We start from the raw sequence: 115343 nt of genomic DNA, 5'->3' as shown, positions 1-115343 counted from the left end.
CTCGGCCATCCGTCGCACGTCGTCGTCGCCGAGGTGACCCGTCATGCCGCTGGCCTGCTCCCACAGGCCCCAGGCGAGCGAGTTGCCGGCGAGCCCACGTGCCCGGCGGTGCGCCGCGAGGGCGTCGAGGAAGGCGTTCGACGCCGCGTAGTTGGACTGGCCGGCGCTGCCCAGCGTGGCCGCCGCCGAGGAGAACAGGACGAAGGCCGCGAGGTTCGCGTCGGCCGTGAGGCGGTGCAGGTGCCAGGCGGCGTCGATCTTCGGCACGGCGACCGCGTCCACCCGGTCGGGGGTCATCGACTCCAGCACGCCGTCGTCGAGGACGCCGGCGGCGTGCACCACGGCGGTGAGCGGGTGCGCCGCAGGCACCCCGGCCAGCAGCGCCGACAGGGCCTCGGGGTCGGCGGCGTCGCAGGCCACGACGGCCACCTCCGTACCGGTGCCGGCGAGTTCGGTGACCAGGTCGCCGATCCCCTCGGCCGCCGCGCCGCGCCGCCCGGCCAGCAGCAGGTGCCGTACGCCGTGGCTGGTGGCGAGGTGGCGGGCCAGGATGCGGCCCAGCACGCCGGTGCCGCCGGTGATCAGCACGGTGCCGGCCGGGTCGATCCCGCCGGGCAGCGGTTCGACGGCGGCCGGAACCCGGCCGAGCCGTGGCGTGCGGACCTGCCCGTCGCGCACGGCGAGCTGCGGCTCGCCGGAGGCGATGGCGGCGGCCACCGCGGCGGCGCTGTCCGGGGCGTCGTCGAGGTCGACGAGCTGGCACCGGCCCGGGTGTTCGAGCTGGGCGGTGCGCAGCAGGCCCCAGACGGGGGCCTGGCGCAGGTTCACCGGCTCCTGCTCCCCTGCCGCGACCGCGTTCCGGGTGACGAGCACCAGCCGCGAGTCGGCGAACCGGTCGTCGGCGAGCCAGGTCCGCAACGCGGCGAGCGTACGGTGCGTGGTGGCCCGCGCCTGTGCGGCGAGCTCCGGGTCCGTCGGGTCCCCGGCGTCGCCGACCGGGACGATCACCGCCTCGGGCGTCGGCTCACCCCCGGCGAGCAGGTCGCCCAGCGAGTCGAGCCCGACGTCGGTACGCACCCGGGCACCGGCCGCCTCGCAGGCGGCGCTGAGCGCCAGGTCGTCGCCGAGCGCCACCCAGCGGGTGGCCGCCGGCACGGGGCCGGTTGGCACCGGCAGCACCGGCCAGTCCACCTGGAACAGCGACTCGTGCCGGCCGGAGCGGGCCGCGCCGAGGGAGTCCCCGGAGACGCGGCGCATGATCAGCGAGTCGACGTGCAGCACCGGGGCGCCGGTGGCGTCGGCCACCTGGAAGGAGACGCCGACCTCGCCGGCCGCGGCGACGCGTACGCGCAGGGCGGTGGCCCCGGCGGCGAGCAGGGAGACCCCGGTCCAGGCGAACGGCAGACGGGGCACGCTGGCGTCGGCGCCGTCGCCCATCCGGCCGAGGAAGCCGCCGATCGACATGGCCTGCAGCGCGCCGTCCAGCAGTGCCGGGTGCACGCCGAAGCGGCCGGCCGTGGCGTGGTGGTCGGCGGGCAGCTCGACCTCGGCGAAGACCTCGTCGTCGCGGGTCCACGCGGCGCGCAGGCCACGGAACGCCGGTCCGTAGCCGAAGACGGTCGCCTCGATACCGGAGTAGAAGTCGTCGGACTCGACGCGTGTCGCGCCGGGCGGCGGCCAGACCCCTAGGTCGAAGGCGGGCGCGGCGTCGGCCGGCTGCGGGCCGAGCAGACCGGTGGCGTGGCAGGTCCAGGCGACGTCGGCGAGGATCTCGTCCGAGCCGTCCCGGTAGGGCCGGGAGTAGAGCTGGACGGTACGCCGCCCGTCGTCGTCCCGGTCGCCGACCGTCAGCTGCACCTGGAGCGCGCCGAGTTCGGGCAGGACGAGCGGGGCGAGCAGGGTCAGCTCCTCCACCGTCGGGCAGCCGGCCTGCTCACCGGCGTACGTGGCCAGTTCGACGAAGGCGGTGCCGGGCAGCAGGATGTTGTCCATCACCCGGTGCTCGCCGAGCCACGGGTGGGTACGCACCGACAGCCGCCCGGTGAAGACCATCCGCTCGCTGTCGGGGAAGGTCAGCGCGGCGCTGAGCAGCGGGTGCCCGGCGTCCTGGAGGCCGGCGGAGGCGACGTCCTGCGCCCGGTGCACCGGCGGCTCGACCCAGTACCGCTGGTGGTCGAAGGCGTACGTGGGCAGTGCGACGGTGTCGGTCTCGGCGAGTACGGCCGTCAGGTCGACGGGCAGACCGATCGTGTGCGCGGTGGCCAGGTTCGTCAGCAGCCGCGTCGCGTCGTCGTCACCGCGGCGCAGACTGCCCAGCGTGTGCCCGCTCACGCCGGCGTCGTCCAGGATCGCCGTGACCGGCATCGCCAACACCGGATGCGGAGAGATCTCCACGAACGTGGTGTGACCCGCCTCGACGGCCACCCGGACGGCGGCCTCGAACTGGACGGTCTGCCGCAGATTGTCGTACCAGTAGTCCGCCGTCATCGACGCCGGGTCCACCCAGTCCCCGGTGAGCGTCGACACGAGGCGGGTGTGGCCCTGTCGCGGCGTCACGTCGGCCAGGTCGGCGCGCAACTGCTCCGCGACGTCCTGCACCGCCGCCGAATGCGACGCATAATCCACCGGAATCAACCGCGCCCGCACCCCGTCGGCCTGACACGCCTCCACCAGATCGGCAACCGGCCGCGGCGGACCCGACACCACGACCGTGGACGGACCGTTCACCGCCGCGACGCCCACCCCGGGGAACTCCCCGAGCCGCTCGGCCACCGACTCCGCCGACAGGTCGACCGACGCCATCGTGCCGGTACCCCGCAGCACCGTCAGCGCACGCGACCGCAACGCGACCGCCTTCGCCGCGTCCTCCAGGGACAGGATCCCCGCCACACACGCCGCGCCGATCTCACCCTGCGAATGCCCGATCACCGCCGCCGGCACCACACCCGCATGCCGCCACACCGCCGCCAGAGCCACACCGACGGCCCACAGCACCGGCTGCACCACCTCGACCCGCTCCAACCACGACTCGTCCTCGCCGGTCAACACCGACACGAGATCGACATCGAGGTACGGGGCGAGAGCCCGCTGGCACTCCGCCAGCCGCGCGTCGAACACGGGCGCACGACCGACGAGACCGGCGGCCATTCGTGCCGACTGCGCACCCTGGCCCGGGAACACGAACACCGGGCCCGCGCCGTGGGACGTGGTGGTGTCGGCGACGACGTTGCCGGCCGGCGTCCCGGACACCACCGCGTCCAGCCCCGCCAGCAACTCCTCCGTGCCCGACCCGACGACAGCGGCACGGTGACCGAACGCCGACCGGGTCGTAGCCAGGGACCAGCCCACCGCCGCCGCGTCGATGTCGCCGCGCTCACGCACGTACTCCGCGAGACGGGCCGCCTGGCCGGCCAGGGCGCCCTTCGACCGTCCCGACAGCGGCCACAGCACCGCGTCGGAGGCCACGAGCCCGGGGCTGGGCTCGGCCGGTGCCACGGACAGTTCGTCGGCCTGCTCGATGATGACGTGGGCGTTGGTGCCGGAGATGCCGAACGAGGACACCGCCGCCCGGCGCGGCCGGTCCACCGCCGGCCAGGGCCGCGACTGCGTCGCCAGCTCCACCGCGCCGGAGGTCCAGTCGATGTGCGGCGACGGCTCGTCCACGTGCAGCGTCGCCGGGACGAGGCCGTGCCGGATGGCCTGCACCATCTTGATCACGCCGGCCACACCGGCTGCGGCCTGGGCGTGGCCGATGTTCGACTTGATCGAGCCGAGCAGCAGGGGCCGGTCGGCGGGCCGCTCCCGCCCGTACGTGGCGAGCAGGGCCTGCGCCTCGATCGGGTCGCCGAGGGTGGTGCCCGTGCCGTGCGCCTCGACCACGTCCACGTCGGCCGTGGTGAGGCGGGCCGACGCCAGCGCCTGCCGGATCACCCTCTGCTGCGAGGGGCCGTTCGGGGCGGTCAGCCCGTTGGAGGCGCCGTCGGAGTTGATCGCCGAGCCGCGCACCACCGCGTAGACGGTGCGGCCCTGCCGGCGGGCGTCGGAGAGCCGCTGCACGAGCAGCATGCCGACGCCCTCGGACCAGCCGGTGCCGTCGGCGGACGCGGCGAACGACTTGCACCGGCCGTCGGCGGCCAGGCCGCGCTGCCGGGAGAACTCGACGAACGCGGTCGGGGTGGCCATCACCATGACGCCACCGGCGAGGGCCATGTCGCACTCGCCGCGCCGCAGCGCCTGGCCGGCCCAGTGCAGCGCGACCAGCGACGACGAGCAGGCCGTGTCCAGCGACACCGCCGGCCCCTCCAGCCCGAACGTGTACGCCACCCGGCCGGAGATGACGCTGCTGGTCATCCCGGTCAGCATGTAGCCCTCGGCGGCCTCCGGCGAGTACGCGAGCAGCGAGCCGTAGTCCTGGCCGCTGGTGCCGACGAAGACGCCGGTGCTGCTGCCCCGTACGTCGGTGGGGTCGATGCCGGCGGACTCGAAGGACTCCCAGGTGGTCTCCAGCAGCAGTCGCTGCTGCGGGTCCATGGCCAGGGCCTCGCGGGGCGAGATGCCGAAGAAGTTGGGGTCGAACCTGTCGACGCCGCTGAGGAAGCCGCCGCCGCGGGCGTAGAAGGTGCCGGGGGCGTCGGGGTCGGGGCTGTAGAGGCTGTCGAGGTCCCAGCCACGGTCGGTGGGCAGGTCGCTGATCGCGTCCACGCCGTCGACCACCAGCCGCCACAGGTCGTCGGGCGACCACACGCCGCCGGGCAGCCGGCAGGCCATGCCGATGATCGCGAGGGGCTCGTCGTCGCCGACCGACACGGCGGTCGTCGTGGGTCGCATGGGAACCGGGGTGCCGGCGATCTCCGTACCCAGGAAGGCCGCCAGGTCGTGCGGGGTCGGGTAGTCGAAGACGAGGGTGGCCGGCAGCCGCATCCCGAACGCGTTGTTGAGCCGGTTGCGCATCTCGACGGCGGTGAGCGAGTCGAAGCCGAACTCGCTGAACGCCCGGCGCGGCTCGATGGCCGCCGGGTCGGGGTAGCCGAGCACGGCGGCGGCCTGGCCCCGGACGATCTCGACCAGCGCGGCGGCCCGCTCGGCGTCGCCGAGCCCGGCGAGCTGCTGCACCAGCGACGCGCCGGTGCTGGCCGCGGCGGCGCGGGCGGGCGTGCGGATCAGCGCCCGGTACAGCGGCGGGATGCTTCCGCCGGCGAACTGCACCTTCATCGCGGCGAGGTCCAGCCGGGCCGGGACGAGCGCGGCGTCGGTGGTGCGGCAGGCCGCGTCGAAGAGGGCGAGCCCCTCCTCGGCCTCCATGGCGGCGACGCCGGAGCGGGAGATCCGGTTGAGGTGGACGTCGTCCAGCTCGGTGGTCATGCCGCTGCGGTCGGCCCAGAGGCCCCAGGCGAGGGTGAGGGCGGCGAGGCCGCGCGCCTTGCGGTGCTGGGCCAGCCCGTCGAGGAACGCGTTGGCGGCGGCGTAGTTGCCCTGGCCCGGGCCGCCGGCGGTGGCGGCCAGCGAGGAGTACGAGACGAACGCCTTCAGGTCGAGGTCGGCGGTCAGCTCGTGCAGGTGCCAGGCGGCGTCGACCTTGGGCCGCAGCACGCCGTCCATCCGCTCGGGGGTGAGCGAGGAGATGACGCCGTCGTCGCGGACGCCGGCGGCGTGGATGACGGCGGTCAGCGGGTGCTCCGCCGGGATGCCGGCCAGCAGCTCGGCCACGGCGCCACGGTCGGCGACGTCGCAGGCGGCGACGGTGACGCTCACGCCGAGCGCCTCCAACTCGGCGCAGAGCTCCGCGACGCCCCCGGCGGCGCGACCGCGCCGGCTGGTGAGGATCAGGTGCCGGACGCCGTACGTGCTGACCAGGTGCCGGCTCATCAGCCGGCCGAGGGTGCCGGTGGCGCCGGTGATCAGGACGGTGCCGTCGGAGTCGAACGGGGCTGCCGGCGGCTCGGTCGGGGCGGGGACCCGGGTGAGCCGGGCGCCGGCGGCGACGCCCGCGCGGATCACGACCTGCGGCTCGTCGGTCGCGACGGCCGGGACGAGCGCGGCGGCGCAGCCGGCCACGTCGTCGACGTCCACCAGCACGAACCGGTCGGGGTTCTCCGACTGGGCGGAGCGCAGCAGGCCGATCACGGCGGCGCCGGCCAGGTCCGTCAGGTCGGTGTCCCGGTCGGTGGCGACCGCGCCCGAGGTCAGCACCACCAGTCGGGACACCGCGTAGCGCTCCTCGGCGAGGAACTGCTGGAGCACGGCGAGCACCCGGTGGGTCGCCTCGGCGACGGCGCGCGGCACGTCCGCCGACGCGGGCGGGTCGAGCAACGGCAGGACCAGCACGCCGGGCGCGTCCGTCCCGCCGTCCATCGCCGTGGCCAGGGCCGCCAGGTCGGGGTACGCCGCCACGGCCGTGCCGGTGGCGGCGACCGCGTCGGTGAGCGCCGCGGCGTCGCCGAGCACCGCCCAGTCGACCGGGGCCGGGCCGGCGGGAAGCGCGAGCGGGGCCCACTCGACCCGGAACAGCGACTCGGTGCCGCCGCCGGAGGCGGTGCGGAGTTGGTCGGCGGAGACCGGCCGCAGGACGAGGGAGCCGACGGAGATGACCGGCGCGCCGGTGACGTCGGTGAGCAGCAGCGAGATGCTGTCGGGGCCGGTGTGCGAGACCCGGACGCGGGCCGCCGCGGCCCCGGCACCGTGCAGGGCGACGTCGTTCCAGGAGAACGGCAGGCGGCCGAATCCGGGGGGCATGCCCGCCCCGGAGGGCTCCCCGGCCGGCGTGGTCAGGCCGAGGGTGTGCAGCGCCGCGTCGAGCAGGGCCGGGTGCAGGCCGTACCCGGCGGCCTCGGCGGCGGGGGCCTCGGGCAGCGCCAGCTCGGCGAAGAGGTCGTCGCCGCGCCGCCAGGCGGAGCGCAGGGCGATGAACGACGGGCCGTAGTCGTAGCCCTGGGCGGCGAGGTTCAGGTAGAGGTCGTCGGTGCCGACCTCGGTCGCGCCCGGCGGCGGCCAGGTGGTCAGGTCGGACCAGCCGGCGGGACCGCTCGGCACGGCCGGGCCGCTGGCCAGCACGCCGCTGGCGTTGCGGGTCCAGGCCCGCTCACCCGTGCCCTCGGCCGGCTCGCCGTCCTGCGCGGAGTGCAGCGACACGGAACGGCACCCGGTCTCGTCCGCCGGGCCGATCCAGAGCTGGATGTCCACGCCCCCGGTCTCCGGCAGGATCAGCGGCGACTCCAGGGTCAGTTCGCGGACGTGGTCCGCGCCGACGTGCGCGCCCGCCTGGAGGGCGAGTTCGACGAAACCCGTGCCGGGCAGCAGCACGGTGTCGAACACGACGTGGTCGCAGATCCACGGGTGGGTACGCCGGGCCAGCCGGCCGGTGAAGAGGAAGCCCTCGGCGTGCGCGACGCCGACGGCGGCTCCGAGCAGGGGGTGTTGCGCGGGGCGCAGGCCGACCGCGGTGACGTCGCCGGTCCACCCGGCGCCCGCCTCGGGCCAGTAGCGCTGGTGCTGGAAGGCGTACGTGGGCAGGTCCACCCGCCGGGCGCCGGTGTCGGCGAACCACTGCCGCCAGTCGACTGCGACCCCGTGCACGTGCAGCTCGGCCAACCCGGCCAGCAGCCCGTGCGCCCCGGACCGGTCCTTGCGCTGCGCGGCGACGGCCAGCACGGCGTCGTCGGCGGGCAGGATCTCGCCGACCATCGCGGTCAGGACGCTGCGCGGGCCGACCTCCAGGAACGTGTCCACCCCCGCCTCGCGCAGGGCGGTGATTCCGTCGGCGAAGCGGACGGCCTCGCGGACGTGGCGCACCCAGTAGTCGGCCGTACGGATCTCGTCGGCGTCAGCCAGCGCACCGGTCACGTTCGACACCACCGGCAGCGACGGCGCGGAGAACGTCAACCCGTCTAGGACGGCGCGGAACTCGGCGAGCATCGGCTCCATCAGCGGACTGTGGAACGCGTGGCTGACGGTCAGCCGGCGCGTACGCACGCCCCGGTCCCGCCAGACCCGCTCCACCTCGTCGAGGGCGTCGACGGCACCGGAGACCACGACCGAGGTCGGCCCGTTGACGGCCGCGATCCCGACCCGGTCGGTCGAGCCGGCGATCGACTCGACCACCGCCACCTCGTCGGCGGCCACCGCGAGCATGCCGCCACCGGCCGGCAGGGCCTGCATCAGCCGGCCCCGCGCCGCCACCAGCGCACACGCGTCGGCCAGCGACAGCACCCCCGCCACGTACGCGGCCGTCACCTCACCGATCGAGTGACCGCCCACGAACTCCGGCGCGATGCCGAACGACTCGACGAGGCGGAACAGCGCCACCTCGACGGCGAACAGGCCCGCCTGCGTGAACACCGTCTGGTCCAGCAGGGCCGCCTCGGCGGAACCCTCCAGCGCGAACAGCACCTCCCGCAGCGGACGCGGCAGCAGCGCGTCCAGGTACACGCACACCTCGTCCAGCGTGGCGGCGAACACCGGGAAGCCCGCGTACAACTCCCGGCCCATGCCGGCGCGCTGCGCGCCCTGGCCGGAGAAGAGCACCGCGAGCGAGCCCCGGCCGCCGGCCTGCCCGGCGACGACCGCGCCGGACGGCTGACCGGCGGCGAGGGCGCGCAGCCCGGCCAGCAGGTCCTCGCGGCCGGTCGCGTGGACCACGGCGCGGTGGTCCAGGCTGGACCGGGACGTCACCGACGAGAAACCCAGATCGAGGGGCCGCAGGGTCTCGTCGGCGGCGATCCGGGCCGCCCAGCGGGCCGCCTGCGCGGCGAGGCCGGCAGCGTCCCGGGCCGACACCGGCACCGGTACGACCGGCCGCTCGACCACCGGCGCGGCGGCCGACGGGGCCGGCTGCGGTGCCGGGGCCTGCTCCAGGATGGTGTGCGCGTTGGTGCCGGACACCCCGAACGAGGAGACCGCCGAGCGGCGCGGCCGGTCCACCGCCGGCCACGGCGTCGCCTCGGTCACCAGCGAGACGTCGCCGGCCGACCAGTCGACCTCGGGCGTCGGCTCGTCGACGTGCAGGGTGGGCGGTACGACGCCGTGCCGCATCGCCATGACCATCTTGATGACGCCGGCCACCCCGGCGGCCGCCTGCGCATGGCCGATGTTCGACTTGACCGAGCCGAGCAGCAGCGGCGCGGAGTCCCCCCGCTCCTGTCCGTACGTGGCCAGCAGCGCCTGCGCCTCGATCGGGTCGCCGAGGCGGGTGCCGGTGCCGTGCGCCTCGACCACGTCCACGCCGCCGGCGGCGAGGCCGGCGTTGGCCAGGGCCTGCTGGATCACCCGCTGCTGCGACGGCCCGTTCGGGGCGCTCAGCCCGTTGGAGGCGCCGTCCTGGTTCACCGCGCTGCCCCGTACCACGGCGAGGATGGGGTGGCCGTTGCGCTGCGCGTCCGCGAGCCGTTCCAGCACCAGGACGCCGACGCCCTCGGACCAGCCGGTCCCGTCGGCGGCGGCGGCGAACGCCTTGCACCGGCCGTCGGCGGCGAGGCCGCGCTGCCGGGAGAACTCGACGAAGGCGGCCGGGGTGCACATGGCGGTGACGCCGGCGACGATGGCCAGGGTGCACTCCTGCTGCCGCAGCGCCTGGCCCGCGAGGTGCAGGGCGACCAGGGAGGACGAGCAGGCGGTGTCGATGGTGACGGCCGGCCCCTCCAGCCCGAAGGTGTACGCGATCCGGCCGGAGACCACGCTGCCGGCGTTGCCGGTCATCAGGTGCCCCTCCAGGCCCTGCGCGGCACCCATCAGCACGGTGCCGTAGTCCTGGCCGGTGCTGCCGGCGAAGACGCCGGTGCGGCTGCCGCGCAGCGAGTGCGGGTCGATGCCGGCCCGCTCCAGGGCCTCCCACGAGGTCTCCAGCAGCCAGCGCTGCTGCGGGTCCATCGCCAGCGCCTCCCGGGGGGAGATCGCGAAGAAGCCCGGGTCGAAGTCGGCCAGGTCGTGGACGAAGCCGCCCTGCCGCGTGTACGACGTACCGGCCTGCTCGGGGTCGCTGTCGTAGAGCGACCCGAGGTCCCAGCCGCGGTCGGTCGGGAAGTCGGAGACCACGTCCCGGCCGGACGCGACCACCTCCCACAGGTCCTCGGGCGAGCGCACCCCGCCCGGGAAGCGGCAGCTCATGGAGACGATGGCGACCGGTTCCTGTTCACCGGCTTCCACCTCGCGCAGGCGCTGGCGCACCTGGTGCAGGTCAGCGGTGACCCGCTTGAGGTAGTCGAGAAGCTTCGCCTCGTCAGCCATGGACCGCGCACTCCTTGTGTTGACCCGTCGTCGCAGCAGCGATCACGTCAGGACATCCCCAGCTCGCGGTCGATGAAGTCGAAGACCTCGTCCGGCGTCGCGTCCTGGAGCTTCTCGGCGACGGTGTCGCCGTCCGCCGGGGCGTCGGCCTCGTTGAGGGAGGCCAGCAGCGCCCGCAGCCGCTCGGTGATCCGAATTCGGGCGCTGCGGTCCGGCGCCGAGCCGGAGAGCGCCGCTTCCAACCTGTCCAGCTCGCCGAAGACCGGTGCGACCCCGACCACCCCGCCGTCGACGACGGCGGCCCGCACGTACTCGGCCAGCCCGGCGGCGGTCGGGTAGTCGAAGACGACCGTGGCGGGCAGCCGGACGCCGGTCGCCGCGGTGAGCCGGTTGCGCAGCTCCACGGCGGTCAGCGAGTCGAAGCCGAGTTCGCGGAACGCCCGGTCCGGCTCGACGGCGTCCATCGAGTCGTGGCCGAGCACCGCGGCGGCCTGCCCGCGTACCAGCTCCAGCAGGGTCTTGCGTCGTTCGGCGTCGGTCTGCCCGGCGAGCAGGGCGGCCAGGGACTCCGCGGAGACGCCGGTGTCCTCGGCCCGCTCGGCGACGGCCCGCCGCGCCTCGGCCACGCCCGCGATGAGCGGGCTGGGCCGCACGGCCACGAAGCCGGGCACGTAACGGGCCCAGTCGATGCCGGCCACCATCGTCGCCGGCTCGCCCCGCGCGACGCACTGCGCGAGCGCCGTGAGCGCGGCTCCGGTGTCGAGGCGGGCCACGCCGGTACGCCGGCGGCGCTCCTCCACGGCATGGTCGGTGGTGGCCATCCCGCCGGCCGCCCAGGGGCCCCAGGCGACCGAGGTGGCCGGCAGGCCCTGCCGGTGCCGCTGCTCGGCGAGGGCGTCGAGGTAGGCGTTGGCGGCGGCGTAGCTGCCCTGACCGGCGGCGCCGAGCTGCCCGGCCAGCGCGGAGAACAGCACGAACGCGCGCAGTTCCCGCCCGACGGTCAGCTCGTGCAGGTGCAGGGCACCGAGCACCTTGGGGCGCAGGACGGTGGCGAGGCGGTCGGCGGTGAGCCCGTCGAGCACCCCGTCCTCGAGGACGCCGGCCGCGTGCACGACGCTGGTCAGCGGCGCGTCGGCGGGTACCTCGTCGAGCAGCTTGGCCAGCGCGGCCCGGTCGGCCACGTCGCAGGCCGCGACGGTCACCCGGGTGCCCGCCCCGGTCAGCTCGCGGACGAGTTCGGCGGCGCCGGGGGCGTCCGCGCCACGGCGGCTGACGAGCATCAGGTGCTCGGCGCCCCGGGCGGCCAGCCAGCGGGCCACCTCCGCGCCGAGCGCGCCGGTGCCGCCGGTGACCAGCGTCGTGCCCGGGTAGCCGGCGTCGTCGGCGGGCGCCTCGCCGCCGGGTGCCCGCACCAGCCGGCGGACCAGGATGGTGGCGCCGTCGACCGCGAGCTGGTCCTCGCCGTCGAGTCCGGCGAGGGCGGCGCAGAGCAGGTCCCAGCCGTGGTCGTCCAGGGTGGCCGGTACGTCGACCAGGCCGCCCCACCGCTCGGGGTGTTCGAGGGCCACGACCCGGCCGAGGCCCCAGAGCAGCGACTGCTCCGGTCGGCTGGGCGTGCCGCTCCGGGTGGTGCCGGCGGCGCCCCGGGTGACGCACCACAGCGGCGCGGCGACGTCGAGGTCGCCGAGCGCCTGGATCAGCGCGAGCGACCGTGCGAGGAACGGCGGCACCGGCTGGGTGTCGTCGACCGGGCCGTCGGCGAGGGCGAGCAGGGACAGCACCCCGTCGACCGGGGCCGGCCCGCCGTCGGCGGTACGGGTGACACCGCTCAGGTGCGCGGTGAGGGCGGCACGGTCGGTCAGGTTCTCCGGCAGCGACACCAGCCGGACATCGGCGCCCCGGCGGGACAGCTCGGCGACGGCGGCCTCGCCCTCCTCCGGGTGCCGTGCGTCGGCGATCACCCACCAGGCGCCGGGGAGGAAGCTGACGGGCGTCCCGGTGTACGGCTGCCAGACGCTGCGGTAGCGCAGGTCGTCCAGGGCGGAGCGGTTGCGCTGCTGGCGTCGCCAGGAGGCGAGCACGGGCAGGGCCGCGCCCAGCCGTTCCAGGGATTCCGTCGCGTCCTGCTCGGTGAGTTCCGCGAGCGCGGCCAGGTCCTCGCTCTCGACGGCCGCCCAGAACGCGGAGTCGACGCCGCTCGGGGTCTCCTCGGTGTCGTCCTGCCGGATCGCCGCGGTCGGCCAGAAGCGGCTGCGGTCGAAGGCGTACGTGGGCAGTGCGACGGTGTCGGTCTCGGCGAGTACGGCCGTCAGGTCGACGGGCAGACCGATCGTGTGCGCGGTGGCCAGGTTCGTCAGCAGCCGCGTCGCGTCGTCGTCACCCCGCCGCAGACTGCCCAGCACGTGCCCGCTCACGCCGGCGTCGTCCAGGATCGCCGTGACCGGCATCGCCAACACCGGATGCGGAGAGATCTCCACGAACGTCGTGTGACCCGCCTCGACGGCCACCCGCACGGCGGCGTCGAACTGGACGGTCTGCCGCAGATTGTCGTACCAGTAGTCCGCCGTCATCGAGGACGGGTCCACCCAGTCCCCGGTGAGGGTGGAGACGAGCCGGACGTTGCCCTGTCGCGGCGTCACGTCGGCCAGGTCGGCGCGCAACTGCTCCGCGACATCCTGCACCGCCACGGAGTGCGACGCGTAGTCCACCGGGATCAACCGCGCCCGCACACCGTCGGCCTGGCACGCCTCCACCAGATCGGCAACCGGCCGCGGCGGACCCGACACCACGACCGTCGACGGACCGTTCACCGCCGCGACACCGACGCCCGGGAACGCCGGCAGCCGCTCGGCCACCGCCTCCGCCGACAGGTCGACCGACGCCATCGTCCCGGTGCCCCGCAGCACCGTCAGCGCCCGCGACCGCAACGCGACCGCCTTCGCCGCGTCCTCCAGGGACAGGATCCCCGCCACACACGCCGCGCCGATCTCGCCCTGCGAGTGACCGACCACCGCCGCCGGGGTGACCCCGGCGTGCTGCCACACCGCCGCCAGGGCCATGCCGACGGCCCACAGCACCGGCTGCACGACCTCGACCCGCTCCAGCCACGACTCGTCGTCACCGGTCAACACCGACCCCAGATCGACATCCAGGTACGGCGCCAGGGCCCGCTGACACTCCGCCAGCCGCGCGTCGAACACCGGCACACGACCGGCGAGACCGGCCGCCATCCGCGCCGACTGCGCACCCTGACCCGGGAACACGAACACCGCACCGGTTCCGGAGGCCGTACCCGTGACGAGGTTCCCCGCCTGCGCGCCGGCGGACAGGGCGTCCAGGCCCGCCAGCAACTCGGCCACGGTGGCCCCGACGACGGCGGCCCGCTGGTCGAACGTCGACCGGGTGGCGGCGAGGGACCAGCCCACCGCCGCCGCGTCGAGGTCGGCGTGCGCGCGGACGTGCTGGGCCAGGCGAGCGGCCTGACCGGCCAGCGCGCCCTTCGACCGCCCCGACACCGTCCAGACGACGACGTCGGAGGCCACGAGCCCCGGGCTGCGATCCTCGGCGGCCTCGCCGTCGGGCTCCACGCTCTCGGCGGGGAGGTCCTCGGGCAGTTCGATGATGACGTGGGCGTTGGTGCCGGAGATGCCGAACGAGGACACCGCCGACCGGCGCGCCCGGCCCACGGCCGGCCACGGCCGCGACTCGATCGCCAGCTCGACGGCCCCGGAGTTCCAGTCGATGTGCGGGGACGGCTCGTCCACGTGCAGCGTCGCCGGGACCACGCCCTCCCGCATCGCCAGCACCATCTTGATCACACCGGCGACGCCGGCGGCGGCCTGGGTGTGGCCGATGTTCGACTTCACGGAGCCGAGCAGCAGCGGCTCGTCGCGCTCCTGCCCGTACGTGGCGAGCAGGGCCTGCGCCTCGATCGGGTCACCGAGGGTGGTGCCCGTGCCGTGCGCCTCGACCACGTCCACGTCGGCCGTGGTGAGGCGGGCCGACGCCAGCGCCTGGCGGATCACCCGCTGCTGCGACGGACCGTTCGGGGCCGTCAGCCCGTTCGACGCACCATCCTGATTGACCGCACTGCCCCGCACGATCGCCAGCACCTCGTGACCGTTACGCCGCGCGTCCGACAACCGCTCCACCACCAGCACACCAACACCCTCACCCCAGCCCGTGCCGTCGGCACCCGCCGCGAACGCCTTGCACCGGCCGTCGGCCGCCAGGCCCCGCTGCCGCGAGAACTCCACGAACAGCCCAGGCGTCGCCATCACGGTCACGCCGCCGGCGAGGGCCAGGTCGCACTCGCCACGCCGCAGCGACTGCACCGCCAGGTGCAACGCCACAAGCGACGACGAACACGCCGTGTCCACCGACACCGCCGGCCCCTCCAACCCCAACGCGTACGCCACCCGACCCGACACCACACTCGCGGCGTTGCCCGTGCCCGCGAAGCCCTCCACCTCGTCCCCCGCCACCATCAGCAGGGCCCCATAGTCCTGACCATTCGTGCCCACGAACACCCCTGTTCGCGAACCCCGAAGAACCCCAGGCTCAACCCCTGCCCGCTCGACCGCCTCCCACGAGACCTCCAGCAACAACCGCTGCTGGGGGTCCATCGCCAAGGCCTCACGGGGGGAAATCCCGAAGAAACCGGCATCAAACTCCGCCGCCTCGTAGAGGAAGGCGCCGCTGCGGACGTATGAGGTGCCGGTGGAATAGGGGTCGGGGTCGTAGAGCTTCTCGACGTCCCAACCCCGATCGCCGGGTAGGTCGGACACGGCGTCACGGCCGGCGTGCAGCATCTGCCAGAACCGCTCGGGGTCGTTCGCCCCGCCGGGGAAGCGGCAGGACATGGCGACGATGGCCACCGGCTCGTCGTCGCCGAGCGTCACCGGGGCGGCCTCGACGGCCACGGCGGCCTCGCCGCCCAACTCCTCGTGCAGGTGCCGGGCGAGCGCGGTCGGCGACGGGTAGTCGAAGACCAGGGTCACCGGCAGCCGCAGCGAGGTGGCGGTGGCGAGCCGGTTACGCAGCTCCACCGCCGTCACCGAGTCGAAGCCGAGGTCCCGGAACGCGTGGTGCGGGTCGACGGCCTGGCCGTCGGCGTACTTGAGGACCGCGGCCGCCTGGTCGCGGACCAGATCGAGCAGCGCCTGCTGGCGCTCGGCGGCGCTCATCCGGGTGAACGCGCCGGCGGGGCCGGCCTCGTCGGTCTCCTTCGTCTCGGCGAGGCCCTTGGTGGCCTGCAACCGCTGCGCCTCGGGGATCTCCGAGATCAGCGGACCGGGCCGGGTGGCGGTGAACGCGACGAAGAACCGGTCCCAGGCGATGTTCGAGATGGTCAGGAAGGTCTCGTCGTGCTCGACGGCCTGGTGCAGGGCCGCGACGGCGAGGCGCGGGGGCATCTCGGGTGCGCCGTGGCGGTGCAGCATCCGGCCGAACTCGCCGTCGGCCATGCCGCCGCCGCCCCAAGCGCCCCAGCCGATGGAGGTGGCGGGCAGGCCGAGGGCGCGCCGGTGCTCGGCGAGGGCGTTGAGGAACGCGTTGCCGGGGGCGTAGTTGCCCACGCCGGAGCTGCCGACGGTGCCGGCCATCGAGGAGAACAGGATGAACGCGTCGAGGTCCAGCTCGCGGGTCAGCTCGTGCAGGTTCAGCGCGGTCGTGACCTTCGCGCTGAGCGCGTAGTCGACCTGCTCCAGGGTCAGCGAATTGATCACCGAGTCGTCGAGGACGGCGGCGGTGTGCACGACTGTGGTCAGCGGGTGCTCGGGCGGCAGGTCGGCGAGGACGGCGGCGAGCGCCGACCGGTCGGCGGCGTCGCAGGCGGCGACGGTAACCCGGGCGCCCAGTGCGACCAGCTCGGCCTCGAGGTCGGCGATGCCCTCGGCCTGCCGGCCGCGCCGGCTGACCAGCACCAGGTGCGCGGCGCCGTTGGCGGCGAGCCAGCGGGCCATGTGTCCGCCGAGCGCGCCGGTGCCGCCGGTGACCAGGGCGGTGCCGGAGGGCCGCCAGGTGCGCGGGGCGGGGGCGTCGCCGAGCGGGGCGTGCAGCAGTCGCCGGCCGAAGGCGCCGGCCCACCGCAGCGCGACCTGGTCCTCGCCGTCGGCGCCGACGAGGACACGGACCAGCCGTCGGCCGGCTGCGTCGTCGAGTTCGTCGGGCAGGTCCACGAGGCCGCCCCAGCGGTCCGGGTGCTCCAGTGCGGCGACCCGGCCGAAGCCCCAGGTCAGCTGCTGGAGCGGGTGCGGCAGCGGATCGGCTGGGCCGGTGGCGACGGCGCCCCGGGTGAGGCACCACAGCGGCGCGCGAACTCCGGCGTCGCCGAGCGCCTGCACGAGGGTGACGGTGCCGGCGAAACCGACCGGCACCGACTGGTGCGCCGGGGCGGGCGTCTCGTCGAGCGGCAGCAGCGACACGATCCCGGCGGGGCGAGGGCCGCCGTCGGCGAGGTCGCGCAGCCGAGCTGCGAGCGCCGCGCGGTCCGTGCGGTCGGCGTCCAGCGCCAGCGGTACGACGGTGCCGCCGTGCCGCCGCAATGCGTCGGCGCAGAAGTCGGCCTCGGCCGCGCCGGTGTCGTGGGGGCCGGTGAGCAGCCACCAGGTGCCGGTGGCGGCCGGCTCGCCGGAGGCGTCGGGAGCGACGGGCGTCCAGTTGTCCCGGTACCGCCAGGAGTCCACGGTGGCCTGGTCGCGGTGCCGGCGACGCCAGGCGGCGAGCACCGGCAGCACGTCGGCGAACGCCGTCTCCGGGACGGGCCGCGACTCGGCCGTGGCGGAGAGTTCGGCCGTGAGCGCGGTCAGGTCCTCCGCCTCGACGGCCGCCCAGAACCGGGCGTCGACCTCGTCGTCGGCCACGGGACCGGCGGCCGCGGGGGCGGGCGCGGTTGACGGCTGCGGCCAGTAGAGCTGCCGCTGGAACGGATACGTGGGCAGGTCGAGACGACGCCCGGCGAGGCCGGCGAAGGCGGGCCGCCAGTCCACGGCCGTACCCCCGGCCCAGACCTCGGCCAGGGCGCGCAGGAAGCGGCCGAGGCCGCCCTCGCCCCGGCGCAGGCTGCCGGTGACGGTGACCGCGTCCGGGTCGGCGGCGGCCAGCTCGACGCTCTCCTGCACGGCCATGGTCAGCACGGGGTGGGCGCTGACCTCGACGAAGGTCTGGTAGCCGGCGGTGACAAGGCTGCGTACCGCCTCGTCGAAGCGGACGGTCTGCCGCAGGTTGCGGTACCAGTAGTCGGCGTCGAGGGCGGCGGTGTCGAGCCAGTCGCCCTCGACTGTGGAGCGGAACCGGACCTCGCCGGTGCGGGGCCGCAGCCCGGCGAGCAGTTCCAGGAGCTGCTCGCGCAGCTGCTCGACGTGGGCGGAGTGGGAGGCGTAGTCCACGGGCACGCGGCGCACCCGCACCTCGCGGGACTCGTAGTGGGCGACGAGCTCGTCGAGGGCGGCGCCGTCGCCGGAGACCACGACGGAGGTGGGTCCGTTGACGGCGGCCAGGGCGATGCGGCCGGCCCAGCGGGCGATCGTCGCGGTGGCCTCGTCGGCGGTGGTGGCGACCGAGACCATGCCGCCGTCCCCGGCGATGCCGGCGATGATCCGGCTGCGCAGCGCGACCACGGCCGCCGCGTCGTCGAGGGTGAGGCCACCGGCGACGTACGCGGCGGCGATCTCGCCCTGGGAGTGCCCGACGACGGCTGCGGGGCGCACCCCGTACGACTCCCAGAGCGCGGCGAGCGAGACGCTGACCGCGAACAGGGTGGGCTGCACGACGTCGACGCGCTCCAGCGACGGGGCGTCGGGCGCGCCGCGCACCACGTCGGCTGGTGACCAGTCGACGTACGGGCGCAGCGCCTCGGCGCAGGCGGCGAACGTCTCCGCGAAGACGGGGGCGGTGTCGAGCAGCTCGGCGGCCATCCCGGCCCACTGCGAGCCCTGGCCCGGGAAGACGAACGCGACCTCGCCCGGCGTGCCGGGGACGCGGGTGACGGTCTGCGGGCCGGGCCGGCCGGCGGCGAGCGCGTCGAGGGACGCGGCCAGGTCGTCGCGGTCGGCGGCGAAGACGACGGCCCGGTGGTCGTGCGACGCGCGGGTGGCGGCCAGCGACCAGCCGACGTCGGCGAGCGCGTCGTCGTCCACTGTGCCGAGGTGCTCGCGCAGGTCCCGGCTGCGGGCGGTGAGGGCGTCGACGGTGCGCCCGGAGAGGACCCAGGGCAGTTCCCCGGTCGGCACGTCGGCTGCCGGTCCGGGCTCCGGCTCGTCGGCGGGGGCCTGTTCGAGGATGGTGTGCACGTTGGTGCCGCTGATCCCGAACGAGGAGACGGCGGCGCGGCGTACCCCGTCGGCGGGCTCCCACGGCCGGGCGGCGGTGAGCAGCTCGACGCTGCCGGCGGTCCAGTCGACGTGCGGGGTGGGCTCGTCCACGTGCAGGGTGGGCGGCAGCACCCCGTGCCGCATCGCCAGGACCATCTTCATCACCCCGGCGACGCCGGCCGCCGCCTGGGTGTGCCCGATGTTCGACTTGATCGAGCCGAGCCAGAGCGGCCGGTCGGCGGGCCGGTCCTGGCCGTACGTGGCGATGAGCGCCTGCGCCTCGATCGGGTCGCCGAGGGTGGTGCCGGTGCCGTGCGCCTCGACGGCGTCCACCTGGTCGGCGGTGAGTCCGGCGTTGGCGAGGGCCTGCCGGATCACCCGCTGCTGGGCGGGGCCGTTGGGTGCGGTGAGGCCGTTGGAGGCGCCGTCCTGGTTGACGGCGCTGCCGCGCAGCACGGCGAGGACCGGGTTGCCGTCGCGGCGGGCGTCGGAGAGGCGCTGGAGCACCAGCAGGCCGACGCCCTCGCCCCAGCCGGTGCCGTCGGCGGCTCCGGCGAACGGCTTGCACCGGCCGTCGGCGGCGAGGCCACGCTGGCGGGAGAAGCCGACGAAGATGCCGGGGGTGGCCATCACGGTGGCGCCGCCGGCCAGGGCGAGGTCACACTCGCCCGTCTGGAGGGCCTGCGCGGCCAGGTGCATCGCGACCAGCGACGACGAGCAGGCCGTGTCGACGGTGACGGCCGGGCCGTGCAGCCCGAAGGTGTACGCCAGCCGTCCGGAGATGACGCTGGCGGAGGTGCCGGTGGCGAGGTAGTTCTCGTCGACGTCCCCGGTCGCCATCAGCAGCGAGCCGTAGTCCTGGCCGTTGGTGCCGACGTACACGCCGGTGCGGCTGCCGCGCAGGGCGGTCGGGTCGATCCGGGCCCGCTCGAACGCCTCCCAGGTGGTCTCCAGCAGCAGCCGCTGCTGCGGGTCCATGGCGAGGGCCTCGCGGGGGCTGATGCCGAAGAACGCCGGGTCGAACTCGCCGGCGCCGGCGACGAAGCCGCCCTCCCGGACGTAGCTGGTGCCGAGGTGCTCGGGGTCGGGGTGGTACAGCTCCGCGAGGTTCCAGCCGCGCTCGCCGGGCATCAGGCTCAGCGCGTCGGTGCCGGTGGCCAGCAGGTCCCAGAGCTGCTCGGGCGAGGTGACCCCGCCGGGGAAGCGGCAGCTCATGGCGACGATGGCGATCGGTTCGCGGTCGCGGCCGGTGCCGTCGGCGACCACCTCCCCGGTGGTGTGCCCGGCGGTGAGGCCGTGCAGGTGGGCGGCGAGTTCGGCGACCGTGGGGTGGTCGAAGACCAGCGTGGCGGGCAGGGTCATACCGGTCTCGGCGGTGAGCCGGTTGCGCAGCTCGACGGCGGTGAGCGAGTCGAAGCCGAGGTCGCGGAAGGTGCGCTCGGGCAGCGGCCGGCCGGCCGGGTAGCCGAGCACGACGGCGGCCTGGGTGCGTACGAGGTCGGCGAGCTGCGGCAGGGACCGGCCGACCACCACGGCGCGGGCGGGGCCGGTGGGCACGGCGGGCACCCCGGGCAGGGCGGCGATCAGTGGCGTCGGGCGGCCCCAGGAGGCGGCGAGGCGTCCCCAGTCGACGGCGGCGACGGTGACGGCCGGCTCGGCGGTGTTGACCAGCCGGCCGAGGGCGGTGACGGCCTCGGCGGCGGGGAGCGCGTCGACGCCGCCCCGGGCGAGCCGGGCGGTCAGCGCGGCGGCCATGCCGTCCTCGGCCCAGGCGCCCCAGGCGATGGCGGTGCCGGGCAGGCCCTGGTCGCGTCGCCAGGCCGCGAACGCGTCGAGATAGGCGTTGGCCGCCGCGTAGTTGCCCTGTCCGGCGCTGCCGATGATCCCGGCGAGGGAGGAGAAGAGCACGAACGCGTCGAGGTCGCGGTGGGCGGTGGCCTCGTGCAGCACCTGGGCGGCGCGGACCTTGCCGTCGAGGACGGTCTGCATCCGGCCCAGGTCGAGCCCGTCGAGGACGCCGTCGTCGATCACGCCGGCGGTGTGCACGACGGCGGTCAACTCCGGCAGGCCGGCCACGAGGGCGTCGACGGCCGCCCGATCGGTGACGTCGCACGCCACCACCCGTACCGCGCCCAACTCGTCGACCAGCTCGGCCGCGCCCGGAGCCGCCGGACCCCGCCGCGAGGCCAGCACCACCTCGGCCGCCCCGTTCGCCAGCAACCAACGCGCCACGTGCCGGCCCAGCGCACCAGTACCACCGGTCACCAGCACCGTCCCGGTAGGCCGCCAACCCGCACCCGCAGGCGGCGCGGCCGGCACCAGCCGCCGGCCGAAGACGCCCTGCGGGCGGATCGCCACCTGGTCGTGGCCGGCGTCGGCGAGGACGGCGAGCAGCGCGTCCGCCGCGGTGCGCTCGGCGTGGGCGGGCAGGTCGATCAGGCCGCCCCAGCGGTCGGGCTGTTCGAGCGCGACGACCCGGCCCAGGCCCCAGGCCAGGGCGGGCCAAGGGTCGGTGAGGGTCTCGCCAGCCCCGACGCGCACGGCGCCCCGAGTGAGGCACCAGAGCCGGCCGGGCAGGCCGGCGTCGGCGAGCGCCTGGGTGAGGGTGAGCAGCAGCGCGGCGCCGACGGAGACGGCCGGGGCGTCCGGCAGCGCCCGGTCGGTCGCGGGGAGCACGCAGAGCACGCCGGTCCAGCCCTGCTCGCCGTGACCGCGCAGCAGCCCGGTCAGCTCGGCACGGTCGACGCCGGGGGCGACGGTGAGCGTGTCGACGTGGGCGCCCGCGCCGGTCAGCGTGCCGGCCGCCCCGGCGTCGTCGGCGTCGGCGGTGACGACCAGCCAGCGGCCGGTCAGCGCGGGCGCGGCGGCGGGGCGTACCGGCTCCCAGTCGATCCGGTACGTCCAGCCGTCCACCACGGCGTCGCGCTGCCGGGCCCGTCGCCACGACGAGAGCACCGGTACGGCCGGGGCGAGGGCCTCGACCGCGGCGGGGTCGTCCTGCACGGCCAGGTGGGCGGCGACCCCGGTCAGGTCGCCGCGCTCCACGGCCGCCCAGAAGTCCCCCTCGGCGGCGTCGCCCGGCGCGGCCGTCACGGCGGTGCCGCCGGCCTCGGGCCAGTAGCGCTGGTGCTGGAAGGCGTACGTGGGCAGGTCCACCCGCCGCGCGCCGGTGTCGGCGAACCACTGCTGCCAGTCGACTGCAACCCCGCGCACGTGCAGCTCCGCCAGCCCGGCCAGCAGCCCGTGCGCCTCGGGCCGGTCCCCGCGCTGCGCCGGCACGGCGAGCACGCCAGCCCCGTCCGACAGGGCGTCGCCGACCATCGCGGTCAGTACGCTGCGCGGCCCGACCTCCAGGAACGTGTCCACCCCGGCGGCGCGCAGCGCAGCGACCCCGTCGGCGAAGCGGACGGCCTCGCGGACGTGACGCACCCAGTAGTCGGCGGTGCGGATCTCGTCGGCGTCGGCGAGCGCCCCGGTCACGTTCGACACCACCGGCAGCGACGGCGCGGCGAAGGTGAGCTTGTCGAGCACCGCGCGGAACCGGGCGAGCATCGGCTCCATCAGCGGACTGTGGAACGCGTGGCTGACGGTGAGCCGGCGGGTGCGTACGCCCCGCTCACGCCAGACCTGCTCCACCTCGTCGAGGGCCTCGACGGCGCCGGAGACCACGACGGCCTGCGGACCGTTGACCGCCGCGATCCCCACGCCGGCCAGCCCGTCCAGCGTGGCCGCCACCTCGGCCTCGGTGGCCGCGACGGCCAGCATCCCACCCCCGGCGGGCAGCGCCTGCATCAACCGGCCCCGCGCCGTCACCAGCGCGCAGGCGTGCTCCAGCGACAGCACCCCGGCCACGTACGCGGCCGTGACCTCGCCGATCGAATGACCGCCGACCAGGTCGGGGGCGACGCCGAAGGACTCCACCAGCCGGAACAGCGCCACCTCGACCGCGAACAGACCGGCCTGCGTGAACACCGTCTGGTCCAGCAGGCCGGCGTCGGCCGAGCCGTCGGCGGCGAAGAGCACCTCACGCAGGGGGCGCGGCAGGGCTCGATCCAGGTGCCCGCACACCTCGTCGAGGGCGGCGGCGAACACGGGGAACTCGGCGTACAACTCCCGGCCCATGCCGGCGCGCTGCGCGCCCTGACCCGAGAAGAGCACCGCGAGCTGGCCGCGCGGCGCCCCGGCACCGGTCACGACGGTACCGGCCGGTTCCCCGGCGGCAAGGGCGCGCAGCCCCGCGAGCAGGTCGTCGCGGCCGGTCGCGGACAGCACGGCCCGACGGTCCAGGGTGGAGCGGGAGGTGACCGACGAGAAGGCCACGTCGAGCGGGCGGAGGGTCTCGTCGGCGGCGAACCGGGCGGCCCAGCGGCCGGCCTGCGCGGCGAGCGCGGCGTCGGAGCGGGCGGAGAGCAGCACGGGGGCCACCGTGCGGGCCTGCGGCGTGGTCGGCTCGGCCTCGGCCTCGACCTCGACCTCGGCGGGAGCCGGGGCCTGCTCGATGATGGTGTGCGCGTTGGTGCCGGACACGCCGAACGACGACACGGCGGCCCGGCGCGGCCGGTCCACGGCGGGCCAGGGCGTCGCGGCGGTGGCGAGGGTGACCGCCCCGGCGGTCCAGTCGATGTGCGGGGACGGCTCGTCGACGTGCAGGGTGGGCGGCACCACGCCGTGCCGCATCGCCATCACCATCTTGATCACACCGGCCACGCCGGCGGCGGCCTGCGTGTGCCCGATGTTCGACTTGACCGACCCGAGCAGCAGCGGTGCGGCCTCGTCGCGGTCCTGCCCGTACGTGGCCAGCAGCGCCTGCGCCTCGATCGGGTCGCCGAGCCGGGTGCCCGTACCGTGCGCCTCCACCACGTCGACCTGCTCGGGCGTGAGGCGGGCGTTGCCCAGGGCCTGGCGGATGACGCGCACCTGGGAGGGGCCGTGCGGGGCGCTGAGCCCGTTGGACGCGCCGTCCTGGTTGACCGCGCTGCCGCGTATCACGGCGAGCACCGGGTGGCCGTGCCGCTGCGCGTCGGAGAGCCGGGTGAGCAGCAGGATGCCGATGCCCTCGGACCACGAGGTGCCGTCCGCGCCGGCGGCGAACGCCTTGCACCGGCCGTCGGCGGCGAGGCCGCGCTGCCGGCTGAAGCCGACGAAGACCGCCGGGGTGGGCATCACCGTCACGCCGCCCGCGAGGGCCAGCTCGCAGTCGCCGTTGCGCAGGGCCTGCGCGGCCAGGTGAAGGGCGACGAGCGAGGACGAGCAGGCGGTGTCGACGGTGACCGCCGGCCCCTCCAGCCCGAGCGTGTACGCGACGCGGCCGGAGATGACGCTCGTGGCGTTGCCGGTGAGCAGGTGCCCCTCGCCGTTCTCGGCCTGCGCCATCATGCCGTCGTAGCCGTGCGACGACGCCCCGACGAAGACGCCGGTGCGGCTGCCCCGGACGGCCGGCAGCGGCAGCCCGGCCCGCTCGAACGCCTCCCAGGACGTCTCCAGCAGCAGCCGCTGCTGCGGGTCCATGGCGACGGCCTCGCGGGGCGAGATGCCGAACAGGTCGGCGTCGAAGTCGGCGGCGGAGTAGACGAAGCCGCCCTCGCGCACGTAGCTGGTGCCCGGGTGGTCGGGGTCGGGGTGGAAGAGGCTCTCCAGGTCCCAGCCCCGGTCGGCGGGGAACGGCCCGATCCCGTCGCCGCCGTCGTGCACGAGCTGCCACAGCGCCTCGGGGCTGTCGACCCCGCCGGGGTAACGGCAGCTCATCGCCACGATGGCGACGGGCTCGGCGTCACGGGCCTCCAGCTCGCGCAGCCGACGCCGGGTACGCCGCAGCTCCGAGGTCGTACGCTTCAGGTACTCGACGTACTTCTCGTCCTCGTTGCTCACCGTGGACCTACCTCACTCGGCATGCCGATGTCGTTGCGGCTGGTGGTCACGACGTCTCCAGCTCGCGGTCGATCAGGTCGAAGATGTTCGCGGCGGTGGCCGACTCCAGGTCGTCGTCGCCGTCCGCGTCCGCCTGCCGCTCGGTCAGCCGGCCCAGCAGGCCGTGCAGCCGGTCGGTGATCCGGCGGAACTCGTCGTCGGCCGGGTCCAGCCCGACGAGCGCCGCCTCCAGCCGGTCGAGTTCCCGGCCCGCCCCCGACGGCTCGCCCGCCGAGGTCGCCGGGACGAACTGCCCGCCCAGGTGGGCGGCGAGCGCCTCGGGCGTCGGGTTGTCGAAGACCAGCGTCGCCGGCAGCCGCAGCCCGGTGGCCGCGCCGAGCCGGTTGCGCAGCTCGACGGCGGTGAGCGAGTCGAAGCCGAGTTCCCGGAACGCCCGGGTCGGCTCGATGCCGGCCGGGTCGCCGTGGCCGAGGACGACCGCCACGTGCGACAGCACCAGGTCGCGCAGGGCGCGTGCCCGCTTGTCGTCGGGCAGGGCGCGCAGCGTCTCGGCGTACGCCTGCCCGTCGGTGGCCGCACCGGCCGCGGCCCGGCGGCCGGCGGCGCGGACCAGGTTGGTCAGCAGCGGGTGTACGGGCGACCCGGGCGCGGCCACGCCGGTGACGATCTTGGCGGGCATGAGGGTCGCCCGCTCCGAGCGCCAGACCGCGTCGAACAGGGCGAGCCCCTCGGCGTCGGAGAGGGCGGCCATGCCGCCCCGGTCGAGGCGGCGGATGTCGGCCGAGTCGAGGTGACCGGTCATGCCGCTGGCCTGCGCCCAGCGGCCCCACGCCAGCGCGACGGCCGGCAGGCCGAGGGCCCGCCGGTGCTCGGCGAGGGCGTCGAGGAACGCGTTGCCGGCGGCGTAGTTGCCCTGGCCGGGACCGCCGAACACGCCCGCGGCGGCGGAGAAGAGCACGAACGCGCTCAGCTCGTGGCCGAGGGTGGCCCGGTGCAGGTTCCACGCCACGTCGACCTTGGGCCGCAGCACCGCGGCGAGGCGGTCGGGGGTGAGCGACTCGACGGTGGCGTCGTCGAGGACGCCGGCGGCGTGCACGACGGCGCGCAGCGGGTGCCGCCGGTCCACCGTGGACAGCACGTCCGCCACGGCGTCCGGGTCGGCCAGGTCGGCGGCGACGATCGACACGTCCGCGCCGAGGGCCTTGAGGTCGGCGAGCAGGTCGTCGGCGCCCTCGGCGTCCGGGCCGCGCCGGCTGACCAGCAGCAGTTGCCGGGCGCCGTGCGCGGTGACCAGATGCCGGCAGAGCAGCGCGCCGAGGGTGCCGGTCGCCCCGGAGACCAGGACAGTGCCGTCGAGCCGGGGCGTCTGCGGGATACTCAGGGCGAGCTTGCCGACGTGCCGGGCCTGGCTGAGGAAGCGGAACGCCTCGGGGGCGCGCCGGACGTCCCAGGTGCGCCGGGGCAGGGGCCGCAGCGCACCGGCGGCGAAGAGCGCCATCAGTTCGCCCAGCATCGCGCCGATCTTCCCGGGGCCGGCCTCGATGAGGTCGAAGACCTGGTAGCTGACGCCCGGGTGGTCGGCGGCGACCTGCTGCGGGTCGCGCTTGTCGGTCTTGCCCATCTCGACGAACCGGCCGCCGTCGGCGAGCAGCCGCAGCGACGCGTCGACGTACTCGCCGCGCAGGGCGTTGAGCACCACGTCGACGCCCCGGCCACCGGTGCGGTGGGCGAACTCGTCGGCGAAGTCGAGGCTGCGGGAGGAGGCGAGGTGCGCGTCGTCGAAGCCGGTGGCGCGCAGCGCCGGCCACTTGCCGGGGCTGGCCGTGCCGTAGACCTCCGCGCCGAGGTGGCGGGCGATCTGCACGGCGGCCATGCCGACGCCGCCGGCCGCCGCGTGGACGAGCACTGACTCGCCCGCGCGCAGCCGGGCCAGCTCCACCAGCCCGTACCAGGCGGTCAGGAAGACCACGGGCACGGCGGCGGCGTCGGTGTAGGACCAGCCGTCGGGGATGCGGGTGAGCAGTCTGCGGTCGGTGACCGCCGCCGAGGAGACCGAGCCGGAGAAGATGCCCGTCACCCGGTCGCCGGGGGCGAGGTCGGTGACGCCCGGCCCCACGCCGAGCACCACGCCGGCGCCCTCGTTGCCCAGCACCTCCTGGTCGGGGACCATGCCGAGGGCCAGCACCACGTCGCGGAAGTTCAGCCCGGAGGCGCGCATCCCGACCAGGACGTGGCCCGCCGGCAGCTCCCCGGCCGTCTCGGGGCCGGGCAGCAGGGCGAGGTTCTCCAGCGTGCCCTTCTCGGTGACGTCGAGGCGCCATGGCACCTCGCCGGCGGGCAGCGGCAGCACCCCGGCGTCGCGGGCCCGGGTCAGCCGCGGCACGAGCGGCGCGCCGTCGCGGAGCGCGAGCTGCGGCTCGCCGGAGGCAACGGCCGCCGGGACGGCCGCCAGGGAGGCGGCGGCGTCGTCGGTGTCGAGCAGCGTGAACCGGCCGGGGTGCTCGGACTGCGCGGAGCGGACCAGTCCCCACAGGCTCGCCCGGGCCAGGTCGCGGGGGGCCTCGCCCGGGGCCGCGCCGACCGCGCCCCGGGTGTGCAGGACCAGCCGGGACCGCTCCAGCCGGGACTCGCCCAGCCACTGCTGCACCAGCGCGAGCGCGTCGCGGGCCGCGTCGTGCGCGGCCTCGCCGGCCCGCTGCGGGTCCGGCTCCGCGCCGGAGCGCAGGTCCAGCACCATATCGGGTACGTCCCCGGACTCCCCGATCTCGGCGACCAGCGCCGCCAGGTCGGCGTGGGACCGCACCGGGTGCCCGGCGGCGGTGAGCGCACCGGTGAGGCCGAGGGTGTCGTCGCCGAGCAGCGCCCAGCTGACCGTCTGCCCCGCCGCCGCGTCGGCACCCGGCAGCGGCGTCCAGTCCAGGTGGAACACCGAGGTGCGGCGCAGCGCGGCCGCCTCGTCGGCCCGGCCCGCGGCGACGGGGCGGAACGTCAGCGACTCGACGGTGGCGACGGGCTGGCCGGCGGTGTCGGCGAGGGTGACCGCGACGGTGTCCGGGCCGAGGGAACGCAGCCGCGCCCGCAGCCGGGTGGCCCCGTGGGCGTGCAGGGCGACCGAGCGGAAGGCGAACGGCATCCAGCCCGCCCCGGAGGTGTCCGCCGGGTCGCCGAGCAGGGCGGTGACCCCGCTGGCCTGCAGGGCCGCGTCGAACAGGGCCGGGTGCAGCCCGAAGCGGGACGCGTCGGCGCTCGCCTCCTCGGGGAGGGCCACCTCGGCGTAGACCTCGCCGTCGCCGCGCCACACCCGGCGCAGCCCTCGGAAGGCGGGGCCGTAGCCGAGGCCACCCTCGGCCATCTGTGCGTACCAGGCGTCCAGGTCGGCGTCGATCTCGACGGCGCCGGCCGGCGGCCACTGCCCTGGTACGGCGGCCGGGTCGGGCAGTTGCGGCAGCAGGAGGCCCTCGGCGTGCCGGGTCCACTCGGCGTCGGCGTCCTCCTCGGGGCGGGAGTGCACTGTGACGCTCCGCTCGCCGGTGTCGGCGGGCGGGCCGACGCGTACCTGCACCTGCATCGCGCCGGTCGCGGGGAGCACCAGCGGGTTGATCAGCGTCAGGTCGCCCACCTGGCCGGCGTCGACCTCGTCGCCGGCCCGGACCACCATGTCGACGACGCCGGTGCCGGGGACGATCACTGCCCCGCCGACGGCGTGGTCGGCCAGCCACGGGTGGGTACGCACCGACAGCCGCCCGGTCAGCACCACCGTCCGGTCGTCGGCGACGGGTACGGCCGCGCTGAGCAGCGGGTGCCCGATGTCCTGAAGGCCGGCGGAGCCGACGTCACGTACGCGGTGCGCGGGGGCGTCCAGCCAGTAGCGTCCGTGCTCGAAGGCGTACGTGGGCAGTGCGACGGTGCCGGTCTCGGCGAGTACGGCCGTCAGGTCGACGGGCAGACCGATCGTGTGCGCGGTGGCCAGGTTCGTCAGCAGCCGCGTCGCGTCGTCGTCACCGCGCCGCAGGCTGCCCAGCGTGTGCCCGGTCGCGCCGGCGTCGTCCAGGATCGCCGTGACCGGCATCGCCAACACCGGATGCGGAGAGATCTCGACGAACGTGGTGTGCCCGGCGGCGACGGCCACCCGCACCGCCGCGTCGAACTGGACGGTCTGCCGCAGATTGTCGTACCAGTAGTCCGCCGTCATCGACGCCGGGTCGACCCAGTCCCCGGTGAGCGTCGACACGAGGCGGGTGTGGCCCTGTCGCGGCGTCACGTCGGCCAGGTCGGCGCGCAACTGCTCCGCGACGTCCTGCACCGCCACGGAGTGCGACGCGTAGTCCACCGGAATCAACCGCGCCCGCACCCCGTCGGCCTGACACGCCTCCACCAGATCGGCAACCGGCTGCGGCGGACCCGACACCACGACCGTGGACGGACCGTTCACCGCCGCGACACCGACGCCCGGGAACGCCGGCAGCCGCTCGGCCACCGCCTCCGCCGACAGGTCGACCGACGCCATCGTCCCGGTGCCCCGCAGGACCGTCAGCGCACGGGAGCGCAGGGCCACGGCCTTCGCCGCATCCTCGATGCTGAGGATCCCCGCCACACACGCCGCGCCGATCTCACCCTGCGAGTGACCGACCACCGCCGCCGGGCTCACCCCGGCGTGCTGCCACACCGCCGCCAGAGCCACACCGACGGCCCACAGCACCGGCTGCACGACCTCCACCCGCTCCAGCCACGACTCATCCTCGCCGGTCAACACCGACACCAGATCGACATCCAGGTACGGGGCCAGGGCCCGCTGACACTCCGCCAGCCGCGCGTCGAACACCGGCGTACGACCGACGAGACCCGCCGCCATTCGTGCCGACTGCGCGCCCTGGCCCGGGAACACGAACACCACACCCGCACCGGTGCCGGAAACCGCACCCGTCACGAGGTTCCCCGCCGGGGTACCGGCGGACAGGGCCTCCAGCCCCGCCAGCAACTCCTCCGTGCCCGACCCGACGACAGCGGCACGGTGATCGAACGCCGACCGGGTCGTAGCCAGGGACCAGCCCACCGCCGCCACATCCACCACGGCTTCGTTGGCCCGCTGGAGGTGCCCGGCGCCGCCGGCGCCGCGCCCGCGCAGGAAGTCCGCCAGGCGGGCCGCCTGCCCCGCGAGCGCGCCCTTCGACCGCGCCGACACCGGCCACACCACGACATCGGAGGCCACCAGGCCCGGGCCGTGCCCGACCGGAGCGACGGACAGCTCGTCGGCCTGCTCGATGATCACGTGGGCGTTCGTACCGGACATGCCGAACGACGACACCGCCGCCCGACGCGGGCGCTCCACCGCCGGCCACGGCCGCGCCTGCGTCGCCAGCTCCACCGCACCGGAGGTCCAGTCGATGTGCGGCGACGGCTCGTCCACGTGCAGCGTCGCCGGGACCACGCCCTCCCGCATCGCCAGCACCATCTTGATCACACCGGCGACACCCGAGGCGGCCTGGGTGTGGCCGATGTTCGACTTGATCGAGCCGAGCAGCAGCGGCTCGTGTCCCTCCCGGCCCTGCCCGTAGGTCGCCAGCAGGGCCTGCGCCTCGATCGGGTCACCCAGCGTCGTGCCCGTACCGTGCGCCTCCACCACGTCGACATCCGCGCTGCCCAGCCGGGCACCGGCGAGCGCCTGGCGGATCACCCGTTGCTGCGACGGACCGTTCGGGGCCGTCAGCCCGTTCGACGCACCATCCTGATTGACCGCACTGCCCCGCACGATCGCCAGCACCTCGTGACCGTTGCGCCGCGCGTCCGACAACCGCTCCACCAGCAGCACACCAACGCCCTCGCCCCAGCCCGTGCCGTCGGCACCCGCCGCGAACGCCTTGCACCGGCCGTCGGCCGCCAGGCCCCGCTGCCGGGAGAACTCGAAGAAGGTGCCGGGGGTGGCCATGACCGTGACGCCGCCGGCGAGGGCCAGGTCGCACTCGCCGCGCCGCAGCGACTGCACCGCCAGGTGCAACGCCACAAGCGACGACGAACACGCCGTGTCCACCGACACCGCCGGCCCCTCCAACCCCAACGCGTACGCCACCCGACCCGACACCACACTCGCGGCGTTCCCCGTGGCCCCGAACCCTTCGGCCTGCTCCCCCGCAGCCATGAGCAGGGCCCCATAGTCCTGACCATTCGTGCCCACGAACACCCCTGTTCGCGAACCCCGAAGAACCCCAGGCTCAACCCCTGCCCGCTCGACCGCCTCCCACGAGACCTCCAGCAGCAACCGCTGCTGCGGGTCCATCGCCGCCGCCTCGCGGGGCGAGATCCCGAAGAAGCCCGGGTCGAACTCGCCCGCCGCGTGCAGGAAGCCGCCCTGGTCGGCGTACGTGGTGCCGGGGTTGGCCGGGTCGGGGTCGTAGAGCCGGTCGAGGTCCCAGCCCCGGTCGGTCGGGAAGTCGCCGATCGCGTCGACGCCGTCGGCGACGAGGCGCCACAGTTGCTCGGGGCCGTCGACGCCGCCCGGGTAGCGGCAGGCCATGGCGACGACGGCCACCGGCTCGTCGTCGCCCACGGCGGCCGGGGCGGCATCCGGAACCGCCGCGGCGCCGGCGCCGAAGAGGCCGGCGAGCAGGAAGCGGGCCAGCACGGCCGGGTTCGGGTGGTCGAAGACCAGGGTGGTGGGCAGCGCCCGCCCGGTGGCGGCGACGAGCCGGTTGCGCAGCTCCACAGCGGTCAGCGAGTCGAAGCCGAGGTCGCGGAACGCGGTGGTCGCGCCGACGGCGGCGGCCCCGCCGTCGTGGCCGAGCACGTCGGCGGCGAGTTCGCGGACCATCTCGGCGACGGTCTCCTCGCGTCGGCCCGGGGCCAGCGCGGCGAGGCGCCGGCGCAGGGTCGCCGCCGGGCCGTCGTCGCCGTCGTCGGCTGCGGCGCCGCCGTCGAGGGCGGCCCGCGCCTCCGGTACGCCCTCTAGCAGTGGCCGGCGGCGGGCGGAGGCGTACGCGGGGGCGAACCGGGCCCAGTCCACGTCGGCCACCGTCACGGTGACGTCGTCGTGGTCGAGGGCCTGCTGCAACGCGGCCGTGGCGACGGCCGGGTCCATGGCGGGCAGGCCCCGACGGCGCAGGTTCCGTTCGGCGTCGGCGGCGTGCATACCGCCGTCGGACCAGGGCCCCCAGGCGATGGCGGTGCCGGACCGGCCGTCGGCGCGCCGCCGCTGCACGAGCGCGTCCAGGTAGGCGTTGCCGGCCGCGTATCCGGCCTGCCCGCCGCTGCCCCAGGTGGCGGCGATGGACGAGTAGACGACGAAGGCGTCCAGTTCCCGGTCGGCGAGCAGGTCGGCGAGGTGGGTGGCCCCGGCGGTCTTGCCGGCGGTGACCTCGGCCAGTTCGGCGGGGGTGACCTCCGCCAGCGGGGTGGCCTGCGCGACGCCGGCGGTGTGCACGACCGTACGCACCGGCGGGCCGGCGGCCTCGACCCGGTCGAGCAGGTCGGCGACGGCGGCCCGGTCGGCGATGTCGCAGGCGGCGACGGTGACCCTGGTCCCGAGGGCGGTCAGCTCGGCCTCCAGCGCGGCCGCGCCGGGGGCGCCGGGCCCGCGCCGGCTGACCAGCACGACGTGTTCGGCTCCGGCGGCGGCGAGCCAGCGGGCGGCGCGGGCCCCGAGCCCGCCCGTGCCGCCGGTGACCACTGCGGTGCCGGTGGGCGTGAACCGGCGCGCCGGCGGGCGGTCGCCGAGGGCGGCGCGGACGAGGCGGCGGGCGAAGACCCCGGGGCCGCGTACCGCCAGCTGGTCCTCGCCGGTCGATCCGGTGAGGATCGCGGCGAGCCGGGCGACGGCCCGGTCGTCGGCGTCGGACGGCAGGTCGACCAGGCCGCCCCAGCGATGCGGCGCCTCGACGCCGACGACCCGGCCGAGGCCCCAGATCGCTGCCTGCGCCGGGTCGACGAGCCGGTCGTACGAGGCGGCGGCGACCGCGCCCCGGGTGACCAGCCACAGCGGCGTGGCCCCGCCGGCGTCGCCGAGCGCCTGCGCGAGCGCGAGGGTGGCGGTCAGGCCGGGCAGGACCGTGCCGCCGGTGCGCGATTCCCCGGCGAGCAGGGAGACGACGCCGGCGGGCTCGGTGCCGGCGAGGGCTGCCGCGAGGGCCGCCCGGTCGGCGTCCGGCTCGACGGTCAGGGGCCGCACGTCGGCGCCGGCGTCGGTCAGCGCAGCCCGGACGGCCCGCGCCGCCGGGTCGTCCGCGTCGGCGGCGGGCAGCGCCAGCAGCCAGGTGCCGGTCAGCCGGGCGGGGGCGGGCTCGGGGGCCACCTGCCACTCCTCCCGGTACCGCCAGCCGTCGAGGACCGAGTGTTCCTGCCGCTGCCGCCGCCAGTCGGCGAGGACGGGCAGCAGGGTACGCAGCGACTCGGCGGCGGCGGTGTCGGTGACGGCGAGGGTGTCGCGCAGCGCGTCGAGATCGGCGCGTTCGACGGCGGCCCAGAACCGCCGGTCGAGCGCGCCGGCCCCGCCCGTCGTGGTGTCGTCGGCGGACGCCTCGGCCGGCACCCAGTAGTGCTGCCGCTCGAACGGGTAGGTGGGCAGGTCGACGAGCCGGCCGGGCAGGTCGGCGAGGACGTCCGCCCAGCGCGGCGGCGTACCGGCGACGTGGAGCTGGGCGAGGGCGGCGAGCAGGGTACGGCGGTCCGGGCGGTCCCGGCGCAGCACCGGAACCACCACGGCGGGGGCCGCGTCGGTGGTCTCGGTCTCGGTCCCGGCGAGGGTCTCCTGGACGCCGGCGGTGAGCACTGCGTCCGGTCCGACCTCCACGAAGGTACCGACGCCGTGGGCGCGCAGGGCGCGTACGCCGTCGGCGAAGCGGACCGCCTCCCGGACGTGGCGCACCCAGTAGTCCGGGTCGGTGAGCTGCGCCGGGTCGGCCAGCTCACCGGTCACGTTGGACACCACCGGCAGGGTCGGGGCGCGCAGGTCGAGCCGGGCCGCGACGGCGGCGAACTCGGCGAGCATCGGCTCCATCAGCGGGCTGTGGAAGGCGTGGCTGACCCGCAGCCGCCGCACCTGCACCCCCCGGTCGGTCCAGAGTCCCGCCAGCTCGTCGATGGCCGCGCCGTCGCCGGAGACGACGACGGCGTCGGGGCCGTTGACGGCGGCGACGGCGACCCGGTCGGTCAGCGCGGCGATCGACTCGGCGACCCGGGCCTCGTCGGCGGCCACGGCGAGCATCGCGCCGCCGGTGGGCAGGGCCTGCATGAGCCGGCCCCGGGCGGCGACGAGGGCGCACGCGTCGTCGAGGCCGAGCACGCCGGCCACGTGGGCGGCGGTCAGTTCGCCGACGGAGTGCCCGGCGACCAGATCGGGGGCCAGTCCCCAGGAGCCGAGCAGCCGGTGCAACGCCACCTCGACGGCGAACAGCGCGGCCTGGGTGAAGACGGTCTGGTCGAGCAGCGCCGCCTCGGCGGTGCCGGGCCCGGCGAACAGCAGCGGCTTCAGCGGCCGGGGCAGCCGGTGGTCGAGGTGGGCGCAGACCTCGTCGAGCGCCTCCGCGAAGACCGGGTACGCCTCGTACAGTTCCGCGCCGGCGCCGGCGCGCTGGGCACCCTGGCCGGAGAAGAGGAACGCGACCCCGCCCCGCTCGACGGCGGTGCCGGTGACCAGGCCGGGGAAGGGCCGGTCGTCGGCGAGGGCGTGCAGGGCGGCGAGCAGGCCGTCGCGGTCGTCGGCGAGGACGACCGCCCGGTGTTCCAGGGGCGAGCGGGAGACCGCCGAGGTCCAGGCGACGTCGGCCGGGCGTGCGTCCGGGTCGTCGGCGAGCCAGGCCGACCAGCGCTCGGCCTGGCGGCGCAGGGCGGTGCGGGTGCGGCCGGTGAGCAGCACCGGCGCGGGCGCGGGCGCCGCCGGGCGGTCCGCCTCGGCGCCGGCCGGCTCGGGCTGCTCGAGAATGAGGTGGGTGTTGGTGCCGCTCATTCCGAACGACGAGACGGCCGCCCGGCGCGGCCGGTCCACGGCCGGCCACGGCGTGGCCTCGGTGACCAGGGTGACCGCCCCGGCGGCCCAGTCCACGTGCGGGGTGGGCTCGTCGACGTGCAGGGTGGCCGGCACGATGCCGTGCCGCATCGCCTCCACCATCTTGATCACCCCGGCGATGCCGGCGGCGGCCTGGGTGTGGCCGATGTTCGACTTGATCGAGCCGAGCAGCAGCGGCGCGGCGTCGCCCCGCTCCCGGCCGTACGTGGCGAGCAGCGCCTGGGCCTCGATCGGGTCGCCGAGGGTGGTGCCGGTGCCGTGTGCCTCGACCACGTCGACCAGGTCGGGGGTGAGCTTCGCGCCGGCCAGGGCCTGCCGGATGACCCGCTGCTGGGACGGGCCGTTGGGGGCGGTGAGCCCGTTGGAGGCGCCGTCGGAGTTGACCGCCGAGCTGCGGATGACGCCGAGTACGGGGTGGCCGTTGCGGCGGGCGTCGCTGAGCCGTTCCAGCAGCAGCATGCCGACGCCCTCGGACCAGCCGGTGCCGTCGGCGGAGGCGGCGAACGACTTGCACCGGCCGTCGGCGGCGAGGCCGCGCTGCCGGGAGAACTCGACGAACGGGCCGGGGGTGGCCAGCACGGTCGCGCCGCCGGCCAGGGCGAGGCCGCACTCGCGTTGACGCAGCGCCTGGCAGGCGAGGTGGATGGCGACGGACGCCGACGAGCAGGCGGTGTCCACGGTGACCGACGGGCCTTCCAGCCCGAACGTGTACGCCAGCCGGCCGGAGACCACGCTGGCGGCGGTGCCGGTCAGCACGTACCCCTCGACGCCGGGCGCCCGGTGCAGCACGGCGGCGTAGTCCTGCCCGGAGGTACCGACGAAGACGCCGGAGCGGCTGCCGCGCAACGACAGCGGGGCGATGCCGGCGCGCTCGAACAGCTCCCAGGTGACCTCCAGCAGCAGCCGCTGCTGCGGGTCCATGGCGACCGCCTCGCGCGGCGAGATGCCGAACAGCGCGGCCTCGAACTCCCCCGCGTCGCGCAGGAACCCGCCGGCCGTGGTGTACGAGGTGCCGGCGTTGTCCGGATCGGCGTGGTAGAGCCGCTTCAGGTCCCAGCCGCGATCCGTGGGGAAGTCGCCGATGGCGTCCCCGCCGGACGAGACGAACTCCCACAGCTCCTCGGGCGAGCTGATGCCGCCCGGGTAGCGGCAGCTCATCGCCACGATCGCCACCGGCTCGGACTCCTCGGCGGTGACCTCGCGCAGCCGTTGGCGGGTCTGCTGCAGCTCGGCGACGACGCGCGTCAGGTATTCGCGCAGCCGCTCTTCGTCCGCCATGACATCTCGCTTTCTCGTGACACCACAGGTCCCCGTACGGCTCAGGAGAGCCCGAGGTCCTGGTCGATGAGGTCGAACAGCTCCTGGTTGCTGGCCGCCCGCAGCCGGTCGGCCACCTCGGCGGTCTCCTCCCGGCGTTCCTCCGCGACGCCGAGCCGTTCGAGCAGGCTGTGCAGGCGCATCGTGATCCGCACCCGGCCGATGTCGTCCGGGTCGCGCAGCGCGAGGGCGCTCTCCAACTGGTCCAGCTCCGCGAGGGTGGGCAGCGCCTCCACCGACGCCTCGTCGAGCAGTTCGGCCCGCAGGTGCTCGGCCAGCGCCTGCGGGGTCGGGTGGTCGAACACCACCGAGCTGGGCAGGCTCAGCCCGGTCGAGCGGGCCAGCCGGCCCCGCAGCTCCACGGCGGTGAGCGAGTCGAAGCCGAGGTCCCGGAAGGGCCGCCCGGCCTCCACCGCGTACGGGGTGTCGTGGCCGATGACCTCGCCCGCGGCGGTGCGGATGAGGTCGACCAGCAGCCGTACCTGTTCGGCCTGCGACAGCTCGCCGAGCCGCTTGCGCAGTTCGCCGGCGACCTGGTCGCCCTCCTCGGCGGTGGCACGCGCCGCCGCGGCCTGGGCGGCCACCTCGGCGATCTCGCTGATCAGCGGCCGGGGCCGGGCGGAGGCGAACACCGGCGCGAAGCGATCCCAGTCGATGTCGGCGACGGTGAGGGCGGTGTCGTCGCCGTCGAGGCCGGCGCGCAGGGCGGCCATCGCCGGTTCCCGGTCGAGCAGGGACACCCCGCGCCGGCTCATGGCCGCGGCGTGCGCGTCGGTCACCATGCCGCCGCCGGCCCAGGGGCCCCAGTTCACCGAGAGGTGCCGGGCCCGCCCGGCAGGCCGGGACTGCGCCCAGGCGTCCAGGAAGGCGTTGCCGGCGGCGTACGCGCCGTGGTCGCCGACGCCCCAGACGGCCGCGATGGAGGAGAAGTGCACGACCAGGTCGAGCGGCTCCGGGTCGAGGAGCTCGCCGAGGTGCCGGGCGCCGGCGATCTTGCCGGAGACGACGTCGGCGAGTTCCGCCTCGGTCACGGCGGCGACCGGGTTGAGCCGGCCCACCCCGGCGGCGTGCACCACCGCGTGCACGGTCTCGCCGTCGGCGCGCAGGGAGCGCACGAGGTCCGCGACGGCGTCCCGGTCGGCCAGGTCGCAGGCCAGCACCCGGGCCTCGACGCCGAGGGCGGCCAGTTCCGCCACCGCCTCGTCGGCCCCGGGGGCGGCCGCGCCGCGCCGGCTGACCAGCAGCAGTCGCCGCGTGCCGTGCCGGGCGAACCAGCCTGCGGCGTACCGGCCGACGGCGCCGGTGCCGCCGGTGACCAGGACGGTGTCCGGTGCCTGCCAGCCGGCCGGTGCCTCGGCGCGGGGCGCGCGCTCCAGCCGCCGCAGGTACGTCCCGGATTCGCGCACCGCGAGCTGGTCCTCGTCGCCGGCGGCGGTGAGGGCCGCCAGGACTCCCTCGGCGGCGGCGGTGTCCAGGGTGGCGGGCAGGTCCAGCAGGCCACCCCAGTGCCGGGGGTGTTCCAGCGCGGTCACCAGGCCGAGGCCCCACGTGGTGGCCTGGGCGGGGCGGGCGACGGGGTCGTCGGCGCCGGTGGCGACTGCCTGCCGGGTGAGCAGCCACAACGGTGCCGGGGGCAGGGCGTCCGTGACCGCCTGCACGAGGGCGAGGTTCGCGGTCAGGCCCCGCGGCACGGCCGGGCGCTCGGGGTGCGCCCGCTCGTCGAGGGCGAGCAGCGACACGATCCGGGCGGGCGCCGCGGCGGCGAGCTGCCCGGCGAGCGCGCTCCGGTCGGTCGTCGCCGGATCGACGACGATCTGCCGCACGTCACCGCCACGGGCGGTGAGCAGTTCGGCGAGCCGGTCGGCGACCGGCTGGCCGGTGCCGCTGTGCACAAGGGTCCAGGTGCCCTCGACGGCGCCCGCCGCGAGGGCCCGCGAACGCCAGGTGATCCGGTAGCGCCAGCCGCCGGCGAGGGTGTCCTCCCGCTGCCGGCGCCGCCACCGGTCCAGGTCCGGCAGCAGCTTCCGCAGCGGCCGGTCCGCGTCGAGTCCGAGCCGGCTGGCGAGTTCGTCGCCGTCGCCCGATGCCACGGCCCGCCAGAACGCCGAGTCGACGTCGTCGGGGGTGGTGGCGGGGGTGAGCCCCGGCGCCGCGTCGAGGGTCGGCCAGAACCGCTGGTGGGCGAACGCGTACGTGGGCAGGTCCACGTGGCCGCCACCGGGAAGCAGCGCCGGGAAACGTACGGGAATGCCGTGGCAGTACAGCTCGGCCACCGCGCCGAGCAGGGTGGTCACCTCGTCCTGGCCGGGCCGCTGCACGCCGGTCACGACGATCGGGGCGTCCACCGGCAGCGCGTCGGCGGTCAGTGCGGTCAGCACGGTGTCCGGCCCGACCTCCAGGAACCGGGTCACCCCGTGGGCGTGCAGGTGGGTGACGGTGTCGGCGAAGCGGACCGCCTCCCGGACGTGGCGCACCCAGTAGCCGGGGGTGCAGAGCTGCTCGGCGTCGACGACCGCGCCGGTCAGGTTCGACACCAGCGACACCGTCGGCGGGGCGTACGACAGGGTCGCCGCGACGGCCGCGAACTCGGCGAGCATCGGCTCCATCAACGGGCTGTGGAAGGCGTGGCTGACCCGCAGCCGCTTGGTGCGTACGCCGAGGTCGGCGAAGTGGGCGGCCAACCCGGCCAGCGCCTCGTCGGCGCCGGCGACGACGACGGCGGCCGGCCCGTTCACGGCGGCGACGGCCGCCTGTCCCGGCGTGCCGTCCAGCGCCCGCAGCACGTCAACCTCGGGCGCGGCGACGGCCAGCATCCCGCCGCCGGCGGGCAGGGCCTGCATCAGCCGGCCCCGGTTGCCGACGAGCGCGCAGGCGTCGGGCAGGTCGAGCACCCCGGCGACGTGGGCCGCGCTGATCTCCCCGACGGAGTGCCCGGCCACGAAGTCGGGCCGGATCCCCCAGTGTTCGAGCAGCCGGAACAGCGCCACCTCGACGGCGAAGAGCCCGGCCTGGGTGAAGACCGTCTGGTCGAGCAGGTCGGCCTCGGCGGCGCCGGGCTCGGCGAACAGCACCGTGCGCAGCGGCCGCGGCAGGTACGCGTCCAGGTGCTGGCACGCCTCGTCGACGGCCGCCGCGAAGACGGGGAACGTCTCGTACAGGCGGCGGCCCATGCCGGCGTGCTGGGCGCCCTGGCCGGAGAAGAGCATCGCCAGCGCCCCGCCGGGCTCGGCGACGCCCCGGGTGAGCCCGGGGTGCTCCTGCCCGGCGGCGAGGGCCCGCAGGCCGCCGAGGGCGGCGTCGGCGTCCTCGGCGAGCAGCACCGCGCGGTGCCGCAGCGGGGACCGTCCGGTCGCCAGTGCCCGGGCCACGTCGGCGGCGGACGCGGCGGTCTGCGGCAGCCAGTCGGCCAGCCGGGCCGCCTGGGCCCGCAGGCTGTCGGCGGTGTCGGCCGAGACGACCCAGGGCAGCACCGGCGGCCCGGCGGCGGGGCGGGGCGTGCCGGTGCCGGCCGGCGGCGCGGCCGGCGCCTGTTCGAGGATGACGTGCACGTTGGTGCCGCTGACCCCGAACGACGACACGGCGGCCCGGCGAGGCCGCTCCACGTCCGGCCACGGCTGCGCCTCGGTCAGCAGCGCGACGGCGCCCGCCGACCAGTCCACGTGCGGCGACGGCTCGTCCACGTGCAGGGTGGGCGGCAGCAGGTCGTGCTGGAGCGCCAGCACCATCTTGATCACGCCGGAGACCCCGGCGGCGGCCTGGGTGTGGCCGATGTTCGACTTGACCGAGCCGAGCAGCAGCGGCCGGTCGGCGGGCCGGTCCCGCCCGTACGTGGCCAGGAGCGCCTGCGCCTCGATCGGGTCGCCGAGCCGGGTGCCGGTGCCGTGCCCGTCGACGGCGTCCACGTCGGCGGCGGTCAGCCGCGCGTTGGCCAGCGCCTGGTTGATCACCCGCTCCTGGGCGGGCCCGTTGGGCGCGGTCAGGCCGTTGCTGGCGCCGTCCTGGTTCATGGCCGAACCGCGGACGACGGCAAGGATCCGCCGGCCGTCGCGCTGGGCGTCGGAGAGCCGCTGCAACATCACCAGGCCGACGCCCTCGCCCCAGCCGGTGCCGTCGGCGGCCCCGGCGAACGACTTGCACCGGCCGTCGAGGGCGAGCCCACGCTGCCGGGCGAATTCGAGGAACGGGCCGGGGGTGGCCATCACCGTCACGCCGCCGGCGACCGCGACGTCGCACTCGCCCTGCCGCAGGGACTGGCAGGCCAGGTGCAGCGCCACCAGCGACGACGAGCAGGCGGTGTCGACGCTGACGGCCGGGCCCTGCAACCCGAAGTGGTACGCCAGCCGACCGCTGATGACGGCGGCGACGTTGCCGGTGGCCTGGTAGCCCTCGGTCTCGACCCGGGCGGCCATCAGCAGCGTCGCGTAGTCCTGGCCGTTGGTGCCGACGAAGATGCCGGTGTTGGTCTCCCGCATGTCGGCCGGCGCGGTGCCGGCCCGCTCGAACAACTCCCAGGCGCTCTCCAGCAGCACCCGCTGCTGCGGGTCCATCACCATCGCCTCGCGCGGGGAGATGCCGAACAGGGCCGCGTCGAAGCCGGCGGCGTCGGTGAGGAAGCCGCCCTCCCGCACGTACGAGGTGCCGGGCCGGTCGGGGTCGGGGTCGTAGATGGCCGCCAGGTCCCAGCCCCGGTCGGCCGGGAACTCCGCGATGCCGTCGCGCCCCTCGGCGACGAGTCGCCACAGGTCCTCGGGGCCGGCGACGCCGCCGGGGTAGCGGCAGCTCATCGAGACGATGGCGATCGGCTCGTCCAGCGCGGTGGCGGCCCGGGTGGGAACCGCCGCCGGGCTGTCGTCGCCCGCGAGCCTGCCCGCCAGGTGCTCGGCGAGGGCGTCGGGCGTCGGGCGGTCGAACACCAGGGTCGCCGGCAGGTTCAGCCCCACCGCCTCGGCGAGCCGGTTGCGCATCTCGACGGCGCTGAGCGAGTCGAAGCCGATCTCCCGGAACGACCGGTCCGCAGCGAGCGCCTGCGGCGAGGCCAGCCGCAGCACCGCCGCCGCGTGGACCCGTACGAGGTCGAGCAGGACCCGGCGGCGCTCCGGCGCGGCGAGGCCGGCCAGCCGGCCGCGCAGCGGCGAGGCCGTGTCGGACGGGTCGGCGTCGCGCTGCCCGGCGGCGAGCAGTTGCGCCACCTCGGGGACGTCGGCGATCAGCGGCCGGGGGCGGGCCAGCGTGTAGGTCTGGAGGAACCGGTCCCAGGCGATGTCCGCCACGGTGAGCGTGGTGTCGCCGTCGTCGAGCGCCCCGGCCAGCACGGAGACCGCGAGGTCGGGGCGCATGGCCCGGACGCCCGAGCGGAACATCTGGTCGGCGGCGCCCTCGGCGTCGACCATGCCGCCGCCGTCCCAGGCGCCCCAGGCGATGGCGGTGGCGGCCCGGCCGCGCCGTCGCCGGTCCTCGGCGAGCGCGTCGAGGAAGGCGTTGGCGGCGGCGTAGCCGCCCTGGTGCCCGCCGCCCCAGACGCCCGCGCCGGAGGAGAAGAGCACGAACGCCGACAGATCGTCGCCGCACGCCTCGTCCAGGTTCACCGCGCCGGCCACCTTGGCCCGCAGGGCGCCAGCGAGGTCGGCCACGTCGGTGGCCGCGACCGGCGCGGCGTGGGCCACGCCCGCGGTGTGGAACACGGCCCCGACGCGGGTGCCCTGCGCGGCCAGCCGCTCGACGAGGGCCCGTACGGCGGCGGGGTCCGCGACGTCGCAGGCGGCCACGGTGACGGTGGCGCCGGCGGCGCGCAGTTCGTCGGCCAGCGCGTCGGCGCCGGGCGTGGCGGGCCCCTGGCGGCCGGTCAGCACCAGCTCGCCGACGCCCTCGCGGGCCAGCCAGCGCGCGACCTGGGCCCCGATCGACCCGAGGCCGCCGGTGACCAGGACGGCGCCGCTGGCGGGACGCCAGTCCCCGGTCGCCGTCCGGTCGGTGCGGGCCCGGACCAGTCGCCGGGCGAACACCCCGGAGGGGCGCAGCGCCAGCTGGTCCTCGGCGTCGACGCCGGCCAGCACCGCCACGAGCCGGGCCCGGTCCCGGGGGTCCAGCTTCGTGGGCAGGTCGACGAGGCCACCCCAGCGGTCCGGGTGCTCCAGGGCGACCACCCGGCCGAGCCCCCAGAGCATCGCCTGCCGGGGGCGGTCGAGCTGGTCGGCCCGGCCGGTCGAGACCGCGCCGGCGGTGGCGCACCACAGCGGCGCGGTGATTCCGGCGTCGCCGAGGGCCTGGACCAGTGCGTACGTGGCGGCGAGGCCCGCCGGGACGACCGGGTGGGCCGGGTGCGGCGCGTCGTCCAGGCCGAGCAGCGAGAGCACGCCGGCGACGGGCCCACCGGTACGGGCGAGCCGGTCGGCAAGCGCCTGCCGGTCCGGCTCCGTCGCGTCGATCCGGACGACCTCGGCCCCGCCCTCGCCCAGCACCCGGGCGACGCCGTCAGCCAGGGGGTGCTCGACGCCGGCGGCCGGCACGACCAGCAGCCAGGTGCCGGCGAGGGTGGCCTCCGCGACGGTCAGCGGCTTCCAGGTCACCCGGTAGCGCCACAAGTCGACGGTGGACTCTTCGCGGCGGCGCCGGCGCCACGAGGAGAGCAGCGGCAGCGCGGGGTCGAGGGAGCGGGCCGTGGCCTCGTCGATGCGCATCGCGGCGGCCAGCGCCTGCGCGTCGGCGCGTTCCACGGCCTCCCAGAATTTCCGGTCCGCCTCGTCGGCGACGGCGAGGGCGGGGGCGGTCGCTGCCGTCGGCTGCGGCCAGTAGCGCTGGCGCTGGAAGGCGTACGTGGGCAGCGCGACCGGCGGGCCGGTGGGGGCGCCCAGGATCGCCGTCCAGTCGACCGGCACGCCGTGCACGTGCAGCCCGGCGAGGACCGTCAGCATGCGCTGCCAGCCACCGGCCAGGGTGTCCTCGGCGGCCACCACGACGGCGTCGTCGGCCCGCGCGCTCTCGCGGATCCCGGCGGCGAGCACGGACGCGGGAGCGGCCTCGAGGAAGACCCGGTGGCCCTCGTCGAGCAGGACGCGTAAGGCGTCGGCGTCGGCGTCGGCGTCGGCGTCGGCGGACAGTTCCCGGTACCACCGGGCGGCGTCGAGGCCGTCGGTGTCGACCCGTCCGCCGGTCACGGCCGAGTACAGCGGCACCTCGGCCGCCCCGAGGGTGGTCCCGGCCAGCGCGTCCGGGTCGGCGTCGGCCCGACTGCCGAGGGCGATCGTCCTCGCCGCGTCCTCCAGCGACAGCGCGCCGGCCACGCAGGCGGCCGCGACCTCGCCGTGGGCGTGCCCGACCACGGCGGCGGGCCGGACGCCGAGCGAACGCCACCAGCGGGCCAGCGAAACCGCCACGGCCCACCGGACGGGGTGCGTCACCCGGGGGTCCGTCGCGGGCGGGGCACCGTCGGCACCGCGCAGCACGGCGGTGAGCGACCAGTCCACGTGGGGGGTGAGGGCCGCCTCGCAGGCGGCGATCACGGCGGCGAACTCCGGCGACCGGTCCAGCAGCTCGACGGCCGTGGCGGGCCACGGGTCGCCGTGGCCGGGGAAGACGAGGATCGGGTCGGTGCCTCGCGCGGCGACGCCGGTGACGGCGGTGGCCCCGCCGAGGTGGAACGACTCCAAGGCGCGCGTCAGGCCGACTGTGTCGCGGCCGAGGACGACGGCGCGGTGCGCGAACGCGGTCCGGGTGGTGACCAGGGCGTGTGCGACGTCGGCCGGCGCCAGCTCCGGGTGTGCCGCGAGGTGCGCGCCCAGCCGGGCCGCCTGGTCGCGCAGCGCCGGAGCGTCCGCGGCGGAGAGCACCAGGGGTACGAGTCCGGCGCGCGGCCCGTCGGCGGCGCGTGCGTCGACCGCCTCGGCGGGCGGCTGCTCGATGATCACGTGCGCGTTCGTGCCGGAGATCCCGAACGACGACACCGCCGCCCGACGCGGACGGTCCACCCGCGGCCACGGGGTGGGCTCGGTGGCCAGGGCCACCGCCCCCGCCGACCAGTCGACATGCGGCGACGCCTCGTCCACATGCAACGTCGCCGGCACCAGACCGTGCCGCATCGCCAACACCATCTTGATCACACCAGCCACACCCGCAGCCGCCTGCGTGTGCCCGATGTTCGACTTCACCGACCCCAACAGCAACGGCCGATCCTGCGGACGCTCCTGCCCGTAGGTGGCCAGCAGAGCCTGCGCCTCGATCGGGTCACCGAGGGTCGTGCCCGTGCCGTGTGCCTCGACGGCGTCCACGTCGGCCGGAGTCAGGCGGGCGTTCGCGAGGGCCTGGTGGATCACGCGCTGCTGCGAGGGGCCGTTCGGGGCGGTCAGGCCGTTGGACGCGCCGTCCTGGTTCACGGCCGTACCACGCAGGACGGCGTGGATGCGCCGGCCTTCCCGCTGGGCGTCGGAGAGCCGCTGCACGAGCAGGACACCCACGCCCTCGCTCCAGCCGGTGCCGTCGGCCGAGGCGGCGAACGACTTGCACCGGCCGTCCTGCGACAGACCACGCTGCCGGGAGAACTCGATGAACGTCCCCGGCGTCGCCATCACCGTCACACCACCGGCCAACGCCAGATCACACTCACCGGAACGCAACGCCTGCGCGGCGAGGTGCAGCGCGACGAGGCTGGACGAGCAGGCCGTGTCGACGGTCACGGCAGGGCCTTCGAGGCCGAACGTGTACGCCACCCGCCCGGACAGCACGCTGCCCGAGTTGCCGGTGCCGACGTAGCCCTCCACCTCGCCGGCCAGCTCCATCAGCCGCGTCGCGTAGTCGTGGTACATCACCCCGGCGAAGACACCCGTCCGGCTGCCCCGCAACCGCTGCGGGTCCAGCCCGGCCGACTCGAACGACTCCCACGACGCCTCCAGCAGCAACCGCTGCTGCGGATCCATCGCCAGAGCCTCACGCGGCGAGATGCCGAAGAACGCCGGGTCGAACGCACCCGCGTCATACAGGAAGCCGCCGTGCCGGGTGTACGACGTCCCGGGGTGGTCCGGATCGGGATCGAAGAGGCTCTCCAGGTCCCAGCCACGGTCGGTGGGGAACTCCCCGATCCCCTCCCCGCCGGCGGCCAGCAGCGCCCACAACTGGTCGGGCGTCTCGACGCCGCCCGGGTAGCGGCAGGCCATGCCGACGATGGCGAGCGGCTCGTCGGCGCGGGTGGTGGTCCGCACGCCCGGCGCGGCGGGACCGCCGGCGGCACCGGCGAGTTCGGCGTGCACGTGGACGGCGAGCGCCTGCGGCGTCGGGTAGTCGAACACCAGCGTCGAGGGCAGCCGCAGGCCGGTGGCCGCGTTCACGCGGTTGCGCAGGTCGACGGCGGTCAGCGAGTCGAAGCCCAGCTCGCGGAACGCCCGGTCGGCAGGCACGGCCTCCGCCCCGCCGTGCCCGAGCACCTGCGCGACGAGGCCGCGTACCAGCACGTCGACCTGGGCGCGCGCCTCATCGGCGGTCAGGCCACCGATACGGGTCGCCCAGGTGGTGCCCTGTCCCGCCTGGCGCCGGATCGTGGTCGTACCGATCAGGTTGCGGAGCATCGGCGGCACCGGGCCGGTGCCGACGGCGGCCCGGAGGGCGGCCAGGTCGATCACGGCGGGCACCAAGGCGGGGCGGTCTGCGGTGAGCGCGGCGTCGAACAGGCGCAACCCGGTGTCGGCGCTCATCGCGGTGAGGCCGCCCCGCGCCGATCGCGCCCGGTCGGCGTCGTCGAGGGACGCGGCCATGCCGGCGGTGTCCCACATGCCCCAGGCGAGGCTGACGGCAGGCAACCCGAGCTGCCGCCGGTAGACCGCCAGGGCGTCGAGGAACGCGTTACCCGCCGCGTACGCCGACTGACCCGGCGAACCCAGCACACCCGCCACCGACGAGAACACCACGAACAAGTCGAGATCCAGACCCGCCGTCGCCTCGTGCAACAACCAACCCGCCGACACCTTCGGCGCCAGCACCGCACGAAGCCGCTCGGCGGTCAGCCCTTCGACTACGCCGTCGTCCAGGACACCGGCGGTGTGCACCACACCCGCCAGCCGGCCCTCAGCGGAAACCTCCGCCACCAGGGCGGACGCCTGATCCCGGTCCGTCACGTCGCAGGCGACCACCCGCACCGACGCACCCAGCGCGGTCAGCCGCTCCGACAACTCACCGGCACCCGCAGCCGCCGGGCCACGACGCGACACCAGCACCAGCGACCGCACGCCATGCGCCGACACCAGGTGCTCCGCGACCAACGCCCCGAGCGCACCCGTACCGCCGGTCACCAGCACCGCGCCGTCACCCACGACCGGCGTCTCCACCGACGCCGGGGCGACCGCACGCACCAGACGCGGCACGAACACCTCACCCGAGCGCACCGCGACCTGACCACCGAACGCCACCGGCTCGTCGGCCACGGAAGTCAGCACATCCAGCAGCCCGGCGTCCACGTCACCGTCGACGTCCGCCAGGACGATGCGACCCGGGTGCTCCGACTGCGCCGAGCGCAGCAGACCCCAGACCGCCGCTGCGGCCAGGTCGGTGACCCGGTCTCCGTCCCCAACCGACACCGCACCCCGGGTCACCACGACCAACCGCGACTCCGCCAGCGCGTCGGCCGCCAGCCAGGACCGCACCGTCGCCAGCATCTGCGACGTCGCCGCCCGCACCGACTCGGGGCCGTTGTCGACGGCGGCGGCGGGCATCTCACCGGGGGCCGAAGCAGGTTCCGTCCCGACGTGAAGGGCCCGGCGCAGGCCACCCGCCGGCACCAGCAACAGACGCGGCGCCACACCCGACGCCACGGCGACCGCCTCGACGTCGGCGTACACCGGCAGCTCAGCGACGGCCGGCAGGTCGGCGGCGGCGGCGGGCGAGCCCAGCAGCGCCCACCCGGAGGCGTCCCCGGCTGGGGCGACCTCCTGGGCCTGCCAGGTGAGTTCGAACAGCGACCGGGCCGACGCGTCCGGGGACGACGACACCCCGGTCAGCTCGCGCAGGGCGAGGGTGTCGACCGATACTACGGCCGCGCCCGACTCGTCGCACGCGACCAGACGCACCGCCGAGCCCGCGCGCGTGAGCCGCACCCGCAGCACACGCGCACCCGAGGCATGCACCTGCACACCCTCGAACGCGAACGGCACCCGAGGCCCACCCGAGCCCTCCAAGCCGGGCAGCAACCCGATCGGATGCAGCGCGGCGTCCAGCAGCGCCGGGTGCACGCCGAACCCCGCGGCGTCACCGGCCACCTCGTCCGGCAACGCCACCTCGGCGTACACGTCCTCGCCGACGGTCCACACCCGGCGCAGCCCCCGGAACACCGGCCCGTACGACAGGCCGTGCTCCGCCAGCACCGGATACCAGCCCGCCACGTCCACCTCGACGCCGTCGACCGGCGGCCACTCCCCCACGCCCGGCTCGTCGGCCGACGCCGGCTCCAGCACACCCTCCGCGTGCCGGACCCACTCCGGGTCGGCGGCCTCCTCGGGCTGCGAGTGCACGGTCACCGATCGCACGCCGGTCTCGTCGGCCGCGCCGACGCGCACCTGCACCCGCACCGCACCCGCCTGCGGCAGCACCAGCGGCGCGGCCACGGTCAACTCCCGCACCCGCGACGCACCCACCTCGTCACCCGCCCGCACCGCCAACTCCACCAGAGCGGCGCCCGGCACGATCACCGCGCCGGAGACGACGTGGTCGGCGAGCCACGCGTGCGTCGACGTCGACAGGCGGCCGGTCAGCACCACCATGTCCGCGCCGGCCACGGAGACGGCCGCGGCGAGCAGCGGATGCCCGGCCACGCCGAGGCCCGCCCCGGACACGTCCGTCCAGCGGCCCGCCGGCTCCAGCCAGTAGCGCTGGTGCTGGAAGGCGTACGTCGGCAGGTCCAGGTGCCGGCCGCCGGCCCGGCCGAGCAGGTCCGCCCAGCCGACGGTCACGCCGTGCACGTGCAGCGCTGCGAGGGCCTCCAGGAGGGCCTGCGGCTCGGGGCGGTCGTGGCGCGACGCGGACACCAGCAGGGGCGCCGGTTCGTCGTCCGAGCGCTCGGCGAGGCAGTTCTGCGCCATGGCGGTCAGGACGCCGTTCGGTCCGACCTCGAGGTAGGTGTCGACGTCCCCGGCGCGCAGGCAGTCGACGGCGTCGGCGAAGCGCACCGTGCCGCGTACGTGGCGCACCCAGTAGCCCGGGTCGCAGAGCTGGTCGGCGTCGGCGACGCGGCCGGTCAGGTTCGACACCACCGGGATCGTCGGCGGCCGGAACGTCAGCCCCTCGGCGACGGCCGCGAACTCGGCCAGCATCGGGTCCATCCGCGCGCTGTGGAAGGCGTGGCTGACCCGCAGGCGGCGGGTCTGCACGCCCCGCTCGGACCACACCCGCTGCACCTCGTCGAGGGCCTCGGCGTCGCCCGCCACCACCACGGCGGCGGGGCCGTTCACGGCGGCCACGTCCAGCCGGCCGGGCAGCCCCGCCAGGGAGGCGGCCACCGCGGCCTCGTCGGCCGCCACGGCGAGCATGCCGCCGCCCGCCGGCAGGGCCTGCATCAGCCGACCCCGCGCCGCGACCAGCGCGCACGCGTCGGCCAGGGAGAACACGCCCGCCACATGCGCCGCCGCGATCTCACCGATGGAGTGCCCGGCCACCAGGTCCGGCACGACACCCAACGACTCGACCAACCGGAACAGGGCCACCTCGACGGCGAACAGCCCCGCCTGGGTGAACACCGTCTGGTCCAGCAGCCCCGCCTCAGGCGTACCCACCCCGGCGAACAACACCTCCCGCAGCGCACGCGGCAGCAGCGGATCCAGGTAATCACACACCTCGTCCAGGGCCGCGGCGAAGACCGGGAACGCCGCGTACAGCTCACGACCCATACCGGCGCGCTGCGCGCCCTGACCGGAGAAGAGGAAGGCCACCCGGCCGCGCGGCGCCGACGCACCGGTGGTGACGGTGCCGGCCGGCTCGCCTGCGGCGAGGGCCCGCAGCCCGGCGAGCAGGTCGTCCGCGTCGCCGGCCAGGACGACCGCGCGGTGCTCCAGTCCCGCGCGGTTGACCGAGGAGGCCGCGACGTCGACCGGGCGCGGGGAGTCGACGCGGGCGAGGTGGTCGGCCCAGCGGCCGGCCTGCCCGGCGAGCGCCTCGGGCGTACGGGCGGAGAGGAACACCGGGGCGAGCGGAAGCGCCACCGGCGCGTCGGCGGCGGACGGGGCCTCCTCCGTGGACGGGGCGTCGTCGACGGGCGCCTCCTCCAGGATGACGTGCGCGTTCGTACCGCTGATGCCGAAGGACGACACGGCGGCCCGGCGCGGCCGGTCGGTGGCCGACCACGTGCGTGCCTCGGTCAGCAGCGAGACCTGCCCGGCGGACCAGTCGATGTGCGGGGAGGGCTCGTCGACGTGCAGGGTGGCGGGCATGGTGCGGTGCCGGATCGCCTCGATCATCTTGATCAGGCCGGCGGCACCGGCGGCAGCCTGGGTGTGGCCCAGGTTCGACTTGACCGAGCCCAGCCAGAGCGGCCCGCCGTCGCCCCGGTCCTGCCCGTACGTGGCCAGCAGTGCCTGTGCCTCGATGGGGTCGCCGAGGGTGGTGCCGGTGCCGTGCGCCTCGACCACGTCGATGTCGGCCGGCGAGAGCCGGGCGTTGGCGAGAGCCTGCCGGATGACCCGCTCCTGTGACGGTCCGTTGGGCGCGGTGAGCCCGCTGCTGGCGCCGTCCTGGTTGACGGCGCTGCCCCGGACCACGGCGAGGATCCGGCGGCCGTCGCGGCGGGCGTCGGAGAGCCGTTGCAGGAGCAGCACGCCGACGCCCTCGGACCAGCCGGTGCCGTCGGCGGCGGCGGCGAAGGACTTGCAGCGGCCGTCCGAGGCCAGGCCCCGCTGGCGGGAGAAGTCGGCGAACGTGCCGGGGGTGGACATCACGGTGACGCCGCCGGCGAGGGCGAAGTCGCAGTCCCGCTGGCGCAGCGACTGCGTGGCGAGGTGCACGGCGACCAGCGACGACGAGCACGCCGTGTCCACAGTGACGGCTGGGCCCTCCAGCCCGAATGTGTACGCCACCCGCCCGGACACCACGCTGCCGGAGTTGCCGGTGCCGATGTAGCCCTCGACGCCGTCGGGCAGGTCCAGCACCCGCGACGCGTAGTCGTGGTACATGACCCCGGCGAAGACGCCGGTCCGGCTGCCGCGCAGCGCCTGCGGGTCGATGCCGGCGTGCTCGAACGCCTCCCAGGAGGTCTCCAGCAGCAACCGCTGGTGCGGGTCCATCGCCAGGGCCTCGCGGGGGCTGATGCCGAAGAAGCCCGGGTCGAACTGCGGCGCGTCGTAGAGGAAGCCACCCTGGCTGCTGGTCGACGTGCCCGGGTTGTCCGGGTCGACGTCGAAGAGCCGCTCCAGGTCCCAGCCCCGGTCGGCCGGGAAGTCGCCCACCCCGTCGCCGCCCCGGTCGACGAGGTCCCACAGCTCCGCCGGGCTGGACACGCCGCCCGGGAACCGGCACGCCATGCCGATGACTGCCATCGGCTCGCGGTCCTTGGCCTCCACCTCGCGTACCCGCCGGCGCGCGTCGCGCAGGTCGGCAGTCGCACGCCGGAGGTAGTCGAGGAACTCTGCCTCAGTGGGCATCGGGCCACTCCGTATCGGGGTTCGAGGTGTGCGACATGCCGGATCAGGCCGAGCCGAACTCTTCGTCCAGCAGGCTGAAGATCTCCTCGGCGGAGGCCGACTCGAGGCTGGCGCCCTCGTCGGCGGCGGAGTCCGCACCGGACTCGGTGTAGGTCCACAGGGAGAGCAGTTCACGCAGCCGGGCGCCGACGGCGGCCCGGTCGGTGTCGGCAGAGGCCACCGCCCGCATGGCGTGCTCCAGCTTGTTCAGCTCGCCGAGCACCGTCAGCGCGGAGGTGCTCCGCTCCGCCAGCAGCGCGCCCCGCAGGTACTCGACCAGCGCGGCCGTGGTCGGCCGGTCGTAGATCAGCGTGGACGGCAGCCGCAGCCCGGTGGCCGCGTTGAGCCGGTTGCGGAACTCGACCGCGGTCAGCGAGTCGAAGCCCAGCTCGACGAAGCCGCGCTCGACGTCGATCGAGCGGATCGACGCGTAGCCGAGGACCGCGGCGGCGTGGGTCCGCACCAGGTCGGAGAGCACCTGGTCGCGATCGGCCTCCGCCGTGGCGGCGAGGGTCTCCCGCAGCGCCTCGGCCGGATCGCGTTCGGCGGCCCGTACCGCGCCGGTCGTCGCCGGCCGCACCAGCGACCGCAGCACCGGCGGGACCGCCGCCGGTCCGTGCCGGCCGATCAGGGCGAGGTCCAGGTTGACCGGTACGACCACCGGCTCGGCGAAGCGCAGGGCCTCGCTGAACAGGTCCATGCCCTCCTCGGCGCCGAGCGGCACGAAGCCGCCCCGGTTCATCCGGGCCTCGTCGACGTGCCCGGTCCGCCCGTCGCCGGTGTCGTTCACCCACGGGCCCCAGGCCAGCGAGAGCGCCGGGAGTCCCCGGTCGCGCCGGTGCTGGGCGAGGGCGTCGAGGAAGCAGTTCGCCGCCGCGTGGTTGGCCTGCCCGGGGCCGCCGAACAGGCCGGCCGCCGAGGAGAAGAGCACGAACGCAGCCAGGTCCAGCTTCTCGGTCAGCTCGTGCAGGTGCCACGCCGCGTCGACCTTGGGACGCAGCACGGCGTCGAAGCGCTCCGGGGTGAGCGCGGGCAGGACGCCGTCGTCGAGTACCCCGGCGGCGTGCACCACGCCGGTCAGCGGCTGGTCGGCGGGGAGTTCATCGACCAGCAGGGCGAGCGCGTCGCGGTCGGTGACGTCGCAGGCGGCCACCCGGGCGGTGGCACCCAGCCCGGCCAGGTCGTCGACCAGCGCGGCGACGCCCGGTGCGTCCGCCCCGCTGCGGCTGACCAGCAGCAGGTGCCGTACGTCGTGGCGGGTGACGAGCCGCCGTGCCACGAGCCGCCCGAGCAGACCGGTCGCCCCGGTCACCAGGACGGTGCCGGCGGCCAGGTCGGGGCCCGGCGCGTCGGCCGGGGGCGGGCCGAGCCGGGTCAGCCGGGGCACCCGGAGCTGCCCGGCACGTGCGGCGAGCTGGGGTTCGCCCGTGGCGAGAGCGGCCGGCAGCAGCGCGGCGGCCGGGGCGTCGTCGTCGACGTCGAGGAGCACGATCCGGTCGGGGTTCTCCGACTGGGCGGAGCGCAGCAGGCCCCAGGCGGTGGCGGCCGGCACGTCGGCGATCCGCTCGTCCGGGTCGACCCGGACCGCGCCGCGGGTGACCACCACCAGCCGGGCGGCGGTCAGGGTCTCCTCGGCGAGCCACTGCTGGGCCAGCGCGAGCATCCGGTGGGCGACCCGGTGCGCCTGGGCGGCCGGGTGTGGCTCGCCGGTGGCGGTTCCGGCGCAGGTCACCACCACCGCGTCGGGTGCGGCGGCACCAGCGCGTACGTCGGCGACCAGCGTCGACAGGTCCGGGTGCCGGTCGGCGCCGGGCCAGTCGTCGCCGAGGGCGACGAGCCGGGACGTGCCGTCGGCGCGGCCGGTGGCGGGGGCGACCCAGTCGAGGCGGTGCAGGGACCGGCTGGCCGAGCGGCGGGCGGCGCTGAGCTGCTCGCCGGAGATGGGCCGCAGGACCAGACCGTCGACGGAGGCGACCGGGGTCGCGCCGGTGTCGGTCACGGTCAGGGCCACGGAGCCGGCGTCGGTGGCGCGCAGCCGGATCCGCAGTTCGCGGGCGCGGGTGGGTCGGATGGTCACGCCCGACCAGGTGAACGGCAGGCCCGGGCGGATGCCGGGGCCGCCCTCGGTGCCCGACGCGCCACCGGCGGGGTCGCCGGCCGTGGCGTCGGTGGCGCCGTCCGTGGCGCTGGCGCCGATGGCGTGCAGCGCCGCGTCCATCAGGGCCGGGTGCACGGAGAACGCCGTGGTGTCGGTGGACGCGTCGGCGTCCAGGGCGACCTCGGCGAGGATGTCCGGGCCCGACCGCCAGGCGGCGCGCAGCGCCCGGAAGACCGGGCCGTAGTGGTAGCCCTGGGCGGCGAGCCGGGCGTAGAGCCCGTCGAGGGCGATCGGCTCGGCGTCGGCCGGCGGCCACACGGCGGCCGGCACGGGGTCCGGGTCGACGGTGTCGGCGAGCTGGCCGGAGGCGTGCCGCTGCCAGGCCCGGGAACCGTCGGGTCCGGTGTCGTCGTCGCGCCGGGTGTGGACGGCGACGGGCCGGTGCCCGGTCTCGTCCGGCGGGCCGACGCGGACCCGCAGGTCGATTCCGCCCTCGGTGGGGATCGCCAGCGGCGCCTCCAGGTTCAGCTCGGCGACGGTCGCCGTGCCGGCCTGCCGGCCGGTCCAGGACGCCAGCTCCACAAGCGCCGTCCCGGGCAGCAGCACCGTGCCCAGCACGGCGTGGTCGGCGAGCCAGGGGTGGGTGGTGAGGGTGATCCGGCCGGTGAACAGCAGGCCCTCGTCGCCGGGCAGGTCGGCCACCGCGCTGAGCAGCGGGTGGTCCACCACGTCGAGGCCCACTGCGGGCAGGACCGAGCGGTGCGCGCCGGTGCGCTCCAGCCAGAAGCGGTTCCGGTCGAAGGCGTACGTGGGCAGGTCGACGGGCTCGGCCTCGGGCAGCAGTCGGCGGTGGTCCACCGCCAGGCCGAGGGTGTGCGCGGTGGCGAGGCCGGTCAGCAGCCGGGTGGCGGCGTCGTCCGACCCGGCGAGGGTCTCCAGGACGTGGCCGGTGACGCCGGTCGCGTCGAGGACGGCGGCGACCCGGTCGGTCAGCGCCGGCTCCGGCGAGATCTCCACGAATGTCACGTGTCCGGCCGCGACGGCGGCGCGCAGGGCGGCGTCGAGCCGCTCCGGTCCCCCGGCGATATCGGCCGGGCGGTCGGCGCCGGAGGCGGTCGGCGCCGCTCCGAGGCCGGCCGGGTCGGCACCGGGGCCCGCCCGGTCGACACCAAGGCCGCTCAGGTCGGCCCAGTGGTCGACACCGAGGCGGGCCGAATCGGCCCAGTCGCCGGTGAACGTGGAGGCCAGCCGGGCGGTCCCCGGCTGCGGGGCGAGCCCCGCGAGGGCGGCGCGGAGGCCGTCGTGGTCCAGGTGGCCGGCGGCGGCGCGGGCCCGCAACGCCACCGTGCGGGCGGCGTCGGGCAGGGACAGCAGGCCCGCCACGTACGCGGCCACGACCTCGCCGTCGCCGTCGCCGACGACAGCGGCGGGGGTGACGCCGGCGTGCCGCCAGACGGCGGCGAGCGCCACCCCGACGGCGAACAGCACGGGCCGGGCCAGCTCCGGCCGCTCGCCCCAGGAGGCGTCCGCGCCGGTGAGCAGGGCGGCCGGATCGACGTCGACCCAGGGCGCGAGGGCCTGCCGGCACTCGGCGAGGGTGTCGTCGAAGACCGGGCAGCGGCCCACCAGTGCGGCCACCGCCCCCGCCGGGGTGGCGCCCGGGAAGACGAACACCGGGCCCGCGCCGTGGTTGGCGACGGTGCCGGTCACGACGTTGCCGGCCGGGGTGCCGGCGGCGAGCGCGTCCAGGCCGGCCAGCAGCTCGCCGGGGGTCGCGCCGAGCACGGCGGCGCGCCGGTCGAACGCCGAGCGGGTCGCGGCGAGCGACCAGCCGACCGCCGCCGGGGCGAGGCCGGGGTGCGCGCGAAGGTGCCGGGCCAGCCGGGACGCCTGCGCGGCCAGGGCCGAGGTGGAGCGGGCCGAGACGGGCCAGGCCACCACGTCGGCGGTGAGCAGCCCGGCGGCGCGTTCCCCCTCCGCAGCGGCTGCGGGCGGCATCGGTGCGTCGACCGGCTCGGCGTCGGCGGGCGCGTCGGTGGGCAGCTCGACGACCACGTGGGCGTTCGTGCCGGAGATGCCGAACGAGGAGACCGCCGCGCGGCGGGGCCGGTCGACGGCCGGCCACGGCCGGGACCGGGTCACCAGCTCCACGTCGCCGGCCGACCAGTCGATGTGCGGCGACGGCTCGTCCACGTGCAGCGTCGCCGGTACGGTCCCCTCCCGCATCGCCAGCACCACCTTGATCACGCCGGCCACACCGGCGGCGGCCTGCGCGTGGCCCATGTTCGACTTGACCGAGCCCAGCAGCAGCGGGCCGGCGTCGCCCCGGTCCTGCCCGTACGTCGCCAGCAGCGCCTGCGCCTCGATCGGGTCACCGAGGACGGTGCCGGTGCCGTGCGCCTCGACGACGTCCACGTCGGTGACCGCCAGCCCGGCGCCGGCCAGCGCCTGCCGGATCACCCGCTGCTGGGAGGGGCCGTTGGGGGCGGTCAGGCCGTTCGACGCGCCGTCGGAGTTGACGGCGGAGCCGCGGACGACGGCGAGGACGCGGCGGCCCTGCCGCCGGGCGTCGGAGAGCCGCTGCACGAGCAGCATGCCGACGCCCTCGGACCAGCCGGTGCCGTCCGCCGTCGCGGCGAAGGACTTGCACCGCCCGTCGGAGGCGAGGCCGCCCTGGCGGGAGAACTCCTGGAACGCCGTCGGGGTGGCCATCACGGCCACGCCGCCGGCCAGCGCCAGGTCGCACTCGCCGCGCCGCAGCGCCGCCCCGGCGAGGTGCAGCGCCACCAGCGACGAGGAGCAGGCGGTGTCGACGGTGACGGCGGGGCCCTCCAGCCCGAGGGCGTACGCGACCCGGCCGGAGATGACGCTGTGCGCGGCGCCCGTCATCAGGTAGCCCTCGACGCCCTCGGGGACCTCGGTCAGGCCCGTGCCGTAGCCGGAGGTGGAAGCGCCCACGAAGACGCCCGTACGGCTGCCGCGCAGCGACGCGGGGTCCACCCCGGCCCGCTCCAGTGCCTCCCAGGACGTCTCCAGGGTGAGCCGCTGCTGCGGGTCCATGGCGAGGGCCTCGCGGGGCGAGATCTCGAAGAAGGCGGGGTCGAAGTCCGCCACGTCGTGGAGGAAGCCGCCCGCCGGCGGGTGCGTCCCCTCGGCCGGCTCGGGTATCTCCCAGCCCCGGTCGGTGGGGAACGGCGAGATGGCGTCCACGCCGTCGGCGACGAGCCGCCAGAACGCCTCCGGCCCGTCGACGCCGCCGGGGTAGCGGCAGGCCATGCCGACGATCGCGACGGGCTCGTCGGCATCGACGACGACGGTCTGCGGGGCGGCGGCCGGGGCGGCGCCGGAGACCAGCTCGCGCAGGTGCGCGGCCAGCTCGGCGGGGGTCGGGTAGTCGAAGACCAGTGTGGTGGGCAGCCGCAGGCCGGTGGCCGCGTTCAACCGTCCCCGGAAGTCCACGGCGGTCAGCGAGTCGAAGCCGAGGTCCTTGAACGGGCGGCCGCGCAGCTCGTCGGGGGTGGCGTGGCCCAGCACCGCCGCGGTCTGCTCGTTGACCAGGCGCAGCAGCTCCCGCTCCTGCTCCGCGGCCGGGAGCGCCGCGAGGTGGCGCAATGGCGCGGCGACCCCGGCCGCCGGCGTGGCGGCCTCCTCCTCGGCGACGAGCGCCCGCACCTGCGGCAGGTCGCCGAGGAACGGGCTGGGCCGGGCCACTGTGAACGCGGGGTGGAACCGGCTCCAGTCGACGTCGGCGACGGTCACGCAGGGCGTGGGCCGGCGCAGCGCCCGGTCGAGGGCGACGAGCGCCTTCTCCGGGTCGACGGGCGGCAGGCCCATCCGGTTGAGCTGCTCGGTGGCGACGTTCTCGGCGGCCATGCCGTGCGCGCCGCCCCAGGCCGTCCAGGAAACGGCGGTGGCCGGCAGGCCCCGGTCGCGCCGGTTGACGGCCAGGCCGTCCAGCAGAGAGTTGCCGGCGCCGTACGCGCACTGCCCGGCGCTGCCCCACACGCCGGAGATGGAGGAGAACATGACGAACGCGGCGAGGTCGCGCTCGGCGAGGCAGGCGTCGAGGTGCAGGGCGCCGAGCACCTTGCCCGCGACGACGTGGGAGAACTCGTCGAGGGTGGTGTCGGTGATCGGGGTGAGCTGGTCGGTGCCGGCGGCGTGCACGACCGCCGTCAGGTCGGGCAGCGAGCCGACCAGGTCCGCCACGGACCGCCGGTCGGTGACGTCGCAGGTGGCGGCGGTGACCCGCCCGTCGGCGCCGTACCGGTCGAGCAGGTCCGCCACGGCGGGGGCGGCGGCGCCCCGGCGGCTGGCCAGGACCACCCGCCCGGCGCCCCGGTCGAGCAGCCAGCGGGTGACGTGGCCGCCGAGGGCGCCGGTGCCGCCGGTGACCAGGACGGCGCCGGACCACCAGTCGCCGGCGGGGTTCTCGTCGGTCGTCGGCGGGGCCGGCGTGAGCCTCCGGGCCCAGGTTCCGCCGGGGCGCACGGCCACCTGGTCCTCGCCGCCGTGGCCGGCCAGCACGGCGGCGAGCCGCCGGGTGATGGCGGCGTCGACGGTGGCCGGCACGTCGACCAGGCCGCCCCAGCGGTGCGGTTGCTCGACGGCCGCCGCGCGGCCGAGGCCCCAGACCTCGGTCTGCAGCGGGTGCACGACCCGGTCGCCCGGGGCCGCCGCCACCGCGCCGCTGGTGACGCACCACAGCGGCGCCACCAGGTCCAGGTCGGTCATCGCCTGGACGAGGGCGAGGGTGCCGGCGGCGGCGAGGGTCACGCCGGGGTGCTCGGGCAGCAGCCGGTCCTGGCCGGCGACGACGGCGAGCACGCCGTCGACACCGCGGTCGCCGGTCAGCATCCGGAGCCGGGCGGCGAGCGCCGCGCGGTCCAGGTCCGCGGCGCCGACGCGCAGCACCAGCGGCTCGGCGTCGCCGAAGAGCCCGGCCAGGCCGTCGGCCCACGCCGGCGCGTCCTCGGCGGGCAGCACAACCAGCCAGCGGCCCGCCGGGGCGTCGCCGTCCTCGACCGGCACGGGCTGCCAGCTCACCTGGTACGACCACCCGTCCACGAGGGAGCGTTCCCGCCGGGACCGGCGCCAGGAGGACAGCGCGGGCAGGGCCGGCAGCAGCGCCCGTACCTGCTCGTCGTCGCCCAGCTCGCCGCGCAGCGTGTCGACGTCCGCCTGCTCCAGGGCGGTCCAGAACTCGTCGTCGCCGTCGGAGGAGGCGGGGCCGGGGCCGGCGGGCGGCGGCTCGGGCCAGAAGCGCCGGCGGCGGAAGGCGTACCCGGGCAGCGGCACCCGCGCGGTGTCGGCTCCCGCGTACAGCCTCGTCCAGGCGACCTCCACCCCGCCGACGTGCAGCTCGGCGAGGGCGGTGAGCGCCGACGTGGGCTCGGGGCGGTCGCGGCGCAGCAGCGCCACGGCGGAGGTCTCGTCGTCGGCCAGGACGTCGCGGGTCAGCGCGGTGAGCACTCCGCTGGGGCCGACCTCCAGGAACGTACGCACGCCCAGGGCGCGCAGCTGCTCGACGCCGTCGGCGAAGCGGACCGCCTCCCGCACGTGCCGCACCCAGTACTCGGCGGTGCGGATCTCGTCGGGGTCGGCGACGGCGCCGGTCAGGTTCGACACGATCGGCAGCGCCGGCGGGTGCAGCTCCAGCCGGCGCACCACGGCGGCGAACTCGGCGAGCATCGGTTCCATCAGCGGGCTGTGGAAGGCGTGGCTGACCCGCAGCGGCCTGGTGCGTACGCCCTGGTCGGCCCAGCGGCGTTCGAGTTCCTCGACGGCCTCGGCGGCGCCGGAGACGACGACGGCGGTGGGCCCGTTGACGGCGGCCACCGCGACCCGGTCCTCGACGTCGGCCAGAGCGGACCGGACGGCGTCGGCGGGGAGCTGGACGGCCAGCATCGCGCCGCCGGCCGGCAGGGCCTGCATCAGCCGGCCCCGGGCGGCCACCAGCGTGGCGGCGTCGGGCAGCGACAGCACGCCGGCCGCGTGCGCGGCGGAGAGCTCGCCGATCGAGTGGCCGAGCAGCACGTCCGGGACGACCCCCCAGCTCTCCAGGAGCCGGAACAACGCGACCTCGACGGCGAACAGACCGGCCTGGGTGTAGAGGGTCTGGTTGAGCAGCCCGGCCGCCTCGTCGCCCTCGGGCGCGAAGAGCACCGGGGCGAGCGGGCGGGGCAGGTGCCGGTCCAGCTCGGCGCAGACCTCGGCCAGTGCCCGGTCGAAGACGGGGAACGCGGCGGCCAGCTCGCGGCCCATGCCGCTGCGCTGCGCGCCCTGGCCGGAGAAGAGGAACGCGAGCTTTCCGCCGCGCGGACCCGCGCCGGTGACCAGGCCCGGGGCGTCGCCGCCGGCGGCCAGCGCGCGCAGGGCGGCGGCCAGGTCGGCGCGGTCGGTGGCGAGCAGTACGGCGCGGTGCTCCAGGCCGGCCCGGGTGCTCGCCGACGACCAGCCGACGTCGGTCAGCCGCAGCCCGGGGCGGTCGTCGAGCCAGTCGGCCCAGCGGGTGGCCTGCGCGGTCAGGGATCCGGCGTCGCGGGCGGAGACCAGCACCGGCACGAGGCCGGCCCCGTCGACCGGGGCGGTGCCAGGCGCCGTGACCGGGTCGGTCTCGGAGGCGGAGCCGTCCGGGGCGTCCGCCGGGGCCGGGTCGGCGGCGGGTGCCTCCTCGATGATCACGTGGGCGTTGGTGCCGCTCATGCCGAAGGAGGAGATGCCGGCGCGGCGGGGCCGCTCCCCGGCGGGCCACGGCCGCGGCTCGGTGGCCAGCGCGACCGCGCCGGCCGTCCAGTCCACGTTGGGGGTGGGCTCATCGACGTGCAGGGTGGCGGGCACGGTGTCGTGCCGCAACGCCATCACCATCTTGATCACGCCGGCCACGCCGGCGGCGGCCTGGGTGTGGCCGATGTTCGACTTGACCGAGCCGAGCCAGAGCGGTTGGTCGGCCGGCCGGCCCTGCCCGTACGTCGACAGCAGCGCCTGCGCCTCGATCGGGTCGCCGAGGGTGGTGCCGGTGCCGTGCGCCTCCACGACGTCGACCTGCTCGGGCGCGAGCCGGGCGCTGGCCAGCGCCTGGAGCACGACCCGCTGCTGGGACGGGCCGTTGGGGGCGGTCAGGCCGTTGCTCGCGCCGTCGGAGTTGACGGCGCTGCCGCGTACGACCGCGAGCACGGGGTGGCCGTTGCGGCGGGCGTCGGAGAGTCGCTCGACGAGCAGCAGGCCGGCCCCCTCGCCCCAGGCGGTGCCGTCGGCGGCGGCGGCGAACGACTTGACCCGGCCGTCCAGGGCCAGGCCGCGCTGGCGGCTGAAGCCGATGAACGCGGACGGGGTGGACATGACGGTGGCGCCGCCGGCCAGCGCCAGGGTGCACTCGCCCTGCCGCAGCGCCTGGCAGGCCAGGTGCAGCGCGACCAGCGACGACGAGCAGGCGGTGTCGACGGTGACGGCGGGCCCCTCGATGCCGAGCGCGTACGAGATCCGGCCGGACACGACGCTGGCCGCGGTGCCGGTGAGGATGTAGCCCTCGGTGCCGGGCGGCGGCTGCTGAAGCAGCCCCACGTAGTCCTGGCCGGTGGTGCTGGCGAACACCCCGACCTGGTGGCCTCGCAGCGTCGAGGGGTCGATGCCGGCGTGCTCGAACGCCTCCCACGAGGTCTCCAGCAGCAGCCGCTGCTGGGGGTCCATGGCCAGCGCCTCGCGCGGCGAGATGCCGAAGAACGCGGCGTCGAACTCGGTAGCGGAGTCGACGAAGCCGCCCTCGGCGACGTACGACGTGCCGGGATGGTCGGGGTCCGGGTGGAACAGCCGCGCCAGGTCCCAGCCGCGGTCGGCGGGGAACGCGGAGTAGGCGTCGCGGCGGGAGTCGACGAGTTCCCACAGTTCCTCGGGCGAGCCCACCCCGCCCGGGAAGCGGCAGGCCATGCCGACGATGGCGATCGGCTCGCGGCTGGCCGCCTCAAGCTCGCCGAGCTTCCTCCGGGTCTGGTGAAGGTCCGCCGTCACCCATTTCAGGTACTCCCGGAGCGTATCTTCAGTCGCCATTGACGCCACCTCTTCGGGTCGGAGAGAAACAGCGACCCAATACCGTCCACGGACGCCACAAGCCGCGAAGATCCAAACCCATTCAGCCGACCACGAATTGCCAGACAAAATGGCGTTTCAGCCCCCCACCAGGTCTTACGCGCCGGACGAAAGGTAATTGTCGCCGGACGGCGGTCACAACCCCTAGCGTGCCCCTACGGGTGCCCCTAGGTGGCGGGGGCGCAGGCTGGGCCGACCCGCCCTGCGAGCGGTGCGGCGCACCGCCCTCGCGGGGTGCGGCCGGGCGAGTGCGCGGACCCGCCCGGCCCGGCGTGTCACGACCGCCGACAACGGTCGTACGACACCATTTCTAGATCCCTGGCAAATTGCCGCCGGGGCCACCCAGCTCGCGGTGGATGAAATCGAAGATCTCGGCGTCGGTGGCGTCGTCGAGGGTGTGCGTGGCCGATTTCTCCTCGGCGGGACCACGGTCGTCGCCCCACCGGGCGACGAACGCCTGCAGCTGCACCAGCAGCTTCTGCCGGGTCAGCCGGTCCGGCGCCTCGGCCGCGAAGGCGCCGTCGAGCCGTTCCAGCTCGGCGAGCAGCGGCGCCGCCGCGGCGGCGCCGTCCTCGGCGAGCCGGTCGCGCAGGTGCCGGGCGAGGGCCGCCGGCGTGGGGTAGTCGAACACCACGGCGGCGGGCAGATGGACGCCGGTGGCGGCGCGGAGCCGGTTGCGCAGCTCCACGGCCGTCATCGAGTCGAAGCCGACCTCGCGGAACGCCCGGTCAGGCTCCAGCCCCGCGTCGCCGCCGTGGCCGAGCACGGTCGCCGCCAGGCCGCCCACGAGGTCGACGAGGACGCCCTCGCGGTCGGCGGGGCTCAGCGGACGCAGCCGCTCCCGCAGCGCGGTCGCCGCCTCGTCGTCAGCCGGCCGGCGCTCGTCGTCGGCGGGCATCGCCGCGCCCGCCTCCGGGACCCCGGTCAGCAGCGGGCACTGCCGCATCGACGCGAACGTCGGCACGAACCGGTCCCAGCGCACGTCGGCGACGATCAGCGCCCCCTGCGCGCGCAGCGCCTGCCCGAACGCCTCGACGGCCAGCTCCGGGGGCAGGCCCGGCAGGCCCCGCCGGCGCAGTTGCGTCTGCTCCGCCGACTCGGGATCGTCGCGCCACGGGCCCCACGCCACGGCGGTGGCCGCCAGTCCCCCGTGGCGCAGGCTCGCCGCGAGCGCGTGCAGCAGCGCGTCGCCCGCGGACTGGCCGGCCCGGCCGCCCGCGCCCCACACCCCAGTGGTCGAGGTGCACAGCACGAACGCGTCGAGCGGGCGGTGGGCCAGCTCGTCGGCGTACCTCGGGACGTCGCCGACGGTGGCGGCCAGGTCGGCGGCCAGGGCGGCGAGGGTCAGCTCGGTCAGCGGCACCGAGCCGGTCTCGGCCGGGACGTGCACGAGCGCGGTCACCGGCCGTTCCTCGGCGGCGAGCCGCTCCATCAGGTCGCCGAGCTTGCCCGTGGCCGGCTCGGCCAGCGGGAGCACCTCGGCGCCGTGGCGGCCCAGCCAGTCGGTGGTGTGCCGGGCGAGGGGGCCGGTCCCGCCGGTGAGCAGGACGGTGCCGTTCGGCCGGTAGCCGTCGCCCGCCGCCGGCAGCCCGGTGTCGCGGACCAGCCGCCGGGTGTGCACGCCGGCCTCCCGGACGGCGATCTGGTCCTCACCGTCGACGTTGACCAGGGCCCCGGCCAGGGCCGCGTACGCCGCCTCGGCCGGGTCCGCCGGCAGGTCGACGACTCCGCCGACGTGCCGGGGGTGCTCCAGCGCGGCGACGAGGCCGAGGCCCCAGGTGGTGGCCTGCGTCGGGTGCACGACCGCTTCCCCGCCGACGGCGACGGCGCCGGTGGTGGCCAGCCACAGCGGCACGGCCGGGCCGGAGCGGCCGGTGTGCGCCTGCACGAGCAGCAGGTTCGCCGCCAGGCCGGTCGGCAGCGCGGACTGCTCCGGGTGCGGCGCCTCGTCCAGCGCCAGCAGGGACAGCAGCGCCGTCGGCTGGTGCGCGGCGGCGAGCCGGTCGAGGTCGGCGGTCAGACCGTCGCGGGTGACGGTGGCCGGGTCGACGGTCAGCAGGTGCACCGTCGCGGCGCCGGCCGTGAGGGCGGCGAGCACCCGCTCGGTGACCTGGTGCCGCGGGGCCACCACCAGCCACGTGCCGGGGTCGGCGACGGTCAGCGCCCGGCGTTCCCAGGTGACCCGGTACCGCCAGCCGGCCAGGGTGCCGTCGAGCTGCCGGCGGCGCCGCCACGACTCCAGTTCCGGCAGCAGCTCGCGCATCGGCTGGTCCGGGTCGAGGCCGAGGCGGCCCAGGTCGCCGTCGGTGACGGCCCGCCAGAACGCGTCGTCGACCGGGTCGTCGGCGGCCGGTGCCGGCAACGTGTCGAGGGTCGGCCAGTAGCGCTGCGGCCGGAACGCGTACGTCGGCAGCTCGGGCAGCAGCCGGCGATCCGGGCGGGGGCCGGCCAGCGCGGCGAGCACCGCCGCCCAGTCGACGTCGCGCCCGGTGCCGTGCACGACGGCCAGCGCGGCGAGCAGGGCGGCCGGCTCGTCGGCGCCGGCGCGCAGCGCCGCCACGGCCGTGCCGTCGTCGGCGTCGGGGAGCAGGCCGGCGGTCATCGCCGTCAGCACCGCCTGCGGTCCGAGTTCCAGGAAGGTGTCCACGCCCGCGTCGCGCAGCGCGGCGATCCCGTCGGCGTACCGGACGGCCTCCCGGACGTGGCGCACCCAGTAGCCAGGCGTACGGATCTCGTCGGGCTCGGCGAGCCGCCCGGTCAGGTTCGACACGATCGGCAGCAGCGGCGCGGCGAACGTCAGTCCGTCGAGGACGGCTCGGAAATCGGTCAGCATCGGCTCCATCAGCGGGCTGTGGAACGCGTGGCTGACCCGCAGCCGGCGGGTGCGTACGCCGCGTTCCCGCCAGAGCCGTTCCAGCCCGTCGAGGGCGTCGAGGGCCCCGGCGAGGACCACGGCGGTGGGGCCGTTGACCGCGGCGACGCCGACCCGGTCGCCCAGCCCGGCCAGGGACTCGACGACGGCCGCCTCGTCGGCGGCGACGGCGAGCATCCCGCCCCCGGCGGGCAGGGCCTGCATGAGCCGGCCCCGGGCGGCCACCAGCGTGGCGGCGTCGGCGAGGGACAGCACGCCGGCGACGTGCGCGGCGGTGATCTCGCCGATGGAGTGCCCGCCAACGTGCCCGGGCACCACCCCGAACGACTCGACCAGCCGGAACAGGGCCACCTCCAGCGCGAACAGCCCCGCCTGGGTGAAGACCGTCTCGTCGAGCAGCGTCGCCTCGGCGCTGCCCTCGGCCGCGAACAGCACCGGCTTCAGCGGCTGCGGCAGCTGGTGGTCCAGGGCCGCGCAGACCTCGTCGAGGGCCGCCGCGAAGACGGGGAACGTGTCGTACAGCCGGCGGCCGGCACCGGGGCGCTGGGCGCCCTGGCCGGAGAACTGGACCGCGAGGCCGCCGCCGCGTCGCCGGGCGGTGACCACCGCGGGGTGCTCCTCCCCGGCGGCCAGGGCGCGCAGCGCGGCCAGCCGGGTCGCCCGGTCGGCGGCCACCACTGTGGCCCGCCGGCCGAGGTGGGCCCGGCCGTCGGCGAGCGCCCAGGCGACCAGGTCGGCGGGGTCGTCGCCCGTCGCGACGCGGTCGGCCAGCCGGCCGGCCTGCTCACGCAGCGCGGGCAGGTCGGCGGCGGAGACCGGCCACGGCAGGATCGCCGCGGGACGGTCCCCGTCGGGGAGGACCGGCTCCGGACGGTCCGGGGCCTGTTCCAGGATGACGTGGGCGTTGGTGCCGCTGATGCCGAACGAGGAGACGCCCGCCCGGCGCGGCCCTTCCGTGGTGGTCCACGGTCGTGCCTCGGTGAGCAGCGCCAGCGTGCCGGAGGACCAGTCGACGTGCGGGGTCGGCGCGTCGACGTGCAGGGTCTTCGGCAGCACCTCGTGCTGCAGGGCCAGCACCATCTTGATGAGGCTGGCGGCGCCCGCCGCGGCCTGGGTGTGGCCGATGTTCGACTTCACCGACCCGAGCCACAGCGGCCGGTCGGCGGTCCGGTCCCTGCCGTACGTGGCCAGCAGGGCCTGCGCCTCGATCGGGTCGCCGAGGGTGGTGCCGGTGCCGTGCGCCTCGACGACGTCCACGTCGGCGGGGGTGAGGCCGGCGTTGTCGAGCGCGTGCCGGATGACCCGCTGCTGCGCGGGCCCGTTCGGCGCGGTGAGGCCGTTGCTCGCGCCGTCGGAGTTGACGGCGCTGCCCCGTACGACGGCGAGGATCCGGTTGCCGTCGCGCTGGGCGTCGGAGAGCCGCTGGAGCAGCAGGACGCCGACGCCCTCGCCCCAGCCGGTGCCGTCGGCGGCCTCGGCGAACGCCTTGACCCGCCCGTCGGCGGCGAGGCCGCGCTGCCGGGAGAACTCCAGGAACGCGCCCGGCGTCGACATCACCGTCACGCCGCCGGCCAGCGCGAGGTCGCATTCGCCGCTGCGCAGCGCCTGCGTGGCGAGGTGCAGGGCCACCAGCGACGACGAGCAGGCCGTGTCGACGGTGACCGCCGGGCCGTGCAGCCCGAACGAGTACGCCAGGCGGCCCGAGACCACCGACGCGCCGTTGCCGGTCGCCTGGTAGCCCTCCACCTGGGCTCGGGCGCCCAGCAGCAGTGTGGCGTAGTCCTGCCCGTTGGTGCCCATGAAGACGCCGGTGGCGGAGCCGCGTACGCCGTGCGGGTCGATGCCGGCGCGTTCGAAGGCCTCCCAGGTGGTGTGCAGCAGCAGCCGCTGCTGCGGGTCCATGGCGAGGGCCTCGCGCGGGTTGATCCCGAAGAACGCGGCGTCGAAGCCGGCGACGTCGTGCAGGAAGCCACCGCTGCGGGTGTAGCTGGTGCCGACCTGCTCCGGGTCGCTGTCGAACAGGGCGTCGAGGTCCCAGCCCCGGTCGGCAGGCATCGGCGTGACCGCGTCCACTCCGTCGGCCAGCAGCCGCCACAGCTCCTGCGGCGACGACACCCCGCCCGGGAAGCGGCAGGCCATGGAGACGATCGCGATCGGCTCGTCGGCCGCGGGCCGGGCCGCGGTCGCGCCGCCGGCAGCCGGGCCGCCGTCCGCGCCGACCACGATTTCGGTACGCAGGAAGCGGGCCAGTTCCGCCGCCGAGGGGTGGTCGAAGACCACTGTCGACGGCAGGGTCAGGCCGGTGACCCGGCCCAGCCGGTCCCGCAGCTGCACGGCGGCGAGGGAGTCGAAGCCCAGCTCGCGGAACGCCCGGCCGGCCGGCACCTGGTCGGTGGTGGGGTGGCCGAGCACGGCCGCCGCCTCCGCGCGGACGAGGTCGACCAGCAGCGCCTCCTGGCCGGTCGCCGGCAGCGTGGCGAGCCGGTTGCGCAGCCCGTCGGTCGCGGCGGTGTTCTCCGGCCGCTGCGGCTCCCCGGCGACGGCGGGGGCGACCCGGTCGAAGAGGTGGCTCGGCCGTACGGCGGTGAACGCCGTGACGAACCGGGACCAGTCGACGTCCACGATCACCGGGGCCGCCTCGGGGGCGTTCACCCAGCGGCCGAGCGCCGCGACGGCGGCGTCGGGCGCGAGCGGGCTGAACCCGCGGCGGCGCAGGCCGTCCGCGGTCTCCCCGGCGGCCATGCCGTCCTCCGCCCACGGGCCGTACGCCAGCGCGGTGGCGGGCAGGCCCTTCGCCCGGCGGGCGGCGACGAGGGTGTCGAGCAGGGCGTTGCCGGCCGCGTAGCCGGCCTGCCCGCCGCCGCCCCAGACACCGGCGACCGAGGAGAAGACCACGAACGCGTCGAGGTCCCGACCCCGGCAGGCGGTGTCGAGGTGCAGGGCGCCGAGCACCTTGCCGGCCAGGGTCTCCGACAGCTCGCCGTCGGTCACCTCGTGCGCTGCGGTGGTGCCGCCGGACGCCCCGGCGGTGTGCACGACGGCGGTCAGCTCCGGCAGCCCGGAGACCATAGCCTCGACCGCGGCCCGATCGGTGACGTCGCACGCCACCACCCGCACCGCGCCCAACTCGTCGACCAGCTCGGCCGCGCCCGGCGCCGCCGGACCCCGCCGCGAGGCCAGCACCACCTCGGCCGCCCCGTTCGCCAGCAACCAGCGCGCCACGTGCCGACCCAAGGCGCCCGTACCACCGGTCACCAGCACCGTCCCGGCGGGCCGCCAACCCGCACCCGCGGGCGGCGCGGCCGGCACCAGCCGCCGGCCGAAGAGGCCGTTGCGGCGGACGGCCACCTGGTCCAGGGTGCCGTCGGCGAGGACCGCGACGAGCCCGGCGCGGGCGCCGCGGTCGGCGCGGTCGGGCAGGTCGACCAGGCCACCCCAGCGGTCCGGCTGTTCGAGGGCGACGACCCGGCCCAGGCCCCACGCCAGCGCCGCCCACACGTCGCCGGCCCGCTCCCCCGCCGTGACCGGCATCGCGGTCCGGCTGAGCGCCCACACCCTTCCGGCCAGGCCGGTGTCGGTCAGCGCGCGGACAAGGGTGAGCAGCACCGCCGTGCCGGCGGGCACCGCCGGGGTGTCCGCCAGGGGCCGGTCCTGGCGGGGCAGCACGCAGAGCACCCCGGCCCAGCCGTCCCCGCTGATCCGGCCCAGTCGCTCGCCCAGTTCGGCGCGGGCGAGGGTGGACGACACGGTGAGCGTGTCCACCCGGGCGCCCGCCTGGGTGAGGGTCTTCGCCACGCCCGCGTCGGCGCCGCTGTCGACGGTGACGACCAGCCACCGCCCGGACAGCCGGGTCGCCGGGGCCGGCCGTACCGGCTCCCACCCGATCCGGTACGACCACCCGTCGAGGGCGGTGTCGCGCGACCGGTGCTGACGCCAGCGCGCCAGGAGCGGCAGGGCCGGGCCGAGCGCGTCCAGGTCCTCGGTGTCGTCGCCGAGTTCGGCGGCGAGGGCGGCCAGGTCGCCGCGCTCGACGGCGGCCCAGAACTCGGTGTCGCCGCCCTCCGGGGCGGCCTGCCTCGTGGGCGTGCCCTCAGGCCAGTAGCGCTGGTGCTGGAAGGCGTACGTCGGCAGGTCGACGCGGCGCGCGCCGGTGTCGGCGAACCACTGCGTCCAGGTCACCGGCATCCCGTGCACGTGCAGCTCCGCCAGGGCGTGCAGCAGCGCGTGCGCCTCCGGACGGTCCCGGCGCTGCACCGCGACGGCCAGCACGGCGTCGTCGCCGGGCAGCACGTCGGCGGCCATCGCGGTCAGCACACTCTGCGGCCCGACCTCCAGGAACGTGTCCACCCCCGCCTCGCGCAGGGCGGTGATCCCGTCGGCGTACCGGACGGCCTCGCGGACGTGCCGCACCCAGTAGTCGGCCGTGCGGATCTCGTCCCCGGCCAGGGCACCGGTCACGTTCGACACGACCGGCAGCAGCGGCGTGGCAAAGGTGAGGCCGTCCAGGACCGTGCGGAACTCGGCCAGCATCGGCTCCATCAGCGGACTGTGGAACGCGTGGCTGACGGTGAGACGGCGGGTACGCACACCTCGGTCCCGCCAGGCCTGCTCCACCTCGTCCAGGGCCTCGACGGCACCGGAGACGACGACGGCGGCCGGACCGTTGACCGCCGCGATACCCAGCCGATCGGTCATCCCGGCGAGAGACTCCGCCACCGCAGCCTCGTCAGCGGCCACGGCCAGCATGCCGCCGCCCGTGGGCAACGCCTGCATCAACCGACCCCGCGCGGCCACGAGGGCGCACGCGTCGGCCAGGGACAGCACCCCGGCCACGTACGCGGCCGTCACCTCACCGATCGAGTGACCAGCCAGCATGTCCGGCACGATCCCGAACGACTCCACCAGACGGAACAACGCCACCTCGACCGCGAACAACCCGGCCTGCGTGAACACCGTCTGATCCAGCAACTCCGCCTCGGCGGAACCCGCCGACGCGAACAGCACCTCCCGCAGCGGGCGCGGCAGCAACGGGTCGAGGTGTCCGCACACCTCGTCCAGCGCGGCGGCGAAGACCGGGAACCCGGCGTACAACTCCCGGCCCATGCCGGCGCGCTGCGCGCCCTGGCCCGAGAAGAGCAGCGCGAGCTGGCCGCGTACGGCGGTGGAGCCGGTCACGACGGTCCCGGAGGGCTCGCCCGCATCGAGGGCCCGAAGCGCGGTGAGCAGGTCGTTGCCGTCGGCCACCACGGCGACGGCGCGCTGTTCCAGCGCGGGCCGGGTGGTGACGGAGGACCAGGCCACGTCCAGCGGACGCGGGGCCTCGTCGACGGCGAGCCAGCGCGCCCACCGGCCCGCTTGGCCGGCCAGGGCCGCGTCGGAGCGCGCGGAAAGCAGCACCGGCACGACCGGCGGCACGTCGCCGGCGACGACCTCACCCTCGATCGTCTCAGCCGGCGGCTGCTCGATGATCACATGCGCGTTCGTGCCGGAGATCCCGAACGACGACACCGCCGCCCGACGCGGCCGGTCCACCCGCGGCCACGGAGTGGGCTCGGTCGCGAGGGCCACCGCCCCGGCCGACCAGTCCACATGCGGCGACGGCTCGTCCACGTGCAGCGTCGCCGGCACCAGGCCGTGGCGCATCGCCATGACCATCTTGATCACACCAGCCACACCCGCAGCCGCCTGCGTGTGCCCGATGTTCGACTTCACCGAGCCGAGCCACAACGGCTCCCGCCCCTGCCGGTCCTGCCCGTACGTCGCCAGGACGGCCTGCGCCTCGATCGGGTCACCCAGCGTCGTACCCGTGCCGTGCGCCTCGACCACATCCACGTCGGACGGCGACAGCCGCGCCGACGCCAGCGCCTGCCGGATCACCCGCTGCTGCGACGGACCGTTCGGCGCGGTCAGACCGTTCGACGCGCCGTCCTGGTTCACGGCCGTACCACGCACCACGGCGTAGATCTTCCGGCCCTCGCGCTGGGCGTCGGAGAGCCGTTGCACCAGCAGCACGCCGATGCCCTCGGACCAGCCGGTGCCGTCGGCGGACGCCGCGAACGACTTGCACCGGCCGTCCTGCGACAGACCACGCTGACGCGAGAACTCGATGAACGTCCCCGGCGTCGCCATCACCGTCACACCACCGGCCAACGCCAGATCACACTCACCCGACCGCAACGCCTGCGCGGCAAGGTGCAGCGCGACGAGGCTGGAAGAACAAGCGGTGTCGACGGTGACCGCCGGGCCCTCCAGCCCGAAGGTGTAGGCGACCCGACCGGACAGCACGCTGCCGGAGGTGCCGGTCCCGACGTAGCCCTCCACCTCGGTCGGCAGGTCCATGAGCCGGGAGGCGTAGTCGTGGTACATGACACCGGCGAACACACCCGTCCGGCTGCCCCGCAACCGCTGCGGGTCCAGCCCCGCCGACTCGAACGACTCCCACGACGCCTCCAGCAGCAACCGCTGCTGCGGATCCATCGCCAGAGCCTCACGCGGCGAGATCCCGAAGAAGCCCGGGTCGAACTCCGCCGCCCCGTACAGGAAACCACCATGGCGCGTGTACGACGTACCGCTGCGGTTCGGGTCCGGGTCGAACAACGACTCCAGGTTCCAGCCCCGGTCCGCCGGGAACTCGGAGATCCCGTCGCCGCCGCCGGCCAGCAGCCCCCACAGTTCGTCGGGGGATTCCACCCCGCCCGGGTAGCGGCAGGCCATGCCCACGATCGCGATCGGCTCGTCGGTGCCGACGACCGGGCCGGCGACCGGGCCGGCGGTCGACTGGCGCACCCCGGCCAACTCCGACCACAGGTGGTCGGCGAGCACGGCCGGGGTCGGGTAGTCGAAGACCAGCGTCGAGGCCAGCCGCAGCCCGGTGGCCGCGTTCACGCGGTTGCGCAGGTCGACGGCGGTCAGCGAGTCGAAGCCCAACTCCCGGAACGCCCGGTCCGCCGGCACCGACTCCGCGCCACCGTGCCGCAACACCTGCGCGACCAGACCCCGTACCAGCACGTCGACCTGGGCGCGGCCCTCGTCCTCGGTCAGCCCGGCGAGCCGGTCGGCCCAGCCGCCACCGCCCTGCCCCGCCTGGCGGCGGGTGCCGGTCACGCCGATCAGGGTACGCAGCATGGCCGGCACGGGGCCGCCGGAGGTCGCCGCCCGCAGCGCGGGCACGTCGATCACGGCCGGTACGAGGACCGCCCGGTCGGCGCCCAGCGCGGCGTCGAACAGCTCCAACCCGGTCCCGGCGCTCATCGGCGTCAGACCCGCCCGCGCGGACCGCGCCCGGTCCGCCTCATCGATCGAGGCGGCCATGCCTGCCGTGTCCCACATCCCCCACGCCAGACTCACCGCCGGCAACCCGAGCTGCCGCCGGTGGACCGCAAGCCCGTCCAGGAACGCGTTACCCGCCGCATACGCCGACTGACCCGGCGAGCCGAGCACACCCGCAACCGACGAGAACACCACGAACAAGTCGAGATCCAGACCCGCCGTCGCCTCGTGCAGGAACCAACCCGCCGACACCTTCGGCGCCAACACCCCCGCCAACCGCTCCGCCGTCAGCCCCTCCACCACACCGTCGTCCAACACACCAGCGGTGTGCACCACACCTGCCAGCCGACCCTCGGCGGCCACCTCGGCCACCAGACCGAACACCTGGTCCCGGTCCGTCACGTCACAGGCAACGACCCGCACGGACGCACCCAGCGCGGACAGCCGCTCCGACAGCTCGCCCGCACCCACAGCCTCCGGGCCGCGCCGCGACACCAGCACGAGAGACCGCACGCCGTGCACCGACACCAGGTGCTCCGCGACCAACGCCCCGAGCGCACCCGTACCGCCGGTGACCAGCACCGCACCGTCACCCACGGCCGGCGTCTCCGCCGCCGTGATGCCGGCCCGGACCAGGCGCGGCGAGTGCACCGCACCCCCGCGGACGGCCAACTGGCCGCCGGTCGCGGTCGGTTCCCGCAGGACGCCGTCCAGCAGGGCCATCAGCGCGGCATCCGGGTCGCCGTCGACGTCCGCGAGCACGATGCGGCCCGGGTGCTCCGACTGCGCCGAGCGCAGCAGACCCCACACCGCCGCGCCGGCCAGGTCGGTCACCCGGTCGTCGTCCCCGACGGACACCGCGCCCCGGGTCACCACCACGAGCCGCGAGTCCGCCAGGGCATCCGCCGCGAGCCAGGACTGCACGGTCGCCAGCACGTCCGAGGTCACCGCCCGGACCGACTCCACCGTCGCCGACCCGGGCACGGGGAACACCGGCAGCAGCAGCGTCCGGGGGACGGACTCCTCCCCCGCGGCCGTCGCCACGCCGGGGTACGTGGGCATTCCGACGGGTGCCGACAGCTCCCGGCCGCCGGTCACCAGCGCCCAGCCGGAAAGCTCCCCGGCGGGCGCGGCCTCCACGGCCGGCCATCGCAGCTCGAACAGCGACCGCGTGGCCACGCCCGGCGCGGCCACGCCGGTCAGCTCCCGCAGGGCGAGGGAGTCCACCGACACGACCGGCGCGCCCACCTCGTCGTACGCGGCCAGCCGCAGCCCGGAGCCGTCGCGGGTCAGGCGTACCCGCAGCGCCCCCGCTCCCGAGGCGTGCACCTGCACGCCCTCGAACGCGAACGGCACCCGTGGCCCGCCCGACTCCTCGCCGCCCAGCAGCAGCCCGATCGGGTGCAGGGCGGCGTCCAGCAGCGCCGGGTGCACGCCGAACCCGGCGGCCTCCGTCGCGTCGTCCGGCAGGACCACCTCGGCGTACACCTCGTCGCCGCCGGTCCAGGCACGCCGGAGCCCCTGGAAGGCCGGCCCGTACGTCAGGCCGTGTTCCGCCAGCGTCGGGTACCAGCTCGCCAGGTCCACCTCCGCCGCGACGGCGGGGGGCCAGGTGACCGGGTCCGGCTCGTCGGCGGTGGAAGGCTCCAGCACGCCCTCCGCGTGCCGGGTCCAGCCCGCCTCGGGATCGTCGTCGGGGCGGGAGTAGACGGCGACGGGACGCTGCGGCGACTCCGACGTGGACACCCGCACCTGGATCCGTACGCCTCCCGTTCCGGGGAGGGCCAGCGGGGTGGCCATGGTCAGCTCCCGCAGCCGGGAGAGGCCCACCTCGTCGCCGGCCCGCACCGCCAGCTCGACCAGGGCGGTGCCCGGCACCAGCGTCAGCCCGGCGACCGTGTGGTCGGCCAGCCACGGGTGCGTGGCCAGGGAGAGCCGGCCCGTCAGCACCATCTCGTCGTCACCGGCCAGGTCCACCGTCGCGCCGAGCAGCGGGTGCCCGGTGCGGCCGAGCCCGGCCCCGGACACGTCGCCCGTACGCGCCCGGCCGGCGGTGGGCCAGTAGCGCTGGTGCTGGAAGGCGTACGTGGGCAGGTCGACGCGGCGCGCGCCGGTGTCGGCGAACCACGACTGCCAGGTCACCGGCACGCCGTGCACGTGCAGCTCCGCCATGGCGTGCAGCAGCGCGTGCGCCTCCGGACGGTCCCGGCGCTGCACCGCGACGGCCAGCACGGCCTCGTCGCCGGGCAGCACGTCGGCGGCCATCGCGGTCAGGACGCTCTCCGGCCCGACCTCCAGGAACGTGTCCACCCCCGCCTCGCGCAGGGCGGTGATCCCGTCGGCGAAGCGCACGGCGTCGCGGACGTGCCGCACCCAGTAGTCGGCCGTGCGGATCTCGTCGCCGGCCAGGGTCCCGGTCACGTTCGACACGACCGGCAGCAGCGGCGTGGCAAAGGTGAGGCCGTGCAGGACCGTGCGGAACTCGTCGAGCATCGGCTCCATCAGCGGGCTGTGGAACGCGTGGCTCACCGTCAGGCGGCGAGTGCGCACGCCCCGGTCGCGCCAGTACCGCTCCACCTCGTCGAGGGCCTCGACGGCACCGGACACCACCACTGCGGTGGGTCCGTTGACCGCAGCGACGCCCACCCGGTCGGTGAGCCCGGCGATCGACTCGACCACTGCGGCCCCGTCGGCCGCCACGGCCAGCATGCCGCCGCCCGTGGGCAGCGCCTGCATCAACCGACCCCGCGCGGCCACGAGGGCGCACGCGTCGGCCAGGGACAGCACCCCGGCCACGTACGCGGCCGTCACCTCACCGATCGAGTGACCAGCCAGCATGTCCGGCACGATCCCGAACGACTCCACCAGACGGAACAACGCCACCTCGACCGCGAACAACCCGGCCTGCGTGAACACCGTCTGATCCAACAACTCCGCCTCGGCGGTGCCCGCCTCGGCGAACAGCACCTCCCGCAACGGACGCGGCAGCAACGGATCGAGGTGTCCGCACACCTCGTCCAGCGCGGCGGCGAACACCGGGAACCCGGCCGACAGCTCCCGGCCCATCCCGGCGCGCTGCGCGCCCTGGCCCGAGAAGAGCAGCGCGAGCCGGCCGCGCTGGCCGGTGGCGCCGGAGACGACCGTACCGGTGGGGTCGCCGTCGGCGAGGGCGGTCAACGCCGCGACCAGGTCGTCCCGGTCGGCGGCGGTGACGACCGCCCGGTGTTCCAGCGCGGGCCGGGTGGTGACGGAGGACCAGGCCACGTCCAGCGGACGCGGGGCCTCCTCGACGGTCAGCCAGCGCGCCCACCGGCCCGCCTGCGCCGACAGCGCGGCGGCGTCGCGGGCCGACAGCAGCACCGGCACGACCGGCGGCAGGTCGCGGGCGACGATCTCGCCCTCGATCGTCTCAGCCGGCGGCTGCTCGATGATCACGTGCGCGTTCGTGCCGGAGATCCCGAACGACGACACCGCCGCCCGACGCGGCCGGTCCACCGCCGGCCACGGAGTGGGCTCGGTCGCGAGGGCCACCGCCCCGGCCGACCAGTCCACATGCGGCGACGGCTCGTCCACATGCAACGTCGCCGGCACCAGACCGTGCCGCATCGCCAACACCATCTTGATCACACCAGCCACACCCGCAGCCGCCTGCGTGTGCCCGATGTTCGACTTCACCGACCCCAGCAACAACGGCCGATCCTGCGGACGCTCCTGCCCGTACGTCGCCAGCAGAGCCTGCGCCTCGATCGGATCACCCAGCGTCGTACCCGTACCGTGCGCCTCCACGGCATCCACGTCCGCCGGGGACAGGCGCGCGTTCGCCAGCGCCTGCCGGATCACCCGCTGCTGCGACGGACCGTTCGGCGCCGTCAGCCCGTTCGACGCACCGTCCTGGTTCACGGCCGTGCCACGTACCACCGCCAGCACGCGGTGCCCGTTGCGCCGCGCGTCCGACAGCCGCTCCACGAGCAGCACGCCGACGCCCTCGGACCAGCCGGTGCCGTCGGCCGAGGCGGCGAACGACTTGCACCGGCCGTCCTGCGACAGGCCGCGCTGCCGGGAGAACTCGATGAACGTCCCCGGCGTCGCCATCACCGTCACACCACCGGCCAACGCCAGATCACACTCACCCGAGCGCAACGCCTGCGCGGCAAGGTGCAGCGCGACGAGGCTGGAAGAACAAGCGGTGTCGACGGTGACCGCCGGGCCCTCCAGCCCGAAGGTGTAGGCGACCCGACCGGACAGCACGCTGCCCGACGTGCCCGTGCCGACGAAGCCCTCGGCGTCCGGCGGCAGGTCCATCAGGCGGGAGGCGTAGTCGTGGTACATGACACCGGCGAAGACACCCGTCCGGCTGCCCCGCAACCGCTGCGGGTCCAGCCCCGCCGACTCGAACGACTCCCACGACGCCTCCAGCAGCAACCGCTGCTGCGGATCCATCGCCAGAGCCTCACGCGGCGAGATCCCGAAGAAGCCCGGGTCGAACTCGGCAGCCCCGTACAGGAAACCACCATGGCGCGTGTACGACGTACCGCTGTGCTCCGGGTCCGGGTCGAACAGGCTCTCCAGGTCCCAGCCGCGATCGGTGGGGAACTCCGAGATCCCGTCGCCGCCGCCGGCCAGCAACGCCCACAGCTGGTCCGGACCATCGACGCCACCGGGGTAGCGGCAGGCCATGCCCACGATCGCGATCGGCTCGTCGGTGCCGGCGGTGAGTACCGCCGTCTGGCGGGCGGTGATCTGCCCGGAGACCTGCTCGTGCAGGTGGTCGGCGAGCACGGCCGGGGTCGGGTAGTCGAAGACCAGCGTCGAGGCCAGCCGCAGCCCGGTGGCCGCGTTCACGCGGTTGCGCAGGTCGACGGCGGTCAGCGAGTCGAAGCCCAACTCCCGGAACGCCCGGTCCGCCGGCACGGCTTCCGCACCACCGTGCCCCAGCACGTGCGCGACCAGACCCCGTACCAGCACGTCGATCTGGGCGCGCGCCTCGTCGGGCGCCAGGCCCGCGAGCTGGTTGGCCCAGTCGCCGCTCCGCGCGGCCCGTCGCCGGGCCGCCGTCGACCCGATCAGGGTACGCAGCACGGCCGGCACCGGGCCGGCGCCGAGCGCTGCGCGCATCGCCGGTACGTCGATCACGGCCGGCACCAACGCCGGCCGCTCCGCCACCAGGGCGGCGTCGAACAGCTCCAACCCGGTCTCGGCGCTCATCGGCGTCAGACCCGCCCGCGCGGACCGCGCCCGGTCCGCCTCGTCGATCGAGGCGGCCATGCCTGCCGTGTCCCACATCCCCCACGCCAGACTCACCGCCGGCAACCCGAGCTGCCGCCGGTGGACCGCAAGCCCGTCCAGGAACGCGTTACCCGCCGCATACGCCGACTGACCCGGCGAGCCGAGCACACCAGCAACCGACGAGAACACCACGAACAAGTCGAGATCCAGACCCGCCGTCGCCTCGTGCAGGAACCAACCCGCCGACACCTTCGGCGCCAACACCCCCGCCAACCGCTCCGCCGTCAGCCCCTCCACCACACCGTCATCCAACACACCAGCCGTGTGCACCACACCCGCCAGCCGACCCCCGGCAACGATTTCCGCCACCAGCGCGGACACCTGGTCCCGGTCCGTCACGTCACAGGCAACGACCCGCACGGACGCACCCAACGCCGACAACCGCTCCGACAACTCACCCGCACCGGCGGCCTCCGGGCCGCGCCGCGACACCAGCACGAGAGACCGCACGCCGTGCACCGACACCAGGTGCTCCGCCACCAGCGCACCGAGCGCACCCGTACCGCCGGTGACCAGCACCGCACCGTCACCCACGACCGGCGTCTCCACCGACGCCGCAGCGACCGCGCGCACCAGACGCGGCACGAACACCGCGCCCGAGCGCACCGCGACCTGACCGCCGTGCGTCGACGGCTCGTCGGCCACCGTGGTCAGCACACCCAGCAGCCCGGCATCCACGTCACCGTCCACGTCCGCCAGCACGATGCGACCCGGGTGCTCCGACTGCGCCGACCGCAGCAGACCCCACACCGCCGTACCGGCCAGGTCCGACATCCGGTCGTCCGCCGCCACCGACACCGCACCCCGCGTCATCACCACGAGCCGCGACTCCGCCAGCGCATCGGCTGCCAGCCAGGACCGGACGGTCGCCAGCACCTCCGAGGTCGCCGCGCGTACCGCGTCGGGGACGGCCGTCTCCGGCCCGTCGAGCGGCAGCAGCAGCGCCCTCGGTGCGACCGTCCGGCCGGCGTCGACCGCCGCGACGAGCGCCTCGACGTCGCCGTACGCCGGCAGGTCGGCGGTTGCCGGCGAGCCGACCAGCGCCCACCCGGAGAGGTCCCCGGTGGCGGCGATCTCCTCGGCCTGCCAGGTGAGTTCGAACATCGCGCGGGCCGCCGCGCCCGCCGCGGTCACGCCGGTCAGCTCGCGCAGGGCGAGGGTGTCGACCGAGACCACGGCCGCGCCCGACTCGTCGCACGCGACCAGCCGCACCGCCGAGCCCGTACGCGACAGCCGCACCCGCAGCACCCGCGCGCCCGAGGCATACACCTGCACACCCTCGAACGCGAACGGCACCCGAGGCCCACCCGACCCCTCGGTGCCGGGCAGCAACCCGATCGGATGCAGCGCGGCGTCCAGCAGCGCCGGGTGCACACCGAAGCGCGCCGCCTCCGTCGCCACCTCGTCCGGCAACGCCACCTCGGCGAACACCTCGTCGCCGCCCGTCCACACCCGGCGCAGCCCCCGGAACACCGGCCCGTACGAAAGGCCGTGCTCCGCCAGCGTCGGGTACCAGCCCGCCACGTCCACCTCGGACGCGCCGACCGGCGGCCACTCCCCCAGGCTCGGCTCGCCGGCCGACGTCGGCTCCAGCACGCCCTCCGCATGCCGCACCCAGTCGGCCTCCGGATCACCCTCGGACTGCGAGTGCACCGCCACGACCCGGACGCCGGACTCATCGGCCGCACCGACGCGCACCTGCACCCGCACCGCGCCGGCCTCCGGCAGCACCAGCGGCGCGGCCACGGTCAGCTCCCGCACCCGCGACGCGCCCACCTCGTCGCCCGCCCGGACCGCCAACTCCACCAGAGCGGCACCGGGAACGACCACCACACCGGACACGACGTGGTCCGCGAGCCACACGTGCGTCGACACCGACAACCGGCCCGTCAGCACCACCATGTCCACACCGGCCACGGAGACCGCCGCGCCGAGCAGCGGGTGCCCGGCCACGCCGAGGCCCGCCCCGGACACGTCGGCGGCACGCGCCTGGCCCGCGCCGAGCCAGTACCGCTGGTGCTGGAAGGCGTACGTCGGCAGGTCGACCCGGGCGGCGCCGGCGTCGGTGAACCACTGCGTCCAGGTCACCGGGACGCCGTGGACGTGCAGGTCGGCGAGGGCGTGCAGGAGTGCCTGCGGGGCGGGCCGGTCCCGGCGCTGGACGGCCACCGCGAGCGCGTCCTCGGCGAGCAGGTCGGCGTTCATCGCGGTCAGGACGCTCTGCGGGCCGACCTCCAGGAAGGTGTCGACCCCGGTGGCCCGCAGGGCGGCGATGCCGTCGGCGTAGCGGACGGCCTCCCGCACGTGCCGCACCCAGTACTCGGCGCGGGTGATCTCCTGCGGGTCGGCGAGCGCGCCGGTCAGGTTCGACACCACCGGCAGCAGCGGCGCCCGGAACGTCAGCCCCGCCAGGACGGCGCGGAACTCGTCGAGCATCGGCTCCATCAGCGGACTGTGGAACGCGTGGCTCACCGTCAGCCAGCGCGTACGCACACCCCGCTCCCGCCAGACCCGCTCCACCTCGTCGAGAGCCTCGACGGCACCCGACACCACCACTGCGGCCGGACCGTTGACCGCCGCGATACCCAGCCGATCGGTCATCCCGGCGAGAGACTCCGCCACCGCAGCCTCGTCAGCGGCCACGGCCAGCATGCCGCCGCCCGTGGGCAACGCCTGCATCAACCGACCCCGCGCGGCCACGAGAGCGCACGCGTCGGCCAGAGACAACACCCCGGCCACGTACGCCGCCGTCACCTCACCGATCGAGTGACCAGCCACCACGTCCGGCACGACCCCGAACGACTCCACCAGACGGAACAACGCCACCTCGACCGCGAACAACCCGGCCTGCGTGAACACCGTCTGATCCAGCAACCCCGCCTCGGCCGTGCCCGACGACGCGAACAGCACCTCCCGCAACGGACGCGGCAACAACGGATCGAGCTGCTCACACACCTCGTCCAGCGCGGTCGCGAACACCGGGAACCCGGCGTACAACTCCCGGCCCATCCCGGCGCGCTGCGCGCCCTGGCCGGAGAAGAGCACGGCCAGCTGCGTACGCGCCGCGCCCGTGCCGGTGACCACGGTGGCGGCCGGCTCACCGTCGGCGAGGGCGCGCAGCCCGGCCAGCAGTTCGTCCCTGTCCGTCGCGGTGACCACCGCGCGGTGCTCCATGACGGCCCGGCTGACGGTCGACGACCAGCCGACGTCGAGGGGGCGCAGTTCCTCGTCGCCGGCGATCCAGCGGGCCCAGCGCTCCGCCTGGGCCGCGACGGCGGCCTCGGAGCGGGCCGACAGCAGCACCGGCGACGGCAGCTGCCCGGCGGTGGGCGTCGGCGCGCCCTCGCCCCGGGTCGGCTCCGCCTCGGCGGGCGGCTGCTCGATGATCACATGCGCGTTCGTGCCGCTGACGCCGAACGACGAGATCGCGGCGCGACGGGGCCGGCCCGCCGCAGGCCAGTCGCGGGCCTCGGTGAGCAGGGAGACCGCCCCGGCGCTCCACTCGATGTGCGGGGACGGCTCGTCGACGTGCAGCGTCGACGGCAGCACGCCGTGCCGCATCGCCATGATCATCTTGATGATGCCGGCTGCCCCGGCGGCGGCCTGGGTGTGGCCGATGTTCGACTTGACCGAGCCCAGCCAGAGCGGCCGGTCGGCGGGCCGGTCCTGCCCGTACGTGGCCAGCAGGGCCTGCGCCTCGATCGGGTCGCCCAGGGTCGTGCCGGTGCCGTGCGCCTCGACGGCGTCCACGTCGGCGGCGGTGAGCCGCGCGTTGGCCAGCGCCTGACGGATCACGCGCTGCTGCGACGGGCCGTTCGGGGCGGTCAGACCGTTCGACGCGCCGTCCTGGTTGACGGCAGTGCCACGCACGACCGCCAGCACGCGGTGCCCGTTGCGCTGCGCGTCCGACAGGCGCTCCACCAGGAGCACGCCCACGCCCTCGGACCAGCCCGTGCCGTCCGCCGACGCCGCAAAGGACTTGCACCGGCCGTCGGCCGACAGGCCACGCTGCCGGGAGAACTCGATGAACGTCCCCGGCGTCGCCATCACCGTCACGCCGCCGGCCAGGGCGAGGTCGCACTCGCCGCCGCGCAGCGCCTGCACCGCCAGGTGCAGCGCGACCAGCGACGACGAACACGCGGTGTCCACGGTCACCGCCGGGCCTTCGAGCCCGAACGTGTACGCCACCCGGCCGGACAGCACGCTGCCGGAGGTGCCGGTGCCGAGGTAGCCGCCCACGCCCTCGGGCAGGTCCTGCACGCCGGAGGCGTAGTCGTGGTACATCAGGCCGGCGAAGACGCCGGTCCGGCTGCCGCGCAGCCGCGACGGGTCGAGGCCGGCCGACTCGAACGTCTCCCAGGACGCCTCCAGCAGCAGCCGCTGCTGCGGGTCCATGGCGATCGCCTCGCGCGGCGAGATGCCGAAGAAGTCCGGGTCGAACTCGGCGGCCCCGTACAGGAAGCCACCGTGGCGGGTGTACGACGTCCCGGGGTTGTCCGGGTCGGGGTGGAAGAGCCGGTCGAGGTCCCAGCCCCGGTCGGTGGGGAACTCGCCGATGCCGTCGGCGCCGGCGGCGACCAGGTCCCACAGCTGCTGCGGGTTCGTCACGCCACCCGGGTAGCGGCACGCCATGCCCACGATGGCGATCGGCTCGTCGACGGTTGTCGCCCGCACGGCCTGCTGCTGCGCGGCGACCTGGCCGGACAGCTGCTCGTAGAGGTGCTCCGACAGGGCACCGGGGGTCGGGTAGTCGAAGACGAGTGTCGACGTGAGCCGCAGCCCGCTCGCGCTGTTGATCCGGTTGCGCAGCTCGACGGCGGTCAGCGAGTCGAAGCCCAGCTCCCGGAACGCCCGGTCCGCCGGCACCGCCTCGGCGCCGCCGTGGCCGAGGACCTGCGCGATCATTCCGCGCACCAGCAGCGCCACCTGCGTACGCGCCTCCTGCGGGTCGAGGCCGGCCAGCCGGTCGGCCCACGCGCCGGTGCCGGAGCGGCGGCGCTTCGCGGCCGGTCCGACCAGGCCCCGCAGCATCACCGGCACCCGGCCGGCGGCGGTCTGCGCCCGCATGGCGGGCAGGTCGACCACGGCCGGCACCAGGGCCGCGCCGCCGTGGGTCAGGGCGGCGTCCCACAGCCCGAGCCCGACGGGGGCGGTCATCGGGACCAGGCCGGCCCGGGTCACCCGGGCCCGGTCGGCGTCGTTGATCGACGCCGCCATGCCGTCGGTGTCCCACATGCCCCAGGCGAGGCTGACGGCGGGCAGCCCGCGCTGCGCCCGCAGCAGGGCGAGGGCGTCCAGGAAGGCGTTGCCGGCCGCGTACGCGGCCTGGCCGGGAGAGCCGAGCACTCCGGCGACGGAGGAGAAGAGCACGAAGAGGTCGAGGTCCAGCTCGGCGGTCGCCTCGTGCAGCCACCAGCCCGCCGTGACCTTCGGGGCAAGCACGTCCGCCAGCCGGTCGGCGGTGATCCCGCTGACGATGCCGTCGTCGAGGACGCCGGCGGTGTGGACCACCCCGGCCAGGCGGTCGTCGGCGGTGATGGACCGGACCAGCTCGCCGACGCGCTCGCGGTCGGTGACGTCGGTGGCGACCACCCGGGCGGTCGCGCCCAGCGCGGCCAGCCGCCGCACCAGTTCGTCGGCGCCGGGGGCAGCCGGCCCCTGCCGGGACACCAGCACCAGCGAACGCACGCCGTACGCGGTGACGAGGTGTTCGGACACCAGGGCGCCCAGCGATCCGGTGCCGCCGGTCACCAGGACGGTTCCCCCGCCGAGGGCCTCCGGGGTGCGCGCGGCGCCCGTGGCGCGGACCAGCCGCGGCAGGTACGCCGTGCCCGACCGCACCGCGACCTGCCCGCCGAGGGCGGGGCCGTCGGCGACGGCGGCGAGCAGGGCCAGCAGGTCGGCGTCCAGGTCGGTGCCGGGTTCCAGGTCGGCCAGCACGATCCGGCCGGGGTGCTCCGACTGGGCCGAGCGCAGCAGGCCCCAGACCGCCGCCCCCGCCAGGTCGGTGACGCGGTCGTCGGCGCCGGTAGCCACCGCGCCGCGGGTCACGACGACCAGCCGCGAGTCCGCCAGCGGCCCGGCCGCCAGCCACGCCTGCACCACGCCGAGGACGTCCGCCGTGACGGAGCGCACCGCGTCGGGCACGTCCGCGCCGGAAGGCGCCGGGGTGACGGGCAGCAGCAGCGCCGCCGGGGCGGTGCCGTCCGTCGCCACCGTGGTCAGATCGGCGACGCCGGCGTACGCCGGAAGCTGCGGGGCGCCGTCGAGCGGACGCCCACCGAGCACGACCCAGCCGTACGTGCCGTCGGGCGCGGCGATCTGCTCCGGCTGCCAGGAGACCTCGAACAGGGATCGGTACGCCTCGTCCGGCGCGGCCGCCAGGCCGGTCATCTCGCGCAGCGTCAGCGAGTCCACCGACACCACGGGCACGCCCGTGGTGTCGGTGGCTACCAGCCGCACCGAGCTGCCGGAGGCGGTGAGGCGGACCCGGAGCGTCCGGGCGCCGACGGCGTGAACCTGCACCCCCTCGAACGCGAACGGCACCCGGGGACCGCCGCCCGCCTCGTCGGCGGGCAGCAGCCCGACAGGGTGCAGGGCGGCGTCCAGCAGCGCCGGGTGCACCCCGAAGCCCGCCGGATCACCGGCGAACTCGTCGGCGAGGGCGACCTCGGCGAACACCTCGCCGTCGGCGGTCCACGCCCGGCGCAGGCCCCGGAAGACCGGCCCGTACGCGAGCCCGTGCTCAGCGACCGTCGCGTACCAGCCGATGACGTCCACCTCGGACGCGCCGGGTGGCGGCCACGCGCCAAGGGTGGGCTCGTCGACAGTGGGGGCGTCGACGAGGCCGTCGGCGTGCCGGGTCCACCCCGACTCGGGGTCGTCCTCGGACTGCGAGTGCACGGTCACCGACCGGCTGCCGGTGCCGTCGACGGGACCGACCCGGACCTGCACCCGTACCCCGCCGCCGGTGGCGGGCAGCACGAGCGGGGCGAGGACTGTCAGCTCACGGACACGGGAGGCACCGACCTCGTCGCCCGCCCGGACGACGAGGTCCACCAGGGCGGTGCCCGGCACGACCACGGCGCCGGAGACGACGTGGTCGGCGAGCCACGGGTGCGTCGACACCGACAGCCGGCCGGTCAGCACCACCATGTCCTCGCCGGCGACCGACACCGCCGCGCCGAGCAGCGGGTGTCGCGCCACGCCGAGGCCGGCCCCGGAGACGTCGGCCGACTGGCCGGCCGGCGGCAGCCAGTACCGCTCCCGCTGGAAGGCGTACGTGGGCAGGTCCACCCGCCGCGCGCCGGTCTCGGCGAACCACGACTGCCAGGTCACCGGCACGCCGTGCACGTGCAACTCGGCCAGGGCGTGCAGCAACGCCTGCGCGTCCGAACGGTCACGGCGCTGCACAGCCACCGCCAGCACGGCCTCGTCATCGGCGAGCAGGTCGGCGTTCATAGCGGTCAGGACGCTCTGCGGGCCGACCTCCAGGAACGTATCCACACCGGCAGCCCGCAGGGCGGCGACCCCGTCGGCGTACCGCACAGCCTCGCGCACGTGCCGCACCCAATACTCCGGCGTGCAGATCTCGTCACCGGCCAGGGCACCGGTCACGTTCGACACGACCGGCAACAACGGCGCCGCAAACGCCAACCCACCCAGAACCGTACGGAACTCATCGAGCATCGGCGCCATCAACGGGCTGTGGAACGCGTGGCTGACGGTGAGCCGGCGGGTACGCACCCCCCGATCCCGCCAGGCCCGCTCCACCTCGGCCAGGGCCTCGACGGCACCCGACACCACCACTGCGGCAGGCCCGTTGACCGCCGCGATACCGACCCGATCGGTCAGCCCTGCGACCGACTCCGCCACGGCCGCCTCATCAGCGGCTACGGCCAGCATCCCGCCACCGGTCGGCAGCGCCTGCATCAACCGACCCCGCGCCGCCACAAGCTCACACGCATCCGCCAGGGACAACACACCCGCGACATGCGCCGCCGTCACCTCACCGATCGAGTGACCGGCCACCACGTCGGGAACAATCCCGAACGACTCCACGAGGCGGAACAGCGCCACCTCGACCGCGAACAACCCGGCCTGCGTGAACACGGTCTGGTCCAGCAGCTCCGCCTCGGAGGTGCCCGCCTCGGCGAACAGCACCTCCCGCAGCGGGCGCGGCAGCAGCGGGTCGAGGTGTCCGCACACCTCGTCCAGCGCGGCGGCGAACACCGGGAAGACCCCGTACAACTCCCGGCCCATCCCGGCACGCTGCGCACCCTGACCGGAGAACAACAGCGCCAGCTGGCCGCGCTGGCCGCCCGGGCCGGTGAGGACGCCGGCCGAGAGCTCGCCCGCCGACACGGCTTCGAGGCCCGCCAGCAGTTCGTCCCGGCTCGCCCCGGACACGACGGCCCGGTGCTCCAGTACGGAGCGCGACGCCACCGAGGACCACGCCACGTCGAGCGGGCGCGGGGCCTCGGTGCCGCCGAGCCATTGCGCCCAGCGGCCGGCCTGCGCCGACAGCCCGGCGGCGTCGCGGGCCGACAGCAGCAGCGGCAGCACCGCCGGCACCCGGGACGGCTCGTCACCGGTGACCGGCTCGTCGCCGTCGGCCGGCTCGTCCGCGTCGGTCGGCGCGGACGGCTGCTCCAGGATCAGGTGCACGTTCGTACCGCTGATGCCGAACGACGACACGGCGGCCCGGCGCGGCCGGTCCACCGCCGGCCAGGGGCGCGCCTCGGTGAGCAGGGAGACCGCGCCGGAGGACCAGTCCACGTGGGGGGTCGGCTCGTCGAGGTGCAGGGTCCGCGGGAGCAGGCCGTACCGCATCGCCTGCACCATCTTGATCATGCCGGCGACGCCGGCCGCGGACTGACTGTGACCGATGTTCGACTTGATCGAGCCGAGCAGCAGCGGCCGGTCGGCGGGGCGGCCCTGGCCGTAGGTGGCCAGCAGGGCCTGCGCCTCGATGGGGTCGCCGAGGACGGTGCCGGTGCCGTGCGCCTCGACGGCGTCCACGTCGGCCGTGGTCAGCCGGGCGTTTGCGAGGGCCTGCCGGATCACCCGCTGCTGGGCGGGGCCGTTGGGGGCGGTGAGGCCGTTGGACGCGCCGTCCTGGTTGACGGCGCTGCCGGCGAGCACGGCGAGCACCTGGCGGCCCTGCCGCCGGGCGTCGGAGAGCCGCTGGACCAGCAGCACGCCGACGCCCTCCGACCAGCCGGTGCCGTCGGCGTCGGCGGCGAAGGACTTGCAGCGACCGTCCGGGGCGAGGCCGCCCTGGCGGGAGAACTCGACGAAGGCACCGGGGGTCACCATGACGGTGACGCCGCCGGCCAGCGCCATGTCGCACTCGCCGCCGCGCAGCGCCTGAGCGGCCAGGTGCACCGCCACGAGGGAGGACGAGCAGGCGGTGTCGACCGTCACCGCCGGGCCCTCCAGCCCGAAGGTGTACGACACGCGGCCGGAGATGACGCTGTGCGCGCCGCCGGTGAGCTGGTAGCCGGCCAGCTCGGCCGGTGTGTCGGTGGTGCCGTAGCCCGACGGGGAGGCGCCGACGAAGACGCCGGTACGGCTGCCGCGCAGCTCGTCCGGGTCGATGCCGGCCTGCTCCATGGCCTCCCAGGACGCCTCCAGCAGCAGGCGCTGCTGCGGGTCCATGGCGACGGCCTCGCGCGGCGAGATGCCGAAGAAGCCCGGGTCGAAGGTGGTGGCGCCGTCGACGAAGCCGCCCTCGCGGGTGTGCGAGACGGGTTGCCCGTCGGCGTCGACGGCCAGCAGCCGGCCCATGTCCCAGTGCCGGTCGTCGGGGAAGCCGCTGATGCCGTCGCGCCCGGTGGCGACCAGGTCCCACAGGTCGTCCGGGTTGGCCACGCCGCCCGGATAGCGGCAGCTCATACCGACGATGACGATCGGGTCGCCGTCCACCGGCCCGGCGGGGCCCCAGGCGGTCACGGTCTCGACCTCGTGCAGGCGCAGCGTCACCGACAGGTGGTCGGCGAGGGCAGCCGGGTTCGGGTAGTCGAAGACCAGGGTGGTGGGCAGGGTGAGGCCGGTGGCGGCACCGAGCCGGTTGCGCAGCTCGACGGCGGTCAGCGAGTCGAAGCCGAGTTCCTTGAACGCCCGGCCGGCCTTGACCAGGTCCGTGCCGGAGTGGCCGAGCACGGCGGCGGTGTGCGTGCGTACGAGGTCGGTCAGGTGGCGGTCCTGCTCGGCGCGGGGCAGCGTCAGCAGGTGCTGGCGCAGCCCGCCGCCGGCGGTGTCCTCCGGCTCGGCGTCGACCACGCGCAGGGCGTCGCGCGCCTCGGCGACGTCGTCGAGCAGGGGGCGGGCGCGGGCGGCGGCGAACGCCGGGGTGAACAGGGACCAGTCGACGTCCGCCACGGTCACCGACGGCACGGCCCGGCCGACGGCGCTGCGCAGCGCGTACACGGCCTGGGCCGGGGACATCGGGCTGAGGCCGCGGCGGGCCAGCAGTTCCTGACCCTCGCCGCTGGCCATGCCGCCCTCGGCCCAGGGGCCCCAGGCCACGGCGGTGGCGGCCAGGCCGCGGGCGCGGCGCCGCTCGGCGAGGGCGTCGAGGAAGGCGTTGCCGGCGGCGTACGCGGCCTGTCCGCCGCTGCCCCAGATGCCGGCGATGGAGGAGAACAGCACGAACGCGTCGAGCGGCCGGTCGCCCAGCAGCTCGTCCAGGTGCACGGCGCCGGCGATCTTGCCGTCGAGCACCCCGGCCAGCCCGGCGAGGTCGGTGTCGACCAGCATGGTCAGCTGGCCCACCCCGGCGGCGTGTACCACCGCGGTCAGCGGCGCCGGGTCGGCGTCGACGTCGCGCAGCAGCGCCTCGACGCGGGCGCGGTCGGCCATGTCGGCGGCGACCAGGGTCACCCGGGCGCCGAGCCCGGTCAGTTCGTCGCGCAGCTCGGCCGCCCCGGGGGCGTGCTCGCCGCGGCGGCTGGTCAGCACGAGGTGCTCGGCCCCGTTGGCCGCCGCCCAGCGGGCCACGTGCGCGCCCAGCGCGCCGGTGCCGCCGGTGACGAGGACGGTGCCGGACGGCTGCCAGCGGTCGACGGCGCCGACGGCCGCCGGCGTGGCACGCACCAGTCGCCGTACGAAGACGCCGGAGGGTCGTACGGCCACCTGGTCCTCGGGGCCACCGCCGGTGAGGACGCCCACCGCGTGGTCCCAGTCGCCGCGCCCGGGCGCGTCCGGCAGGTCGACCAGGCCGCCCCAGAGCTGCGGGTGTTCCAGCCCGGCGACCCGGGCCAGGCCCCACAGTCCGCCCTGGGCGACGCTGCGCACCGGGTCGGTGTCGCCGGTGCCGACCGCGCCCCGCGTGAGCATCCACAGTGGTGCCGTGACGTCGGCGGCGTGCAGGGCCTGCACCAGCGTCATCGTGGCGGCCGTGCCGAGCGGCACCGCCGGCCGGCCGGGGTGAGGCCGCTCCAGCAGGCCCAGCAGGGAGACGATCCCGGTGAACGGGGCGTTCTGTACGGCCTGGGCCACCCGCGACGTCACCTGGTCGCGCTCGGCGAGCGGGTCCACCGCCAGCCGGGACACCTCGCCGCCGGCGGCGCTCAGCGCCCCCGCGAGCGCCCCGGCCCACTCGGTCGTGGCGGCGTCGTCGGCGGGCTCCACGAGCAGCCACCGGCCCGACGGGGTGACCGGTGCGGGGGCGGCGGTCCGCTTCCACACCACCCGGTACGACCAGCCGTCGACGACGGCGTCCCGCAGCCGCGCCCTGCGCCAGGACGACAGCACCGGCAGGGCCGGGGCGAGCACGTCCAGGGCCGCGCCGTCGACGCCGATCTGCGCCGCGAGCGCCGCCACGTCGGAGCGCTCGACGGCCGACCAGAACTCGACGTCCACCACGTCCGGGCTGACCGGGCCGGTGGCCGAGGCCGGCATCTGCTCGGGCCAGTAGCGCTGCCGCTGGAACGCGTATGTGGGCAGGGCGACCGGGGTCGCTCCGGTGCCGGCGTAGAGGGCCGCCCAGTCGACGGGTGTTCCGTTGACGTGCAGTTCGGACAGGGCGGCGAGCAGGGCCCGCGACTCGGGGCGGTCGGCGCGCAGGGCGGGTACGGCGACGACCGGGGTGTCGTCGTCGACGTCCGCCGGCTCCCGCCCGCTCAGCACGTCCCGGGTCATGGCGGTCAGGACGCTGCGCGGGCCGATCTCCAGGAACGTGTCCACCCCGGCGGCGCGCAGCGCGGCGACCCCGTCGGCGAAACGCACAGCCTCCCGGACGTGCCGCACCCAGTAGTCGGGACTACGGATCTCGTCGACGTCGGCCAGCGCACCAGTCACGTTCGACACGACCGGCAACCCCGGCGCCTCGAACGTCAACCCGTCCAGGACCACCCGGAACTCGTCCAGCATCGGCTCCATCAACGGACTGTGGAACGCATGACTCACCGACAACCGGCGCGTACGCACACCCCGCCCACGCCAGACCCGCTCCACCTCGTCGAGCGCCTCCACCGCACCGGAGAGCACCACCGACGTCGGCCCGTTGACCGCCGCGACCCCCACACCGGTCAAGCCGTCCAGCGTCGCCAGCACATCGGCCTCGGCCGCCGCGACGGCCAGCATCCCACCACCGGCCGGCAACGCCTGCATCAACCGGCCCCGCGCCGCCACCAACACACACGCATCCGCCAGCGACAACACCCCCGCCACATGCGCGGCCGTGACCTCGCCGATCGAATGACCGCCGACCAGGTCGGGGGCGACGCCGAAGGACCCGACGAGCCGGAACAGCGCCACCTCGACCGCGAACAGACCGGCCTGCGTGAACACCGTCCGGTCCAGCAGCTCCGCCTCGGCGGAACCCTCGGGTGCGAACAGCACCTCCTTGAGCGGGCGCGGCAGCAGCGCGTCGAGCTGTGCGCACACCTCGTCCAGCGCGGCGGCGAAGACCGGGAACTCCGCGTACAACTCCCGGCCCATGCCGGCGCGCTGCGCGCCCTGACCCGAGAAGAGCACCGCGAGCGGACCCCGGTCGGCGGCCTGCCCGGCGACCAGCGCGCCGGACGGCTGGCCGGCGGCGAGGGCGCGCAGCCCGGCCAGCAGCTCCTCGCGGTCGGTGGCGGTGAGCACCGCGCGGTGTTCCAGCGCGGAGCGCGACACGACCGACGACCAGCCGACGTCCACGGTGCGGAGGGCCTCGTCGTCCTCCAGCCACCGGGTCCAGCGGCCCGCCTGCGCGCCGAGCGCGGCCTCGGAGCGGGCGGAGAGCAGCACGGGCACCGCCGGCAGGGCGCTTGTGGGTGCCGGTCCGGCGTCGGCGGGCTCGACGGCATCCGGCGTCGGTGGCTCCTCGATGATGGTGTGCGCGTTCGTGCCGGAGATGCCGAACGACGACACGGCCGCCCGGCGGGGACGGTCGGTCGCCGGCCACGGCGTCGCCTCCGTCACCAGCGACACCTCGCCGGCCGACCAGTCCACCTTCGGCGTCGGCTCGTCGACGTGCAGGGTGGACGGCACCAGCCCGTGCCGCATCGCCATCACCATCTTGATCACACCGGCCACGCCCGCGGCGGACTGACTGTGACCGATGTTCGACTTGATCGAGCCGAGCAGCAACGGCCGGTCGGCGGGGCGGTCCCGCCCGTACGTGGCCAGCAGGGCCTGCGCCTCGATCGGATCGCCGAGGACGGTGCCGGTGCCGTGCGCCTCGACGGCGTCCACGTCGGCCGTGGTCAGCCGGGCGTTTGCGAGGGCCTGCCGGATCACCCGCTGCTGGGCGGGGCCGTTGGGGGCGGTGAGGCCGTTGGACGCGCCGTCCTGGTTGACGGCGCTGCCCCGGATCACGGCGAGGATCGGGTGTCCCTTGCGCTGCGCGTCCGACAGCCGCTCCACCAGCAGGATGCCGACGCCCTCGGACCAGCCCGTGCCGTCGGCGGCGGCGGCGAACGACTTGCAGCGGCCGTCGGGGGCGAGCCCTCGCTGCCGGGAGAAACCCACGAACGGGCCGGGGGTGGCCATGACGCACACGCCGCCGGCCAGGGCCAGGTCGAAGTCGCCCTGCCGCAGCGCCTGGCACGCCAGGTGCAGGGCGACCAGCGACGACGAGCAGGCGGTGTCGACGGTGACCGCGGGGCCCTCCAGGCCGAGGGCGTACGCAATCCGGCCGGAGACGACGCTGGTGGCCGTACCGGTCAGCAGGTAGCCCTCGTCGGCGCCCTCGGCCTCGCTCTGCGGGCCCATGCCGTAGCCGTTGGCGGCGGTGCCGACGAAGACGCCGACCTTCTGCCCCCGCATCGAGGCGGGTGCGATGCCGGCGTGCTCGAACGCCTCCCACGACGTCTCCAGCAGCAGCCGCTGCTGGGGGTCCATCGCCACGGCCTCGCGGGGCGAGATGCCGAAGAACCCGGCGTCGAAGTCGGCCGCGTCGTAGAGGAAGCCGCCCTCGCGGGTCGTGGAGCGGCCGGCGCGGTCGGCGTCCGGGTCGTACAGGTTGTCCAGGTCCCAGCCCCGGTCCGTCGGGAAGCCGCCGATCGCGTCGCTGCCGGAGGCCACCAGGTCCCAGAGCTGCTCGGGGCTGGCGACGCCGCCCGGGTAGCGGCAGGACATCGCGACGATCGCGATCGGCTCCCGGGCGGCGGCGGTCAGCTGCTGGTTGAGCTGGCGGAGGCGGCCCGTCTCCTTGAGCGACGCGCGAAGCGCCTCGACGACCTTGTCTGCGGACGTAGACATCATGAGCTCCGTACTGGGGACAACGGTCAGGAATCGGTTCCGTCAAGCGCCAGCCTGACGAGGGTGTCGGTGTCGAGGTCGTCGAGGTCCAGGGCCTCGTCGGTGGGCTCGGCCCCGGTACCGCCGTCGGCGTCGGCGAGGTTGAGCAGCAGGTCCAGCAGCCCCGCCTCGCGCAGGCGGGCCAGCGGTATCGCCGCGAGCGTCTGCCGGACGGCCGCCTCCGCCGGGTCGCCGTCGTCCGCCTGCGCCGCCTCGGGCACCAGGCCGTCGAGCAGGTTCTCGGCGAGCACGGCCGGGGTCGGGTGGTCGAAGACGAGGGTCGCGGGCAGTGACAGGCCGGTGGCGCCGGTGAGTCGGTTGCGCAGCTCGACCGCCGTCAGCGAGTCGAATCCGAGTTCCTTGAACGCCCGCTGGGGCTTGACCCGGTCCGTGCCCGCGTGGCCGAGCACGGCCGAGGCGTGGGTACGGACCAGGTCGACCAGGTGCCGGACCCGCTCGGGGCGGGGCAGGGTGAGCAGGTGCTCCCGCAGGGCATCGGCAGCGCCGGGCTGCTGCTCCCCGGCGTGGGCGTGCAGCGCATCCCGGGCCTCGGCGATGTCGTCGAGCAGCGGCCGGGGGCGGGCCGAGGCGTACGCCGGGGCGAAGACCGCCCAGTCGACGTCCGCCACGGTCAGCGCCGCCCTGGGCAGGCCGGCGGCGTACCGCATGGCGTGCACGGCGTCGGCCGGCGCCATGGCGGTCAGGCCGCGCCGGGCCAGCATCTGCTGGGCTTCGCCGGTGGCCATGCCGCCGTCGGCCCACGGTCCCCAGGCCACGGACGTCGCCGCCAGGCCCCGGCCGCGCCGCTGCTCCGCGAGCGCGTCGAGGAAGGCGTTGCCGGCGGCGTACGCGGACTGTCCGCCGCTGCCCCACACCCCGGCGATGGAGGAGAAGAGCACGAACGCGTCCAGCGGCCGGTCGCCGAGCAGGGCGTCCAGGTGCAGCGCGCCGGCCACCTTGCCGTCGAGCACGCCCGCGAACGCGGCCAGGTCGGTGTCGGCGATCAGCCCGGACTCGCCGGCGCCCGCCGCGTGGACCACGGCCGTCAGCGGCGCGGGATCCTCGTCGAGGCGGGCCAGCAGCTCCGCCACCTGGTCGCGATCGGCGACGTCACAGGCCACGACCGACGCCCGTACGCCCTGGGCGGTGAGCTCCTCGCACAGCTCGGCCGCCCCGGGGGCGCGCTCGCCGCGGCGGCTGGTCAGCACGACGTGCTCCGCCCCGTTGGCCGCCGCCCAGCGGGCCACGTGCGCGCCCAGCGCGCCGGTGCCGCCGGTGACCAGCACGGTGCCGGACGGCCGCCACCGCTGCGCCGCGTCGGGAACGGTGGGTGCCGAGCGGACCAGGCGACGGACGAACACCCCGGAGGGGCGCACGGCCAGCTGGTCCTCGTCGCCGGCGCCGGTCACCACCCGCACCAGCCGGTCCCAGGCCGTCGCGTCGACCTGCTCGGGCAGGTCCACCAGCCCGCCCCACAGGTGGGGGTGTTCCAGGCCCGCCACGAGCCCCAGGCCCCAGAGCCCGCTCTGGGCGACGGCGTGCACGGTGTCCCCGTCGCCGGTGCTGACCGCGCCCCGGGTCAGGCACCACAGCCGGGTCGTCGCCCCGGTGTCGTGCAGCGCCTGGAGCAGCAGCAGCGTGGCGGCCGCCCCGACCGGCACGGCCGGGTGGGCGGGGTGCGGCTGGTCGCGGAGGCCGAGCAGGGAGAGCACGCCGGCGACGGGGCCGTCGGCCAGCGCGTCGCCCAGCCGTCGGGCGAGGCCCACCCGGTCGGTGCCGACCGGGTCGACGGTGAGCCGGACCACGTCGGCGCCGACCTCGGCGAGGGCCTTGGTCACCGCCTCCGCCCGGGTGCCGTCCGCCAGGTCGTCCTGCGCCGTCACGAGCAGCCACACGCCGGGCCGCGCCGGTTCGGCGGTGATGTCGGTGCGCTTCCATCCGACCCGGTACGACCACGCGTCCAGGACGGCCCGCTGCGTACGCGCCCGGTGCCAGTTCGACAGGACCGGCAGGGCCGGGGTGAGGGCGTCCAGGGCGGTGCCGTCGTCGCCGAACTGCGCGGCGAGGGCGTTCAGGTCGCCGCGTTCGACGGCGTTCCAGAAGTCGGCGTCGCCGTCGTGGGTCGCCGTCTGTCGCGGTCGGCTCGCCGGCTCGGGCCAGTACCGCTCGCGGTGGAAGGCGTACGTGGGCAGGTCGACCCGGGCGGCACCGGTGTCGGTGAACCACTGCCGCCAGGACACCGGGACGCCGTGGACGTGCAGCTCGGCCAGGGCGTGCAGCAACGCCTGCGTCTCGGACCGGTCCCGGCGCTGCACGGCCACCGCGAGCGCGTCCTCGGCGAGCACGTCGGCGTTCATCGCGGTCAGCACGCTCTGCGGGCCGACCTCCAGGAACGTGTCCACACCCGTCTCACGCAACGCGGTCACCCCGTCGGCGTAGCGCACAGCCTCCCGCACATGCCGCACCCAGTACTCCGGGCTGCGGATCTCCTCGGCGTCAGCCAGCGCACCGGTCACATTCGACACCACCGGCAACAACGGCGCTGCGAAGGCCAGCCCCTCCAGCACCGCCCGGAACTCCGCCAGCATCGGCTCCATCAACGGACTGTGGAACGCATGACTCACCGCCAACCGACGCGTCCGCACACCCCGCCCACGCCAGACCCGCTCCACCTCATCCAACGCCTCCACCGCACCCGACACCACCACAGCAGCCGGACCGTTGACCGCCGCAACACCGACGTCCGCCAACCCCGCGATCGACTCCCCCACCGAAGCCTCGTCCGCCGCCACCGCCAACATCCCGCCACCCGCCGGCAACGCCTGCATCAACCGACCCCGCGCCGCCACAAGCTCACACGCATCCGCGAGCGACAACACCCCCGCCACATACGCCGCCGTCACCTCACCGATCGAGTGACCGGCCACCACGTCGGGAACGATCCCGAACGACTCCACCAGACGGAACAACGCCACCTCGACCGCGAACAACCCGGCCTGCGTGAACACGGTCTGGTCCAGCAACTCCGCCTCGGCCGTGCCCGCCGACGCGAACAGCACCTCCCGCAGCGGGCGCGGCAGCAGCGGGTCGAGGTGTCCGCACACCTCATCCAACGCCGCCGCGAACACCGGGAACCCGCCATACAACTCCCGGCCCATACCCACCCGCTGCGCACCCTGACCCGAAAACAACAGCGCAAGCTGACCACGCTGACCGGCGGCGCCGGTCACGACAGCTCCCGACGGATCGCCGGCCGCCACGGCCGCGAGACCCGCCAACAGCTCGTCCCGGCTCGCGCCGGACACAACCGCCCGGTGCTCCAGCACAGACCGCGACGCCACCGACGACCACGCCACATCCACCACACGCGGAGCCTCGCCGGCCGCCAGCCACCCCGCCCACCGACCCGCCTGCGCCGACAGCCCGGCCACGTCGCGGGCCGACAACAGCACCGGCACCACCGCCGGCACCTCGCGTGCGACGACCTCACCCTCGATCGTCCCGGCCGGCGGCTGCTCGATGATCACGTGCGCATTCGTGCCGGAGATCCCGAACGACGACACCGCCGCCCGACGCGGCCGGTCCACCCGCGGCCACGGGGTGGGCTCGGTGGCCAGGGCCACCGCCCCCGCCGACCAGTCGATGTGCGGGGACGGCTCGTCCACGTGCAGGGTCGGCGGAACGAGGCCGTGGCGCATCGCCATGACCATCTTGATCACACCAGCCACACCCGCAGCCGCCTGTGCGTGCCCGATGTTCGACTTCACCGAGCCGAGCCAGAGCGGCCGGTCGGCGGGCCGGTCCTGCCCGTACGTGGCCAGGACGGCCTGCGCCTCGATCGGGTCACCCAGCGTCGTGCCCGTGCCGTGCGCCTCGACCACGTCCACGTCGGACGGCGACAGCCGCGCCGACGCCAGCGCCTGCCGGATCACCCGCTGCTGCGACGGACCGTTCGGCGCCGTCAGCCCGTTCGACGCACCGTCCTGGTTCACGGCCGTGCCCCGCACCACGGCGTAGATCTTCCGGCCCTCGCGCTGGGCGTCCGACAGGCGCTGCACCAGGAGCACGCCCACGCCCTCGGACCAGCCCGTGCCGTCGGCCGACGCCGCGAACGACCGGCACCGGCCGTCGGCCGACAGGCCCCGCTGCCGGGAGAACTCCACGAAGGTGCCGGGCGTGGCCATCACCGTCACGCCGCCGGCCAGCGCCAGGTCGCACTCGCCGCTGCGCAGCGCCTGCACCGCGAGGTGCAACGCCACCAGGCTGGACGAGCAGGCCGTGTCCACGGTCACCGCCGGGCCTTCGAGCCCGAACGTGTACGCCACCCGGCCCGACAGCACGCTGCCCGAGTTGCCGGTGCCGATGTAGCCCTCGACCTCGGGCGTCTCCATCAGGCGCGTCGAGTAGTCGTGGTAGATGACGCCCGCGAAGACACCGGTCCGGCTGCCCCGCAGGCCCGACGGGTCCAGGCCCGCCGACTCGAACGTCTCCCAGGACGCCTCCAGCAGCAGCCGGTGCTGTGGGTCCATGGCGAGGGCCTCGCGCGGCGAGATGCCGAAGAAGCCGGGGTCGAACTCCGCCGCGCCGTATAGGAAGCCGCCGTGGCGGGTGTACGAGGTGCCGGCGTGGTCGGGGTCCGGGTCGTACAGGGACTCCAGGTCCCAGCCCCGGTCGGCCGGGAACTCCCCGATGCCCTCCCCACCGGTGCTGACCAGCCTCCACAGCTCGTCGGGAGACTCCACCCCGCCGGGGTAGCGGCAGGCCATGCCGACGATCGCGATCGCCTCGTCGGCGTCGCCGGCCGTCGCCTCGTCGGCCGCGACGGCACCGGGTCGGGTGCCGGCGAGTTCCGCGTACACGTGGGCCGCCAGGACCTGCGGGGACGGGTAGTCGAACACCAGGGTCGAGGTGAGGCGCAGGCCGGTCGCGCCGTTCACCCGGTTACGCAGCTCGACGGCGGTCAGCGAGTCGAAGCCCAGGTCCTTGAACGCCCGGTCCGCCGGCACCGCCTCGGCGCCGCCGTGCCCGAGGACCTGCGCGACCAGGCCCCGGATCAGCTCGTCGACCTGTGCGAGGCCCTCCTCGGCGCTGAGCCCGGTGAGGCGCCCGGCCCAGCCGCCGGGGGCGCCCTGGCCGGCGCGGCGGCGGGTCGTCGCCACGTCGACCAGGTTGCGCAGCATCGGCGGTACGACCGCGCCGGCGGCTGCCGCCCGCAGCGCGGGTACGTCGATCGCGGCCGGCACCAGCACCGCCCGCTCCGCCCCCACGGCGGCGTCGAAGAGTTCCAGGCCGGTGCGGGCGTTCATCGGCCGCAGGCCGGCGCGTGCCGTACGGGCCCGGTCGTTGCCGCCGATCGAGGCGGCCATGCCTGCCGTGTCCCACATCCCCCACGCCAGACTCACCGCCGGCAACCCGAGCTGCCGCCGATACACCGCCAACCCGTCCAGGAACGCGTTACCCGCCGCATACCCCGACTGACCCGGCGAACCCAGCACACCAGCAACCGACGAGAACACCACGAACAAGTCGAGATCCAGACCCGCCGTCGCCTCATGCAGGAACCAACCCGCCGACACCTTCGGCGCCAACACCCCCGCCAACCGCTCCGCCGTCAGCCCCTCCACCACACCGTCATCCAACACACCAGCCGTGTGCACCACACCCGCCAGCCGACCCCCGGCGGCCACCTCGGCCACCAGACCGAACACCTGGTCCCGGTCCGTCACGTCACAGGCAACGACCCGCACGGACGCACCCAACGCCGACAACCGCTCCGACAACTCACCCGCACCGGCGGCCTCCGGACCACGCCGCGACACCAGCACCAGCGACCGCACACCATGCACCGACACCAAATGCTCCGCCACCAGCGCACCGAGCGCACCCGTACCACCGGTCACCACCACCGCACCGTCACCCACGACCGGCGCCTCCACCGACGCCGCAGCGACCGCACGCACCAGACGCGGCACGAACACCTCACCCGAGCGGACGGCCAACTGGCCGCCGGCCGGGTCCGCGGCGAAGCGGGCCAGGACGCCCAGCGTGCCGGGGTCGACCGCGTCGTCGACGTCGGACAGGACGATGCGGCCCGGGTGCTCGGACTGCGCGGAGCGCAGCAGGCCCCACACCGCCGCCGCGGCCAGGTCGGTCACCCGGTCCCCGTCGCGGACGGCCAGCGCGCCCCGGGTCACCACCACGAGCTTCGAGTCGGCCAGCGCGTCGACGGCCAGCCACGCCTGCACCAGGCCCAGCACGTCGGCGGTGACCGTGCGGACGGTCCGCGCCGGGTCGCCGTCGTCGGCGGGCGACGCGGCCGGCGTGAAGAGCAGCAGGCGCGGCGGGGCGATGCCGGCGTCGATGGCGGCGCGCAGCTGCCGGATCGTCTCGGCGGAGGGGCCGCCGGGGACGCCCGGCAGGGCCGGCCCGCCCAGCACCGCCCAGCCCGACGCGTCGTCGACCGGGTCGGCCTCCTCGGCCTGCCAGGCCACCTCGAACAGGGAACGCGACGCCGCGCTCGGGGCGGCCACGCCGGTCAGCTCCCGCAGGACGAGGGAGTCCACCGACACCACCGGCGCGCCCGCCTCGTCGCGGGCGGTCAGCCGCACCGCGGAGCCGTTGCGGGTCAACCGCACCCGCAGCAGCCTCGCGCCGGAGGCGTGCACCTGCACGCCCTCGAAGGCGAACGGTACGCGCGGCCCGCCCGACTCCTCGGTGCCGGGCAGCAGCCCGATCGGGTGCAGGGCGGCGTCCAGCAGCGCCGGGTGCACGCCGAAGCGCGCCGCCTCGGTCGCCGCGTCGTCCGGCAGGACCACCTCGGCGAAGACGTCGTCCTCGCCGGTCCACACCCGGCGCAGCCCCTGGAACGCCGGCCCGTACGACAGGCCGTGTTCCAGCAGCGCCGGATACCAGCCGGTCAGGTCCACCTCGGTGGCGCCGGCGGGCGGCCAGGCGGCCGGCTGCGGTTCGTCGGCCGTGGCCGGTTCCAGCACGCCCTCCGCGTGCCGGGTCCAGCCCGCCTCGGGATCGTCGTCGGGGCGGGAGTAGACGGCGACGGGACGCTGCGGGGACTCCGACGCGGAGACCCGCACCTGGATCCGTACGGCGCCGGACTCGGGGAGCACCAGCGGCACGAGCACCGTCAGGTCCCGCAGCCGCGGCAGGTCCGCCTCGTCGCCGGCGCGGACGGCCAGCTCCACGAGGGCCGTGCCCGGAACGAGCGTCACGCCGGAGACGACGTGGTCGGCCAGCCAGGGGTGGGTGGTCTGGGAGATCCGGCCGGTCAGCACGATCTCGTCGTCGCCGGCCAGGTCCACGGCAGCGCCGAGCAGCCCGTGCTCGGCCACGCCGAGGCCGGCGCCGCTGACGTCGCCGGCGCGCAGCCGGCCCACGGCCGGCCAGAAGCGCTGCCGCTGGAACGGGTACGTCGGCAGGTCGACGGGGCGGGTTCCGGCCGGCAGGAGCGCGGTCCAGGTGACCGGCGTGCCGTGCGCGTACAGCTCCGCAAGCGCATGGACCAGCGACGCCGGCTCGGGTCGGCCGGGGCGCAGGGTCGCCACGACCGTCGCCGCGTCGTCGTCCGGCAGGCAGGCGCCCACCATGCCGGCGAGCACCGCGTCGGGGCCCAGTTCGAGGAACGTACGGACGTTGCGCTCGCGCAGGCTCGCGACCCCGTCGGCGAACCGGACGGTCTGCCTTAGGTGGCGGACCCAGTAGTCGGGGGTGCCGATCTCGTCGGGGTCCGCGATCCGGCCGGTCAGGTTCGACACGATCGGCAGGACGTGCCAGTGGAACGTCAGCCCGTCGAGCACCTGCCGGAACTCGGCCAGCATCGGCTCCATGAGCGGGCTGTGGAACGCGTGGCTGACGGTCAGCCGGCGCGTACGCACACCCCGGTCCGTCCAGGCCCGCTGCACCTCGTCGAGGGCCTCGGCGGCGCCGGAGACCACCACGGCGGTGGGGCCGTTGACGGCGGCGACGCCGACCCGGTCGGCGAACGGAACGATCGACTCGGCCACCGCGTCCTCGGCGGCGGCGACGGCGAGCATGCCACCACCGGCCGGCAGGGCCTGCATCAGCCGACCCCGCGCCGCGACCAGCGCACACGCGTCGGCCAGGGAGAACACACCCGCCACATGCGCCGCCGCGATCTCACCGATGGAGTGCCCGGCCACCAGGTCCGGCACGACACCCAACGACTCGACCAGGCGGAACAGGGCCACCTCGACGGCGAACAGCCCCGCCTGGGTGAACACCGTCTGGTCCAGCAGCCCCGCCTCAGGCGTACCCGCCGCAGCGAACAACACCTCCCGCAGCGCACGCGGCAGCAGCGGATCCAGGTGAGCACACACCTCGTCCAAGGCCGCGGCGAACACCGGGAACGCCGCGTACAGCTCACGACCCATACCGGCGCGCTGCGCGCCCTGACCGGAGAAGAGGACGGCGGTGCGGCCGCTGCGGGCGATTCCCCGCACGACGGCGGCCGAGGGCTCGTCGTCGGCCAGCGCGCCGAGGGCGGCGAGCAGTCCGGCGCGGTCGCCGGGCAGCAGCACGGCGCGGTGCTCGAAGGCGCTGCGGGCGGTGGCGAGCGCCCGGCCGACGTCGGCGACGGTCAGGTCCGGCTCACCGTCGACGAGGGTCCGCAGCCGGCGCGCCTGCTCGTGCAGGGCGGCGGCGTCGCGGGCCGACAGGACGCAGGCGACGAGGTCGCCCGGGACGCCCGTGGCGGGTGCGGCCTGCGCCGGGGCGGGCTCGGGGGCCTGCTCGACGATGGTGTGGGCGTTGGTGCCGCTGATGCCGAACGACGACACCGCCGCGCGGCGGGGCCGGTCGACGGCCGGCCACGGCCGCGCCTCGGTGAGAAGGGCGACCGACCCGGCCGTCCAGTCGATGTGCGGGGACGGCTTCTCGGCGTGCAGAGTCGGCGGCAGGATGCCGTGCCGCATGGCCAGCACCATCTTGATCACACCGGCGACACCGGCCGCCGCCTGGGCGTGGCCGATGTTCGACTTGACCGACCCCAGCCACAGTGGATGGTCCTGCGGTCGGCCCTGCCCGTACGTGGCCAGCAGCGCCTGTGCCTCGATCGGGTCTCCGAGGGCGGTGCCGGTGCCGTGCGCCTCGACGGCGTCGACGTCGGTGGTGGCGAGCCGGGCGTTGGCGAGCGCCTGCCGGATCACCCGCTGCTGGGCGGGGCCGTTCGGCGCGGTCAGGCCGCTGCTGGCGCCGTCCTGGTTGACGGCGCTGCCCCGGACGACGGCGAGCACCCGGTGGCCGTTGCGCTGCGCGTCGGAGAGGCGCTCCAGCAGGAGCATGCCGACGCCCTCGGCGAAGCCGGTGCCGTCGGCGCCTGCGCCGAACGCCTTGCACCGCCCGTCGGGCGACAGGCCGCGCTGCCGGGAGAACTCGGTGAGCATGCCGGGGGTGGACATGACGCTCACCCCGCCGGCGAGGGCGAGGCGGCACTCGTCCTGCCGCAGCGCCTGGGTGGCCAGGTGCAGCGCCACCAGCGACGACGAGCAGGCGGTGTCGACGGTGACGGCGGGGCCCTCCAGGCCGAACAGGTACGAGATGCGGCCGGAGGCGACGCTGCCCGCGCTGCCGTTGCCGACGTGGCCGTCCAGGTCGTCGGTGCCGCCGGCGGCCTGGGAGGCGTAGTCGTGGTAGATGAGCCCGACGTAGACGCCGGTGCTGCTGCCCCGCGCCGAGTGGGGGTCGATCCCGGCCCGCTCGAATGCCTCCCAGGAGGTCTCCAGCAGCAGCCGCTGCTGCGGGTCCATCGCCAGGGCCTCGCGGGGGGAGATCCCGAAGAAGGCGGCGTCGAACTGGGCGGCGTCGTGGAGGAAGCCGCCCTGCCGCGGTACGGCGTCCGGGTCCTGGTCGCCGGCGCGCAGGTCGTCGAGGTTCCAGCCCCGGTCGGTGGGGAAGGGCGAGATGACGTCGGTGCCGGCGGTGACCACGTCCCACAGCTGCTCGGGGGTCTGCACGTCGCCGGGGAACCGGCAGGCCATGCCGATGATGGCGATCGGTTCGTCGAGGGCGGCGGCGGCGCCGGCCGCCACGGGCCGGTCCACGGTCGCCGCGCCGCCGAGCTCCCGGTCCAGGAACTCGGCGAGCACCACGGGGGTCGGGTAGTCGAACGCCACGGTCGCGGGCAGCCGCAGGCCGGTGGCGGCGGAGAGCCGGTTGCGCAGTTCCACCGAGGTGAGCGAGTCGAAGCCCAGTTCCTTGAAGGCGCGCTGGGCGTCGACGGTCTCGGCCGAGCGGTGCCCGAGCACTGCAGCCACGCTGGTGGCCACCAGGTCGAGCAGGTGGGAGCGCCGCTCCGCCGGGCCGAGCGTCGCCAGCCGGTCCCGTACGGAGGCGGTGTCCGCGAGGCCGCGACCCACCGCGCGCCGGGCCGGTCCGCCCGCGCGGACGAGGTCCCGCAGCAGGCTGGGCACGTTCTGGCCGGTCGGCCGCGACGCCGGCGGCAGGTTCATGAGGACGAGGTGCGCCGCGTCGCGCTGTCGCGCCAGCTCGTACAGCGCCACACCCTGCCGGTCGGTCAGCGGGGCGCTGGTGGCGCGGATCGCCTTGCGGTGCTCGCTGCCGCCCAGGTGGGCGGTCATGGCGCTGCTGGTGGCCCACAGCCCCCACGCGATGCTGGTGGCGGGCAGCCCCTGCTCGCGCCGGTACTCGGCGAGGGCGTCGAGGAACGCGTTCGCCGCCGCGTAGTTGCCCTGCCCCGGCGAGCCGAGGGTGGCCGCCACCGACGAGAACAGCACGAACGCCGACAGGTCCAGGTGCGCGGTGGCCTCGTGCAACACCCAACCCGCGTCCACCTTCGGCGCCAGCACCGTACGCAGAGCGGACTCGTCCAGCGAACCGATGGTCGCGTCCGCGATCACCCCGGCGGTGTGCACCACAGCCGTCAACGGGTGCCCCGGGTCCACCAGTTCCAGCAGCCGGGTCACCTGCGCGGGGTCGGTCACGTCGGCGGTGCCGGCGGTGACGCGGGCGCCCGCGCGGGTCAGCTCGTCGACCAGCTCCCGGTAGTGCTCGGGGCCACGGCGGGAGGCCAGCAGCAGGTGCCGGGCCTGGCCGGTGGCGACGAGGTGCCGGGCGAACACGCCGGCGAGGGCGCCACCGGCGCCGGTGACGAGCACGGTGCCGTCCGGGTCGGCGGGGGCGGGCACCCGCAGGACGACCTTGCCGATGTGGCGGGCCTGACTCATGTGGCGCAGTGCCTGCCGGGCCTGGCGTACGTCCCACGCCCGCAGGGGCAGCGGGCGCAGCGCGCCCCGCGCGAACAGGTCGAGCAGCTCGGTGAGCATCTCCCCGATGCGCCGGTGCCCGGCCTCGTTGAGGTCGAACGCGCGGTAGGTGACGCCCGGATGCCCGGCGGCGACCGTCTCGGGGTCGCGTACGTCGGCCTTGCCCATCTCCACGAACCGGCCGCCGCGCGGCAGCAGCCGCAGCGACGCGTCCACGAAGCCACCGGCGAGGGCGTCGAGCACCACGTCCATCCCGGCGCCGCCGGTGGCCGCGCCGAAGGTCTGCTCGAACTCGATGGTCCGCGACGACGCGATCCGCTCCTCGGCCACCCCGAGTTCCCGCAGCACGCCCCACTTGCCGGGGCTGGCGGTGGCGTACACCGTCGCGCCCCAGTGCCGGGCGAGCTGGATCGCGGCCATGCCGACGCCACCCGCGCCGTTGTGGATCAGCACCGACTCACCGGCCCGCAGGTCGGCCAGGTCCCGCAGCGCGTAGTACGCGGTCAGGAACACCACCGGCACGGAGGCGGCCTGCGCGAAGGACCAACCGGCGGGGATCCTCGCCACGAGGTCGCGGGTGGCGATCACCTCGGGGGCGAAGGCCGGCTCGAACATGCCGAGCACGCGGTCGCCGGGGACCAGGTCGGTCACGCCCGGGCCGACCTCGATCACGACGCCCGCGCCCTCGCTGCCCAGCACGGCCGCCGGATCCGGGTACATGCCCAGCCCGATCAGCACGTCACGGAAGTTCACGCCGGCCGCGCGCACCGCGATGCGCACCTGACCCGCGTCCAGGGCGACGGAGGTGGCGGGCACCATGCCGACACCGTCGAGGGTTCCGGGGCTGACCGCCCCGACCCGCCACAGTCCGTCCGGCGGGACGAGTTCGTCGGCGGCCTGGCCGGCGGGCCGGCCCAGGCGGGGCGTGCGCACCTCGTCGCCGCGTACGGCCACCTGGCCGCCGGTCGGCGAGGGGTTCTCGGCGACGGCGGCGAGCACGGCGAGGGTGGCCGGGGTGAGGTCCCCGTCGACGTCGGCGAGGACGATCCGCCCCGGGTGCTCGGACTGCGCCGAGCGCAGCAGACCCCAGACCGCCGCGCCGGGCAGGTCCCGCACCGCGTCCGCCGGGGTGGCGGCCACCGCCGCGCGGGTCAGCACCACGAGCGTGGTGTCGGCCAGCGCCTCGCTGTCCAGCCAGCGGTGCAGCACGGCCAGGACACGGGCGGTGGCCGTACGGACTTGGTCGGGCAGGTCGCCCTCCGGGGTGCCAGCGGGCACGGGGACCACGAGCGCGCGGGGCGCCTCGACCGTGCCGGCCGCGACCGCCGCGGTCAGCTCGTCGACGGTCGGGAACACCGGCGTGGCGAGGCCCGCCGGGGCGGGTCCGTCGCCGAGCAGCGCCCAGCCGGAGACGTCCCGCGCCGGGGTGACCGCCTCGACCGGCCACGTCACCTCGAACAGCGACCGCTGCGCGGCCTCCGCGCCGGTGGCGTCGGTCATCTCCCGCATGGCGAGCGACTCGACTGACACCACGGGCGCGCCGGACTCGTCGCCGGCCACCAGCCGCACGCGCGAGCCCGCCCGGGTCAGCCGTACCCGCAGCGTCCTGGCGCCGGAGGCGTGCACCTGCACGCCCTCGAACGCGAACGGCACGCGCGGTCCGCCGGAGCGCTCGGCCGTCAGCAGCCCGACGGGGTGCAGGGCGGCGTCCAGCAGCGCCGGGTGCACGGCGAAGCCGGCGGCGTCGTCGGCCGCCTCGTCCGGCAGGGCGACCTCGGCGTACGCCTCGTCGCCGGCGGTCCACAGCCGCCGCAGGCCCCGGAACGCCGGCCCGTAGGCCAGGCCGCGCTCCGCGAGCGCCGGATACCAGCCGGCGAGGTCCACCTCGGTGCCCCCGGCCGGCGGCCAGGAGCCCAGCGTCGGCTCGTCGGTGGCCTGCTCCAGCAGACCGTCGGCGTGCCGCGTCCAGGAGTCCCCGGGGTCGCCGTCGGGCTGCGAGTGCACCGCCACGCTCCGGGTTCCGGAGCCGTCGGCCGCGCCGACGCGCACCTGCACGCGGACCGCGCCCGGGTTCGGCAGCACCAGCGGCGCGGCGACGGTCAGCTCCCGCACCCGGGAGGTGCCGACCTCGTCGCCGGCGCGCACCGCGAGCTCGACCAGGGCCGTGCCCGGCAGCACCACGGCGCCGCCGACCACGTGGTCGGCCAGCCACGGGTGCGTGGACGCCGACAGCCGGCCGGTCAGCACGACCTCGTCGTCGCCGGCGAGGCGCACCGCCGCGCCGAGCAGCCCGTGCCCGGCCGCGCCCAGCCCCGCGCCTGACACGTCGCCGGTGGCGGAGCGGTCCAGCGCCGGCCAGAACCGGGCCCGCTGGAAGGCGTACGTGGGCAGGTCGACAGGGGTGGCGCCGGAGCCGGCGAAGACGCGCGACCAGTCGACGGGCACACCGGCGACGTGCAGCTCGCCGAGGTTGGCCAGCAGCTGCCGCGGCCCGTGCTCGTCGCGGCGCAGCGAGCCCACCACCACGCCGCCGCCGGCCGCCCGGTCGAGCGCGTCCTGCACCGCGATCTTGAGTACGGGGTGCGGGCTGACCTCGACGAAGGTCCGGAAGCCCTGCTCGATCAGCTGGTCCACGACCGGCGCCAGCCGGACTGTTTCCCGCAGGTTGCGGTACCAGTAGTCGGCGTCGAGCCCGGCGGTGTCGATCGGCTCGCCCGTGACGGTGGAGTGGAAGGCCACGGTGCTGGTGCGGGGGTCCACAGTGCCGAACCCGGCGGTCACCTCGTCGCGGATCGGGTCGACGTGGCCGCTGTGCGCCGCGAAGTCGACGGCGACCTGACGGGCGCGGACGTCGCGCTCGGCGCAGTGCGCGAGCAGCTCGGCGACCGACGCCGAGTCGCCCGCGACCACTGTCACGGCGACGCCGTTGAGGGCGGCGACGGAGAGGCTGCCCCGCCACGGCGCGATGAGCCGCTCGGTGTCGGCGGCCGGGAGCGGGACGGAGACCATGCCGCCGCGACCCGCGATCGCCAGCAGGCCGCGGCTGCGCGCCACGACGAGCCGCGCGGCTTCGGCGAGGGTCAACGCGCCGGCGACGCAGGCCGCGGCGAGTTCCCCCTGCGAGTGCCCGACGACGGCGGCCGGTTCCACGCCGCACGAGCGCCAGAGCTGCGCGAGGGACACCATGACGGAGAAGAGCGCGGGCTGGACCACGTCCACCCGGTCCAGGGGTGGCGCGCCGGGCGCCTGCCGCAGCACGTCCTCCAGGGACCAGTCGACCAGCCGGGACAGTTCCTCGGCGCACTCGCCCATCCGCTGCCGGAAGACCGGCGAGGTCTCCATCAGGTCCAGCGCCATCGACGTCCACTGGGAGCCCTGGCCGGGGAAGACGAAGACGACCTTCGACGCGGCGTCCGCGCCCGCCGGGGAGCTGTCGCCGTCGGCGAGGGCGGCCAGGCGGGCGAGCGCGTCGTCCCGGTCGGCGGCCACGACGACCGCCCGGTACGGGTGGTGCGCCCGCTGGGTGGCCAGGGAGAAGCCGAGGTCGCGCGGGTCGAGGCCGGCGTCGCCGGCGAGCCGTTCGCCGAGGCGGGCGGCCTGCGCCCGGAGCGCGCGGGGGCTTCTGCCGGAGACCGGCAGGGGTACGGCGGCGGGCCCGACCAGGCCGGGAACGTGCCCCGCCGGCGCGGGCGTCGCCGGGGCCGGCTCGTCGGGCGCCTGCTCGATGATGGTGTGCGCGTTGGTGCCGCTGATGCCGAACGACGACACGGCGGCCCGGCGCGGCCGGTCGACGGCGGGCCACGGCCGGGCCTCGGTGAGCAGGGCGACGGCCCCGGCGCTCCAGTCGACGTGGGGCGAGGGCTGGTCCACGTGCAGGGTCGGCGGCAGCACGCCGTGCCGAATCGCCAGCACCATCTTGATCACGCCGGCCACCCCGGCCGCCGCCTGGGAGTGGCCGATGTTCGACTTGATCGAGCCGAGCCAGAGCGGCTCGCCGTCGGCGCGGTCCTGCCCGTAGGTGGCCAGCACCGCCTGCGCCTCGATCGGGTCGCCGAGGACGGTGCCGGTGCCGTGCGCCTCGACGGCGTCCACGTCGGCCGGGTCGAGCCGCGCGTTCTCCAGGGCCTGGCGGATGACCCGCTGCTGGGACGGGCCGTTCGGGGCGGTCAGCCCGTTCGACGCGCCGTCGGAGTTGACCGCGGAGCCGCGCAGCACCGCGAGTACCCGGTGGCCGTTGCGTCGGGCGTCGGAGAGGCGCTCCACGAGCAGCATGCCGACGCCCTCGGCCCAGCCGGTGCCGTCCGCGCCGGCGGCGAACGCCTTGCACCGCCCGTCGGGGGCCAGCCCGCCCTGCCGGGAGAACTCGGAGAACATGCCGGGCTGCGCCATGAGTGCCACCCCGCCGGCCAGGGCCATGTCGCACTCGCCGCCGCGCAGCGCCTGGGCGGCGAGGTGCAGCGCCACCAGGGACGAGGAGCAGGCGGTGTCGACAGTGACCGCCGGGCCTTCGAGGCCGAACATGTAGGCGACCCGTCCGGAGGCGACGCTGCCCGCCGTGCCGGTCAGCAGGTGCCCCTCGAGGCCGTCCAGGTCGTCACGTCCGCTGGTGGCGTAGCCGGAGGAGGCGGCGCCGACGAAGACACCGGTGGCGGTGCCGCTGAGGGCGGCGGGGTCGATGCGGGCGTACTCGAAGCTCTCCCAGGCGGTCTCCAGCAGCAGCCGCTGCTGCGGGTCCATGGCGAGGGCCTCGCGGGGGCTGATGTTGAAGAAGCCGGCGTCGAAGTCGGCCGCGTCGTAGAGGAAGCCGCCCTGGTGGGTGACGGTGCCGCCGGCCTGGTCGCCGTCGGTGCCGTACAGCCGGTCGAGGTCCCAGCCGCGGTCGGCCGGGAAGTCGCCGACGGCGTCGGCCCCGGAGGTGACGAGCTGCCACAGCTGCTCGGGGGTGGCGACGCCGCCGGGGTAACGGCAGGCCATGCCGATGATGGCGATCGGCTCGTCGGCGTCGGCGGTGACGACCGTACGGACGGTGGCGCCGGTGCCCGTGGCCGGGCCGAGCTGCGCGAACAGGTGCTCGGCCAGCCGGGCCGGGGTGGGGTGGTCGAAGGCCAGCGTGGCGGTCAGTCGCAGCCCGGTGGCCGCACCGAGGCGGTTGCGTAGTTCCACCGAGGTCAGCGAGTCGAAGCCCAGGTCCTTGAAGGCCCGGGCGGCGGGAACCGACTGCGCCGAGGCGTGCCCCAGCACCGTGGCGGCCTGGCCGCAGACCAGGTCGACGAGCGCCTGGCGGGCATCGGCCTCGGAGAGGCCGTCGAGTCGGTCGCGCCACGACGCGCCGGCGGTCGGCCGGTCGCCGGCGGTACGGCGTCGGCCGCCGCCGCGCAGCAGGTGCCGCATCAGCGGCGGCACACCGCTGGCCTCGCCGGTGACGTGGAGTCGGGCCGCGACGACGACCGGCCGGGCGGCCGGCAGGGCGGCGTCGAAGAGTTCGGCGCCCTCGGCCGGGGAGAGCCGGCTCATCCCGACGCGCCGCAGCCGCTGCTGGTCGTCGCCGTCGAGGTGGGCGGTCATCGTGCTGTCGGTGGCCCACATGCCCCAGGCGATGCTGGTGGCGGGCAGCCCCTGCTCGCGCCGGTACTCGGCGAGGGCGTCGAGGAACGCGTTCGCCGCCGCGTAGTTGCCCTGCCCCGGCGAGCCGAGGGTGGCCGCCACCGACGAGAACAGCACGAACGCCGACAGGTCCAGGTGCGCGGTGGCCTCGTGCAACACCCAACCCGCGTCCACCTTCGGCGCCAGCACCGTACGCAGAGCGGACTCGTCCAGCGAACCGATGGTCGCGTCCGCGATCACCCCGGCGGTGTGCACCACAGCCGTCAACGGGTGCGCCGGGTCGATCCCGGCGACCAGCTCGGTGACCTGGGCGGGGTCGCTGACGTCGACGGCCACGGCGGTGACGTCGGCGCCCGCGTCGGTCAGTTCCCGGAGCAGGGTGGCGTACGCGTCGTCCCGGCCGGGTGCGCGGCGGGAGGCCAGCAGCAGGCGCCGGGCCTGGCCGGTGACGACGAGGTGCCGCGCGAACACGCCGGCCAGGGTTCCGGCCGCGCCGGTGACCAGTACGGTGCCCTCGGGGTCCACGGGCGCGGGGATGCGCAGCACCACCTTGCCGACGTGGCGGGCCTGGCTGACGTGCCGCAGCGCCTGCCGGGCCTGACGCACGTCCCACGCCCGTACGGGCAGCGGGCGCAGCGCGCCCCGCGCGAACAGGTCGAGCAGCTCGGTGAGCATCTCCCCGATACGGGTGCTGCCCGCCTCGTTGAGGTCGAACGCGCGGTAGGTGACGCCCGGGTGCCCGGCGGCGACCGTCTCGGGGTCGCGTACGTCGGCCTTGCCCATCTCCACGAACCGGCCGCCGCGCGGCAGCAGCCGCAGCGACGCGTCCACGAACTCACCGGCCAACGCGTCGAGCACCACGTCGACGCCGGCACCGCCGGTGGCCGCGCCGAAGGTCTGCTCGAACTCGACGGTCCGCGACGACGCGATCCGCTCCTCGGCCACCCCGAGTTCCCGCAGCACGCCCCACTTCCCGGGGCTCGCCGTCGCGTGGACGGTGGCGCCGAGGTGGTGGGCGAGCTGGATCGCGGCCATCCCGACGCCACCCGCGCCGTTGTGGATCAGCACCGACTCACCGGCCCGCAGCCCGGCGAGGTCCCGCAGCGCGTAGTACGCGGTCAGGAAGACCAGCGGAACCGACGCGGCCTGGGTGAAGGACCAGTCGGCGGGCATCCTGGCGATCCGCTGCCGGTGTGCCACCGCCTGCGGGCTGAAGCCGAGTTCGAACATGCCGAGCACGCGGTCGCCGGGAGCCAGGTCGGTCACGCCCGGGCCGACCTCGATCACGACGCCCGCGCCCTCGCTGCCCAGCACGGCCGCCGGATCCGGGTACATGCCCAGCCCGATCAGCACGTCACGGAAGTTCACGCCGGCCGCGCGCACCGCGATGCGCACCTGGTCCTCGCCCAGCTCGGCGGGCGCGGCCGGCACCGGCGCGATCCCGTCCAGGGTGCCGCCGGTGACGGGGGCGAGGTGCCACGGGCCGGGCGGCGGCGTCAGCTCGTCGCCCGCGGGTCGCGCCAGCCTCGGCACGAGGGTCCGCTCGCCACGCACCGCGAGCTGGCCGCCGGAGACCGACGGGTCGACCGCCGCCCCGGCCAGCACGGCGAGGGTCGCGGCGGTCAGCTCGCCGTCGATGTCGGCGAGGACGATCCGCCCCGGGTGCTCGGACTGCGCCGAGCGCAGCAGGCCCCAGACGGCCGCGGCGGCCAGGTCGCCGACCCGGTCGTCGTCCGCGGCGGCCACCGCGCCGCGGGTCACCACCACGAGCTTCGACTCCGCCAGCGCGTCGGCGGCGAGCCAGGCGCGCAGCACGTCCAGGACGGAGCCGGTGAGCGTCCGTACGGCCTCCGGCACGGCGACGCCGGGGTCGCCGGTCGGCACCGGCAGCAGCACCTGCCGGGCCGTGGTGCCGGCCGCCGCCAGGGTCGCCACGTCCGCGAAGACCGGCAGCTCCGCCAGCGCGGCCGGGACGGCACCGCCCAGCGCCGCCCAGCCCGCGAGGTCGTCCACGCCGTCGATCTGCTCCGCCTGCCAGGTCACCTCGTACAGCGAGCGGGCGGCGGCGCCCCGGGTCGCCGTCGCGGTCATCTCCCGCAGCACCAGCGAGTCCACCGACACCACCGGCGCGTTCGAGCCGTCGCAGGCGACCAGCCGCACCCCGGAGCCGTCCCGGGTCAGCCGCACCCGCAGCGTCCGGGCGCCCGAGGCGTGCACCTGCACGCCCTCGAACGCGAACGGCACGCGCGGGCCGCCCGTGGCCTCGGCCGCGAGCAGCAGCGCCACCGGGTGCAGCGCGGCGTCCAGCAGCGCCGGGTGCACCCCGAACGCGCCCGCCTCGCCGGCCGTCCCGTCCGGCAGCGCCACCTCGGCGTACGCCTCGCCGTCGGCCGTCCAGGCCCGCCGTACGCCCTGGAACACCGGCCCGTACGACAGGCCGTGCTCCGCCAGTGCCGGATACCAGCCGGTCAGGTCCACCTCGGTCGCGCCCGCCGGCGGCCACTCGCCGAGGCCCGGCTCGTCGGTCGACACCGGTTCGAGCAGGCCGTCGGCGTGCCGCACCCACTCGGTCTCGTCGTCCTCGGGCTGGGAGTACACGGACACCGTCCGCACGGCGGCTTCGTCGGCCGCGCCGACGCGCACCTGGACGCGTACCGCGCCGGACGCGGGCAGCACCAGCGGCGCCGCCACGGTCAGCTCCCGTACCCGCGACGCGCCGACCTCGTCGCCGGCGCGGACCGCCAGCTCCACCAGGGCGGTGCCCGGCACCACCACGGCGCCGGCGATCACGTGGTCGGCCAGCCACTGGTGCGTCGACGTCGACAGCCGGCCGGTCAGCACCACCTCGTCGTCGCCGGCGAGCCGCACCGCCGCGCCGAGCAGCGGGTGCCCCGCGACGCCGAGGCCGGCGCCCGACACGTCGCCGACCCGCCACGGCAGCACCTCGGGCCAGAACCGCTCCCGCTGGAAGGCGTACGTGGGCAGGTCGACCCGGGCGGCGCCGGTGTCGGCGAACCACTCCCGCCAGGACACCGGCACCCCGTGCACGTGCAGCTCGGCGAGGGCGTGCAGCAGCGCCTGCGCCTCGGGCCGGTCCGGGCGCTGGGCGGCGACGGCGAGCACGTCGTCGCCGGGCAGCGCGTCGGCCGTCATCGCGGTCAGTACGCTCCGCGGCCCGACCTCCAGGAACGTGTCGACCCCGGCGTCGCGCAGCGCGGCGAGCCCGTCGGCGTAGCGGACCGCCTCGCGGACGTGGCGAACCCAGTAGTCCGGGGTGCGGATCTCGTCGGCGTCGGCGAGCGCACCTGTCACGTTCGACACCATCGGCAGCGTGGGCGCGGCGAAGGTCAGCCGCTCGACGATGCCGCGGAAGCGCTCCAGCACCGGCGCCATCAGCGGGCTGTGGAACGCGTGGCTGACGGTCAGCCGGCGGGTACGCGCGCCCCGGTCCCGCCAGACGCGCTCGACCTCGTCGAGGGCGTCGACGGCGCCGGAGACCACGACGGAGGCCGGGCCGTTGACGGCGGCGATGCCGACCCGGTCGGTCAGCCCGGCGATCGACTCCGCCACGGCCGCCTCGTCGGCGGCCACGGCGAGCATGCCCCCGCCGGACGGCAGCGCCTGCATCAGCCGGCCCCGCGCCGCCACCAGCAGGCAGGCGTCCTGGAGCGACAGCACCCCGGCCACGTGCGCGGCGGCGATCTCCCCGATCGAGTGCCCGCCCACATAGTCCGGCGCGACGCCCATCGACTCGACCAGCCGGAACAGCGCCACCTCGACGGCGAAGAGTCCGGCCTGGGTGAACGCGGTCTGGTCCAGCAGCTCCGCCTCGGCGGAGCCCTCCGGTGCGAACAGCACCTCCTTGAGCGGGCGCGGCAGAACCCGGTCGAGGTGCCCGCACGCCTCGTCGAGGGCGGCGGCGAAGACGGGGAACTCGGCGTACAGCTCACGGCCCATGCCGGCGCGCTGCGCGCCCTGGCCGGAGAAGAGCACCGCCAGCGGACCCCGGTCCCCGGCCTGGCCGGCGACCACGATGCCCGACGGCTCGCCGGCCGCCAGGGACCGCAGGCCCGCCAGCAGACCCGTGCGGTCCTCGGCGAGCAGCACCGCGCGCCGGTCGAGCGTCGTGCGGGCCACCGTCGAGGAGAAGGCCACGTCGAGCGGGCGCTGTCGCTCGTCGCCGGTCAGCCGGCGGACCCACCGGTCGGCCTGGGCGGCGAGCGCGGGCGGCTGCGCGGCGGAGAGCAGCACGGGCACGACGGTGGGACGACGGGACCAGGTGGCGTCGTCGCCGGCCGGGTCGGGGGCCGGCGCCTGCTCCAGAATCAGGTGGGCGTTCGTGCCGCTCATGCCGAAGGACGACACGGCGGCCCTGCGGACGTGCTCGCCGCCGGCCCACGGGCGCGCCTCGTCGAGCAGGGCCACCGCGCCGGTCGACCAGTCGATGTGCGGTGAGGGCCGGTCCACGTGCAGGGTGGGCGGCAGCACGCCGTGCCGCATCGCCATCACCATCTTGATGACGCCGCCGGCGCCGGCCGCGGCCTGGGGGTGGCCGATGTTCGACTTCAGCGAGCCCAGCCACAGCGGGCGGTCGGCGGTGCGGCTCTGCCCGTACGTGGCCAGCAGCGCCTGTGCCTCGATCGGGTCGCCGAGCCGGGTGCCCGTGCCGTGCGCCTCGACGGCGTCCACGTCGGACGGGCTGAGCCGGGCGTTCTCCAGCGCCTGCCGGATGACCCGCTGCTGCGAGGGGCCGTTGGGGGCGGTCAGTCCGCTGCTGGCGCCGTCCTGGTTGACGGCGCTGCCCCGGATCACCGCCAGGACGGGGTGCCCGTTGCGCCGGGCGTCGGAGAGCTTCTCGACGAGCAGCATGGCGACGCCCTCGGACCAGCCGGTCCCGTCGGCGTCGGCGGAGAACGCCTTGCACCGCCCGTCGGAGGCGAGCCCCCGCTGGCGGGAGAACTCGACGAACGCACCCGGCGTGGCCAGCACTGTGACGCCGCCGGCCACGGCGAGGGAGCACTCGCCGTCGCGCAGGGCCTGACCGGCGAGGTGCAGGGCGACCAGCGACGAGGAGCAGGCGGTGTCGATGGTGACGGCCGGCCCCTCCAGCCCGAAGGAGTACGCCAGCCGGCCGGACATGACGCTCGCGGCGGTGCCGGTGAGGACGTAGCCCTCCGTGCCCTCGGGCAGTTGCCGCAGCACGGACGTGTAGTCCTGCCCCGCGGTGCCGACGAACACCCCCGTGCGGCTGCCCCGCACCGACGCGGCGTCGATGCCGGCCCGCTCGAAGACCTCCCAGGTCACCTCGAGCAGGAGTCGCTGCTGCGGGTCCATGGCCAGCGCCTCGCGCGGCGAGATCCCGAACAGGGTCGGGTCGAACAGGCCGGCGTCGCGCAGGAAGCCGCCCCGGTTGCTGTACGTGGTGCCGGGGTGGTCGGGGTCGGGGTCGTAGAGCCCGTCGAGGTCCCAGCCCCGGTCGTCGGGGAACGTGCCGGTGGCGTCCACCCCGCCGGCGACGAGGTCCCAGAGGTCCTCCGGTGAGGCGACGCCGCCGGGGAAACGGCAAGCCATGCCGACGATCGCGATCGGCTCGGCGTCCTCGTCCTCCAGCTCGGTCAGGCGCCGACGCGCCAGGCGGAGCTCGGAGGTCACCCACTTCAGGTGTTCGAGGAGCTTGTCTTCGTCCGCCATGACCCACCCGCCCAGAGCTTGCTATCGATCGGAATCTGCCGATTCGTTGACCACACCACCGCCGACGGCCGGCTTCGTGCACAGGTGGGCGGAGACGCGGCCGTTCGGCTCACGGACCCCACACCTGTTCCTGATTCCGGTTGTCGTGCCTGCTCAGGCGCCCGCCACGCCGGACAGGTCCGCCGACACATGCCCGCCACCGTGACTGGACGGTACTGAGCGCCAAAGGCCCGCCCAACCCCTAGAGAACCCCTGATCGACCGGCCCGCGAGCGGCGTCGCGGCAGGCCCGGCGAGCGGCGGTGACCAGCGCCGCGAGGGCCGCTCAGGCGGGCTGTCCGGCGGCCGACGGCAGGATGCGGCGCAGTCGGCCGGGAGGCGTCGAGCGGCGGCGCCACTCCCGTGGGTAGCCGACCGAGACCTCTTCGAACCGGACCCCGTCGTACCAGGTGGTGCGCGGGATGTACAGGTGGCCGTAGACGGCGACGCGGGCGTCGAAGCGGACGTGCCAGTCGGCCGTGGCCTCGGTGCCGCACCACTGGGCGAACTCGGGGTACCGCAGGATCCGGGTGGGCTCGCGCACGAGCGGGAAGTGGTTGACCAGGACGGTGGGCAGCCCGCCGCGCTCGGCGGTCAGCCGCCGCTCCGTCAGGGCCAGCCGCGCCCGGCACCAGGCGTCCCGCGTCGGGTACGGGTCCGGATGCAGCAGGATCTCGTCGGTGCAGACCACGCCGACCTCGTGGGCCCGTGCCAGGGCCTGCTCCTTCGTGTACGTCCCCGGGGGCCGGAAGGTGTAGTCGTAGAGCAGGAACAGCGGCGCGATCAGGACCGGGTCGTCGCCCTGCTGGTCCCAGACGGGGTACGGGTCCTCCGGGGTGATGACCCCGAGCCCCCGGCACAGTTGCACCAGGTGCTGGTAGCGCGCGTCCCCCCGCAGCTGGATCGGGTCCTCGCGGGGAGTCCACAGCTCGTGGTTGCCGGGGGCCCAGATGACCTTGGCGAAGCGGCGGCTGAGGAGTCCCAGCGCCCACTCGATGTCGCCGACGAACTCCCCGACGTCGCCGGCGACGACGAGCCAGTCGCCGTCGCGCTCCGGCTGCAGCCGCTCGACGATGGCCTTGTTCTCCGCGTGCACCACGTGCAGGTCACTGATGGCGAGCAGTTGAGGCAAGCCGGATCCGGCCATGCGGACCTCCCGTCCATCCGGGGTACCGCACGCACCCACATCCGTACCGCTCGGCTGCCGGTGGGCAGGGCGAGACGGCCTGGCGTGCTCCGACCCTACGGAGCCGGGCCCGCACCGGCACACCCCTAGACGGGATACGTGGACCCCTAGGCAGCCGCGCCTGCCCGACGGCGCCGGTCAGGCGTCCGGCGCCGTCGGGTGTCCCTCTCCCCGGCCCGTCCCGCCCGGGGTCGGGCAGTGTCCGCTCAGGACTTGCCGAACTCCCGCTGGATGATGTCGAAGAGCTCGTCCCGGCTGGCCGACTCCAACTCCTCTGCGGCGGCCGGCGCCGGTGCGGTGGCGGCGGGTCGGCCCCGCCACCGGGTCAGCAGGTCCTCCAGCCGACCGACGACCGCGTCGTCGACCTGGTCGCCCGGCAGCCCGCCGAGGAGCTTGTCGAGGCGTTCGATCTCGGCCACGATCGGCAACGCCGGCTGCTCGGGCGCCAACTCGGCCCGCAGGTGACCGGCGAGCGCGTTCGGGGTGGGATGGTCGAAGACGAGGGTGGCGGGCAGTCCGATGCCCGTTGCGGCGGTCAGCCGGTTGCGCAGCTCGACTGCGGTGAGCGAGTCGAAGCCCAGTTCGAGGAAGCCGCGGGCGGGCCTGATCCCGCTCGGCGTGGCGTGTCCCAGCACCGCCGCGGCGGTGCCGCGGACCAGGTCGAGCAGGATGCGGTCGCGCTCCGACCCGGAGGCGGCGGCGAGCCGCTCGCGCAGCGCCGACGCCGCGCCGCGGTCCTCGCCCTTCGGCGCCTCCTCGGCCTGTGCGGGCTGTGCTTCGGGGATGTCGGTGAACAGACGCGACGGACGCAACGCCGTGAACGACGGCACAAACCGATCCCACCGCACATCCGCCACCACCACCTGCCCCTC

Annotated in this window: 9 protein-coding genes (1 of these 9 running past the window's edge); all 9 read right to left on the bottom strand. The window is 75.8% G+C overall.

Features of this window, described 5'->3' with window-relative positions:
- Positions 1–10254, bottom strand: partial view of a type I polyketide synthase gene (locus tag FB455_RS03545; protein WP_486481502.1) — the 5' portion only. It extends 732 nt beyond the left edge of the window; only the first 10254 of its 10986 coding nucleotides appear in the window; its start codon is at positions 10252–10254; its stop codon lies beyond the left edge, outside the window.
- Positions 10255–10265: 11 nt separating this feature from the next.
- Positions 10266–24398 carry a type I polyketide synthase gene (locus FB455_RS03540; protein WP_145752183.1) on the bottom strand — a complete coding sequence of 4711 codons (14133 nt, stop codon included), beginning with the start codon at positions 24396–24398 and terminating at the stop codon, positions 10266–10268.
- 46 nt (positions 24399–24444) lie between these two features.
- The gene (locus tag FB455_RS03535; RefSeq protein WP_145752181.1) at positions 24445–35670 is read right to left on the bottom strand and encodes a type I polyketide synthase; all 11226 of its coding nucleotides are present in this window, start codon (positions 35668–35670) and stop codon (positions 24445–24447) included.
- Positions 35671–35711: 41 nt separating this feature from the next.
- The gene (locus tag FB455_RS03530; protein ID WP_486481501.1) at positions 35712–50330 is read right to left on the bottom strand and encodes a type I polyketide synthase; all 14619 of its coding nucleotides are present in this window, start codon (positions 50328–50330) and stop codon (positions 35712–35714) included.
- Positions 50331–50358: 28 nt separating this feature from the next.
- Positions 50359–60498 carry a type I polyketide synthase gene (locus FB455_RS03525; RefSeq protein WP_145752177.1) on the bottom strand — a complete coding sequence of 3380 codons (10140 nt, stop codon included), beginning with the start codon at positions 60496–60498 and terminating at the stop codon, positions 50359–50361.
- A 349-nt stretch (positions 60499–60847) separates the two neighbouring features.
- A complete protein-coding gene (locus FB455_RS03520; protein WP_145752174.1) occupies positions 60848–90658 on the bottom strand; it encodes a type I polyketide synthase in 29811 nt (9936 codons plus the stop codon).
- A 26-nt stretch (positions 90659–90684) separates the two neighbouring features.
- Positions 90685–113247, bottom strand: coding sequence for a type I polyketide synthase (locus FB455_RS03515; RefSeq protein ID WP_145752172.1), 22563 nt, complete (start codon positions 113245–113247; stop codon positions 90685–90687).
- Between the two features lie 324 nt (positions 113248–113571).
- A complete protein-coding gene (locus FB455_RS03510; RefSeq protein WP_145752170.1) occupies positions 113572–114432 on the bottom strand; it encodes a metallophosphoesterase family protein in 861 nt (286 codons plus the stop codon).
- 245 nt (positions 114433–114677) lie between these two features.
- Positions 114678–115343, bottom strand: a 666-nt coding sequence (locus FB455_RS03505; protein WP_240638550.1) for a phosphopantetheine-binding protein, incomplete at its 5' end; no start/stop codon positions are given.

This window comes from Micromonospora sp. CNZ296 (assembly GCF_007827635.1).
This window is presented reverse-complemented; position numbering and strand designations above follow the sequence as displayed.

Bases quoted from the DNA above. Each gene is read 5' to 3' on its own strand.
- FB455_RS03535 (WP_145752181.1), bottom strand. From the start codon at position 35,670: ATGGCGGACGAAGAGCGGCTGCGCGAATACCTGACGCGCGTCGTCGCC.
- FB455_RS03525 (WP_145752177.1), bottom strand. From the start codon at position 60,498: ATGGCGACTGAAGATACGCTCCGGGAGTACCTGAAATGGGTGACGGCG.
- FB455_RS03520 (WP_145752174.1), bottom strand. From the start codon at position 90,658: ATGTCTACGTCCGCAGACAAGGTCGTCGAGGCGCTTCGCGCGTCGCTC.
- FB455_RS03515 (WP_145752172.1), bottom strand. From the start codon at position 113,247: ATGGCGGACGAAGACAAGCTCCTCGAACACCTGAAGTGGGTGACCTCC.
- FB455_RS03510 (WP_145752170.1), bottom strand. From the start codon at position 114,432: ATGGCCGGATCCGGCTTGCCTCAACTGCTCGCCATCAGTGACCTGCAC.